This is a genomic window from Massilia sp. TS11, assembly GCF_022012445.1.
Classification (GTDB): Bacteria; Pseudomonadota; Gammaproteobacteria; order Burkholderiales; family Burkholderiaceae_D; genus Telluria.
The window spans coordinates 115344-226396 of sequence record NZ_JAKLTS010000006.1 but is presented as its reverse complement, the minus strand read 5'-3'; the positions used below and the strand labels follow the sequence as shown (position 1 = coordinate 226396).

Sequence of the window (111053 nt, the reverse complement as noted above, 5' to 3'; positions counted from 1 at the left end):
GGCTGGCCGCCTTGAGCAGGGTTTCGACATTGGCGCTGCGGCGCGCGGCATCGCTGTCGAGGCTGTTGTCGACAGCCACACGCCGTTTCTCCACCTCGGCCAGACGGTGATGCAGGGCGTCGATCAGGTTCTGGCGGCGGCGCGGATTGTCGAGCAGGTCGTCCTGCAGATAGGGATTGCGGCGCACCACCCAGATATCGCCGAGCACTTCGTACAGCATGCGCGCCGAGCGCCCGGTCTGGCGCGCCGAGCGCAACTCGTCCAGCAGCGACCAGCAGTGTTCGCCCAGCAGGCGGATCACGATTTCACGGTCCGAGAACGAGGTGTAGTTGTACGGAATTTCGCGCAGTCGCGTCGGGGCGTCGGGCGTGTCGGCCATCAGGGCCTGCAGGTGGGCGGGGGCGTTCATTCTGGGGTGGGTGGCAGCATTCCGGAGGGTCATTCTAGCCTATTGCGGCGCACCACGCCGGAGCAGCCTTAGAATCGGCAGGGGAACCCATTGCAAATAATATTTGCAATGTAGGCCACTTATGCAAATTAAATTTGCATAAGACCCCCATTGCGAAACAGGCATTCCAAGCCTTGCGCGCCGCGGCGCAGGATATTCGTCAACCGAGCCGGATCGCGAGCTCTTTCCAGAAGCCGTCCGGCACGTAGAGCAGCAGGGCCGTCATGCACACATAGCGCAGGAATTTGCCGATCGCCATGTAGGCGAGACAGGGCCAGAACGGCAGGCGCAGCCAGCCGCCCAGGGTGCACATCGGGTCGCCGATGCCGGGCAGCCAGGCCACCAGCATGGCGCGCGGGCCGAAGCGTTCGAGCCAGTGGAACCAGCGCGTCTGGCGTTCCTTGCCAAAGCCCTGCTTGGCCGCATAGCCCATCCAGTAATCGACCGCGCCGCCGAGCGTGTTGCCGAGCGTGGCCACGAGCACCACCGGCACCAGCATGGCCGGATTGGCCTTGGCCACGGCAAACACGGCCGGCTCCGAGCCCATCGGAATCAGGGTGGCCGACACAAAGCTGATGATAAACACCGCCGTCAGGCCCACGGAGGGGGCGGCGATCAGGGCCAGCAGCCAGGCGACAGCGGCTTCGGTCATGGGGCGGCAGCAGAGTTCTTGGGCCGTCCATTATAATGAGGAAAACCGAAACGCCGCCCTATCCGGCCGCGGCCGCTCTGCGAGTCCGTCTTACCCAGACCATCGCGTCCATTCTGCGCTCCGTGCCCGCCGCGCCCGAGCGCCCTCAACCACGCTGCGAATTATGACGACCGATTATCTGAAAAAAGTGCTGACCGCCCGGGTGTACGAGGTGGCCGTCGAAAGCCCGCTCGAACTCGCCCCTTCCCTGTCTCAACGCTTCGGCAACCGCATCTACTTCAAGCGCGAGGACGTGCAGTCCGTGTTCAGCTTCAAGCTGCGCGGCGCCTATAACAAGATGGCCTACCTGAGCGACGCCCAGCTCAAGCGCGGCGTGATCACGGCCTCGGCCGGCAACCACGCCCAGGGCGTGGCCCTGGCGGCCACGCGCCTGCACTGCCGCGCCGTGATCGTGATGCCGACCACCACGCCCCAGGTCAAGGTCGACGCGGTCAAGGCGCGCGGCGGCGCCGCCGTCGAGGTGGTGCTGCATGGCACCTCCTACACCGATGCCTACAACCACGCGCTGACGCTCGAAAAAGAACAGAAGCTGACCTTCGTCCACCCCTTCGATGATCCGGACGTGATCGCCGGCCAGGGCACGATTGGCATGGAAATCCTGCGCCAGCACTCGGGCCCGATCCACGCGATCTTTCTGCCGATCGGCGGCGGCGGCCTGATCGCGGGCGTGGCCGCCTACGTCAAGCAGATCCGGCCCGACATCCGCATCGTCGGCGTCCAGACCATCGACTCCGACGCCATGGCGCGCAGCCTGAAGGCGGGCGCGCGCGTGACCCTGTCCGATGTCGGCCTGTTCGCCGATGGCACGGCCGTGCGTCTGGTCGGCGAGGAAACCTTCCGCCTGTGCCAGCAGTTCGTCGACGAGGTGATCCTGGTCGACACCGATGCGATCGCGGCCGCCATCAAGGACGTGTTCCAGGACACGCGCTCGATTCTCGAACCTTCGGGCGCGCTGGCGATTGCCGGCGCCAAGGCCTATATCGAACGCGCCGCCCTGAGCAAGCAGCCGGTGCAGGATGAAACCCTGGTGGCCATCGCCTCGGGCGCCAACATGAATTTCGACCGCCTGCGCTTCGTCGCCGAACGCGCCGAACTGGGCGAATCGCGCGAGGCCCTGTTCGCCGTTACGATTCCCGAGCAGCGCGGCAGCTTCCGCCGCTTCTGCGAGCTGATCGGGCCGCGCGCCGTCACCGAATTCAATTACCGCGTCAGCGGCGAGGACGTGGCCCATGTGTTCGTCGGCATCCAGATCAGCAGCCGCGGCGAGTCGGCCACGCTGGCGCGCGCCTTCGAGGAGCAGGGCTTCACCACGCTCGACCTGACCCACGATGAACTGGCCAAGCTGCACATCCGCCACCTGGTCGGCGGCAAGAGCGCGCTGGCCCACGATGAACTGCTTTACCGTTTCGAATTCCCCGAACGCCCGGGCGCGCTCATGCGCTTCCTGTCGAGCATGGCGCCGAACTGGAATATTTCGCTCTTCCATTACCGCAATCAGGGCGGCGACGTCGGCCGCATCCTGATCGGCCTGCAGGTGCCGCCCGAGGAAATGGACGCCTTCCGCCAGTTCCTGGCCACGCTCGGCTACCGCTTCTGGGATGAGAGCCAGAACCCTGTGTACAAACTATTTCTATGAGCAATACCGCAGCCAATTCGCCCCTCGGCAAAACCTCGAGCTACGTCACGCAGTATGCGCCGGAGCAGCTGTTTCCCATTCCGCGCCAGGAAAAGCGCGACGAGCTCGGCATCACCGGCACCCTGCCCTTCTTCGGCGTGGATATCTGGAATGCCTACGAGCTGTCGTGGCTGAACCTGCGCGGCAAGCCGCAGGTGGCGATGGCCTGCTTCACGATTCCGGCCGACTCGCCGAATATCATCGAGTCGAAGTCCTTCAAGCTGTACCTGAACGCGTTTAACCAGACGCGTCTGGCCAACCACGAGGCCCTGCTGGCCCTGCTGCGCGAGGACCTGTCGGCCGCCGCCGGCGCGCCTGTGCACGTGAGCCTGATCGCGCCCGAGCAGTTCGGCCAGCAGCGCTTCGGCGAATTCGAGGGCGTGCTGCTGGACCGGCTCGACATCGAGGTCGACCACTACGCACCCCAGCCCGAGGTCCTGAAGAACACGCCCGAGGCCGACACGGTCGAGGAAACCCTGGTCTCGCACCTGCTCAAATCGAACTGCCTGGTCACCGGCCAGCCCGACTGGGCCAGCGTGCAGATCCGTTATGCCGGCCCGCAGATCGACCAGGAAAGCCTGCTGCGCTATCTGATCGGTTTTCGCGAGCACAACGAATTCCACGAGCAATGCGTCGAGCGCATCTTCGTCGACATCCTGCGCCACTGCCGTCCGCAGCAGCTGGCCGTGTACGCACGCTACACGCGCCGCGGCGGGCTCGACATCAATCCCTACCGCGCCAATTTCAGCGGTCCCTGGCCCGGCAATCTGCGTCACGCGCGCCAATAAACGTTGCCGTTTTGCAACGAAACATTTTGGTTTACGCCTAAAACATTTTGCGGCGTATAATCGCCGCACATTGTACATACCAGTACAAACTATCACTACAAAACAGGGCCTGCGCCACAAGCCCGAAGATGCAAGGGAAACCCGCCGGCGGAGATCGGCAAAGGGATAATTGTGCGCGACGGGAATGGACTGGGTTTGCGCAGGCGGCCGCTGCTGTTGGCCGACCTGAAACGCTGTACAGGCTTGCTGCCGGACTGGCTCCAACTGGGCCAGCCAGGACCACGCAGCCTGCCTCGCCTCTGGACCAGATTGCTGGGCCAGCCAGGCTTTCATGCCGAAGTGATCGAAGATGTGCGTGAGCCGGGCACGCCCCTGCTGGCCGGCCTGTGCGTGGCCGTGGTGCTCGACGCGCGCTGGGAGGCCCTGCTGGCCAAGGCGCCACCGGCCGAGGCCAGCGCCCTGCTCTACCAGGAACTGGCGAGCGGCGCCTTCACCCCGCCCGGTCCGCAGGAGATTGCCGAGCGCAATAGCCATGGCCGGATCAGCCTGTTCATCCTGCATAACCGCTGCGTGCTCGAGGAATACCAGGACGCCAGCCACGACCGCCTGCTGCGCGGCGCGACCCAGGGTTTCCACCTGCAGCGCCTATTCCAGGAAGGGCGCGGCGAAGACCTGCAGCTGCGCCGCCAGGGCTGGCAGCCGCAGCCGGCGCGCCAGGGCCTGCAGTTATTCAGCATGTCGCGCCTGCTGGCGGCCAGCCTGCCCGCCCACAGCGTGCTGGCCGAAGCCTTTCATTACGGCGCGCCGCGGCTGGGCATGGGCCCGGCCGAACAGCGCACCCTGCGCCTAGCCGTGGCCGGCATCGGCGACGTCCAGATTGCGGCCGAGCTGGGGGTGACCGAACGCAGCGTGCTGCGCGCTTGGCAGGCCGTCAGCCAGCGCATCTGCACGCGCCTGCCGCAGCTGTGCAACGGCCATCCGTGCGCCGGCGTGCCGGGCCAGCTGCATCCGGCCGCGCGCGCGGCCCTGATGAACTACCTGCTCGACCATCCGGAAGAGCTGCGTCCGTATCTGCACCAGGACGCGAGCACGGCCGGCTGCGAAGTGCTGCTGCAGTGGCCGCGCGCGCGCGTGATGGAACTGCCGCCGGCCCTGCGCCCGAAGCGCTGAGCGCGGCGGCCTGGCTCAGATCAGCCAGTTGCCGAGCACCTGCTGGCCGTTGCCCAGCAGGTGTTGCTGCTGCAGGGCGGCGATGCTCCAGTTGCTCAGCACCAGGGCGCCATCGCCGAGGCTGCTGCCAGTGATGATCACGGCGTCGACCGTGCCATTGCCGTCCAGATCTGCGTCAGCGAAGGCGAAGCTGTGGGCCGGCTGGCTGGCCGCCGCAAAGGCGCTCAGCGCGGCCGGGGCGTCGCTGCCCTGGTAGCCGGTGATGATGCTGTCCTCGCGGCTGAAGTCGCTGATGGTGTCGAAGGCGCCGACGCGGATCACGAAGCTGTCCGGGCCATTGCCGCCGCTGAGCAGATTGCGCCCGGCGCCGCCGGCCAGCAGATCGCTGCCATTGCCGCCATTGAGCGTGTCGCTGCCGCTGCCGCCCGACAGGATGTCATTGCCATTGCCGCCATTGAGGACGTCGGCGCCGTCGCCGCCGGCCAGCTGGTCCTCGCCATTGCCACCGTTGTAGGTGGTGTCGCGGCCATCGGCATCGGTCCAGACATTGGCCTTGTTGCTGCCATTAATGGTCTGGTTGTCGCCCGCTTCGCGCACCGTCAGCTTGACCGTGACCGGGGCCGACAGGCCGCCGTGGCCATCGCTGACCTGGTAGCTGAAACTGTCGGCCACGCTGGCGCCCGTGGCCAGCAGATCGAAGCTGTCGGCGTCGGCCGTGTAGCGCACCTGGCCATTGTCCAGGCTGATCGAGGCGCCGAGCGCCGACTTGGCGCCGGCCAGCACGATGCTGAGCGCATCGCCATCGGGGTCGCTGTCGTTGCCGAGCACGTCGATGCGCAGGCTGGCGTCTTCCAGCACGGTGGCGCTGTCGGCCACGGCCAGCGGGGCATCATTGCTGCCGCTGATGCTGAAGTGGACCGGCACGCTGGCGCTCAAGGCGCCGTCCGTGATGCTGATGCTGAAGTCCTCGCCCACGAGCACGCCAGCGGCCAGGCCGTTGGCGCGCACATTGTCGAGCGTGTAGCTGAGGCTGTCGTGAACGGTGTCGAGCACGGCCACGCCATACGCGCCGGCCTTGCTGAACAAGCCGTTGCCGAGTTCGGCCCAGCCGCTCGTCACATAGCTGGTGCTGCTGTCGATGTCGGCACGGGTGAGCTGCACGCTGGCCGTGTTCACACCAGCGCCAGCCAGGCCGGCTTCGACCAGGGCCGCGCTCGGGGCCGAGGCGGCCAGGGTCGGCGCGTCGTTGACGGCGGCCAGCTGCAGCTGCACATTGACCACGTCGGAGACGGCGCCGATGGCGTCGTGCACGCGGTAGCTGAAGCTGTCGGCGCCGTTGTAATCGGGCGCGCCCTGGTAGTCGAAGCTGCCGTCGGCGCGCAGCACCAGGCTGCCATGGGCCGGAGCGGCCACCAGTTCCACCGTCAGCGCATCGCCATTGCGGTCGCTGTCATTGGCCAGCAGGCCGTGGGCCGCATCGATCGTCAGGAGCAGGTCTTCGCTGCCGCTGTAGGCATCGGCGGCGGCCAGCGGCGCGCTGTTGATCAGCAGACGGGCCAGTACCGGATCGTGGTCGGTCGGGTTGCTGCCGGCCGGCTGGTTGGTGTTGCGGTGCACGTTGTCAAACTCGGCCGTCGCCGCCAGGCTGGCCGTCACCAGCAGGTGGTCGATCTGCTCGTTCTGGCCCTGGAAGGCGCTCGAATAGCGGTCCAGCGGATCGGCCTTCCAGACCAGGTTGGACAGGCCGCCATCGCCTTCGAGCTGGGTCAGCGACTTCTCGTACTGGTAGGCGTTGAAGTCGCCGCCGACGACGATATTGGCATGCGGATCGGCCGCCAGCAGCTTCTGCACATAGTCCTTGACGGCCAGGGTCTGGTCGACGCGGCGGTCGTCGCCCGAGTTCAGGGCCGGCTGGTTGACGCCGAACAGCGCGTCCGAACCGAGGCGCGAATAATTGTGGATGCCGATATAGGTGATCTTCTCACCGTGGAAAGTGAAGTCGGCCGTCAGCGGATGGCGGCTGTTCTTGAAGCTGTCGCCATTGGCCGGGGTCACATCGTCCAGATTCTTCAGGCTGCCGTCGACATAGCTGACGCGCGCCGGGTTGTACAGGATGGCATTGCGGATATTGCCGTTCGACTCGCCGCCATTGCTGTTCTCCGCGACCGGATCGATTTCGACCCAGGCGTAGCGCGGGCCGCCAGCGGCCACGATGGCGTCGACGATCTTCTGCAGCGTCACATCGGCGGCCAGCACGCCCTTGCCGGTGCCGTTGTTGTCCTGGATTTCTTCGAGGCCCAGGATGTCCGGGGCGTTCAGGGCCTGGGCGATGTCGACGCCGATTTTGTCGAACTTCCACTGCGGGTCATTGGGGTCGCAGTTCTCGACGTTGTAGGCGCCCACCAGCAGGTGGGCCGTGTCGCCCTGCAGGCTGCTGGTTTCCTGGCGAATCGTGGTGTGCACGCCGGCCGCCGGAGTCTGGGTCGGAATCAGTTCCCACACGCCGCCGTAGTAGGTGAAGATGCCGCTGACGTCGCCGATCTTGTCGCCCGTCGTGTACAGCGGCACATTGGCGTTGACGCCGCTGTCGGCATAGATTTCGAAGCGTTCCGGATTAACATCGGTGGCGCTGCGGGTGACGGCGCCGCGGTCGTTGAGGCCGCTGGCGGAAGCGCCATTGTCGAGCAGGGCCCAGGTGGCATTGCTTTCGGTATTGCTGACCGCGATGACATTCTTGGCCGTCACCAGCATGCCTTCGAGCGACTCGTAGAAGTCGATCGCATCGGTCTGCGGATTGAAGATGGCGAAGTTGTCGCTGTCCACCGTGCTGCTCGGCGGCACGCGGCCGCCCTCGCCCAGCACCACCGGCGCCACCGTGTTCCCGCTGCTGAGCACGGTCAGGCCGCTGACCGAGGTCAGTTCCGTGACCGGCAGATTATTCGTGTCATTGCCTTTGTACTCCTCGACCACGCCCTGCAGCGAGACCAGGTCGCCGACCTTCACCGTCGACAGCGCCGCCGTCGACAGCACGAAGATGGCATCCGAGGTGGCATCATTGCCGTCGCCGTCCGGGTCCTGAATCCAGAAACCCTTGGCGCCGCTGGTGTCGATCGCCGTGACCACGCCCTGGGTGTTGACCAGTTTGCCGACCAGCGGCGAGCTGTGGCCGGCGCCCTGGATCGCGAAGATGCGCGTCAGCGGGGCGATGGTCTCAAAGTCGATCGGATTGCTGCCCGTGCCCGCATAGGCATTGCCGGCCATGTCCTTGACGGCGCCCGCGTCCAGGCTCACATGGTAGGTCGTGCCGAGTTTCAGATCGGCGCTCGGATTGATGCTCAGGCTCTGGCCGCTGAGCGTGACCTGGCTGCTGTCGCTGACGCTGATCACGCGCGTGTCGCCATTGTCGTCGGTGATCGTCAGATTGCCGCTGCCGAGCTGGATCAGTTCATTGAAGTTCAGCACCAGATTGGCGCCCGGGGCGATGCCAATGGCGCCATCGGCCGGGCTGCTGGCCTGCAGCAGCGGCGGCGTGGTATCGGCCGCCATGGCCAGACTGCTGACGCGGATATTGTCGACCCCGATCCACTCGTCGGCGCCGGTGGCGTCCGTGGTCAGGATGCGGATTTCGACCTGCGACTGGTTGTTGACCGCGTCCGGCAGATCGAGTTCGAGATGGGTCACGGCGCTGGCCAGGCTGGGCCCGGTCGAGGCATCGCCGACATAGCCGCCCGTCAGATTGGTCCAGGCGCCGCTGTCGCCGACGCGGTACTGCACGGTCACCTGCTGGATCGAATTGTCGAGGCTGCCGTCGATATCGCGCAGGTCGACCGAGAAGTGCAGGTTCTGGCGGCCGCTGGCGTCCAGGTAGAGCACCAGATTCGGCGCCTGGGCCGTGCCCGAGCCCTGCAGGGCCACGACCGGGTCGGCCAGCTGGAACTCCGCCACGCCGCCGGTCGTCAGCGTATTCGGATTGCTCTGGTTGGCCAGCACATTGACGACGCTGGTGCCGTCGGTGGTGACCAGGCGCGGGTCCTTGCCGCTGCTGGCCAGGCCGTCGCCGCGGTAGCCGACGATGGCGTCCACCCCATCCCAGACATTATTCGTCGTGATCAGACCGGTATTCGACCAGTCCTGAAAAAAATCCCCATTCGCCAGCTTAAAGAACGTCTTCGCCATGGCCGTGTTTTCTCCCTTGGTGTCAAAATGTATTTACGTCAAGTTTTAAGTTTGTCTGCGCAAACTTTTGTCGAAACGTGGACGAAAAAGTATCCGAGCCTGACCGTGCCGCGTCAAACGCATTCGACCAAATGTTGTAAAAATGCGTAATCTTTACGACAGCACAGGCAGTACCGGATGTCGGGGCGCAATGGTACGCCCCGCCGCTGAGCGGCAGGTTACAATCGGATGACAGCGCAAGGACTCTTGCCTTACCTCAATACGCATTCCATACTGAAGGGGTAAAGATTTTCCGATGCGGGGCGCAGGAAACGGCCTATAATTCCGCGTCGCAAACGGCTGAAGCTGCCATGACCAATCTGAGTAAAATCCTGTCGCCCGAAAATGTGCTGCTCGACCTCGAAGTCTCGAGCAAGAAGCGGGCGTTCGAACAAGCCGGTCTGATCTTCGAAAACAACTGCGGGATTGCGCGTTCGACCGTGTCGGACAATCTGTTCGCGCGCGAACGCCTCGGTTCCACCGGCCTGGGCCACGGCGTGGCCGTGCCGCATGGCCGCATCAAGGGCAGCAAGACCCTGAAGAGTCCGCTGGCAGCCTTTGTCCGCCTGGTCGAGCCGATTCCGTTTGAATCGCCCGACGGCCAGCCGGTCAATCTGCTGTTCTTCCTGCTGATTCCCGACCACGTGACCCAGCAGCATCTGGAGATCCTGTCCGAGATCGCCGAAATGTTCTCGGACGAAGCCTTCCGCGCCGCCCTGCGCGCCGATCCGGATCCCAAGTCCGTGCACGCGCGCATCACCAACTGGCAGCCGAGCCTGCAAGCCCTGGGCTGATCCATGCACCAGACGCCGCTGACCATCCAGAGCCTGTACGACGACAACCGCGAAAGCCTGCAGCTCGGCTGGTTCGCCGGTTTTCCCGGCGGCGAGCGGGTGATCTCGGGCGACGTCGCCTCGGCCGCCGACCAGGTCGGCCACCTAAACCTGATCCACCCGGGCCGCATCCAGGTGTTCGGCCATCAGGAACTCAACTACTACCATCGCCTGAAGGCCAATTCGCGCTCGCACGTCATTGGCGAGCTGATCGGCGGCGCGCCGCCGGCCCTGATCATTGCCCAGGGCCTCGACACGCCGCCCGACATCCTGGCCATTTGCGACGAGCAGAACATCCCCCTGTTTTCGACGCCGCTGCCGGCGGCCCAGGTGATCGACTATCTGCGCGTGTACCTGTCGAAGAAGCTGGCGCAGCGCGTGATCATGCACGGCGTGTTCATGGACGTGCTGGGCGTGGGCGTGCTGATCACCGGCGACTCCGGCCTCGGCAAGAGCGAGCTCGGCCTCGAGCTGATCTCGCGCAACCACGGCCTGGTGGCTGACGACGCCGTGGAATTTGCGCGCATCGCGCCGAACATGATCGAAGGGCGCTGCCCGCCGCTGCTGCAGAATCTGCTGGAAGTGCGCGGCCTCGGCCTGCTCGACATCAAGGCGATTTTTGGCGAGACGGCGGTGCGCCGCAAGATGCGTCTGAAGCTGATTGTGCATCTGGTGCGCCGCGGCGCGCTCGAAGAAGAGACCGAGCGCCTGCCCTTCATGTTCCCGACTGAGGACGTGCTCGGCCTGCCGATCCGCAAGGTGGTGATTCCGGTGGCGGCCGGCCGCAACATCGCCGTGCTGCTCGAAGCGGCCGTGCGCAACACCATCCTCCAGCTGCGCGGCATCGACACGCTGCAGGAGTTCATGGAGCGCCAGCGCCAGGCGATGAGCAGCGACTAAAAAATGGGGTCAGACCCCATTTCTCCATCCAGCAACAAGCTCCCCCAAAAAATTTCCGCCCCAACAAATCGGGGTCAGACCCCATTTGTTTGCGCGGCAATGCCCGCGCGCGCAATTTGCTGCGCGGATAAATGGGGTCTGACCCCGATTTATCTTGGGGGTAAGCGGTGGGGGCTGAGGTCTGGGCGCGCTTCGGGTATCATCTGGCCATCATGCAAATCGTGCTTATCACCGGGATCTCGGGCTCGGGCAAATCGGTCGCGCTCAATGTGCTCGAGGACAGCGGCTTCTACTGCGTCGACAATCTGCCGCCAGCCTTGCTGCTGAAACTCGTCGATACGGTTTCGGCCGACGGCGCCTCGCGCCTGGCCGTCGCCGTCGACGCGCGCAGCGCCGCCTCGCTGGCCGATCTGCCGCATAACGTGGCCCTGCTGCGCCAGTACGGGCATCAGGTGAAGACGGTGTTTCTGACGGCGAATACGCATGCGCTGGTGGCGCGCTTCTCGGAAACGCGGCGCAGCCATCCGCTCTCGCATGAACTGCGCCCGGGCGAAAATCCGGCCTCGCGCCGCACTCTGATCGAATGCATTTCGGAAGAGCGCGAACGCCTCTCGGCCATCGAGAACCTCGGCCATGTGATCGACACCTCGGACCTGCGCGCGAATAAGCTGCGCGCCTGGATCCGCGAACTGGTGCTGCTCGAAGCGGCGCCGCTGACCCTGTTCTTCGAATCCTTCGCCTTCAAGCTCGGGGTCCCGCTCGACGCCGACTTCGTGTTCGATGTGCGCGCGATTCCAAATCCCTTTTATGACCTGAGCCTGCGCCCCCTGACCGGGCGCGACGAGCCGGTCATCGCCTTCCTCGACGCCCAGCCCCAGGCCGGCGAAATGCTGGCCGATATTCGCGCCTTCGTCGAAAAATGGCTGCCGAGCTTCAAGCACGACAACCGCGCCTACCTGACGGTGGCGATCGGCTGCACCGGCGGCCAGCACCGCAGCGTCTACATGGCCGAGCGCCTGGGCGCCTATTTCGCGGGGCGCGATGAACGCGTCATCGTGCGCCACCGCGAACAGCATTAAGCGCCGAGACTGCGCAGCGGGTGCGTCGCCGCCGGCCACGGCGGCTCGAAGAAGCGCGCCACCATCGCCTCCGTGACGGCCTCGAGCGTGGGCGGATTCCATTGCGGCCGGTTGTCCTTGTCGATCACCAGCGCGCGCACGCCTTCGAGCACTTCGCCATGCTCGAAAGTGCGGCGCACCAGATTGCGCTCGAGGCGCAGACAGTCGGCCACGTCAAGGCTGGCGCCGCGGCGCAGCAGTTCCTGGGTCACACACATCAGCAGCGGCGAACGGGTACGCATGGCGGCCAGGGCCTGCTGGGCGAAGGGGCTGGCGTCGGCCGCCAGCGCAGCCATCACGCCGGCCACGGTCGGCGCGCTGAAGTGCTGGTCGATGCGCGCACGCTCGGCCGCCAGCGGCGCCGGACCGGCATCGAAACCGGCGCAGAATGCGGCCAGCGCAGCGCCCAGCTCGGCACCGGGCGTGGCCGCGATCAGCGCATGCAGGGCCGGCAGCGCGTCGGTCGGCACATAGTGGTCGGCCAGGCCCAGGTAGAGGCAGTCAGCCGCGCCCACGGTCAGCCCGGTCAGGCCCAGATACATGCCGAGTTGGCCCGGCGCATGCGAGAGGAAGTGGCTGCCGCCGACATCGGGGAACAGGCCGATGTTCACCTCGGGCATGGCGATCTTGCTGTTATCGGTGACGATGCGGATGCCGCAGCCGGGCCCGCCCTGAGCGATGCCCATGCCGCCGCCCATGACCACGCCTTGCATGAGCGCGACATAGGGCTTGGGATAGAAATGGATCAGGTAGTTGAGCGCGTATTCCTCGGTGAAGAAGTCTTCCAGCAGGGCGCTGCCGCCCATCGGCGTGCGCGTGCCGACCTCGTAAAAGAAGCGGATGTCGCCGCCGGCGCACAGGGCCTTCTCGCTGCTGCTCTGCAGGACTACGGCCTGCACGGCGGCGTCGCTGCGCCAGGCCGTCAGGGTGGCAGTCAGCGCCCGCACCATGTCGAGCGAGAGCGAGTTCAGGGCCTTGGGACGGTCGAGCGTGATGAAGCCGATGCCATTGGCAACGCGGGTCTGGACGAATTCAGTCATGGCGGAAAACGCAAGTGATCAAAAGCGTGATTGTAGCGCCCGCAAAAACAAAAAAGGGCGCCGCAGCGCCCTTTGTGCTTGATCCAGCCAGCTCAGGCCGCGGCCTGCACCCCGTCATCGGGGAAATGCTTGGCGGCCAAGTGCTTGTGATCTTGCACTTTGTCCTTGTATTTCATGACCTGGCGATCGAGCTTGTCGATCAGGGTGTCGATGGCCGCATACAGATCTTGCGAGCAGCTTTCCACGAACACGGTCTTGCCAGACAGACGCAGGTTGATTTCGGCCTTTTGCCGTTTTTCTTTTTCAGTCAGATTGTCGACGGAGAGGATGACAGCGATATCGATGACTTGATCGAAGTGTCGTTTGATGCGCTCGAGTTTATTCTGGACGTAGTCTCGGATGGCGGGCGTAACTTCAAGATGATGACCACTGATGGTGAGGTTCATACACACTCCTAAGGTGGGTTACTACCTGGGTCACGCTATCCCTTGGCTTGGGATGGACAGCGGAGGACCCGCACACTACAAGGATTTGCGGAGGCTGACGGGTGGGATCTTGAGCGCTTCACGGTATTTGGCGACGGTACGCCGCGCAATGACCATGCCCTGTTCCCCCAGCATTTCCGCGATCTTACTGTCGGATAAAGGATTTTTAGGGTCTTCTGCTCCTGTCAATTGCTGTATCAGCGCACGAATTGCCGTTGACGACGCTTCGCCCCCCGCTTCCGTGGCAACATGGCTGCCGAAAAAGTACTTCAACTCAAACATGCCGTGCGGGGTAAGCATGTATTTTTGAGTCGTGACACGAGAAATCGTGCTCTCGTGTAGACCTAGTGTATCAGCTATTTCGCGCAACACAAGGGGGCGCATGGCAACAGCCCCATGCGAGAAAAAATTCTTCTGGCGCTCGACGATGGCTTGCGAAACACGCAAGATCGTGTCGAAGCGCTGGCGCATATTTTTGATCAGCCACTTGGCTTCCTGCAGCTGTCCGCTGAGGGCGCCGTCCGCTTTGCCGCCCTTCATCAGGCTGGCGTAGAGGGCGTTCACGCGCAGGCGCGGCATCACCTCCTGGTTCAGGCTGACGATCCAGCCGCCCTTCCCGCGCCGCACGATCACATCCGGCACCACATAGTCCGACGCGTCATTGGCAAAGGCCGCGCCCGGATGCGGATGGCACTGGCGGATCACGGCCTGGGCTTCGCGCAGGTCTTCGTCGTCGCAGTCGAGCGCCTTCTTCAGCTTGTTGAATTCGCGCTGGGCGAACCAGGGCAGATACTGCTCGACGATGGTCAAGGCCATGCGCCGCGTGACCAGGGGCACGTGCGGCAGGCGGCGGATCTGCAGGGCCAGGCATTCGGCCGCCGTGCGCGCGCCGACCCCGGCCGGGTCCAGGCTCTGCACGAGGCGCAGGGCCGTGCGCAGTTCATCGGGGTCGATCTCGAGTTCTTCAGGCAGGCGCGCATGGATCTCGTCCAGGCTCTCTTCCAGATAGCCGTTGTCGTCGATCGCGTCGATGATCAGGGCGGCCAGCGCACGGTCGCGTTCGGACAGCTGGGTCACGCGCACCTGCTCGTTCAGATGCTCGCGCAGGCTGCAGGCGCAGGCTTCGAGCTGGGGGCGGCCGTCATCGTCCTCGTCCTCGTCCTGGCCTTTGCCGCTGCCCACGCCACTCCAGTCGAGTTCACCTTCGGGCGCTGCCGGGCCGCCCTCGTCGGGCACCTCGGCGCTGGCGCCCGGCTCGCTGGCCGGGGCCGCGTCGGGCGCGCCTTCGGCCGCCGGCGCGCTCGGCTGGATCACCCCATCGGCCAGCACGCGCACCGAATGTTCGAGCGGATCGTCGAGCCGTTCCAGCAGCGGGTTCTCGGCCAGCGCCTGTTCGATTTCCTGGTGCAGTTCCAGCGTCGACAGCTGCAGCAAACGGATCGACTGCTGGAGCTGCGGTGTCAGCGCCAGGTGCTGCGAGGCCCGTAATTGCAGAGATTGCTTCATAGGGACTACATGCGGAAATGCTCGCCCAGATAGACGCGTCGCACGGATTCGTCGGCGATGATGTCGTCCGGCCGCCCGGAGGCCATCACCGCGCCCTGGTTGATGATGTAGGCGCGGTCGCAGATGCCGAGGGTCTCGCGCACATTGTGGTCGGTGATCAGCACGCCGATCCCGCGCTCCTTGAGGAAGCGCACGATGCGCTGGATCTCGATGACGGCGATCGGGTCGACACCGGCGAAGGGTTCGTCCAGCAGCACGAAGCGCGGATTGGTCGCCAGGGCGCGCGCGATCTCGACGCGGCGCCGCTCGCCGCCCGACAGCGAGAGCGCGGGGTTTTCACGCAGCTTTTCAATCTGCAGCTCGGCCAGCAGGGTGTCGAGGCGGCTCGTGATGGCTTCCTTGCTCAGGGGCTTGCCGTCCTGCTTCTGCAGTTCCAGCACGGCGCGGATGTTCTCCTCCACCGTCAGCTTGCGGAACACCGAGGCTTCCTGCGGCAGATAGGACAGGCCCATCACGGCGCGCCGGTGAATCGGCAGGCTGGTGATGTCCACGCCCGAGATGTTGATGGCCCCGGCGTCGGACGGCACCAGGCCGACGATCATGTAGAAGGACGTGGTCTTGCCGGCCCCGTTGGGACCGAGCAGGCCGACCACTTCGCCGCATTCGACATGCAGGGACACATCGCGCACGACCAGGCGCTTGCCATAGCTTTTTTGCAGGCCCTTGACGTCGAGTTTGCTGCCGCAGGTCTGTTCCGCCATTATTGTTTCCCTGCCGGTTTGATGACTTTCGGCTGGCTGACCGTGCGCACGCGCGGCTGGCCTTCGCGCGTGGTGCCGCTGGCGTCATTGATCATCGAGAAGGCTTCAGTGCGGTTGCTGTAGGTGAAGTGCTCGCCCGTCGATTCCTGGGTCACGCGCGTGCCTTCGAGCTGGCGCAGCTTCACGCGCGAGAAGAACTTCACGACCTCGCTCTTGTCGTCGTATTCGATGCGCTCGGCTTCGCCTTCCATCCACAGGTCGCCGCCGTCGCGCTTCTGGCGGAAGCTGACCAGCTTGCCGGGATCGGCGAACAGGGTGATGTAGGTGTAGCCCTGCTCGTCTTCCTTGACGACGGCGCGGCCGGCGCGCACTTTCAGGGTGCCGCGCGTGAGTTCGACATTGCCCGTGTATTCGACGCCCTGGGTCAGGGCGTTGCCCTTGTAGGCATTGGCGTCGATTTCGATCGGTTTATTGGCGTCGGCTTTTTCGGCCAGGGCCGGCAGGGCCAGGGCGGTCAGCAGGCAGGCGAGGATCGGGGTCTTCATGCGGGTCTCCATGCCATCAGCGGCCGTGCGGCGGGAAGCTGCTGCGCACCTGGCTCAAGATGGAAATTTCTTGCTTGGTATTGTCGATGAACAGGCCCGTGCCCGACAGCTGGGCGCGGCCCGACTGCATGGTCACCGGCAGATCGGTCTTGATGTGTTCGTCGTCGGGGAACAGGGTCACGGCCTCGGTGCGCACGTCGAGCCCGCGCGCGGCCGCGCTGGCCGGACGCACGATGCTGACGCCGCCCGTCAGGCGCACTTCGGAATTATTGTTGACCACGTGGGCCTGGGCCGCGTGGATCACCATCGGCGGCGCCTCGGCCGACAGGCTCTGCACGACCGGGGTCTCGATCAGCGAGGAATCGTCGAGCGGGCGGTGGGTCATGCGCGCGCCCGAGACGATATACGCCGGCTTGCCCTGGGGCGACATGCGCACGAAGCTGAACTTCTCGACGATGTAGTCGGGATCGTTCTTGGCCGCATCCGCCGCCAGATCGGCCTCGCTCTGGCGCATCAGCTGCAGCAGCCAGAAGCTGCCGAGCGCGAACAGGGCGCCGGCGATCAGCACGGCGCCGAGGCGCCAACGGTGGGCGGTACGCTTGTGCATCGTCAGTCGAAGTAGCCGGCCAGCACCTTGTCATAGGTGCCCTGGGCTTTCATGATCAGGTCGCAGACTTCGCGCACGGCGCCGCGCCCGCCGCCGGCGCGCGTGACGTAATGCACGCGGTGGCGCACTTCCGGGTGGCCGGTCGGCACGGTGACGGCGAAACCGACGCGCGCCAGCAGCGGCATGTCGATCACATCGTCGCCGATGTAGCCGCATTCCTCGGGCGCGATGCCGAGCTTCGCGGTCAGCTCCTGGAAGGCCACGCGCTTGTCGCGGTGGCCCTGGTAGACGTGGGTGATGCCGAGCACCTGGGCGCGCACATTGACGATCGGCGTGGTGCGCGCGCTGATGATGGCCGTCTGCACACCCGACTGGTTGAGCAGCTGGATGCCCAGGCCGTCGTTGACGAAGAAGGTCTTCATGCACTCGCCATTGGCGTCGTAGTGCATGCTGCCGTCGGTGAGCACGCCGTCGACGTCAAAAATCATCAGCTTGACGCGGGCGGCGCGTTGTTCGATATCGGTCAGCGGCAGCATCAGATCACCTTGGCGCGCGTGAGGTCATGGATATGCAGGGCGCCGACGAGCTTGCCTTCATCGTCGGTCACCAGCATCTGGTTGATGCGGAATTCCTCCATCACGGCCACGGCCTCGACGGCCAGGCGCTCGGGCCCGATCACGCGCGGGTTGGCATGCATGACCTCGCGGATGCGCAGCCGGGAGAAATCCTGCACGTGTTCGATCAGGCGGCGCAGGTCGCCATCGGTGAAGATGCCGATCGGCTTGCCGGCCGCATCGACGATGGCCGTCATGCCCATGCCCTTCTGGGTGATTTCGAGCAGGGCGGCCGACAGCAGGGCGTCGGCCGGCACGGCCGGCACGGCCGCGTCGCGCCGCATGACGTCGCGCACATGGGTCAGCAGCCGGCGCCCGAGCGCCCCGCCCGGATGCGAGCGCGCGAAGTCTTCCTCGCGAAAGCCGCGCGCGTCGAGCAGGGCCACGGCCAGGGCGTCGCCCATGGCCAGCGTAGCCGTGGTGGAGGCGGTCGGGGCCAGGTTCAGCGGGCAGGCTTCCTTGTCGACCGAGCAGTCGAGGTGGATGTCGGCCTGGCGCGCCAGGCTCGAGGCCGGATTGCCCGTCATCGCCACCAGGCCGGTGCCCATGCGCCGGATGATGGGGATGATCGAGACCAGCTCGGCCGTCTCGCCCGAATTCGAAATCGCCACGAACACGTCCTGGGCGGTGACCATGCCAAGGTCGCCATGGGCCGCCTCGGCCGGATGGACGAAGAAGGCCGGGGTGCCGGTCGAAGCCAGCGTGGCGGCGATCTTGCGGCCGATATGGCCCGACTTGCCGATGCCGGACACCACCACCCGCCCCTGGCATTGCAGCAGCAGGCCGACGGCGCGGCCGATGCTGTCATCGCTGGCCAGGCGCGCGTGCATTGCGCGGATCGCCTCGCCTTCGATGGCCAGCGTCTCGCGCGCCATCTGCAGGGCGCGCTCGGCGGCCTCGGGCTGTAAAGCTTTCTGCATTGTTTTTTGATGGGTTACACTCATGTCGGGAGTATAGCCGAATTAAGGAAAGCAAAAAGTTTGCCAGTAATTACAACACCCTCTGAAAGCCGCCTGTGACGCTGACCGGACTCGAACTGACCCTCTTGCTGCTGGGGAGCGCCGTCCTGGGCGTTGTAGCCTTCCGCACCCTGCATCTGCCGCCCATGCTCGGCTACCTGACCGTGGGCATCCTGATCGGTCCCCACGCGCTCGGTCTGGCGAGCCAGAATTCGACCACCGAGGCGCTGGCCGAGTTCGGCGTCGTCTTCCTGATGTTCTCGATCGGCCTGGAATTCTCCCTGTCCCAGCTGATGGCCATGCGCCGCTTCGTGTTCGGGCTCGGCCTGGCCCAGGTCAGCGTGACGATCGCCGCCACCATGCTGCTGGCCTGGGCGCTCGGACACCGCGCCGCGTTCGGCTTCAATGTCAGCTGGCAGGCCGCGTTCGCGCTCGGCGGCGCGCTCGCCATGTCGTCCACCGCCATCGTCGTCAAGATGCTGACCGAGCGGCTCGAGCTCGAGACCCCGCACGGACGCAAGATCATCGGCATCCTGCTGTTCCAGGATCTGGCCGTGGTGCCGCTGCTGATCGTCATCCCCTCGCTCGGCCAGAAGCCCGACGCACTGGTCGAGGCTCTGCTGTGGTCGGGCTTCAAGGCCGTGGTGGTGCTGGTGCTGCTGCTGGTGGTCGGGCAGCGCGTCATGCGGCCCTGGTTCACGGCCGTGGTCAAGCGCCGCTCGCAGGAATTGTTCATGCTGAACCTGCTGCTGGTAACGCTCGGGGCCGCCTGGATCACCGAGCATGCCGGCCTGTCGCTGGCCCTGGGCGCCTTCGTGGCCGGGATGCTGATTTCCGAAACCCAGTACAAGCACCAGGTGGAAGAGGACATCAAGCCGTTTCGCGATGTGCTGCTGGGGCTGTTCTTCATCTCGGTCGGGATGCTGCTCAACATCCCGCTGGTGATCGACAACTGGTGGATCGTGCTGGTGCTGGTGATCGGGCCCGTGCTGATGAAATTCGCCCTGATCGCCGCCCTGGCCAAGGCCTTCGGCGCCAGCGACGGCGTGGCCATGCGTACCGGCATCGCGCTGGCCCAGGCCGGCGAATTCGGCTTCGTGCTGCTGAATCTGGTGGCCAATGCCAAGCTGATCGACCCCTTCATCATCCAGCTGGTGCTGGCCTCGATGGTGCTGTCGATGCTGGTGGCGCCGCTGATCATCGCGCGCAGCGACCAGCTGGTGCTGAAATTCTCGTCGAACGAATGGATGATGCAGTCGCTGCAGCTGACCCAGATCGCCAGCCGCACGATGGCGACCCAGAAGCACGTGATCGTGGCCGGTTTCGGGCGCAGCGGCCAGCACCTGGCCACGCTGCTGAGCGAAGAAAAAGTGCCCTACCAGGCGCTCGACCTCGATCCCGAGCGCGTGCAGGAGGCCCAGGCGGCCGGGGCCAACGTTTCGTATGGCGACGCGGCGCGGCGCGAGAGCCTGGTGGCGGCCGGCATCTACCGCGCCAGCGCGCTGGTGATCACCTATGCCAGCACGCCCTCGGCGCTGAAGGTGCTGCGCCTCGTGCACGAGCTGGCGCCGACCCTGCCCGTGATCGTGCGCAGCCACGACGACAGCGACCTCGAAGTGCTGCGCCAGGCCGGCGCCAGCGAAGTGGTGCCGGAAGCGCTCGAAGGCAGTCTGATGCTCGCATCGCATGCGCTGGTGATGCTGGGCGTGCCGCTGCGGCGCGTGGTGCACCGCGTGCAAGCCGCGCGCGAAGAGCGCTACGGTGCCCTGCGCGGCTACTTCCACGGCGCCAGCGACGCCGCCGACGATGCCGAGCATCTGTACGTGCGTCTGCACAGCGTGACCCTGGCCGACGACGCGCGCGCGGTCGGCAAGGCGCTCGGTGCGCTGGCGCTGCACGAGGTGGGCGCCGACGTCACCCTGATCCGGCGCGGCAAGCAGCGCATGGAGCCGAGCGCCGACAGCGTGCTCGAAGCCGGCGACGTGGTCGTGCTGCGCGGGACCGCCGAAGCCGTCAGCCGCGCCGAAGCCCGCCTGCTGCGCCGCTAATCCCATCCGGGGTCAGGTCCGGCAATCGGACATGCGAGAACTTCTGCCCGCGCCCACGGTCGCAACGTAAAGGCGACCAGTCAGCGGCTGCAAAGTTCACCGATGTCCGATTGCCGGACCTGACACCGTTCAAAAACGGATTGCCGGACCAATTCCAACCGGGGTCAGGTCCGGCAATCGGACATGCGCGAACTTCTGCCCGCGCCCACGGTCGCAGCGAACAGGCGACCATCCTGCGGCCGCAAAGTTCGCCGATGTCCGATTGCCGGACCTGACACCGTTCAGTATTTTGTTCAGGAAAGGCCGGGGAAGGCTTCGGCCAGGGTCTGGACGGTGCCGCATTTTTCGGCGGAATAGCCGGGCAGCTCGTCCACGGCCTTGCGGAAGGAGTCGTCGTTCAGGACGTCGAGCACGGCCTGGATCTGCGGCGTGCGCAGGCGCTCTTTGTGGCATAGGAGGAAGTAGCGCTCGGTCGCCAAGGGCACGAAATCGAGCTTGAAACGGCGCGCCGGCGGCTCCACGCCCGGCCCGACATCGGCCATGCCGCTCGCCACGTACGCGGCCACCGCCGCATGGGTGAACTCGGACAGATTGAATCCGCTCACCTGGCGCGATTCGACCCGCGCCTTCTTCATCAGACACTCGATCAGGTAACGCGTGCCGGATCCGGGCTGGCGGTTCACAAAACGCAGGCCGGGCCGCGCAAGGTCGGCCACCGAATAAATCTTCAGCGGATTGCCGGGCGCGACCATCAGGCCCTGGCGCCGATTGGTCACATTGATCAGGCAGCTGGTGGCGGGATCGAGCCACTGGCGGTAGTGCTGAAACACCACGCGCTCGAACTCGCCCTGGGGAATGTGGAAGCCGGCCAGCTCGCAGGCGCCCGCGTAGTGCGACGCCACCGCCTCGACACTGCCGGTATAGCGCCGCTCGACCGGGGAACCGGCCTGGGTCAGGCTCTCGACCAGCTTTTCAACCGCGAAGCCGTGGCTGGCCTGGAATTTGAGCACGCGCTTCTCGGCCGCCAGCACCTTCTGCAGCTCGCCTTCGAGCTCGGCCGCCAGCGATTCGAGCGTCGGCCCCAGCCGCGCGGCGATGCGGTGCCCGGCCCAGGCCAGCTTCTCGCCCAGGGTGGTCAGGCGCGATCCCTTGCCGCGCTCCATGTCGAGCAGGGGCATGCCGAGCTGGCGCTCGCCTTCCTTGATCAGGTTCCAGGCATGCCGGTAGGAGGCCCCCGTCGCGCGGCAGGCGGCCGACAGGCTGCCCGCCACCTGCACGTCGGACAGCAGATTGAGCAGGCGCGGCGAGACCTGTCCGCCCTGGCGGTCGCTGATCGTCCACACCGTTTCGATTGAAATCTTGTGCATAGGCCCTGCCAGCATAGCTAATAGGTGGTCGACAGCATATGTGTCGTGCGCCAGCCCGCATATTGCGCGATTCGAAAAGCTGTTCCATGCTGTAGCTGTGCTGTAAAAGCATATGTGAATGCCCATCAAGAGGCAACCGAAAATCATAATCAAGGAGACGGTAATGACGGCGCAAGTGTTGGCTGAGCCTGGCATTGACCAGGTCGGGTTTCTATCGAAGGAAAGGACGATCGCCCAGCCGGGCTTCAACCGCTGGCTGGTGCCGCCGGCGGCGCTGGCGATCCACCTGTGTATCGGCATGGCCTACGGCTTTTCGGTGTTCTGGCTGCCGCTGTCCAAGGCCCTGGGCATCAAGGACCCGGTCAAATGCGGCCCCGAAGTGGGCTTCTTCCAGGAATTGTTCACGACCACCTGCGACTGGAAAATCTCCACGCTGGGCTGGATGTACACCCTGTTTTTCGTGCTGCTTGGTTCCTCGGCGGCCCTGTGGGGCGGCTGGCTCGAGCGCGCCGGTCCGCGCAAGGCGGGCGTGGTCTCGGCCCTGTGCTGGTGCGGCGGCATGCTGATCTCGGCCCTGGGCGTGCAGACCCACCAGTTCTGGATGATGCTGCTGGGCTCGGGCGTGATCGGCGGCATCGGCCTCGGTCTCGGCTATATCTCGCCGGTCTCGACCCTGATTAAATGGTTCCCCGACCGGCGCGGCATGGCCACCGGCATGGCCATCATGGGCTTCGGCGGCGGCGCCATGATCGGTTCGCCGCTGGCGGCCGAACTGATGAAGATCTTCGCCACCGACAGCAATGTCGGCGTGGCCCAGACTTTCATCGTGATGGCCGCCATCTACTTCGTCTTCATGATGGGCGGGGCGCTCGGCTACCGGGTGCCGCCGACCGGCTGGAAGCCGGAAGGCTGGACGCCGCCGCCGGCCCAGATCGGCAACGCCATGATCACCCAGCGCCACGTGCACGTGAAGCGGGTCTGGGGCATTCCCCAGTTCTGGCTGGTGTGGATGGTGCTGTGCATGAACGTCTCGGCCGGTATCGGCGTGATCGGCATGGCCAGCCCGATGCTGCAGGAAGTCTTTGGCGGCAGCCTGATCGGCGTGAGCAAGGGCTTCACCGAACTCGACAAGGCACAGCTGACCGCCATCGCCGGCGTCGCCGCGGGCTTTACGGCCCTGCTGTCGCTGTTTAACATCGCCGGGCGCTTCGTCTGGGCCAGCCTGTCGGACAAGCTGGGCCGCAAGACCACCTACTTTGTCTTCTTCGTGCTCGGCGCGGCCATGTATGCGAGTGTGCCGGCCAGCGCCGGCATGGGCAGCAAACTGCTGTTCGTCGCGGCGCTGTGCGTTATCCTGAGCATGTATGGCGGCGGTTTCGCCACGGTGCCGGCCTACCTGGCCGACCTGTTCGGCACCCAGATGGTGGGCGCCATCCACGGCCGCCTGCTGACGGCCTGGGCCACGGCGGGCATCGTCGGCCCGGTGGTGGTGAACTATATGCGCGACTATCAGCTCAGCCTTGGCCTGCCGCGCGATCAGGTGTACAACCAGACCATGTACATCCTGGTCGGCATGCTGATGATCGGCCTGATCTGCAATCTGCTGATCAAACCGCTCGATCCGAAGTACTTCATGAGCGACGCCGAGCTGGCCGAGGAAAAACGCCTGGCCCACGAACGCGCGAGCGCGGCCGAAGTCGGCGGCGGCAGCGGGGTGTTCGCCAAGACCTCGGACGCCACGGTGGCCCTGGCCTGGATCGCGGTCGGCATCCCCCTCGCCTGGGGCGTGTACCGCACGGTCTTGAGTGTGTCGAAATTCTTTAACTAAGGCGTAAGATGGAACGGTGGGACGTATGAACAACAATGTCAATGAGATTGTCGGGGCGCTGGTCGCGGACTTCGCGGCCATGCCCGGGGGCTTGCTGCCTTTGCTGCACGCGGTCCAGGACCGGCTTGGTTACATCCCACCGTCGAGCGTGCCCTTGATCGCGCGCGGCCTGAATCTGTCGCGCGCCGAAGTGCACGGCGTGATCACCTATTACCACCACTTCCGCCAGGCCCCGGCCGGCAAGCATGTGGTGCAAGTCTGCTGCGCCGAGTCCTGCCAGGCCTGCGGCAGCGAGGCCCTGCTGGCCGCGGCCAGCACGGCGCTCGGCTGCGCACCCGGGACGACCCGGGCCGATGGCGCGGTGACGCTGGAGCCGGTCTACTGCCTCGGCCTGTGCGCCGCCTCCCCGGCCGTGCAGATCGACGCTGCCCTGCATGCACGGGTGACGCCCGAGGCCCTGCACGGCCTGCTGGCCAAGCTGGAGGACGTCCAATGAGCACCACTGTGTTCGTCCCGCGCGACAGCGCCGCCCTGGCCCTGGGCGCGGAAGCAGTGGCCAGCGCCATCGCGGCCGAAGCCGCGCGCCGCGGGCTGGATGTGCAGATCGTGCGCAATGGCTCGCGCGGCATGTTCTGGCTCGAGCCGCTGGTCGAAGTGGCCACGCCGGCCGGCCGTGTCGCCTATGGCCCGGTGCAGGCCGACGCGGTGGCGGGCCTGTTCGATGCGGGCTTTCTGGAAGGCGGCGCGCATGCGCTGGCGCTTGGCCCGACCGAGGCGATTCCCTTCCTGGCGCGCCAGCAGCGCCTGACGTTTGCGCGCATGGGCGTGACCGATCCGCTCTCGCTGAGCGACTACGCGGCCCACGGCGGCTGGCTGGGCCTGCAGGCCGCGCTGGCCCTGGACGGCATGGGCATCGTCCAGCAGGTGCTCGATTCGGGCCTGCGCGGGCGCGGCGGCGCGGCCTTCCCGGCCGGGATCAAATGGCGCACGGTGGCGCAGACGGCGGGCGCGCAGAAGTACGTGGTCTGCAATGCCGACGAAGGCGACTCCGGCACCTTCTCCGACCGCATGACGATGGAGGGTGATCCCTTCATGCTGATCGAAGGGATGCTGATCGCCGGCCTGGCCGTGGGCGCCACGCGCGGCTACATCTACATCCGCTCGGAATACCCGCATGCGATCGCCAGCATGCAGCAGGCGATCGACCTCGCCAGCGCGGCCGGCTATCTGGGCGCCGACGTGTGCGGCAGCGGCAAGGCCTTCGCGCTCGAAGTGCGCAAGGCGGCCGGCTCGTATGTGTGCGGCGAAGAGACGGCCATGTTGGAGAGCATCGAGGGCAAGCGCGGCGTGGTGCGCGCCAAGCCGCCGCTGCCGGCCATCGCTGGCCTGTTCGGCTGCCCGACCGTCATCAACAATGTGATCACCCTTGCCTCGGTGCCGCTCATCCTGGCCAAGGGCGCGGCCTTCTACCGCGACTACGGCATGGGCCGTTCGACCGGCACCCTGCCCTTCCAGCTGGCCGGGAATATCCGCCACGGCGGCCTGGTCGAACGCGCATTTGGCCTGAGCCTGCGCGAGCTGGTGTTCGACTTCGGCGGCGGCACCCGCAGCGGCCGGCCGGTCAAGGCGATCCAGGTCGGCGGCCCGCTCGGCACCTATGTGCCGGAGGCGCACTGGGACCTGCCGCTCGACTACGAAGCCTATGCGGCGGTCGGCGCGGTGCTCGGCCACGGCGGCATCGTGGTCCACGACGACACGGCCGACATGGCCAAACTGGCGCGCTATGCGATGGAATTCTGCGCGCTCGAAAGCTGCGGCAAGTGCACGCCCTGCCGCATCGGCTCCACGCGCGGGGTCGAGGTGATCGACCGCATCCGCGCCAACGATCAGCGCCAGCAGCAGGTGATCCTGCTGCGCGACCTGTGCGACACGATGGTCCATGGCAGCCTGTGCGCGATGGGCGGCATGACGCCCTACCCGGTGCTGTCGGCCTTGAACTACTACCCTCAGGATTTTGGATTGGAGAGCAGCCATGTTGAGTAAGGACGATATCGACTATGGCACCCCGGCGCGCGAATCGGCGGAGCTGGTGGAACTGACGATCGACGGCTACACGGTCAGCGTCCCGAAAGGCACCTCGCTGATGCGCGCGGCCATGGACGCCGGCATCAAGGTGCCCAAACTGTGCGCGACCGACAGCCTCGAGCCCTTCGGCTCCTGCCGTCTGTGTCTGGTGGAGATCGAGGGCCGCAAGGGCTACCCGGCCTCCTGCACCACGCCGGCCGAGGCGGGCATGGTGGTGCACACCCAGACCGGCAAGCTGCAGGACATCCGGCGCGGCGTGATGGAGCTGTATATCAGCGACCACCCGCTCGACTGCCTGACCTGCTCGGCCAACGGCAACTGCGAGCTCCAGACCCAGGCCGGCGTAGTCGGCCTGCGCAATGTGCGCTACGCCGAGGGCGCCAACCACTGCGACAGCAAGAAGGACGAGTCGAATCCCTACTTCAGCTACGACCCGAGCAAGTGCATCGTCTGCAATCGCTGCGTGCGCGCCTGCGAGGAGACCCAGGGCACCTTTGCGCTGACCATCTCGGGGCGCGGTTTCGACAGCCGCGTCTCGCCCGGCCAGGACCAGGCCTTCATGGACAGCGAGTGCGTGTCCTGCGGCGCCTGCGTGCAGGCCTGCCCGACCGCCACCCTGCAGGAGAAGTCGATCATCCAGTGGGGCCAGCCGGAGCACAGCAAGATCACCACCTGCGCCTACTGCGGCGTGGGCTGCGGCTTCAAGGCCGAAATGAAGGGCAATACGGTGGTGCGCATGATCCCCTGGAAGGACGGCAAAGCCAACGAGGGCCATTCCTGCGTCAAGGGCCGTTTCGCCTTTGGCTACGCGACCCACAAGGACCGCATCAGCAAGCCGATGGTGCGCGAGAAGATCAGCGACCCGTGGCGCGAAGTGAGCTGGGACGAGGCGATCGGCTTTGCCGCGCGCCGCTTCCGCGAAATCCAGACCAAGTACGGCAAGGATGCGATCGGCGGCATCACCTCCTCGCGCTGTACCAACGAGGAAACCTACCTCGTGCAGAAGCTGGTGCGCGCCGCCTTCGGCACCAATAACGTCGACACCTGCGCGCGCGTGTGCCACTCGCCGACCGGGTATGGCCTCGGCCAGTCGCTCGGCACCTCGGCCGGCACCCAGACTTTCAAGTCGATCGAGCACGCCGATGTCATCATGGTCATCGGCGCCAACCCCAGCGACGCCCACCCGGTGTTCGCTTCGCGCATGAAGAAGCGCCTGCGCCAGGGCGCGCGCCTGATCGTGGTCGACCCGCGCAAGATCGAACTGGTCGACGCGCCCCACATCAAGGCCGACCACCACCTGGCCCTGAAGCCCGGCACCAATGTGGCCATCATCACGGCCCTGGCCCACGTGGTCGTCACCGAAGGCCTGCTGAACGCGGCCTATATCGCCGAACGCTGCGAGGACAAGAGCTTCCACGACTGGCGCGAATTCGTGGCCCGTCCCGAGAACTCGCCCGAGGCCTTCGAGGCCGAAACCGGGGTACCGGCAGCCGAAGTGCGCGCCGCCGCGCGCCTGTATGCGAGCGGCCCGAATTCGGCCATCTACTACGGCCTGGGCGTGACCGAACATGCACAGGGTTCGACCATGGTGCTCGGCATCGCCAACCTGGCCATGGCCTGCGGCATGGTCGGGCGCGAAGGCGTCGGCATCAATCCGCTGCGCGGCCAGAACAATGTGCAGGGCAGCTGCGACATGGGATCCTTCCCGCACGAGCTGCCCGGCTACCGGCATATCTCGGACACCACCGTGCGTTCCAGCTTCGAGGCCGAATGGGGCGTGACGCTCGACCCGGAACCGGGCCTGCGCATCCCGAATATGTTCGAGGCGGCGCTCGATGGCAGCTTCAAGGGCCTGTACTGCCAGGGCGAGGACATCGCCCAGTCCGACCCCAACACCCAGCACGTGACGGCCGCGCTGTCGGCGATGGAATGCATCGTGGTGCAGGACATCTTCCTCAACGAGACGGCCAAGTTCGCGCATGTGTTCCTGCCCGGTTCCTCCTTCCTCGAAAAGGACGGCACCTTCACCAATGCGGAGCGGCGCATCTCGCGCGTGCGCCAGGTGATGCCGCCACTGGGCGGCTATGCCGACTGGCAGGTCACGCAGCTGCTGTCGAACGCGCTCGGCTACCCGATGCACTACCAGCATCCGTCCGAGATCATGGACGAGATCGCGCGCCTGACCCCGACCTTCGCTGGCGTCAGCTTCGCCAAGATCGAGCGCATGGGCAGCGTCCAGTGGCCGTGCAACGAGACTACCGAGGAAGCCGGTACGCCCATCATGCACATCGATAAATTCGTGCGCGGGAAGGGCCGCTTCTTCATCACCAAGTACGTGCCGAGCGACGAGAAGGTGACGCGCAAATTCCCGCTGCTGCTGACCACGGGCCGGGTGCTGAGCCAGTACAACGTCGGGGCGCAGACGCGCCGCACGCCGAATAATCTGTGGCACAACGAGGACATCCTCGAGCTGCATGCCCACGACGCGCAGGAGCGCGGCATCCGCGACGGCGACTGGGTCGGCGTCGAGAGCCGCGCCGGGCGCACGGTGCTGCGCGCCCAGATCAGCGAGCGCATGCAGCCGGGCGTGGTGTACACCACCTTCCACTTCCCCGAGTCGGGCGCCAACGTGATCACCACCGACAGCTCGGACTGGGCCACCAACTGCCCCGAGTACAAGGTGACGGCGGTGCAGGTGGTGGCGGTCAGCCAGCCGTCCGAATGGCAGCAGCGCTATGCCGCCTTCAGCCGCGAACAGCTCGATCTGCTGGCGCGCCGCAAGGAGGCGCCGGAAGCGGCGCCGGCCAAGTGATGACCGAGGGCGTCGTACGGCGCACGGTGCCCCGCTGGCGCGGCCAGTGGGCGCCGGCCGCGCCCGACGACATCGCCGAGGAAGTGGCGGTGGCACTGACCTACAACGGCATCAGCCACGCGGTGATGATGGCCAGCCCGGGCGATCTGGACGACTTTGCGCTCGGCTTCAGCCTGACCGAGGGCCTGCTCGATTCGCCGGCCGAACTGTATGGCGTGGAGCAGAACCGCGGCCCGGAAGGCATCACGCTGGCGCTCGAAGTGGCCGCGGCCGCCGCCTTCCGCCTGAAGGAGCGGCGCCGCAATCTGGCCGGCCGCACCGGCTGCGGCCTGTGCGGCACCGACTCGCTGGCCATGGTGCGGCGCGTGCAGCAGCCGGTGCGCGCCGTGCAGGTGGCGGCGGCCGCCATCGCGCGTGCTGAGGAAGCGCTGCGCGGGGCCCAGCCGCTGCAGAACCTGACCGGCGCCACCCATGCCGCCGCCTGGGCCGATATGGACGGACGCATTCTGCTGCTGCGCGAAGACCTGGGCCGCCACAATGCGCTCGACAAGCTGATTGGCGCGCTGGTCCGCCAGCGCACCGACCCGGCCAGCGGCTTTCTGCTGGTGAGCAGCCGCGCCAGTTTCGAGATGGTGCAGAAGGCCGCAGCCTTCGGCGCCGGTGTGCTGGCCGCGGTGTCGGCCCCGACCTCGCTCGCCATCGAACTGGCCGAGCAGACCAATCTGGCCCTGGCCGGCTATGTGCGCGGCGGCGGCTGCGTGGCCTATACTTTTCCCGAGCGCCTTGGGGCGCGCTGAGATACGACTATGGATATCGAAAACCTCGTGGGCATGGCCAACCGGATTGGCGACTTCTTTGAGAGCATGCCCGATGCGGCCGAAGCGAAGGCCGGCATCGCCAACCACATCGCCAAATTCTGGGAGCCGCGCATGCGCGAAGCCCTGGTCGCCAGGCTCGCTGGCCCGGAGACGGCCACGCTGCACCCGATGGTGCGCGCCGCCGTGCTTGAGAATCTGCCGATGATGGCGCGCAAACGCGCCTGAGTCAGAGGAAGGACACGACCCGGTTGCGGCCCGACTGCTTGGCCTGATACAGGGCCGAATCGGCCTGGGCCAGCAGCTGGGTGGCCACCACCTCGGTGCTGTTGTCGCTGTCGAAGTCGTCCAGGGTGGCCACGCCGATCGACACCGTCACCGCAATCTGGCTGCCCGTGCTGATCTCGAAGGGCGTGCGCAGCATGCCGGCGCGAATACGTTCGGCCACGGTCACGGCGCTGTCCAGGTCCGCGTTAATCAGCAGGACCACAAACTCCTCGCCGCCGAAGCGCGCCAGGCAGTCGGACAGGCGCAGTTCATCCTTGATGCGGCCCGCCACTTCGCGCAGCACTTCATCGCCGGCCTGGTGGCCGACCGAGTCGTTGACCGACTTGAAGTGGTCGATATCGATATACATGCACGAGATGCAGTAGGCCTGACGGCGCGCGCGCTGGATCTCCTCCAGCAGGCGGCGGTCGATGTAGCGCCGGTTGTAGACGCCGGTCAGCGAATCGGTCAGGCCGATGTACTTCAGCATCTCGTTGGAGATCACGTTCTCCAGACAGATGGCGATGATCGAGCCCATGTGCTCGACGAAATCGGTGCCCAGCTGCGGGGTGAAGCGGGTCGGGTCGGTGCTGCCCAGATTCAGGCTGCCGATCAGGCGTTTGTTACGCAGCAGCGGCACCAGGGCCACGCTGCGGATGCCGGCCGGCCGCTGCGGCATCAGCGGCCCGTGCACGGCCTCGTCGAAGGGGCCGAGCCAGGGGCGCGGCGGGATCATCGCGGTGCCATGCGCGGCCACATGCGGCCCCAGTTCGCCGCGGCTTTCGACAAACATCAGGCTGGGGAAATCGTCGAAGTCGACGCCCAGCTTGTGCATCACCGTGTGGATGTCGGCGCCCTCGTCGATCAGCGCCAGCGCGACCACATCGAGTTCCGAAATCACCGGCAGCACGCGGAAGATGGTGCCCACCAGTTCGGGGAAAGTAGCCGCGCTGACGATTTCGAGATCGAAAGCCTGATGGCGGCACATGATGTCGTGATTGCGTTCAGCCTGTTCGATCAGATAGGCGAGACGCTCGCGCAAGATGTCATTTTCGGCACGCAGCTGCTGAAGCAGCTGATCAGGCTCGGCCGTGGAGCTCACCGTCATACGATCCCTACCCTGCGGTTTTATTGTGTGTGAGGGCTCCACATTACGCCAAGTTGTGCCGCTTGGGAATTAGCCTTTACAAATTAATCAAAGGCCAATTCAATTTCACAAGATTGCCCGATATGCAATTGCATGCCCTCGGGACCGCTGACGATGGCGTTCATGCCGAAGCACACGGCGTCATCCAGCTGGGCCTTGCGGCGGTAGCTTTGCAGGATGTCGAGCGGGTCCGGCCCCGGCACGCCGCTGGCCTGGTCGATCGACGGGATCGGGCAGCGCGGACAGGGCTTCACCGGACGCAGGGCGGTCTCGCCGAACTGGAAGGCGGCCACGTAGTCTTCCTCGTAGGGCGCCAGATCGGCCAGCACGATATTCGGACGGAAGCGGTTCATCGGCAGCGGCGCGCGCCCGGCCGCGCTCAGGCGCGTGTTCAGATCGGCCAGCGAGGCGGCGCCGATCACCAGCAGCGGGTAGCCGTCGGCGAACAGGGTGGGGGCGTCGGCCCCGCCGGTCCAGGTGGCGCTGGCCTGGCGCTCGGCGTCGGCATGAAAGCGCACCAGGCGGCAGTCGCGCCCGAGAAAGCGGCTGAACCAGGCGGCGGTCAGATCGTCGCAGTCGGTGGCCAGCACCTCGTCGTCCCAGACGCGCACGCGGCGCGTGGCCACGCTGCCCGGTTCCGGCATCCCGAGCGGGATCTCCAGGCGCAGCATGCCGGGCGCGCGCAGCTCCAGGGTCTCGGTCTTCAGGCGCGGCGTGATCAGGGCCATGCGCGGGCATTCGCGCTGGCTGAGGAACTGGCCGGCGGCGTCGACCAGCATCCATTCGCGGTCGTAGACGGCGTCCACGGCCAGGCCGGCGCGGGTGAGGGTGGCGGCGGGTACATCGATCCCGGCGCAGGATTTGATCGGGTAGATCGTCAGTTGGCTGATGGTCGGCATGGCCGCCATGATAGCGCTTGCGCCGCGCGGGCGCTTCCGTGTAAGCTATTAATTAGACTGTAGTCTATTTAATTTACCGGAGGCCGCTTGGATATCCAGCTCATCATTGCTTTTCTCGTCGTACAGACTTCGCTCAGCGTCATCCCTGGACCGGCCGTGCTGAAAGTGGTCGGCACCGCCATCTCCGGCAGCCGCGCCCAGGCCGGACTGGTGGCGCTCGGGGTCATCGCCGGCAACGGCGTCTACATCGCCCTGTCGATCGCCGGCCTGGGCGCGCTGCTGCGTTCGGTGCCGGAGAGCCTGAAAGTGATCAACGTGCTGGGCGCGGCCTATCTGTGCTGGGTGGCCATCGGCGCGCTGCGTGCCACGGCCGCCAGCTCGCGCCTGGGCGAGATTCCGCAGGTGCTGGCGCGCGGCGGCGCGTTCCGTCTTGGCCTGGTGTCGCAGCTGGCCAATCCGAAGTCGATCATCTTCTTCGGCGCCCTGCTGCCGCAGTTCGTCAGCCCGCATGGCTGGCCGGCCGGCCTGCAGATGGCCGTGCTGGGCCTGATCTCGGCCGTGCAGGAGCTGCCAGTGCTGCTGGCCTATGCCTGGCTGGCCGACCGCATCGCCCAGCGTTTCGACGATGGCCGCGCCGTGCTGTGGATGAAGCGCATCGGCGGCCTGCTGCTGCTGGCTGCGGCCGCCCTGGTGCTCAAGCGCTGAGGGGCCCGGCGCCGCCCAGCTTCTTGCGGAAGGCCTCGAGATAGGTGCGGCTGCACGGCACCCGCGCGCCCGAGGCCAGCTGGATCACGGCGTCGCCGAATTCATTCGCCTCGAGCGTCTTCACATGGGCCGGATTGACCAGCCAGCTGCGGTGCACGCGTTCGAACAAGTGGTGCGACTGGCCGAGAAAGGCGGACAGGCTGGAACGCAGCAGAATGTCATTCCCGGCCCAGTGCAGCTTGATGTAATTGCCCTCGGCCTGCACCCATTCGACCTCGGAAAACGACACCAGAAACTCGCGCCCGCGCTGCTTGACCAGCATTTTGTCGTGGCCGGATGCGGCCGGGGCCGGGGCGGCCGGCGCGGCCGCGTCGAGCAGCTTGCCCTCGCCGCGCCAGCGCCACAGGGCCAGCCGGTAGAACAGCACCAGGCCGGCCGTGAACGCATAGGTGCGCACATCCTTCATCACTTCATAGGGCAGTTCCAGCCGCAGATCGCCAAAGCTGTAGCGCTGCCCGGCCGCCAGATACACGAGCTTGCGCAAGCCGACCATGCCGGCCACGTGCAGCAGGCTCAGTCCCAGGGCCGCGCCCAGATGCAGGCCGGCCACGCGCAGCGGGCGCTCCCAGGCGGGCGGATAGCGCTCCACCATCCAGGCGATGCAGGGCACCGTCAGCAGCCAGACGGCATTGCTCGACACCTCCCAGGTCACCACCTCCCACAGTCCGAAAGCCAGGCCGCGGCGCGCGATGTCCCACCAGGCGGTGGCGATGTTGATGGCGGTGAGGACGGAGAACAGCAGCACCCAGCCGCTGGCTTCCCAGGCGGTTTTGTGGCGCAGATAGGTTTGCAGGCGGTCGTTCATAGGGGCCGGACGGTGAGCACTGGGCGCAAGCATAAAACAAATTGGTCCCAACGCGGCAGCGGCTCGCCCCAGCGGCCCGGCGGCTCGTCACAAAGCCTGCCGCGGCGGGCCGCGGCGCGCCAGACTGCGCCCACTTTCCCCACTTTGGACGGACACTCATGACCACGACGCCCCCGCGCCCCGCCGCGCGCCTGACCGAACTGGACTGGCTGCGCATCATCGCCTTCGGCCTGCTCATCCTCTACCACGTTGGCATGTACTACGTGACCTGGGGCTGGCATGTGAAGTCGCCGCAGCTGCTGCCCGAACTCGAAACCTGGATGCTCTGGCTGAACCCCTGGCGCCTGCCGCTGCTGTTTCTGATTTCCGGCGCCACCCTGGGCATCGTGCTGGAACGCGCCAAGCCCGGGCAGACCCTGCTGGAGCGCTCCAGCCGCCTGCTGCTGCCCCTGATCTTCGGCATGGCCGTGATCGTGCCGCCGCAGGCCTATTACCAGGCGATCGAAAAATATGCATACGCGGGCAGCTTCGCCGACTTCCTCGGCCTGTACTACCGCGGCTACAGCGGCTTCTGCCAGGACGGCAAGTGCATGGGCCTGCCGACCTGGAACCACCTGTGGTTCGTGCTCTACCTGTGGGCCTACTCGGCGCTGCTGATCATCCTCAGCCTGCTGCCGAAGTGGAATGCCCCGGCTGTATGGCGCCAGCTGGTGGGCGGCACGCGTCTGCTGTGGGTGCCCTGGCTGCTGCTGGCCATCTTCCGCCAGCACCTGTGGAAGGCCTATCCGAGCACCCATGACTTCTGGGGCGACTGGTACAACCACGCGCTGTACGGTTATATGTTCCTGATGGGCGCCGTGCTGTTCGGCAGCCGCACGGACCGTACCGGCGCCTGGGACGCGGCCGTGCGCCTGCGCTGGTGGGCGCTCGGCATCGCCGTCGTCGCCCAGCTGATCATGATCCTGATCGACTACACCCCGCCCGAGTGGGCGCTGATGATCGTGCGTCCGATCTCGGCCCTGCGCCAGTGGCTGCCGATCGTCGCCATTTTCGGCTTCGCCCGTCTGCATCTGGCCGGGGTCGACAACCGGCTGCGCGAGTTCCTTTCACGCGGGGTGTTTTGCTTCTACATCCTGCACCAGACCCTGATCGTGGTGCTGGCCGTGAACCTCTCGCGCCTGCACCTGCCGCAGCCGCTCGAAGGCGCGCTGCTGGTGCTGCTGACGGCCCTCGGCTGCCTGGGCGGCTATGCGCTGCTGCGCCATGTGCCCGGTCTGGCGTATGTGCTCGGTATTTTCCACGGCCCGGCCAAGCGGCGCGCGGCCACGACCTCCCCTACCTGAACTGAAAGGAGACCCCATGTCCACGTTCCGACTGCTGCCCGCGCTGGCCGCCCTGCTGCTGGCCAGCGGCTGCACCACCCTGCGCTACGACGACGCCCCCGACCCGACCACCAGCAGCGCACGTACGCTGGCCGCCGCCCCCGCCACCGTGTGCGCGGCCGTGCTGGCCACGGCCGACAGCATGCAGCTGCGCCTGGACGCCCAGACCCGCACCGAGCGCGGCTGCGTGCTCGATATCAGCCGCCGCCCGCCGTGGTGGCTGCCCGGCGACGACGGCGAGCGTCTGCGCGTGAGCGTGGCGCCGCAGGGCGAGGGCAGCGAACTGCTGGTCTTCGCGCGGCGGGTGGCGCCCGGCCAAGTGTGGCTGCACAGCGCGGCCGAGCAGCTGCTGCAGGCCAGCGCCGAACGCGCGCTTGCCAAGCGCCCGGGCATTTAATAGACTGTAGTCTTGTTTAATAAAAAGGAGTGTCCCGTGTCCACCCCCGCCCTGATGCAGGACGCGCCGCGCCGCCGTGCCGCCATGCTGCTGTTTCTGACGCTGGCCTTCAGCCTGCCCTGGCTCGCGTGGACGGTGCTGGGCCGCTTCGGCTGGGACCGGCCGTGGTCGATGCCGCTGTTCGTACTCGGTGGTGCCTTCTGCAGCATTGGCGGCATCGCCGCCACCTGCCTGCGCCACGGCACGCGCGAGGGTCTGCATCGGCTGGCGGCCATGCTGCGCCCGCGCCGCGCCCTGCTGCCCTGGCTGTGCGCGCTGCTGTGGGCGCCGCTGTGGGAACTGCTGGCCAGCCTGCTGTTCAGCCAGGCCACGGGCGCAGTCATCCGCTGGGAACCGGCCGGCCTGCTGCGCTTTGCCTCGGGCGGCATCCTGTTCCTGTGGCTGACCGGCCCCCTGGGCGAGGAGTTTGGCTGGCGCGGCTTTCTGTGGACCGAACTGCGCGCGCGCTGGCCGGCCTGGCGCGCCGTGCTGATCCTCGGTCCCGTGTGGGCCTTCTGGCATCTGCCCCTGATGCTCGGACGCTGGTCGCAGGACCCGCTGCATGCCCTGTTCTTCCTGGTGATGGTGAGCGGCTTCGCCCTGCTGATCGGGGCCGTGTTCGAAGCCGGCGGCCTGCTGCCGGCCATGCTGCTGCACTGGACGATCAATGCCTCGCAGGAGGTGATGCCGCATGTGGCCACCGGCCTGCCCGAGCGCGGCCACCTCTACCTGCTGTGCATGGGGGCAGCCATGCTGACCGTGAGCCTGCCCGGCCTGTACCTGCTGCGCCGCGCTTCCAGGGCGATGCCATGAAACGCCTCTTGATCTGCACCCTGCTGGCCGTCTGCGCCGCCTGCGGTGGCGGCGGCGCCAGCACCCCGGCCGCGAACGCGCCGGTGGCCGATCCCGCCGCCAGCTGGCAGGCGGCCAGCTTCGACGCGCTGTGGAAAAAGTTCGACGAGGAGTACACCTACTTCGACTACAAGCAGATCGACTGGAATGCGCTGCGCGCCAGCTACCGGCCGCAGGCCCTGGCAGCGGCCGACACGGCGGCCTGGCTGCAAACCGTCGGCGCCATGCTGGGCCAGCTGCACGACGCCCATGTGCGCCTGACGGGGCCGGACGGCAAATCGATCGCCACCTACGTCTCGCCACGCCAGCCCAACTGGCAAGCCGGCGTCCTGGCCGCCTATCTCGAGCGCTGGAACGTCCAGCGCGCCGGCACCAGCATCGCCTACGCGCGCTTGACCGGCGGCGCCTACCTCGCCGTCAGCAGCTGGAATGAGCAGAGCGTCAGCGTCGATCAGCTCGACAGCGCGCTCGATGCGGTGGCCGATGCGCCGACCCTGATCCTCGACCTGCGCATGAACCCGGGCGGGAACGACCAGCTGGCCTTTGCCCTGGGCGCGCGCTTCCTGACGCGCACCAGCGTGGCGCATATTGTGCGCACCAAGACCGGGCCGGCCCACAATGCCCTGTCGGCCATGACGCCGATTGAAGTGGCGCCGCGCCGCAACACGCCCTACACACGCCCGGTGCTGCTGCTGGTCGGCGCCCAGACCGCCAGCAGCAGCGAGAGCCTGGTCAGCCTGCTGCGCGGCCTGCCGAATGTGCTGGTGATAGGCGACACCACGGCCGGCGCCAGCGCGCGGCCGCAGCTCTACCAGGCTGGCAATGGCATCAGCTTCACCGTCTCCACCTGGCAGGACTACACGGCCGCCGGCGAACCGATTGAAGACGTGGGCATCGCTCCGGCCATCCGGGTCGATGCCACGGCGGCCGCGTTTGCCGCTGGCCGCGATCCGGTGCTCGACGCCGCACTCGCCCGCCTGGGCGTGGCCCGGCCATGACAGCCGAACCCGATTGCGACCTGGCGCTGGCGCAGCTGCTGACGCCCGCGGCCTTCGGCTGCCCGGACTTCCTGCGCCAGCACACCGAATTCGGCGGCCACCCGACCGCCCTCCTGCACGGTGGCGCCGGCCCGCGCCTGCTGCTCGTGCATGGCGGTGTGGCCAGCGGCGCGCTCAGTTTCTTCCCGGTGCTGCCCGCGCTGGCGCAGCGCTGGCATGTGCTAGCGCCCGATCTGCCCGGCTGCGGGCTGACGCCGCCGCTGGGCGCGCCGACGCTGGCGCGCCAGATCGCGTGGTTCGACGCGCTGCTGGCCGCGACCTCGCCCGATCTGGTGCTGGCTGCCTCGATCGGCGGCGCGCTGGCCCTGCACACCTGGGCCAGCGCCAGGCGCAGCCGCCCGCCGCTGATCGTCTGCGGCGCACCGGCGCTGCAGCCGTTTGCGCCGCCGCTGCGGGCGCGCCTGCCGATGCTGGCGTTTGCCCTGGCGCCCAGCCGCCTGACGCTGTGGGCGCTGGCGCGCGCCACCCACGCGCGCATCTGGGATAGCCCGGCGCTGCGCCAGTTTGTCGATGCCACGCTGTTTGCCATGCGCCGTCCGGACGGTCGCCAGTTTCTGCGCGATCTGCAGCCCTGCCTCGATCCGGTACCGGCCGCGCGCCTGCTGGCGGCCGGACCGGTGCGTGGCATCTGGGGTGCGCGCGATCCCTTTGTGCCGGTGAGTGGCCTGCCCGCCTGGCTGCCCTGCACCCGGATTGCGGCGGCCGGCCACTATCCGTTTTTCGACCAGCCGGCGGCCTTTCTTGCCGCGCTCGGGCAGGCGGCAGCGCCATGAGCGGCGGCGCGCCGCGCCTCGCGCTGGTCACGGGGGCCAGCCGCGGGATCGGGCTGGCCATCTGCCATGGACTGGCGGCCCAGGGCGTGCAGCTGCTGATGCTGGCGCGCGATCCGCGCCGTCTGCAGCAGGCCAGTGCGCAGATCGCCGAACGCTATCCGGGCGCCGTGTGCGCCACCTATGCGGCCGACCTGGCCGACAGCGCCGCCCTGCCCGGCCTGGGCCGCGCGATGGCGGCCAAGTGGCCACGCATCGATATCCTGATCCACAATGCCGGCATCATCGAGATGGCGCGGCGCGAGAACAGCGCCGGTCTGGAACTAACCTGGGCCACCAATGTGCTGGCCCCATTCCTGCTGACCCGCGCCCTGCTGCCGGCACTGCCCGCGCAGGCCAGTACGCGCGTGGTCTTCATGTCCTCGCTGGTGCGGCGCTGGGGCCAGTTACGGCGCAGCGACAACCAGTACGTGCACGGCTACACGGCCGATGCGGCCTACAACCAGTCGAAGCTGGCCCTGGTGCTGCTGGCCGCAGCCTGGGCGCGCCAGCAGCCAGGCTGGCTCAGTCTGAGCATGGAGCCGGGCATGACCGACACCGACTTCGGCAGCCAGTACCGCGGCCTGCGCGCATTGATCCGGCGCTGCTACCGGCCGTGGATGGCGACACCGGCGCAGGCCGCCGATACCGCCGTCTGGCTGGCCACGGCCGACGCCAGCGCGCTGGCCGGGGGCCAGCATTTCATCCGCCGCCAGCCCTGCCACCTGAGGCCCGAACCGGCGCTCGAAGACTGGCTGTGGTCCACGCTGTGCGCGCAGAGCACAGCCCTGCTCCCGCCTACTGCAGCAGGCGCGCCGTCGTTTCGCTGACGTCCTGCGCGGTGCGGCTGCCAACGCCGCTGACCAGCACCGCGGCGGCCACGTCGCGCGAACGGCTCACAGCCATCAGGCCAAAGTAGCTGACGTCGTCCGAGCCATCGTGCCAGTCGATCGGGCCGCCCGCCAGATCGGTGCCGGCCTGCCAGCCGAGGGCCATGCCGTCCTGGACGACTGTGTGCAGATAGGTGGCGGTGGCGGGCGACAGCAGCTCGCCGCTCTGGCCACGCAGCGCGCGCAGATGCATGCGCAGCCAGCGTGCCAGCGACTGGCCGTTCAGGCGCGCGCCGCCAGCAGGATTGGCCGCCGGCGGAAAATACGCGTCTGCGCTGGCCGGGTCGAGCGGCAGCCAACTGCCGCTGGCCGTCTGGCTGTGGCCCCAGGGATCGCGCGCGCCCGCCGCCCCGAACTGCACGCTGGCGCCGAGCGGCGTGAACACGCGGTTCTGCAGCATGGCCTCGTAGGCCTGGCCAGCGGCCCGCTCCAGCATCGCCGCCGCCAGCACATAACCGCCATTCGAATACTCGGTGCGCTGGCGCGGCGCGACGCTGGGCGCCTGGGCCAGGGCCCAGCGCGCCAGCTGCAGGCGCTGCTCGCTCGGCGTGCCGCTCACTTGCGGCAGACGCGCCACCTGCTGCGCCGTCACGGCGGGGAAGATGCCGCCACGGTGCGCCAGCAGATCGGTCAGGGTCACGGCGGCATACTCGGCGCGCGCGCCGGCGGCCAGTTCGGGCAATACGTCGAGTACACGGCTGTTCCAGCCGATCTTGCCCTCCTGGACCAGCACCCCGGCCAGCGTGGCCGTCATGGCCTTGGTCAGCGAACCGGCGGCGAAGCTGGCATCGCTGGCCAGCGCGACCCCGCCAACGCGCTGCACGCCCTGCACCTGGACCTCGATATTCGCGCTCGACACCTGGATCACCAGCGCGGCCGGATAGGACTTGGGCGCCGCCATCAGCTGCGCCACAGCGCTGCCGACCGCCGACAGCGGCGGCGGATTGACGATCGAGACGCTGACGCTGTTACCACCGCAGGCGCTCAGGCCAATGACAGCGGCGCAGGCGGCCAGCAGAAGACGGCGCCGCAGCGGGCGCCCGGACAGGGGGGCTGAATAGGTCATGGGTACTCCGGCATCCTCAGGGACAGTCAATAAACAGACTGCAGTCTACTAAACTAAGGATACTTCGGCAAGCCCGGCAGGAGCGGCAGCAGCACACGGCCATGCACAGCGCTGGCCAGCGCGCCGGCCAGGCCCAGTCCCGATGCGCCAGCGAGCCAGAGCAGCGGCCCCTGCGCCTGCGCAGCCGCATGGGCAAGCGCAAAGATGACGGGCATGGCCAGGGCCCAGCCAAGTGCATTTGCCGCCAACCAGCGCCAGCCCTGCGCGCCCGGCACCTGGCGCAGGCAGCGCCACTGGAAGGCGGCCAGCACCGGCCCGGTGAGCAGGCCCAGGCCCGCCGCCAGCAGCAGGCGCAGAGCCATGCCCGGCATCGGCCCGGCCGGCGCACTGGCACTGCCGTGCAGATGCATCAGCGTGCTGGGCAGCATGCCAAGCACCCAGGCGCACAGCGCGCCGGCGACCGTGGCCGCCACCCAGCCGTTTAGCCGCAGGCCGTGACGCTGCAGGACTGCGCGTTGTGCCAGCCCGACGATCAGGCCTTCTACGCCGCCGAGCGCGATCATCGCCCCTGCTCTGGCCAGCGGCGGCAGCGCCTCGCCAAATAGAGCCAAGGCGCCGCCGGCCACCAGACCGAGGCCGAGCGCCTCGGCAGCGGCGTTCGTGCCGATCCAGGTCCACCAGAAACGCTTTTCAAGCGTCATCCATGCCTCCTATTCGGTGCGCAGATGCAGGCAATGGCGAGCGATCCGCAGCGTGTAGCGCGCCAGGACATCCATCCCCAGCACCAGATCATCCATCGTACCCGCACGACGCTGCACATCGCGCAAAGTCAGGTCCTGGGTGCCGACCTGCAGCTGCACGGCTGGCACCAGGCCCACGCGCCCGACCTCGGCCCCGCCGGCGCCGCCGGTCAGCGCCAGTGTGCTGCCTTCCGCCTGCTGTTCGAGCGCCCGGCCACGCAGGAAGCTGACGCGCGCGCCGGTGTCGAGCAGCAGCGGCAAGGTCTGCCCATTGGCCTGCACGGGAAAGCGCGGCAGCTCGTCCGGCAGCGCCAGCGCCTGGCCCGCGCAATCCGGCTGCGGCGGGCGAAACACCAGCAGGCCCGCGCGCGGCTGGATCTCGGTGTCGAGCCGCTGCAGCGCGTTCCAGCCAAGCAGACCATCGTAGGCAAACACGGTGAAGCCGAGCAGCTTGGCCTGCAGACGCGCGTCCGGCACCACGATGACGGGCAGGTCGCGCAGGTGCAGCTCGCCGATATCGAGATCGATCAGCGCGGCGCTGCCGCCATCGACGGCACGGCCCTGATTGTCCTGCACGGCCGGGTGTACGCCGGCATACGGGCGCGCCTGCACCGCCTTGGCCAGCGAGGCCGTGATCACGCTCCAGCCGGCGCCGGTATCGAGCCCCAGCTGCACCGGCTGGCCATGGATGCGCGCCTCAAAGCGCGGCGTGCCGGAGGCGTTGGCACGATAGGGCAGGCTAACCGGGGCGGCGCCAAACTGCAGGCTGCCCGGCTGCCCTGGGGATGAGCGCTCTTGCGCAGCCACCCAGGGCGCAGCGAGGTAAAAGCTCAGGAAGAAAACCGCCAGCCGTGTGTGCATTGCCTGTCCTTTCATTGCGGGGCTTGCCAGCCGCGCTCAATTTAAATAGACTGTAGTCTACTAAATAAAACCCTGTTGCGAAAGGCTAGTCATGAACTCTGATGATCCCCTGCTTCCATCCGCCGCCATGCGCCGCCGCCTGCTTGGCCTGGGCCTGGCGGCGCCCCTGCTCGCCGTGGCCGACCAGGCCAGCGCCAGCGCGCCACAACGCCGCAGCGGCATGCTGCAGGGACCGCACGGGCGGATCCGCTACGAGATGCTGGGCGACGGCCCGCCGCTGCTACTGGTGGCGGGTGGCCCCGGCACCTCGCTGCGCAGTCTGGGTACTGTGTTCGATGCACTGGCCGACCGCCATACACTGGTCTACTTCGATAACATCGGGCGCGGCTACTCCGATCCCCTGCCCGCCCAGCTCCAGCATTCGCCCGAGCGCGACGCCGAAGATATCGAGACCGTGCGCGCGGGCCTCGGCTTCGAGCGGTTCGCCCTGCTCGGCCACTCCTACGGCGGCTATCCGGCCCTGGCCTACGCCGGCCGCTACGGCCAGCGCCTGAGCCACCTGGTGCTGTCCAGCAGTGGCTGCAGCTACCTGAGCTGGCAGGCGAATATCGACAGTGTCGCCTACTTCATCGCCAACCAGTATCCGGAAGTCTGGGCCAAATTGCAGGCCCTGCGCCGCGATGGCGTAAAATCCTCGGATTCCGCTTACCAGGCACTTCAGGGCGACGCCGAGGGCGACCTGTATTGGTACGATCTGCGCAATGCCGCGCGCCGTCCGCCGCCGGGCGACCCGCGCGAGCGCTTCCGCGCCGATGTGTATTTTGCGATGCTCGGCGACGATCCCGAGGTGCAGGTGGGCGGGGCGATGGCCCGCTTTGACGCGCGCCCGGTGCTGCAGCAGCTGCGCACGCCGCTGCTGGTGACCAGTGGCCGCTACGACCGCGTGGCCCTGCCGCGCTGCGCGCTCGAGATGGTGCAGCTGGCGCCGCCCGGGGTGGCCAGGCTGCAGATGTTCGAGCAAAGCGGTCACGCCCCCTGGATTGAAGAAGAAACCCTGTACTTAACAAGCCTGCGCAATTTCCTGCGCTGACAATCTGGAATCGCTATGGGCCGTCCACCTGGCAGAAGCACCGAAATCCGCGAACGCATCCTGGCTGCCGCCATCGACTGTTTTGGCAGCCTGGGTTTTGAGACCACCACCATGTCCGATGTGGTCGAACGTTCGGGCGTCGCGCGCGCGACCGTGTACGGCCACTTCCAGAGCAAGGACGCGCTGGCCACGGCGGCCGCGCGTGTGCAGCTGGGCGACCTGCTGGCCGCCGTGCCGCGCCTGAAGGCCGCCGGCGAGCTGCGCACGGCCCTGAACAAATTCAACCGCGAAAGCATCGCCTGGCTGAGCGCCAATCCCGACCTGGCGGGCACCCTGTTCCGCCACATTCAGGGTCAGGCCGACTACTCCGGCACGCCCGACCCGGACCAGCCCTCGATCCGGCGCTCGCTGCGCGAGCTGTTTGCCGCCGCCCAGACCCTGGGCGACGTCGACCGCCGCGCCGATGCCGACTTCCTGGCCGATGCCTTCGCCAATATCTGGTTCCTGGTCTGCATGCAGTGGGTCAGCAACCGCGATCGCGCACGCCTGCAGTCACGCCTGAAACAGGCCGTCGACCTGTTTGCCCGCCCGAGCGGCAGCGCCGATTAAATCGCCAGAGCGTCCAGCCGCTGCTGCAGGAAGGCGCGCGCAGCCGGATCGACGCACAAGGCAATCGCCCGCCGCCAGGCTTCGGCCGCCAGCGCCGCGTCGCCCAGTGCGGCGCGCAGTTCACCGGCCAGCGCCCAATACGGCTGATAGCTGCGCACCGACTCAGGCGCCAGCGCCGCCAGCAGCGCCAGCCCGGCCTGCGGCCCGCTGACCTGTGCCCAGGCGGCCGCGCGCGCCACCGCCACGCCGAGCGTCGGCGCCTGCTGAATCAGCCCGTCGTACAAGGCCGCGATGCTGACCCAGTCGGTACTGCCAGTGACGGCGCGGCGCGCATGCACCGACTGGATCGCCGCTTCCAGCTGAAAGCGGCCAAGGCGGCGCTGACCTGCCGCTGCAGCCAGCAGGTGGTCGGCCTGCGCCATCCGCTCCGCATTCCAATGCGCCGGGTCCTGCGCCGACAGCGGCACGTAGGCGCCCCCGGCATCGCGCCGCGCCGGGCGGCGCGCTTCACAGTGCAGCATCAGGGCCAGCAGGCCTTTTGCCTCGGGTTCCGCGGGCAGCCATTGTTCAAGCAACGCACCCAGCTCCAGCGCGGACTGCGCCAGACCGCGTACAAACGGATCGGCGCCGGGCAGCGCGTCCCAGCCCATGCCGTAGGCGCCGTAGACCGCCTGCAGCACCGCGTCCAGGCGCGACGGCAGCTCGCGCAGGTCCGGCAGCGCATACGGAATCGCGGCATCGCGGATCTTGGCCTTGGCGCGCGCCAGACGCTGGCCCATCGCGGCCGGCTTGAGCACGAAGGCCGAGGCGATGGCCGCCGCATCCACCCCGAGCACCACCTGCAGCATCAGCGGTGTGCGCGCGGCCGCATCGATGGCCGGATGGGCGCAAACGAACATCAGCTTCAGACGCTCGTCGGGAAAGGCCGTATCCTCCTGGCTAAGCGCCAGGGCCGCATCGGCAATCGCCAGCAGACCCGGAGCGGCGGCATCGCGCACGGCGTGGTGGCGCTGCGCATCGATCAGGCGCCGTCGCGCGGCCGTCAGCAGCCAGGCCTCGGGCACCTGCGGCACGCCGCTGCGCGGCCAGGCTTCGAGGGCGGCGCAGAAAGCATCGGCCAGCGCATCCTCGGCCGCCGCCACATGCCCGCTGCGCGCGGCCAGGTAGGCCACCAGCCGGCGGCAGGCGGTGCGCGCCGCCTGTTCCACCGCCAGCGCGACCGCGTCCGCCATCAGTCGTGCGCCAGGTTGGGCCGCACTTCCACCACCACGCCGGGGCGCTGCGGAAAGCGCGCCGCCCAGTCGAGCGCCTGATCGAGATCGGGCACGCTGATGATGAAGAAGCCGCCCAGCTGCTCCTTGGTGTCGGCGAACGGACCATCCTGCACCTGCGGGCGGCCGTCGCTGAAGCGGATGGTGGTGGCGCTGGCCGGCGGCTGCAGACCCGCGCCCGCGACGAAGATGCCGGCCTCCTTCAGCGCCTGCAGATAGGCCATGGTGCCGCTCCAGTAAGCGTCAGCCTGGGCCGGGTCGTGGCGGGCGGCGAAACCGGCTTCGGTTTCATGGATCATGATCGAGTAGTGCATCGCTTTCTCCTTGAGCTGGTGGGACGCGGCCATCCGCGCCTCACCTCGATGACGCGCCAGCCGGCCCGATTTCGACACGCCGCCACAAATAAAAAGCCCCGTGCGGGACGGGGCTTGGCGGGTCGCGGCGGTGACACCGTCAGACGTTGAACAGGAAGTTCAGCACGTCGCCATCCTTGACCACGTACTCCTTGCCTTCCGCGCGCATCTTGCCGGCTTCCTTGGCGCCGGTTTCGCCCTTGTAGGTGATGAAGTCGTCGAAGGCGATGGTCTGGGCGCGGATGAAGCCACGCTCAAAGTCGGTGTGGATCACGCCGGCCGCCTGCGGGGCGGTGTCGCCGATGTGGATGGTCCAGGCGCGCACTTCCTTCACGCCGGCGGTGAAGTAGGTCTGCAGGCCAAGCAGCTTGAAGGCCGCGCGGATCAGGCGGTCCAAGCCCGGCTCTTCCATGCCCAGGTCTTCCAGGAAGGCGGCCTTGTCTCCTTCGTCGAGATCGGCGATTTCGGCTTCGATGGCGGCGCAGATGGCCACGATCGGGGCGTTCTGCTCGGCCGCGTAGGCGCTCAGCTGGTCGAGCAGCGGGTTGTTGGTGAAGCCGCTTTCCGACACATTGGCCACATACATGGCCGGCTTGGCGGTGATCAGGCACAGCGGCTTGATCAGCACCATCTCTTCCGGCGTCAGGCCAAGTGCGCGCACCGGCTTGGCTTCGTTCAGCTGCGGCACCAGGCGTTCGAGCAGGGCGACCAGCTTGGCCGCTTCCTTGTCGCCCGAACGGGCCTTCTTGATCTCGCGCTGGATGGTCTTTTCGACCGTGCCCAGGTCGGCCAGACAGAGTTCGGTCTGGATCACGGCGATGTCGTCCAGCGGGCTGACCTTGCCAGCCACGTGGACCACATTGTCGTCCTCGAAGCAGCGCACCACGTTGACCACGGCGTCGGTTTCGCGGATGTGGGCGAGGAACTGGTTACCCAGGCCTTCGCCATTCGAGGCGCCCGCCACCAGGCCGGCGATGTCGACGAATTCCACGATGGCCGGGACGATGCGCTCCGGCTTGATGATGTCGGCCAGCTGCTTCAGGCGCGGGTCCGGCACTTCCACCACGCCGACGTTCGGCTCGATGGTGCAGAAGGGGTAGTTCTCGGCCGGGATGCCGGCCTTGGTCAGGGCGTTGAACAGGGTGGACTTGCCGACATTGGGCAGACCAACGATGCCGCATTTCAGGCTCATGGTGTGGCTTTCAGGGGGATGCGATAAACCGGGTATTGTACCGCAGCCGACCGCCGCAGCCGCGCTTTTGCCTCACAGCGGGCGCACGCGCGCCAGATCGGAGCGTTCGGCGAAGGCGGCAAAGTCGTCGCGCAGACGCTCCGCTTCGTCCATCGCCCGGTTCCAGGCGCGCATGCGGGCCGCGTGGTCGAGGCCATAGTGGGGAAAGTCGGCGCGGTCGGGCAGCTTGGCGCGCGGCAGGCTGCGGATGAAGTCCGTCGAGGGTGCCACCAGCAGCACGTTCGACAGCCAGTCCGGGTGGGCGCGCCGCCATGGCAGGGCTTTGTCCAGCCAGCCCGGCGTGACGCGCGCCATGAAGTGCGGGTAGAGCACCAGCTCGCCCGCGGGCAGGCGCTGGTAGGGATAGGCCAGGTGGTAGTCGATCATGCCGCCGTCCCAGTAGGTACCGGCCGGCGCGCCGGGCAGGTCGCGCACGGCCTGCATCACCGTCGGCAGCGTGCCCGACGCGAGCAGCGCGCGCATCACATTCTGCGGCGTCAGTGCCGCCACGTGCTGGGTGAAGGCGTCGAAGGGCTGATGCAGCCAGGCTGCCTGGTCGCGCGGGTCGGACAGGAACACGCGCTCCATCAGGCCCGCCAGGCGCGCCCGCCCGAGCAGATTGGCGCCTGCAGCGGCAGCAAAGGCGCGCAGCTCGGCGCCATCGCTAGTCGGATCGGCCAGCAGACCGCGCCCGCGCGCGGCCAGCACGTGCAGGCGGTTGAAGGGGTGGGCCAGCATCGCCTCGGCCTGGCCATCGACCAGTTCGGCCATGATCGGCGCCAGCACCCGGTCGATTTCGGCCTTGTCCGGCTTGGCCGTGTAGCGCTGGCCGACATACAGGCGGGCCAGGCGCGCAAAGGCCTCGTGCGGATCGCGCTGGCAGGCGGCGGCCATGCGCCAGGCGCCGATCGAGGCGCCGATCAGGGTGCGCACGCGCGGCGCGCCCGCCAGCCATTGGCCGAACAGGTATTGATCGAGCGCGCGGAAGATCAGGCCCTTGGGACCGCCGGCGGCGGCCGGAATCACCGCCACATCGGCGGCGCGCAGACCGTGTTCGCGCAGACGCGCCAGCGCGCGCGGGCCAGCGTAGAAATCGAGTGCATGCATGGGCGCGATTATGCCGCATTTGCGAACACGCAATGCGGCGCGCCCCGTCACGACTAGCATGGGCAGCCTGCTGTCTATCCCGGAGGAAACTATGCGCCACTGCCTGCTGCTGCTCGTGCTCGTCCTCGGTCTGGCCCGCGCCCAGGGTGAGCTCACTGCGCCCGACCGCTGCACCCAGCACTTCGTGGTCGATCCCGACGGCGCCTACAGCCTCAGTGTGGAACTGGCGGCGCAGGTGCCGGCCACCGGCGCGCTGAGCGACTACGGCCAGTACACGATCAGCTACAAGCACGGCCTCGAGCGCGTGAGCGCGCTGCAGGCCTGGACCCACAAGGCCGATGGACGCAGCCTGCCCGTGCTGCCCGAGGCGATCCACGAGCAGCCGGCGGCCAGCGAAGGGCCGCTGTTCCATGACATCCGCCAGATCACCGTGGTCTTTCCCGCGCTGGCGCCGGGCGACCGCATCGATGTGCGCTACACGATCCGGCGCCACACGCCGCTGTTCCCCGGCCACTTCGAGGACCTGACGGCCGGACCGGTGCAGGGCGCGGCCGTGCTGCGCCTGATCTACGACCTGCCGGCCAGCCTGCCGCTGCAGGCCGACGCCGTCGGCTTCGTGGCCGAAGCGATCGACAGCGCGCCGGGCCGGCTGCGCTACCAGTGGACCAACCTGCCCGGCGCCAGCGGGCGGCGCGAGGCCGACGCCGTCAGCCCCTATGACCAGGGCGCGCGCCTGGCCGTCTCCACCTTCCCCAGCTATGCCGCGTTCGCCCGCGCGTATGGCGCCCGGGCCGACGCGGCCGCGCAGCCCGACGACGCGATCCGCCAGCTGGCGCAGACACTCAGCGCCGACCTGCCGACGCCGCGCCAGCGCGTGCTCACCCTGTCCGACTGGGTGCGCACCCATATCCGCTACGTGGCCAGCCATGTCGGCACCGGCAGCGTGGTGCCGCACAGCGCCGCCAGCGTGCTGGCCCAGGGCTACGGCGACTGCAAAGACCACAGCGTGCTGCTGCAGGCCCTGTTGACGGCGATCGGCATCGACAGCAGCGCCGCCCTGGTCAACGCCGACAATGCCTACCGCCTGCCCGGCGTGCCCACGCTCGGCATCCTCAATCACGTGATCACCTATGTGCCGAGTCTCGACCTGTACCTCGACCCCACGGCCGCCAGCATCGCCGCCGGCTACCTGCCCGTGAATGTGCTCGACAAGCCGGTGCTGCTGGTGGCCAGCGGCCAGCAGGCGCGCACGCCCGCCACCCAGCGCGAGCGCAATCACAGCGCGCTGCGCTACACGCTGCGCGCCAACGGCGACGGCCAGTTCCAGCTCGAACGGCGCACCGAAGGCGCGGCGGCCGAAACCTTCGACCAGCTGCTGCGCGACGCCCGCGCCGACACCAGCCGCCCGCTGGTGCAGCGCTGGCTGCGCGGGATCGGCCAGCGCGGCCAGGGCCAGCTCGAGGAAGCGCGCCGCGCGCCCGACGGCCAGGCCTACACGCTGCGCATCGCCGGCCAGAGCGAAGGCCTGCTGCGCCGCCCCGGCCCCAGCATGCTGCCGACCACCTATCCGTTCTGGGGCGGGCTGGCCGACAGCATCGCCGGTATGGCGCGCGAGCCCGAGCGGCGCCAGGACTTCGTCTGCCCGCCGGTCGACGCCAGCGAGCGCATCGCCATCACCCTGCCACCGGGAGCGCGCGTGCTGGCGCTGCCGCCGCCGCTGCGCCTGTACGACAAAGAATGGGACTACCGCGCCACCTACCGCCAGCACGGGCGGACCGTGGAGATCGCGCGCAGCGCCCAATTCCGCCATAGCGGCCTGGTCTGCACCCCCGCCGACTACCGGCGCATGGGCGTCATCCTGGCCCAGATGCAGCGCGACCTGCGCAGCCCCATCCTCATCCGCTAATCCGGAACGGGGTCAGGTCCGGCAATCGGACATGCAGGAACTTCGACGCGCGCCCGCAGTCGCGTGTCGCCGTCGACCATGAAGTCTCTGAAAAGTTCGCAGATGTCCGATTGCCGGACCTGACCCCGGGATAAAAAATGCCGCCCAAACAAATGGGGTCTGACCCCGATTTGTTTGGGCGGCATTTTTTTCGTGGGGCTCAGGCGGTGTGCAGGTCCATCATCGCTTGCTCCATCTTGCCGTCGATGGCGGTGGGTAGCACGCGCAGGCTCTTCTCGATCGCTTGCTCGATCAGCGGCTGCTCTTCCTTGCGCGGCCGGTGCAGCACGAAGTCGGCCACCGGCTGGTTCAGATTCAGCGTGCGCGGATGGCCAATGCCGAGCCGCAGTCGCCAGTAATCCTGGGTGCCAAGCGCGGCCGTGATGTCCTTCAGGCCGTTGTGGCCGCCCGAGGAGCCGCCCTTCTTCAGCTTGGCCGCGCCGGGCGGCAAGTCGAGCTCGTCATGCACGACCAGCACCTCGTCTGGCGCGATCTTGAAAAATTTGCATAAACCGCCAACCGACTGGCCGGAACGGTTCATATAGGTCTGGGGTTCGCACAGCCACAGCTCGCGCCCGCTCCACTGGGTCTTGGCGACCAGGGCGTTGAAACGCGATTCACGCGCCAGGCGGCAGCCGGGCAGGCTGTTGGCGAAATTGTCGACCAGCCAGAAGCCGGCGTTGTGGCGCGTCAGTTCATACTCGGGCCCGGGATTGCCAAGGCCGACGATCAGGCGAATGGGCATGCTCTTCCTCGAATTGCAGGGACAAAAAAACCCGCAGGCGGACCGGCGGGTTTTTTCGCGTCAGCGACAGAAGAATTACTTCTTCTTGGCTTCTTCTTCGGCAGCTTCGGCAGCCACGGCACCAGCCGGCACCGAGGCGATGGCCAGGGTCAGGTTCTGACCGTGGGTCACGGCGGTCACGCCGGCCGGCAGGGCGATGTCGTTCACGTGGATCGACTGGCCAGCTTCCATCTTCGACAGGTCGACGGTGATGAACTCGGGCAGGTCGGCCGGCAGGCAGGACACGTCCAGTTCGTTCATCACGTGCGAGATGATGGCGCCGCCCAGCTTCACAGCCGGCGAGACTTCAGCGTTGACGAAGTGCAGGGCCACTTTCTTGTGCACTTTGTGGGTGGCGTCCACGCGCTGGAAGTCGACGTGCAGCACCAGCTGTTTGTATGCGTGCATCTGGAAGTCACGCAGCAGCACTTGCTGGGTCTTGCCGTCCAGTTCCAGGTCGAGGATCGACGAGTGGAAGGCTTCTTTTTTCAGGGCGTGGAACAGGGCGTTGTGATCCAGGGCGATGGTCACGGGGGCTTCGGTGCCACCGTAGATGATGCCCGGGGTTTGACCGCTGTTGCGCAGGCGGCGGCTCGCTCCGGACCCCTGCAGCGTACGCGGGAAGGCGATAACTTTCATTGTAAAGCTCCAAAAAATGCCATTGCTGGCGTTAATGGCCGGACTTCCCCGCGACCAGGGTCGCCCGACGCTAAAAAGCACACGGCGCCAAGCCGGCGCCGTGTGCGAAAACTGGGTCCGCCGCTTAGTCGACGAACAGCGAAATCACCGAGTCGCCCTTGGTGATGCGCTTGAAGGTTTCGGCCAGCAGCGGCGCGGCCGTCAGCTGGCGGATCTTGCTGCAGGCCTGGCCGGCGGGCGACAGCGGAATCGTGTCGGTCACCACGAGCTCGTCCAGCGGCGAACTGTTGATACGGTCGATGGCGGGGCCGGACAGCACCGGGTGGGTGCAGTAGGCCACGACCTTCTTGGCGCCGCGCTCTTTCAGCACTTCGGCGGCCTTGCACAGGGTGCCGGCGGTGTCGACCATGTCATCCATGATCACGCAGTTGCGGCCTTCGACCTCGCCGATGATGTTCATCACTTCCGACACATTCGCCTTCGGACGGCGCTTGTCGATGATGGCCAGATCGCAGTTCAGACGCTTGGCCAGGGCACGCGCACGCACCACGCCGCCGACGTCGGGCGAGACCACCAGCAGATCGTCGTAGTTACGCTTCTGCAGGTCGCCCAGCAGGATCGGCGAAGCGTAGATGTTGTCGACCGGGATATCGAAGAAGCCCTGGATCTGGTCGGCGTGCAGATCCATGATCAGCACGCGCTCGACGCCGGCTTCTTCCAGCATATTCGCCACCACCTTGGCCGAAATCGCCACCCGGGCCGAACGCGGACGACGGTCCTGGCGTGCATAGCCGAAGTAGGGAATGGCGGCGGTGATGCGGCCCGCCGAGGCGCGCTTGAGCGCATCGACCATCAGCATCAGTTCCATCAGGTTGTCATTGGTCGGTGCGCAGGTCGACTGCAGGACAAACACGTCCTTGCCGCGCACGTTTTCGTTGATTTCGACCATGACTTCGCCGTCCGAGAACTTGGAGACGACGGCTTTGCCGAGAGGCAGGCCCAGATTCTTGACGACTCCCTCCGCGAGGGCGGGGTTAGCGTTGCCGGTAAAAACCATCAGGTTTTCGAGCGCCATGGGAGTCCTGTTGAGCTAAGAGTAGAAACGCTGCAGGCCTTTGCTGGCCTGCCGGCCCGGACGCTTGAGCATCAACGGTGCCAGCCAAACGAATGGCAGGGGAACAAGGATTCGAACCTTGGTATGCCGGAATCAAAATCCGGTGCCTTAACCAGCTTGGCGATTCCCCTACGCAACTGACTGCTTGTCGTGCAAGACGAAGATTATACCATCATCTGTCACGCCAAACGAATTCTAAACTACACCTTCACCGCTCTGCAACCTTGTCCGCATCGGGTGCGTCGCCAGGGCCTGTGCCGACCAGGCGCGCCACGCGGGCGGAGCAGCCTGCACGATGGCGTCGGCTTGCGCCGCGTCCCGGGCAGCGAGAAACACGCAGGCGCCGGAACCGCTCATCCGTGCTTCGCCAAATTGGCCCAGCCAGTCCAGCGCCTGTTGCACAGGCGGGTACAAGCGGGTGGCGACGGCTTGCAGATCGTTTTTCCCGAACAGCTTGCGTTGAGCAAGGTGATCAAGAAAGTCCGCTATTGTGACGGGTTTTGTGTCCCTTGTCAAATGCTCGGACGAAAAAATTGGGCCGGTGGGCACGGCCACGCCCGGTTCCAGCACGACGTAGGGGCCGCCGGCCGCCGCCACCGGCTGCAGGGCCTCGCCCACGCCCTCGGCAAAAGCGGTCTCGCCGAATACGAAGAAAGGCACGTCGGCGCCCAGCGGCAGAGCCAGCGCGCACAGTTCGGCGCGCGTGAAGCCGCCCTGCCACAAGGCGTTCAGGGCCAGCAGCGTGGTGGCGGCATCGGACGAGCCGCCGCCGAGGCCCCCGCCCATCGGCAGGCGCTTGTCGATCGCGATGTCGACCCCGGGCGGCAGGCGCCCGTGGCGCGCCTGGTAGGCCGCCTGCAGCGCGCGCGCGGCGCGGATGATCAGGTCCTGCTCCTGCGGCACGCCGGGCACCTCGGTGCTGCGCACGATGGCGCTGTCGGCGCGCAGGCGGAAGTCGAGCCAGTCGCAGCGGTCGATCATCTGGAACACCGTCTGCAGCAGATGGTAGCCGTCGGGCCGCCGTCCGGTCACGTGCAGGAACAGATTGAGTTTGGCCGGGGCCGGGCAGTGCAGCAGTTCGCGCATCTCAGTCGCTCCCGTCGAGGACGATGCGCAGGGTGAGCTTTTCGGCTTCCACATTGGTCACGCGGCTGGCGTCGATGCGGCGCGGGCGCGCACTGGCGCCCTCCTGCCAGCTGACGTAGCGCAGCTCCCAGCCGTCGTCGGTCAGCACGCTGTCGTGCGCGGGCGAGGCGACAAAGGCGCTGCCGTCGCGCGCGCGCGCATGGCCCTGCACCCACAGCGGCAGGCCGGACACCGGCAGCGACCAGCCGAGCGCGCGCGCCGTCAGGCTGTCGACGTCGGGCGCCTCGAGCGGGGCGGCTTTGCCCTGCACCAGCACGGCGCGCTGCGGCGTCACGGTCAGCGTGGCGACGGTGTCGCCGAGCGGCGAGAACAGCGCGATCTCGGTCAGGCCGGGCTGCTGGCGCCATTCGAAGCGGGCGTTCTGCGAATCGGGTTGGCCGTCGCGGTTGATGAACTGGACGCCGATGCGGCCGGCGAACGCGATGCTGGCCGCGTACGGGGCCACCGGCGTGGCCGGGCGTGTGGCGGGCGCGCTGGCGCAACCGGCCAGCAGCAGACAAAGGAACAGGGTGCGGAACATGGTCGCCATTGTAATCGGCCTCAGTGGGCGTGCCGGTGGCCGCGGATGGCGGACAGGTACAGCAGCAGCGAGAAGCAGGCCGCCGCCAGCAGCACCAGCACGCCGTAAGTGCCGGCGCCGCTGGCCGGCAGCAGGGCCGCCAGCACCAGCGGTCCGGAGGCGCGCGCCACCAGGGCCGGGCCGGACATGGCGCCCGAAATGGCGCCGTAGTTGGCGCTGCCGAACAGCGCCAGCGGCACGGTGCCGCGCACGATCGTGATGATGCCGTTGCTGACGCCGTAGAACACGCAGAACAGCACCACGCCCCAGGCCTGTTCGCCGAACAGGGCCAGCGCCAGCAGGGCCACGGGCAGCACGGCAAAGGTGAAGATGCCGACCGTCTGCGGACGCGTGCGGTGGGCATTGGCCATCTCGGCGATCCGTCCGGCCACCTGCAGCGGGCCGATGATCGCGGCCAGCATCACGGCCGTGTCGAGCGGATGGCCCATGCGGTGCAGCAGCGGGATCAGGTGCACGGTCATGGCCGAGAAGATGAAGGAATTGCAGGCGAAGGAAAACGCCAGCTTCCAGAACGTCGGGTCGCGCAGGGCTTCATTCAGGGTGAAGTGGCGCGCGCCGCCGCGCGGCATGTCCTGCGGCGGCTTGGGCGGCAGCGCCAGGTGGGCCGGCAGGCAGACCAGCAGCTGGATGCCCGCGTACACGAGGAAGGTGTGGCGCCAGCCGAGGGCCGCGCCGATGTGCAGGGTGGCCGGCCAGGACACCGTGCTGGCCAGGCCGCCGAACAGGGTCAGGGTGGAGATCGCGCGGCGCGACTGCGCGCCGAACTGGTGGTTGATGGTGGCGAAGGCGGCGTCGTACAGGGTCAGCGACATGCTGATGCCGATGATGGTCCAGGCGCCGTAGTAGACCAGCGGCGTGTGCGCGTGGGCCAGCAGCGCCAGCCCGGCCGCGCCGACCGCGGAGCCGATCGTCATCACCCAGCGCCCGCCGTGGCGGTCGAGCAGGATGCCGACCGGGGTGGCGCCCAGGCCGGCGACCAGCAGGCACCAGGAGAAGGCGCCGTAGACCAGGTCCTGGCTCCAGCCCAGTTCATGCTGCATGTCCTTGGCCAGCACGCTGAAGGCGTAATACAGCGCGCCCCAGGACAGCACCTGGGTCAGGGCCAGAATGGCGACGGTACGGGTGCCGCGGCGCGCCATGCCAGCTTAGCGGGCCGCCGGCACGCCCAGACGTTCGAGCGTGCTGCGCAGGGCTTCGTTGGCGGGGTCGCGCGTGCGCGCTTCGGCCCAGAGTTTTTCGGCTTCGCCGCGGCGGCCCTGCTGCCACAGTACTTCGCCCAGATGCACGGCGATGTCGGGATCGCTGCGCAGCGCATACGCGCGGCGCAGCAGCTGCTCGGCCCCGGCCAGGTCGCCCTGGCGGTAGTTGACCCAGCCCAGACTGTCCATGATGAAGGGGTCGCTCGGGGCCAGGCTCATGGCCTTTTCGATCAGCTGGCGCGCCTCCGGCAGGCGGATGCCGCGTTCGGCCAGCGAGTAGCCAAGCGCGTTGTAGGCATGGTGGCTGTCGGGCGCCTGCTCGATCGCCACGCGCAGCGCGCGCTCCATCAGCTCGTAGCGCTTGGTGCGCTCGGCCAGCAGGGCGAAGTCGTACAGCAGGTCGGCATTGGTGGCAAAGCGCGCCACCGCGTCATCGAGCACCTTGAAGGCGGCTTCGACCTGGCCGGCCTCGCGCAGCAGCTGGGCGTCGGCCATGGCCACCTGGGCCTGGTCGGTGTCGGCTTCCGGATGCAGTTCGGCCAGCAGCGCGCGCCCGCCCGCCAGATCGCCGCGGCGCGCCTTGAGCTGGGCGCGTTTGAGCTGGGCGCTGAGCCAGGTGCGGGCGTCGCCGGTTTCCACCTGCTCCAGCCAGCGCTCGGCCTGGGCGCCGTCGCCGCGCTCCTCGGCCAGTTGGGCCAGCAGCAGCAGCACCTTGGACGGATCGCGTTCGTCGTCCGGCTTGGCCGCCAGGACCTCGACAAAGCGCTTGAAGTAGCCCTCGGCGGCGCCATTGTCGTTCAGCTGCATGGAGGTGACGCCGGCCGCATACAGGGTGCCCGGATGCTCGGGCTGGACCTCGAGCAGCTTGCGGAACTGGGCGCGCGCTTCCTCGTAGTGCTTGAGGTTGGAGAGCACGCGGCCATACGCGCTGCGCACTTCGCGCGCCTGCGGGTAGCGCACCAGGAAGCGCGCCAGCAGCTGTTCGGCCGCGCTGTCGTCGTTGAGCACCTGGGCCAGCATCAGCACGGCGATTTCGGAATCGGGCTGGATCGCCAGCGCCGCCTCGGCTTCGCGCTTGGCGGCCGCACCCTGCTTGGCGGCCAGGGCCAGCTGGGCGCGTACGATATGGGTTTCGGCCAGATCGCCATACGGGGCCAGCAGGCGTTCGAGCACGGCAAAGGCGGCCTCGCGGTCGCTGGCGCGCGCCAGATACTGGTGCAGCTGGAAGATGGCGGCGCCGCGCTCGGCCGCCGGCGTGGCGGCCAGGCGCGTGCGCAGCAGGCTTTCGACTTCGTCCAGGCGTCCGGCCAGGATGGCGAAGCCCAGATAGTACTGCAGCGCCTCCTCGGAGGCCGGATCGAGCTCGCGCCACAGGCGCACGGCGCTCAGGGCCTGCTCCGGCTGTTTGGCCTGCACCGCCAGTTCGGCCGCGCGCTTGGCCAGGCGCGCGTCGCGCGTTTCCTGGGCCAGCGCCAGCAGGCTGACGTAGGCGCCCTCCCAGTGCCCCTCCTTGGCTTCCATTTCGGCCTTCATGATCCGGTACATCAGATCACTCGAGAGGGCCTCGGCCGGGGCGGGCGCGGGCGCCGCCTGCGGCGCGGCCGGCGCGGCCTGCGGCGGGGCGGCCGTGGGCGCGAGCGCGCAGCCCGTCAACAGGCCCGAGAGGGTTACAATGGCGGCAGCTTTGTTCAAAGGACGATCCAGAGGCAAAGTAAGAACATCGATTCTACGCCCGCGCCGTCAGACGCGTCGGCGGGTACACAGGAATTTACACTTTTTTTCGAACCCAGGATGCCTGAACTGCCCGAAGTCGAAGTCACGCGCCTCGGCGTGGCCCCGCACCTCGAAGGCCGCACCGTGCTGGGCGTGCGCACGCGCCGCGCCGGCCTGCGCTGGCCCTTCCCGCCCGCCCTCGACAGCCTGCTGGCCGGACGCCGCGTGCTCGGCACCGGGCGGCGTGGCAAATACCTGCTGATCCACTTTGAGCACGGCAGCCTGATCGTCCATCTGGGCATGTCCGGCCATCTGCGCGTGCTGCCGGCCGCCACCCCGGCCGAGAAGCACGACCACTTCGACCTGCTGTTCGAAGACTGCGGCCAGCCGCACATCCTGCGCATGACCGATCCGCGCCGCTTCGGCGCCATCCTCTGGCACGGCGTCGACGACGGCGACCTGGCCCAGCATGTGCTGCTGCGCGAACTCGGGGTCGAGCCGCTCGAAGACGGCTTTTCCGGCGCCCTGCTGTACCGCGCCACGCGCAAGCGCAGCGCGCCGATCAAGCAGGTGCTGCTGGCCGGCGACATCGTGGTCGGCGTCGGCAATATCTACGCCTGCGAGAGCCTGTTCGCCGCCGCCATCCACCCGAAGACGGCGGCCAGCCGCATCGGGCGCGCGCGCTACGATCTGCTGGCCGCCGCCATCCGCCGCATTCTGGCCGAAGCCATCGTCCAGGGCGGCAGCACCCTGCGCGATTTTTTGGCGGTGAACGGCCAATCCGGCTACTTCCAGCAGACCTATTTCGTCTATGATCGAGCCGGAGCGCCCTGCAAGGTATGCGGCCAGACCATCCGTCAGATCCGCCAGGGGCAGCGGTCGACCTTCTATTGCGCCACCTGCCAACGCTAGCAGGGGCCCGGAGCGAGCATGATTCAGGATTTCGAGCGATACAGCGCCTGGCGGCGCGGCGTGGTGGAGGCGCTGGCGCGCTACCGCGATTTCGTCGCCGCCCACCAGCTGCTCGACGGCGCGCTCGAACAGCGCATCGCGCGCGCGCTGGCGCGCCTGGCCGACGACAAGCTGGCCGTGGCCTTCGTCGCCGAATTCTCGCGCGGGAAGTCGGAGCTGATCAACGCCATCTTCTTCGCCGAATACGGCCAGCGCATCCTGCCCTCCTCGGCCGGCCGCACCACCATGTGCCCGACCGAGCTGCTGTACGACCCGAACGAAGCGCCCAGCCTGCGCCTGCTGCCGATCGAAACCCGCGCCGCCGCCCTGTCCACCAGCGACTACCGCAGCCGGCCCGAGGCCTGGGTCAGTTTTCCGCTCTCGCTGAATGCGGCCGACGCCATGCAGCAGACCTTCCGCGAAGTCTCGCGCACGCGCCGCGTCAGCCAGGACGAAGCGGCCAGCTACGGCCTGTTCGACGCCGAGGATCCGGACCACCAGGCCGCCCTCGACAGCGCCGGCCAGGTCGAGATTTCGCAGTGGCGCCACGCGATCATCAACTTCCCGCACCCGCTTCTCAAACAAGGCCTGGTGATCATCGACACCCCGGGTCTGAACGCGATCGGCACCGAGCCCGAACTGACGCTGAACCTGATCCCGAATGCGCACGCGGTGCTATTCATCCTGGGCGCCGAAACCGGCGTGACCAAAAGCGATATCGAAGTCTGGCGCCAGCATATCGGCGGCGGCAAGGGCCGCATCGCCGTGCTTAACAAAATCGACACCATGTGGGACGAGCTGCGCAGCGCCGACGAGATCAACGCCGACATCGCGCGCCAGCAGGCCAGCGTGGCCCAGACGCTGGGCCTCGAGACGCGCCAGGTGTTCCCCGTCTCGGCCCAGAAGGCGCTGGTCGCGAAGATCAACCACGCCCCCGCCCTGCTGGCCAAGAGCCGCCTGCCGGCGCTGGAAGCGGCCCTGTTCGACGAGCTGATACCGGCCAAGCAGGACATCATCCGCAAGCAGCTGGCCGACGACATGGCGGCCCTGCTGGCCACCCAGCAGACCATGATTGGCGCGCGCGAGCGCGAGCTGGTCGAACAGCTGCAGGAGCTGACTGGCCTGCGCGGCAAAAACCAGGCCATGGTGGCCCACATGATGAAGCGCGTCGAAGCCGAGAAGAAGGAATTCGACGCCAGCCTGTTCAAGCTGCAGGGCACGCGCGCCGTGTTCACGCGCCTGTCGACCGAGCTGTATTCGACGCTCGGTCTCGATGGCCTGCAGGCGCGCGTGGACTCCGTGCGCGCCGCGATGGAGAAAAGCCGCTTCACCGGCGGCATGCGCGACGCCGTGCGCCAGTTCTTCAAGGAGATCAACATCCACCTCGAGGCCTCGAGCGCCAAGGTGCAGGAGATCCGCGGCATGATGGACAGCATGTACCGCAAGTTCGCGGCCGAACACGGGCTGTCGCTGCACACGCCGATGCCCTTCACGCTCGACGACTACCACGCCGAACTGGCCAGCATCGAAGCCATCTACCACAAGCAGTTCGGCACGGTGGCGATGGTGACCACCAGCCGCAGCGTGCTGATGGAGCGCTTCTTCGACAGCATCGCCTCGCGCGTGCGCCAGACCTTCGAAGCGGCCAACAGCGATGTCGAAGCCTGGCTGAAGGTGATCATGGCGCCGCTCGAAGGCCAGATCCGCCAGCACAAGGAGCAGCTCAAGCAGCGGCTCGCCTCGATCCAGCGCATCCACGACGCCACCGACAGCCTCGAACAGAAGATCGAGGCCTTCGGCGCCAGCCAGCGCGCGCTCGAACGCCTGCGCAGCGAGCTGGCGGCGGCGGCCGGCGCTGTCAGCATCGCCCTGCATACCCAGATCACCGCCTTGGAAGTCCCCGCTTGAAACGACTGAGCAGCCGCACGATCGACGCCGATCCCAGTTTTTCCGCCACCGTCATCGACTGGCAGCGCCAGCACGGGCGCCACGCCCTGCCCTGGCAGAACACGCGCGACGCCTACCGCATCTGGCTATCCGAGATCATGCTGCAGCAGACCCAGGTCAGCGCGGTGCTCGGCTACTACGCGCGATTTCTCGAACGCTTCCCCACCCTGCCCGATCTCGCGCGCGCCGACAGCGCCGAGGTGATGGCCCTGTGGAGTGGCCTCGGCTACTACACGCGGGCGCGCAATCTGCACAAATGCGCGCAGCAGGTGCTGGCCGACTACGGCGGCGCATTCCCCACCGATCCCGCCCTGCTGGCCGCGCTGCCCGGGATCGGCCGCTCCACCGCCGCCGCCATCGCCGCGTTTTCGAGCGGAGCGCGGGCCGCCATCCTGGACGGGAATGTGAAGCGCGTGTTCGCGCGCGTGTTCGGCGTGGAGGGTTATCCGGGCGAAAAGCGCGTCGAGGACGCCCTGTGGCAGCGCGCCGAGGCCCTGCTGCCGCAAGACGGCATCGAAAGCTACACCCAAGGCCTGATGGATCTCGGCGCGACGATCTGCACACGCAGCCGGCCCGCGTGCGAGCGCTGTCCGCTGCGCACACGCTGCGTGGCCCTGGCAAGCGAGCGCGTGGCCGAACTACCGCACAAAAAACCGCCGAAGACGACGCCCGAAAAGCGCGCCCAGCTGCTGCTACTGCGGCACGAAGACAGCGTGCTGCTGGCGCAGCGGCCCGACAGCGGCATCTGGGGCGGATTGCTGTCGCTGCCCGAAGTCGACGGCCACCAGAGCAAGACGCGAGCGCTCGACCCCACGGCCGCGCGCATGCTGGCGGCCCAATACGGCACGATCGCCGAGATCGCCGACCAGCCGCTGCTGCTGCACGTCTTCACCCACTACCGCCTGCACATCCTGCCGCTGCGGGTGCAGCTGGCCGAGCGCGCCCCCGTCCCGCCCGGCCACCACTGGCTGCCCCTCGAGGCGGCGCTACAAACCGGCCTGCCCGCCCCAATCCGCAAACTCCTCGAAACTGAACGGGAAACTGAACGGGGTCAGGTCCGGCAATCGGACATCTGAGAACTTTTCCGTGCGCAGAAGGTCGGCATCACAGCGCGACCACTTTGCACCGGCGAAGTTCGACAATGTCCGATTGCCGGACCTGACACCGTTCAGAATGTCAGATTTCGTCGAGCGAGTAGATGCGGCGGTGCTCGCGGATCGCGTAGCGGTCGGTCATGCCGGCGATGTAGTCGGCGATCTTGCGCGCCTGCGCACTGGGGTCGCCATCCTTGACCTGGTAGTCGGGCGGCAGCAGCTGGGCGTCGCCGGTGAACGCGGCATACAGGTCGCGGATGATGCGGCTGGCCTTGGCGCGCATGCGGCTGACCCGGTAATGGCGGTACAGATTGGCGTACAGGAAGCGCTTGAGCTCGGTCGCCTCGCGCCGGATGTCGGGCGAGAAGCGGATCAGCGGCGCGCTCTGGCGCACGGCGTCGATGTCGGCCGGCGCGGCCTCGCGCAACAGCGCGGCCGAGGTTGTGATCAGGTCGTCCGCCATCACGGTGATCAGGCGGCGCACGGTCTCGTAAATGGCGCGCCGCCCGCTCAGGCCGGGATACTTGGCCTGCACGTCCTGCCACTGGCGCGCGAACAGGGCCACCTCCTGTAACTGCTCGATCGTGATCAGGCCGGAACGCAGGCCGTCGTCGACATCGTGGCTGTTGTAGGCAATTTCATCGGCCAGATTGGTCAGCTGGGCTTCGAGCGAGGGCTGGGTCTTGTCGAGAAAACGCTGGCCGACGGCGCCCAGCTGGCGCGCATTCGTCACCGAACAATGCTTGAGGATGCCTTCGCGCGTTTCGAACATCAGGTTGAGGCCGTCGAACGCGCCGTACTGCTGCTCGAGCTCGTCCACCACGCGCAGGCTCTGCAAATTGTGCTCGAAGCCGCCATGCGCGGCCATGCACTCGTTGAGCACGTCCTGGCCGACGTGGCCGAAGGGCGTGTGGCCGAGGTCGTGCGCCAGCGCCAGCGCTTCGACCAGGTCTTCGTTCAGGCGCAGATTGCGCGCCAGCGAACGGCCGATCTGGGCCACTTCGAGGCTGTGCGTGAGGCGGGTGCGGAACATGTCGCCTTCGTGGTTGAGGAAGACCTGGGTCTTGTACTCGAGCCGGCGGAAGGCGGTGCTGTGGATGATGCGGTCGCGGTCGCGCTGGAATTCGCTGCGCGAGGCATGCGCCTGCTCCGGAAAGCGCCGGCCGCGGCCGGCATTGGAGTGGGCGGCGTAGGGGGCGAGGTGGCTTTCCGGTCCCATGGTCTAGCGCAGGCAGTGGTCGATGGTGGCCAGCAGGGTCTCGGTCGGCACGCTTTCGATGACGGCCGTGCCGAGCGGCTTGAGCAGGATGAACTTGATCGCCCCGCCCTCGTTCTTCTTGTCGACTTCCATCAGCTCGAGCCAGCGCCCGGCACCGAGATCGGGCGCGCGCGTCGGCAGTCCGGCGGCGTCGACCAGGCGGCGCATGCGCGCCACGGTCTCGGCCTCGATGTAGCCGAGCCGCTGCGACAGTTCGGCCGCCATCACCATGCCGCAGCCGACCGCTTCGCCGTGCAGCCAGGCGCCGTAGCCGAGGCCGGCCTCGATCGCGTGGCCGAAGGTGTGGCCGAAATTCAGAATCGCGCGCAGGCCGCCTTCGCGCTCGTCCTGGCGCACCACCTCGGCCTTGATCTCGCACGAGCGCCGGATCGCATGCGTCAGGGCCTGCGGCTCGCGCGCGCGCAGGGCGCTGATCTGGGCCTCGATCCAGTCGAAGAAGGCGGGGTCGATGATGGCGCCATGCTTGATCACTTCGGCCAGGCCGGCCGACAGCTCGCGCTCGGGCAGGGTCTGCAGGCTGGCGGTATCGGCCAGCACGGCGCGCGGCTGGTAGAAGGCGCCGATCATGTTCTTGCCGAGCGGGTGATTGATGCCGGTCTTGCCGCCGACCGAGGAATCGACCTGGGCCAGCAGCGTGGTCGGCACCTGCACGAAGGGCACGCCGCGCATATAGCCGGCGGCCGCATAGCCGGTGATGTCGCCGACCACGCCGCCGCCGAGGGCGATCAGGGTGGTCTTGCGGTCGCACTTGTTGCTCAGCAGGGCGTCGAAGATCTGCATCAGGCTGCCCCAATGCTTGTGCTCTTCGCCGTCGGGCAGCACCACTTCGACCACCTGCTTGCCGGCCGCGCGCAGCGGCGCCGCCAGCTTCTCAAGATACAGGGGGCCGACCGTGGTATTGGTCACAATGGCGGCCTGGCGGCCCTTGACCTGGGCCAGCAGCAGCGCGGCCTCGCCCATCACTTGGGGGCCGATGACGATCGGGTAGCTGCGTTCACCCAGGTCGACTTGCAGGGTTTGATTCGGGATGGCGGGCATGGCTTGCGGGGCGGGCGCTTGCAGTTCGCCCAGCCGGTTGAGAATGGTCTGAACCATCGATTGTACGTGAGGCCGGCCGGTGTCGACGGTCAGGTGGGCCACTTCCTGGTACAGGGGCTCGCGCTGGGCCAGCAATTCTTCGAGCTTTTTGCGCGGATCGGCCGTCTGCAGCAGCGGGCGGTTCTTGTCGTGGGCGGTGCGCGCCAGGATGGCCGGAATCGCCGCGCGCAGGTAGATCACGGTGCCGCGCTCGCGCAGATAGCGGCGGCTGTCAGCATTCAGGACGGCGCCGCCGCCCGTGGCCAGCACGATGCCGTCCTCGGCGCTCAGGTCGCGGATCACGTCCGCTTCGCGCTTGCGGAAGGCGGCTTCGCCTTCGATTTCAAAAATCCAGGAGATGGAGGCCCCGGTGCGGGCCTCGATTTCATGATCGGCGTCGATAAAGCGCAGGCCGAGGCGGCGCGCCAGTTGCCGGCCGATGGTGGTTTTTCCCGCCCCCATCAGGCCGACCAGAAACACATTGGGCATTACTTAGCATCCGTACAAAGCGAGGACGTGCCATAGGGGCTGATGACGCCCGGCGGGGTCAGGGTCGACGAGGTGTAGTCGGCCGCCAGCCCCGGCAGCACGATGCTGCCCAGATAGCGCGATTCCGTTCCGGCAACACTGCCGCGAATGGTGAATTCTACCTCGACCCACTTGGCCCGATCGCGCGGATAGATCATCGAGATCGTGGCCTGGCCGTTGGCGTCGGTCTTCGCGCTCGGGGTGATCGTCACCGGAATGCCCGGGTCGAGCACGCCATTGCCGTTGATGTCTTCGCCCGGGCCGAGCACGCCGTCGCGGTTGCTGTCCTCGTTGGCGCAGGCGGCGTTATAGGTCGGCACGTTCTTGCCGGTCACGGGGTCCATCACCAGGGTCGCGTAGTCCCAGAAGCCGCCGCCGCCGCTGGCCGCGTAGAAGGTCAGGCTGCCCTTGCGGTAGGCGCGCGGCCAGGCGGCCGCGGTCAGGGTCACGCCCGAGACCGGGTTGCCGGCGGCGTCGGTGACCAGCACCGCGTAGTCGAGCTGGTAGGTGGTGTTGGACGGGGTCTGCACGGCGGCGCCGGTACCGGCCGTGATGAACAGCGAACGCTTGCCCACGGTCAGGGTGGCGACCGAGGAGGCCGAGGTCAGCGGATCGAGGATCTGGGCCTGGATCTTCACGCCATCGCTGGCGGTGGCGGTGCCGCCGGCCACATAGCTGACCGTGGCCGAACCGTCGGCGCCGGTCAGGGTCGAAGACGGCTGCACGAGGTAGCCGCCGCTCGGGTCGGACAGCACGGTGAAGCTGACGCGCGCGCCCTTGACCACATTGCCCTGGTTCGGCTTGTCGAGCACGACGGCGCGCAGCTGGACCTGCTGGTCGGTGCGGCCCGGATCATTGGTGCCGATCACGGCCGGATCGGGCTGCACGCTGATCGAGGCCGAGGCCGTCAGCGGGGCGACGAATTCAAACTGGGTCTGGACCGTCGAGCCGGTGCTGCTGTCGATCGCCGAGACCGTGCTCACGCCCGGGCTGGTGGCCTTGACGTAGGCGAAGGCATTGCCGCCCGCCAGGGGCAGCGACACCGTCAGCGGGGTCGTACAGGTCAGGTCGGCATACACGGTGCCGCGCGAGCTGACCACGTTCACGCTGCCGGTCTGGGGCACGCCGCCGACATCGTTGTGGACGGCGATCGGGTAGCAGGTGCTGATATTGCCCGACTTGCTGCTGCCGACCTGGACCGTGAAGTTCGAGGCATTAATGCTCAGGCTGCTCGTATAGCTGGCGCCCAGGGCGGTGAACACGATGCTGTCCGAGGTGCCGCTATTGGCCTTGTACTGCAGGCTGACGACACCCTGGGCATTGGTGCTGGCGCTGCCGCTGGTGCCGCTGTTGAGCGGGTTGAGGACCGAACGCCAGCTGACGCTGCGGTTGGCCAGCGGCACATTGTTGGAATCGGTCAGGGTCACGGTGATGTCAGCGACATTGCCGACATTGACCGTGGTCGGGGCATTCACCGTCAGGCTGGTGCCGGTCACGGTGACCACGCCAGTCGCGGTCGGGGCGCCGTTCACGGCGGCCGTCACATTGATGCTGCGGTTGGTCGGATCGGAACCGGTGCCGAGGGTGACGGTGGCGATGCCCTTGGCGTCGGTGGTGGCCGTGGTGGCCGACAGCGCGCCCGAATCGGCCGTGAAGGTCACGGTGGCGCCCGGCACGACGGCGTTCGAGGCGTCTTTCACCAGGGCCTGCAGGATCACTTCGGTGCCGGCGGCGCCGGCCGATTTCAGGATATTGCTGCTCGAAGTCAGCAGGATGCTCGGGGCCACCTGGACCACGTTGACCACCCGCGTGACCACCGGCGACAAGCCGCTGCTGGCCGTCAGCGTGATCGCGCGCGGGCTCGGGTCCTGGGTGGTCAGGGTGGCCGTCACGGCGCCGCTGGCGTCGGTCGTACGGTTGGTGAACACCAGTTCGCCCGAGCTGGCGCTCAGGTTGACGTTGGCGCCCGGCACCACATTATTGGCGCTGTCCTTGACCAGCACGGTCACAGTCACGCTGCGCCCGCCGGCCTGCAGGCTGGGGCTGGAGGTGGCCAGCAGCACGGTCGGGGCCGACACGGTCGGCGAGATCACGTTCACATAGCGCGCCTGCGAGCTGACGCCGCCGGCGCTGGCGCTGATGCTGATCGTGCGCAGGCTGGTGTCGCCCTTGGTCGACAGCTTCTCGGTGACGATGCCGTTGGCGTCGGTCAGGCGGGTGCCGGCGCTCAGCGTGCCGGACGAGACCTTGAAGTCGACCGCCTGGTTGGCCAGCACATTATTGCTCGCATCCTTGACGATGGCCGTCACCGTCACTTCGGTGCCGGCGTCGCCGGTGTTCGGCATGGTGTCGCTCGAGGTCAGCAGCACCACGCTGGCCACCTTGCTCGGCAGCGCAGACACCACCTGGACCGGCACCGCAGCCGACTTCACATTGCCGACGCTGGCCGTCACATTAATCGTGCGCAGCGAAGCGTCGCCCTTGACCGACAGTTTCTCGGTCACGCTGCCGTCGACGCCGGACTTGCGGTTGGTATTGCTGATCGTGCCCGAGCTGGCCGCGAAATCCACGGTCTGGCCCGACAGCACATTGTTGTTCGCATCCTTGACGATGGCCGTCAGCGTCACTTCGGTGCCGTCGGCGCCGGTGTTCAGGATGTACGGGGCGCTCGCCACCAGGGTCACCGAGGCAACCGGATTGACCGGCGGCGGCGCGGCCACCACCTGCACCTTGACTGCCGGCGAGGTGATCGCGCCGACATTGGCGGTGATGGTGATCGTGCGCAGGCTGGGGTCGCCCTTGGTCGACAGTTTTTCCGTCACGCTGCCGTCGGTGCCGGTCTTGCGCGTCGTGTTCGAGATCGAGCCGGAGTCGGACTTGAAGTCGACCGTCTCGCCCGCGAGCACATTGTTATTGGCGTCCTTGACGATGGCCGTCAGCGTCACTTCGGTGCCGTCGGCCCCGCTGTTGACCATGCTGGCAGACGATGCGACCAGCACCACGCTGGCGACCTTGGAGCCATTGCTGATGCTGCCGCCGGTGGTGCCGGGCGAGCCGCCGCCGCCACCGCAAGCTGCCAGGCTGAGCATGAGCAGCCATGCCATCAGGGATCGGATCAGGTGTGTGGTGTTCATATCGTCTTACCTTTTGCTGTGATTCTTTTTTTAGTGCGCGGCCAGGCGGTCCTGGACGATCTTCGGCGTGATAAAGACCAAGAGCTCGCTCTTCGCGGTGGACTTGCCTTGCGACTTGAACAGATAGCCGAGCACCGGCAGGTCGCCCAGCAGCGGGACCTTGGTTTCGGTGTTCTGTTCGGACTGCTGATAGATACCGCCCATCACCACCGTGCCGCCGTTCTCGACCATCACGGTCGACTTCACGTGCTTGGTGTTGATGGCGAAATTGCCGTTGCCGGTGGCCTCGCCCTTGGCGTCGTTATTGACGTCGACTTCGAGCACGATATTGCCGTCCGGCGTGATCTGGGGCGTGACCTCGAGGCGCAGATTGGCCTTCTTGAACGTGACCGAGGTGGCGCCGCTGCTGGTGGCCTGCTGGTAGGGCAGTTCCACGCCCTGTTCGATGACGGCGGCCACCTTGTCGGCCACCACCACGCGCGGGCTGGAGATGATCTTGCCCTTGCCATCGGCCTCGAGGGCCGACAGCTCGAGATTGAGGAAGCGGTTGGCCGCGGCCGAGAACAGGCTGGTGGCCAGGGTGGCGGCGGCGCTGCCATTGATGCCGGCGGCCGGCAGATTGACGAACTGGGTATCGGCGAAATTGCCGATCGTGCCGCTGCTGCCGCTGCTGCCGCCACTGCTGCTGCCGCCCGAGCCGGAACTCGAAGCGGCCTGGCCGGTGATCGTGCCGACCCCGCTGATATTGCCGGCCACAGCCACGCGCGTATTGCCATTGACCTGGTAGCCGACGTCGCCGCCGCGCACGCCGCGCAGGTCGGCAAAGCCGAGCTTGGCGCCGAGATTGCGGTTGAAGCTGTCCTGGGCCTCGACGATGCGCGCCTCGATCAGCACCTGCTTGGTGGCGATGTCGGTTTTGAGGATCAGCTTGCGGATGTCCTCGATCTTGGACGCGATGTCGGTGACGAAAATCTGGTTGGTGCGCGGGTCGATGATGGCCGAGCCGCGCTTGGACAGCACGCGGTTCTTGTTGTCGCCGCCGCCACCGCCGCCGGCGTCGTTCAGGCCGAACACGCTCTTGAAGGCTTCGACTTTCTGGTAATTGAGCTGGAACACTTCCGAGCGCAGCGGTTCGAGGTCGGCGATCTGGGCGCGCTGTTCGAGCTCGAGCTTTTCCTTGGTCAGCAGTTCATCCTTGGGCGCGATCCACAGCACCGAGCCGTTCTTGCGCATATCGAGGCCCTTGGCCTGCAGCACCACGTCGAGCGCCTGGTCCCACGGCACTTCCTTCAGACGCAGGGTCAGATTGCCCGACACCGAATCGCTGGTGATGATGTTCAGACCCGAAATGTCGGCGATGGCCTGCAGGGCCGAGCGCACTTCGATGTTCTGGAAATTGAAGCTGATGCGCTCGCCGCGGTAGCCCTGGGTGCCCTGGGTCAGCTTGTTCGGGTCTTCCTTGATCGGCCGCACATCGACCACGAGCTGGGTATCGCTCTGGTAGACGCTCTGCTCCCACAGGCCGCGAGCCTCGATCGTCATGCGCGTGTTCTCGCCCTGGGGCACGGTGGTGATCATGGCCACCGGCGTGCCGAAGTCGGTCACGTCGAGGCGGCGGCGCAGGGTTTCGGGAATGCCGGTGCCGATGAAGTCGACGATCACATTCTGGCCGACCTGGCGCACATCGACGGCCACCTGGCTATTGGGCAGATCGACCACGACGCGGCCTTCGCCGTTCGGGCCTTTCTTGAAGTCCATGTCGCGCAGCTGCTGGCGCACGGGCGCCGGCGCGGCCTCTTTCGGCGCGGCCGGCAGGCCTTCGCCATTGACGGCCGTGGCCACGCCGCCGGAACCGTCGATGGTGACGATCACGGCCTTGCCGTCGATTACAGCGGCGTAATTGAGGGCGCGCTTCAGATTGAACACCAGGCGCGAGCGCTCACCGGCCTGCACCAGGTTCACCGAGCGCAGTTCGCCCAGGTTGAGGTCGAGCGTGTTCTTGCCGGTGGCATTGCTGGTGGCGGGAAAATCGAGGGCGATGCGGGCCGGGTTGGTGATGGTGAAGCCAAGCGGCAGTTTGGCCGGCGCCTCTTTCATCGCAATCTTCACGATCACATTCGCCCCTTGCTGGTTGGCGGTGATCGATTCGATGGCGTTCTCTTGGGCCGCGGCCTGGCCGGCCAGGCACAGCAGCGCCAGCGTCAGCAGGGCGCGCCAGACGGCGGGGAAGATTGCGCTCATTTCTTGGTCTCCTTGCTTTCTTGCAGCTCCAGCTTGGACTGGCGCTCCACCCATTCGCCGGCCGCATCCTGCACCACTTCGCGGATGGAGACGGCGGTCTCGCTCACCGCGGTGACGAGGCCGAAATTCTGGCCGATGTACTGGCCGGTCCTGACCTGGAAGATCGACTTGTCGATCTGCAGCAGGGCCGACATCTGGCCGCCCTTCTGGATCACGCCGACCATCTTGATCGTGTCGAGCGGGAAGCTCTCGAGCAATTCCTTCTTGCGCTCCATGTCCGGCTTGAACGGGTTCTTCGAGCTGGCCGCGGCGCGCGCCAGTTCCACCGTCAGCTTCTGCGGATTGAAGGGATCGATCGCCTCCTTGCCCGAGTAGCTGAAGGGCACAAAGGTCTTCGGCGGCGCGATCGGCGCGACCGAGGTCTTGGTGGTCTTGGCCGTTTCGTCCATCCACTGGCGCACTTCCTGCACGTCGCTATCGCTGCAGGCGGCCAGCAGGCTGCACAGGCTGAGGGCGAGGAGGCGCTTCATTTCTTGGCTCCGGCGGCGGGCGGGGCGCTGGCAGCGCCGGCCTTCTTGTTCTTCTCGGCGGCGGCCTTCTTGGCCGCGGCCACTTCCTCGGGATCGAGGTAGCGGAAGGTCTTGGCCACGGCTTCCAGGCTCAGGCTGCCGCTGGTGGTGGCGTTCACGTTCATGTTATTGAGCGTGACGATACGCGGCAGATTCGCCATGTCCGAGGCGAAGGCCGCGATGTCGTGGTAGCTGCCGCTGACCTTCAGATCGATCGGCAGTTCGGCATAGTAGTCCTTGACGACCACGCCGCCGGGCTTGAAGTATTCGAAGGACAGGCCGCGCCCGACCCCGGCCTGGTTGATGTCCGACAGCAGTGCCGCCATCTCGGCCTTGGACGGCAGCTGCTTCTCGAGCCGCTCGACGTACTGGTCGACCAGCAGCTTCTGCTTGCGCAGGGCGTCGAGGTTGATCGCCTGGGCCAGCTTGGTCTTGTATTCTTCCTTGAGCTTGAGCTCCACCTGGGCGCCCTGCTCCTGCTCTTCGAACTGGCCGCTCCAGTAGCCGAAATAGCCGAGCGCGACGACGCCGACCACGACCCCGAGCGCGCAGGCCAGGCGCGGCACCAGCGGCCACATGCCCGGATGGCGCCCGGCCAGGCCCTGGAACTGGGACTGGACCTGTTCGGCCAAAGCCTTGATGTCGATGTCCACCTTCTTCATGGGCTTGCCTTTGCCGGTGCGGCCGCGCCGGCCTTGGCCTTGGCGCTGGCACTGCTGTCTTTTTCACGCAGGCGCTTGATGGTCACGCGCAGCGTGAATTCCACGACTTTCTTGCTGTTCGGCTTGGCGCCGGGCAGATTCGCGGCCTTGACCTCGCCCAGCTCGGGGCGTTCGAGCCAGGGCGAATTGCCGGCCAGATTGCGCAGGAAGTCGGCCACCCGCTCCTGCGACTGCGCATAGCCATTGATGGTGACGGCCTGCTGCTCCTGCTTGAAGCCCTTCAGGTAGACGCCTTCCGGGGTCTGCTTGACCAGTTCGTCGAGCAGCAGCACCGGCTGGTTGCGGTCGCCCTGCAGGTCCTCGACGGCCTGCTGGCGCGCCTTGAGCGCCTCGATTTCCTCTTTCAGCTTGGCGATCTCGGCGATCTTCTTGTCGAGCAGGCCATTGGCTTTCTTGATGACCTCATTGCGCTGCTCCTGCACCGACAGGCGCGAGGCGTTGTAGCCGCCCACGGCCAGCACGATGCCGGCGCCGATCACGCCCGCCAGGGTCAGCAGGGCGAAGAAGGCGGTCTTCTTCTGTTTGCGCTTTTCTTCGCGGTGCGGCAGCAGATTAATGCGGATCATTCGTCGAACCTCCGCAGGGCCAGGCCGCAGGCCACCAGATAGCCGGGCGCCTCGCTGCGCAGGGCCGACTCGCGCATGCCGGGCGCCAGCTGCATGCCCTTGAACGGCGAAATCACGGCGCTGTTGATCTTGGTGCGGTCGGCCACGATGTCGAGCAGGCCCGGCATGGCCGCACAGCCGCCCGCCAGGAACAGCTGGTCGATGCGCGTGTAGGGCGTGGACGTGTAGAAGAACTGGATCGCGCGCGTGACTTCGAGGGCGGCGTTCTCGAGGAAGGGCTGGAGCAGCTCGGCCTGGTAGTTGTCGGGCAGGTCATTGCTGCGCTTGCGCGTTTCCGCTTCCTCGAAGCTGTAGCCATAGGCGCGCACGATGTCCTGGGTCAGCTGGTTGCCGCCGAAGGGCTGCTCGCGCTCGTAGACCGTCTCGCCATTGAGCATGCAGGCGATGTGGGTGACCTGGGCGCCGATCTGGAACAGGGCCACGATCTGCTCCTGGCCCGGTTCGGCCGGGCTCAGGTTGGTGACGCGGTCGAGCGCGGCGCGCGCCGCATACGATTCGATGTCCATCACCACCGCCTTCAGGCCGCAGGCCTCGGCGATGGCGACGCGGTCCTCGACCTTTTCCTTGCGGCTGGCGGCCAGCATGACTTCCATGTCGTCGGGCGAATTGGGCGCCATGCCGATCACGTCGAAGTCGAGGCTGACCTCGTCCAGGGCGAAGGGGATGTACTGGCTGGCTTCGGACTCGACCTGGACTTCGAGCTGGTCTTCCGACAGGCCGGCCGGCAGGATGATCTTCTTGGTGATGACCGAGGCGGGCGGCATGCCCAGGGCCACATGCTTGACCTTGGTGCCGCTCTTGCGCCAGACGCGCTTGACGGCTTCGATCACCATGTCCATCTGTTCGATGTTGCCGTCGACCACGGCGCCGCGCGGGATGGCTTCGCTGGCATAGCGCTCGAGACGGAGCTCGCCCTTGCCAGCCGGGGCCAGCTCGACGAGGCGAACACAGGACGTGCTGATATCCACCCCGACCAAGGGTGGACTCTTCTGTCCCAGCAGGCTGGCCAAATCGATCACACGAACCCCAATCTTAAGAATTTACTTTAAATCGTAGCAATAACAATCCGGCGGTGTAAAGGTATTTCTCGTATTCAAAATTTCTTAAGTGAGCATTATTGCCACACTTTTACGGTTTAATTAACGAGAAATGAAGGGCAGTTTGCGCACCCGCCGGGAGCGTACGGCGCGCCCGGTCCGGACGCACGCGCCCGCCGCCCTGCCCTCGCTTATAATCGCCGCCATGACGACCGACACGCCCACCCCCAGCCCCGCTCCCCAGCCCGCTCCCGCCGCCAGCGCCGCCCCGGCGCGGCGCAAACTGGCCCTGACCATCGCCGCCAGTCTCGGCGGCCTGCTGCTGGCCGCCGTGCTGACCGTGGTGTTCGCCCTGGCCCTGGCCTACCCGAATCTGCCGGCCCTGGACACCCTGACCGACTACCGCCCCAAGATGCCGCTGCGGGTGTTCACCGCTGACAACGTGCTGATCGGCGAGTTCGGCGAGGAGCGGCGCAATGTGGTGCGCTTCAAGGACATTCCGGACGTGATGAAGAAGGCCGTGCTGGCCATCGAGGACGACCGCTTCTACGAGCACGGCGGGGTCGACTACATGGGCATCCTGCGCGCGGCCGTGCACAATGCGGCCGGCGGCGCGCGCCAGGGCGCCTCCACCATCACCCAGCAGGTGGCGCGCAATTTCTTCCTGTCGTCCGAGCAGACCTTCAAGCGCAAGGCCTATGAAGTGCTGCTGGCCTGGAAGATCGAGCAGAACCTCAGCAAGGACCAGATCCTCGAGGTGTACATGAACCAGATCTATCTGGGCCAGCGCGCCTTCGGCTTCTCCTCGGCCGCCCAGATCTATTTCGGCAAGGACCTGAAGGACATCACGATCGCCGAGGCGGCCATGCTGGCCGGCCTGCCGAAGGCCCCGTCAGCCTACAACCCGGTGGTCAATCCGAAGCGCGCGCGCACGCGCCAGCAGTACATCCTGCAGCGTATGCATGACCTCGGCTACATCACGGACGCCCAGTTCGAGGCGGCCAAGAAGGAACAGCTGAAGATCAAGACCGACAGCAGCGAGTTCGGCGTGCATGCCGAATACGTGGCCGAAATGGCGCGCCAGCTCGTCTACGAACAGTTCAAGGACGACACCTACACGCGCGGCCTGAACGTGTTCACCACCATCACCAAGGCCGACCAGGACGCCGCCTACCTGGCCCTGCGGCGCGGCGTGATGGACTATGAAAAGCGCCACAGCTACCGCGGCCCGGAGAGCTTCATCGAGCTGCCCGAGAAGAAGGAAGAAGCCGAGGAAGCGATCGAAAGCGAGCTGGCCGAGCATCCGGACAGCGACGACATCGTGGCCGCCGTGGTGCTCTCGGCCACGCCCCAGAAGATCGTCGCCGTGCTGGCCTCGGGCGAGGAAATCACGATCAGCGGCGCCGGCCTGGAGTTCTGCCGCAGCGGCCTGTCCGAGAAGGCCGGCGAAAAACGCCGCATCCGGCGCGGCGCCGTGATCCGCGTGACCCAGGAAGGCAAGGACTGGCTGGTGACCCAGATGCCGGAGATCGAGTCGGCGTTCGTGGCCGCCAGCACCGAGGACGGGGCGATCAAGGCCCTGGTCGGCGGCTTCGACTTCAACCGCAACAAGTTCAACCACGTGACCCAGGCCTGGCGCCAGCCGGGCTCGTCCTTCAAGCCCTTCATCTACTCGGCCGCGCTCGAGCGTGGCCTGTCGCCGGCCACGGTCATCAATGACGCCCCGATCTCCTTCGACGCCGGCCAGACCGGCGGCCAGGCCTGGGAGCCGAAGAACTACGACGGCAAGTACGAAGGGCCGATGTCGATGCGCAAGGGCCTGACCAAGTCGAAGAACATGATCTCGATCCGCATCCTGCAGAAGATCGGCGCCAAGTACGGCCAGGAATACGCGACCCGCTTCGGCTTCGAGGCCGAGAAGAACCCGCCCTACCTGACCCTGGCCCTGGGCGCGGGCGGTACCACGCCGCTGCAGCTGGCCGGCGCCTATGCCGTGTTCGCCAACGGCGGCTACAAGATCAATCCCTACCTGATCAGCAAGGTGACCGATGCGAGCGGCAAGGTGCTGTCCCAGGCCAATCCGGACAAGGCCGGCGACGAGTCGCGCCGCGTGATCGACGAGCGCAATGCCTATCTGATGGATTCGATGATGAAGGACGTAGTGCGCTTCGGCACGGCCACCCGCGCGCTCAGCCTGAACCGCCCCGACATCGCCGGCAAGACCGGCACCACGAACGACTCGATGGACGCCTGGTTCGCCGGCTACCAGCCGAAGCTGGTCGGGGTGGCCTGGATCGGCTACGACCAGCCGCGCAATCTGGGCAACAAGGAAACCGGCGGCGGCCTCGCGCTGCCGATCTGGATCGGCTACATGCAGAAGGCCCTGAAGCAGCTGCCGATCGAAGAGCGCGCCCTGCCCGAAGGCCTGATCCTGGTCGGCGACGAGTACTACTATGCCGAGAACCCGCCGGGCACCGGCGTGACCCACCTCGACACCAGCAATGCCCAGCAGCCGGCGGCCGACCAGAAGGCCAAGGACGCCGTCAAGAACGAGTTGTTCTGAGGCTTACAGGCTGACCGGCTGGCCGGCCTGTTCGCCGACCAGGCGCGCCAGCACGGCGAACAGCTCGGAGCCGTCGCGCGTGTCGATCCAGGCCTCGCCCGCGCGCTGATAGTGGTAGCCGCCGGTCTTGGCGGCCAGCCACATCTGCTGGGTCGGGGCCTGGCTGTTGACCACCATTTTCAGGCCGCTGTCGAGAAATTCGATCTCGAGGACATTGCCGGAGCGCCTGCACTCGACATCGACGAGGTCCTCATCGTTCAGCCTGTCCATGGCCGCCTCGATCCGGTCGAGGGTGGCCTGGGCCAGGGTGAAAAATTCAGTTTCCGTCATCATGCTACACTCCTGAAGTTCGTTTTCCCCATGATTGTAAACGTGAAGTCCACCCTCCTCCGCAATACCGCCACCGTGGCCGTGGTCTTGGGCCTGCTGAGCGCATGCGGCCAGCCGGGCCCGCTGTACATGCCCAAGCCCCCGGCCAAGGCCAGCGCCAGCAGCAGCGCTTCCGTTCCCGAGACCAAATAAGCCCATGTCGCATTTCCACTACCAAGATGGCGTCCTGCACGTCGAAGCCCTGCCCCTGACCCAGCTGGCCGAACAGTTCGGCACGCCGCTGTATGTGTATTCGAAGGCCGCCCTGCTGGCCAATTTCGACGCCTATGCCCAGCCCTGCGCCGGGCGCGACGCCCTGGTCTGCTATGCGATGAAGGCCAATTCCAACCTGGCCATTCTCGACCTGCTGGCGCGCCGCGGCGCCGGTTTCGACATCGTCTCCGGCGGCGAGCTGCAGCGCGTGCTGGCGGCCGGCGGCGATCCGGGCAAGGTGATCTTCTCCGGCGTCGGCAAGACCGAGGCCGAGATGGAGCAGGCCCTGCTGGCCGGCATCCTGTGCTTCAACGTCGAATCGATTCCCGAGCTGCACCGCCTCAATGGCGTGGCCGCGCGCCTCGGCAAGCGCGCCCCGGTGTCGCTGCGCGTCAACCCGAACGTCGACGCCAAGACCCACCCGTATATCGCCACCGGCCTGAAGGCCAATAAATTCGGGGTCGCCTTTGACGATGCGCTGGCCACCTACCGCACGGCGGCGCGCCTGTCGCATCTGGACGTGGTCGGCATCGACTGCCACATCGGTTCCCAGCTGCTCGACGACGCGCCCCTGCTCGAGGCGCTCGACAAGCTGATCGAGCTGATCGACACGCTCGACGCCGAAGGCATCCACCTGCACCACCTGGACATCGGCGGCGGCATCGGCATCCAGTATGGCGAGGCGGGCGAAGCCGATCCGGTGCCCGTGGCCGACTATGTGCAGCGCCTGTACGCGCGCATCGACGCCTGGCGCGCCGCACGCCACCAGGGCAAGCCGATCAAGCTGATTTTCGAACCGGGCCGCTCAATCGTCGGCAATACCGGCGTGCTGCTGATGAAGGTGGAATTCCTCAAGCCGGGCAGCGAAAAGAACTTCTGCATCGTCGACGCCGCGATGAACGACATGAAGCGTCCGACCCTGTACCAGGCCTGGATGGAGATCAAGCCGGTGGTGCCGCGTGCCGGTGTGGCCACCGTCTACGACGTGGTCGGCCCCGTATGCGAATCGGGCGACTGGCTGGCGCGCGAGCGCGCGCTGGCGCTCGACCAGGGCGACCTGCTGGCGATGATGACGGCCGGCGCCTACGGCATGACCATGGCCAGCAACTACAACACGCGCACGCGCGCGGCCGAAGTGCTGGTCGACGGCGACCAGGCCCATCTGATCCGCCGGCGCGAAACCGTGGCCGAGCTGATCGCCCTCGAGTCCCGCCTGCCCTAAAGAAAAATCGGGGTCAGACCCCATTTATCCACCCAGAAAAAATGGGGTCAGACCCCATTTTTCTCTTCTGAAAAACCGGGCCGGCAAGCTTGCGCTGCAGATAAATGGGGTCTGACCCCGATTTATCTGCCGGGCAAGGGGCGGCGCAGCAGGCGCACGCCCAGCAACAGCACGGTGATGGCCAGGAACAGGGCCGGCTGCGACAGATTGTGCTTGGCTGCCTTCATCCACCAGTAATGCAGCACGCCCAGCGGCAGGATCAGGTAGACGGTCCGGTGCAGCCACTGCCAGCGCTTGCCGCCCAGTCGCCGCACCATGCCATTGGTGCTGGTCGCCGCCAGCGGCAGCAGCAGCACGAAGGCGGCAAAGCCAACCGTGATGAAGGGCCGCTTGAGCACGTCCTTGAACATCTCGGCCAGATCGAAACCGTGGTCGAACCAGAAGAAACACAGGAAGTGCAGGCTGGCGTAGAAGAAGGCGTACAGGCCGAGCATGCGACGCAGCTTGATCAGCCCGTTCCAGCCGCTCAGACGGCGCAGCGGCGTCACGCTCAGGGTCAGCACGAGGAAGTACAGCACCCAGTCGCCGGTGCCGCGCGTCAGATACTCGAGCGGCTCGACCACCTGCCCGCTGGCGATGCGCCACACGAACCAGACCAGCGGCAGCAGGCTGGCGACGAAGACGCCGATTTTCGCCAGCCGCATCAGTAGTACTTGCGCAGGTCCATCCCGCTGTACAGCGAGGCAACCTCGGCATAGCCATTGAACATCAGGGTCTTGCGCTTCTTGGCGAAGAAGCCGTCCTCGCCGACGCGGCGCTCGCTCGCCTGCGACCAGCGCGGGTGATCGACCTCGGGATTCACATTCGAGTAGAAGCCGTATTCGCGCGGATTGGCCAGCCACCACGAGGTGCGCGGCATGTCGCGCGTGAAGCGGATCTTGACGATCGACTTGGCCGACTTGAAGCCATACTTCCAGGGCACGGTCAGGCGCACAGGCGCGCCGTTCTGGTTGGGCAGCACCTGGCCGTACATGCCCAGGGTCAGCAGGGCGAGCGGGTGCATGGCCTCGTCCAGGCGCAGGCCTTCGACGTACGGCCAGTCGAGCACGGCGCTGCGCACGCCTGGCATCTGCTTGGGATCGGCCAGGCTGTGGAATTCCACAAACTTGGCATTGCCATTCGGCTCGACTTTCTTGATCAGCTCGGACAGCGAATAGCCGATCCAGGGAATCACCATCGACCAGCCTTCCACACAGCGCAGGCGGTAGACGCGCTCCTCGAGCGGCGCCAGCTTCAGCAGGGCGTCGAGGTCGAGCACCTGCGGCTTCTTGACCTCGCCTTCGATGGCGACCGTCCAGGGCCGCGTTTTGAGCGTGTGGGCATTCTCGGCCGGGTCGCTCTTGTCGGTGCCGAACTCGTAGAAGTTGTTGTACGAGGTCGCGTCCTTGAAGCTGGTCTGCTTGTCCAGCACGGCATAGCCGGGATTGAGCTTGGCCGCCAGCCGCGCGCCGCTCTGGGCATGGGCCGCGCGCTGGCTCATTTCCCACAGGCTGGTGCCGGCGATGGCGCCCAGGCCCAGGGTCTTGATGAAACGGCGGCGCTGCTCGAACACCGCCTGGGGCGTGATTTCGGAGGAAAACGGCAGGTCGATGCCGTTCGGACGTCGGTGGATACGCATGGTGTGGCTCCCGCTAATGCGACTTGGTCGTCACAATGAACGGGAACCTTACACCAATTTGTGCGCGCTTGCTGGCGGCTTAAAGTTTGCCGTAAGAATGCAGGCCGGACAGGAACATATTCACGCCGAGGAAGGCGAAGGTCGTCACCAGCAGGCCGACCAGGGCCCACCAGGCGGCCGCGCGCCCGCGCAGGCCGGACATCAGGCGCATGTGCAGCCAGGCCGCATAGTTGAGCCAGACGATCAGGGCCCAGGTTTCTTTCGGGTCCCACGACCAGTAGCCGCCCCAGGCCTCGGCCGCCCACAGGGCGCCGAGAATCGTGGCCACGGTGAAGAAGGCGAAACCGACCGAGATCGACTTGTACATCACGTCGTCGAGCACCTCGAGCGGGGGCAGGCGGTCGGCCAGGATGCCATGCGACTTGAGCAGGTAGGCGCCGGCCACACCGGCCGCCAGCGCGAAGGTGCCGTAGCCGATGAAGTTGGCCGGCACGTGGATTTTCATCCACCAGCTCTGCAGGGCGGGCACTAGCGGCTGGATGCCGGCGGCGTCGCGGCTGACCGTGTACCACAGCAGGAAGCCGACCGCGGCGGCGATCACCAGCAGCACGAAGGGGCCGAGCTGGCGCGTGCCGTAGCGCGCTTCGTAGTACAGGTAGAACATGGCCGTGATCAGCGAGAACAGGATGAAGACTTCATACAGGTTCGACACCGGAATGTGGCCGACATCGCTGCCCATCAGATAGGACTCGTACCAGCGCACCATCATGCCCGTCCAGCCGAGCACGACCGCGGCCCAGCACAGCTTGGAGCCGACCGCGCCGCCGAAGGGGCTGCGGGTGATGAAGCCGAGCCAGTAGAACACGGTCGAGAACGCGAACAGCGCGCTCATCCACAAGATGGCGGACTGGCTCGACAGCATGTACTTGAGGAAGAATTTGCTGTTGGCCGCGTCCAGGCCGGGCGCATACAGGCTGACCGCGCACAGGGCCAGCACGGCCACCAGCGGCATCAGCCAGCGCACCGGTTTCCAGTGCCAGCCGAGGGCGGCAAAGGTGGGCGCGGCGGCCAGCAGGATGGCCTGCTCGTACACGTCCATATAGCTGTGGAAGCGGCCGAGGGCGAACAGGGCCGCGGCCAGCAGGCCCAGGCCGAATGCCCAGTCGGCGGCGCCGAGGCGCTTGAAGTAGCCGGGCGCGGGGGTGTAGCTCGTATTCGACAATTCCATGGTCTTCCTCCGGATCGGGGCGTAGCTTACGCCTTTTGCGGCAACTTTGCCGCCCAATCCTTGAATTCGTTCTCAAAATCGAGGGTCTTGCGCTGGGTGCTCATGGCCATCAGGGCCTGGGCGCCGGCCTCGCCGTCCTTGATCCAGACCCAGATGCGGCGCTCGCGGATATAGAACATCGCGAACACGCCCAGGGTCAGCAGCAGACAGCCGAGGTAGACCACCTTCTTGCCCGGCGAGCGCGTGATCTGCAGCACCGAGGCCTTGACCTCCTCGAAGCTGTCCAGGCTCAGGTAGACCGGGGCGCCGTAGAAGAAGTTATCCGACAGCGCATTCGTGGCCAGCTGCAGGAAGCGGCCATGCTTCTCGTCCTGCGGCGCGGCGGCCAGGCCGGCCCGCTGGCGCGCCACCTGCCACAGCTCCCACATCGAGCCGTTCAGCAGCTTCATGAAGACGCCGGCGGCCTTTTCCTGCTCTTCCTTCGGCAATTGCTCGAGGAAGCGCGACACGCCCACATAGCCGCCCGCGGCGAACACGTTCAGGGCCTTCAGGCTCGACTGGGTGAGCTTGTCGACCAGGGCCGGCTTGTCCTTGGCATTGGCCATCGCCCCGCTGGCGTAGCGGGCGGCCGCCTGTTCGCGCAGGGCCGGATCGGCCAGGGCCACGCGCAGGGCCATCCATTCGTCGACGCTGTTCTTGTCGTCGGCCGGAATGCGCAGGTAGCTGAAGCTGTCGGCCGGCGAGGTGCGCATGCCGGCCAGGAAGACCGGATAGCCGTCCAGGGTCAGCGGCAGCATGTAGTTGTTGTACTCGCGCGCCTGGCCGGTCTTGTCGCGCAGCTTGTACTGGACGCTCGGGCCGACATTCTTCAGGTCCTTGTCGGCGGCGTTCTTCGCGGCCGAGCCGAGCTGCTTGTTCAGCTGCTCGCTCAGGCTCTCGCCCTTGGCCACCGAGCGCGCATCGTTATTGCCCATGCTCTCGACATTGATCGCGCGAAAGCCCGAGAACTCGATCGTGTAGTCCTCGGCGCCGCGCTTGAGCAGGCTGCTGTTGTGCACCTCGCCCTGGATCGGCAGGGTCGCGCCGAGCGGCCCCTGCATCGGGTAGCCGGTCAGCTTCAGGCGCGTGCCGCCGTCCTCGAAGCTCGACTGGTAGACGGCCAGGCCCTTGTAGATCAGGGGTTCATTGACCTTGATGGTGGCGGGGAAGGTGCGGCCGGTTTCCTTGTCCTTGACGATGACTTCGCTGGCGAACAGCTTGGGCATGCCGGTCGAATAGAAATCGACGACGAATTTCTTCAGCTGGATGGCGATCGGCAGCTCCTGGATCAGCACCCCATCGGCCTGCTGCAGAATCGCCACGTCCGAGGCCTGGCCTTCGGCGATCTGGGTATTGCCGCGGAAGGTGGGATTGCTGACGCTCAGGCGGTGCTGCTGCGGAATGGCCGAGATCAGGCCATCGCCCATGAAAGGCGTTTTGCCGAAGAACCATTGCTGGAAGCGGATCGGCAGGTCGGAGTCGAGCATGCCGCCGACGCAGATCACGACGATGGCCGTGTGCGCGAAGATATAGCCGAACTTGTTGCCGGCGCCGCGCTTGGCCGTGACCAGGGTGGCCGCGTCCTTCTCGACCAGCTTGACCTGGTAGCCGCCCTGCTCGAGCCGGCGCGCGCTCTGTACGGCCAGCTCTTGGCGCCCGGCGGCGCTCGTCCATTCGACCTTGTGGTGGAAATTGCGCAGGGCGTTCTCGCGCAGGTTCTCGCGCCACGAGCGCATGTCCTTGAGCATCTTCGGCGTATTGCGCACGATGCACAGGCTGGTCGAGACGACCAGGAAGGCCATGATCAGCAGGAACCACCAGGCCGAGTAGACCGTGTACAGGCTCAGTTTGTTGAACAGCTCGAACCAGAAGGGGCCGAACTGGTTCACATAATTGCCCATCGGCTCGCCCTGCTTCATCACCGTGCCGATGATGGAAGCGATGGCGATCATCACCAGCAGGGTGATGGCAAAGCGCATCGAGGACAGTAGCTCGACGGTGTCGGCCAGCGCGCGGCGGCGCGTGTTCAAGGTGATTCCGGAGGTTTCCATTCTCGATCCCAACAAAAAGGGCAGCCCGCTTGCGCTGCCGCCCTTTCTTTACAACCCATCACGCCCGGCGGGCGTGGCATGCATTACTTCAGACCGGCGATGTAGTCGGCGACGGCCTTCATTTCCTCGTCAGACATCTTCTTGGCGATGGTCTGCATCTGCGGATTCTTGCGGGCGCCAGACTTGAAGTTGGTCAGGGCAGCGACCGTGTAGTTCAGGTGCTGCGAGGCGATACGCGGGTATTGTACCGGGATGCCGGCGCCGGTGGGGCCATGGCAGCTGGCGCAGGCCGGCACGCCTTTTTCGAAGATGCCGCCGCGGTAGATTTTCTTGCCCAGGTCCAGGGTGTCCTTGTTCTTGGCCGTGCCTTGCTTCGGCGTCGTGCTGGCCAGGTAGGCGGCGATGTCTTTCTTCTCGTCGTCGGTCAGGGCCTTGGCGAACGGGGTCATCACCGGGTTGTTGCGGTCGGCCGTGGTGAAGCCCACGAGCTGCTTGTACAGGTAGGACGCATGCTGGCCGGCCAGGCGCGGATTGTCGACGATGGTCGAGTTGCCGGCGTCGCCGTGGCAGGACACGCAGGCCGGAATGTTGCGGGCGGCGTCGCCGTTGGCGTACAGGTTGCCACCTTTGGCCGGATCAGCTTTGGTGGGAGCGGCGGCGTGGTCGGCGGCGAAGGCTGCACCCGACACGGCGATGGCAGCCACGAGCATGGTTTTCACAAACGGGACAAGCGCACGATTCATTCAGACACCCTGAGAACAAGTCAAAAATGGATTTTATTAAATTTTCCCACGGGGGCGATCAGGCCGCGCGCACCGTAGCTTCTGCATTGCAACAATTCGTAACCCCTTATTGTACAATAGCTGGCCCGCGAATCACGCCCCTTTTTGCAATTTATGTCCAAACTCTGGCAAGCCCGGTTTTTCACCACGGTCAATCACCTGCGTGACTTACCGCAGACCCATGTGCCGGAGGTGGCCTTCGCCGGCCGCTCGAACGCCGGCAAATCGAGCTGCATCAACACCCTGTGCAATCAGAAGGGCCTGGCCTTCGCGTCCAAGACGCCGGGCCGCACTCAGCACATCAATTATTTCTCGCTCGGCGGGGCCCACGTGGCCATGCACCGCAAGGACCCGACCAAGGTCGAGGAGATCGAAGGTCTGCTGGTCGACCTGCCCGGCTATGGCTATGCCGAAGTCTCGGGCGGCGCCAAGCAGCACTGGCAGAAGCTGTTGGGCGACTACGTCCAGACGCGCGAGCAGTTGGCCGCCCTGGTGCTGATCATGGACGCGCGCCGTCCGTTCACCGAACTCGACATCCAGATGCTCGAATGGTTCGCCCCGACGGGCAAGCCGATCCACTGCATCCTGACCAAGGTCGACAAGCTCAACCGAAACGAGGCGAGCAATGCGCTGCGCCAGGCGCGCAGCGTGCTCGACTCCTACGTTTACGAAGACGGCGAGCCGCTGCCGTTCACCGTACAATTGTTTTCTTCGCTCAAGCGGGTCGGCATCGACGAAGCGACCGCCACGATTTTGCAACTGCTCGGCATCGACGACACGCCCGAGCCCACCGTCTAAGGATTGCCATGACCACCATCCTCAGCCCCTTCCCGGCCGGCCGCATGCGCCGCATGCGGCGCGACGCCTTCTCGCGCGCCCTGATGCGCGAGCACAGCGTCAGCGCGTCCGATCTGATCTACCCGGTCTTCATTCTCGAAGGCGAGAACCAGCGCCAGGCCGTCGGCTCGATGCCCGGCGTCGAGCGCGTCAGCGTCGATCTGCTGCTCGAGGTGGCGCGCGAATGCGTCGACCTCGGGATTCCGGCCCTGGCCCTGTTCCCCGTGATCGACGCCAGCCTGAAGACGGCCGACGGCGCCGAAGCGGCCAACCCGGCCGGCCTGGTGCCGCGTGCCGTGCGCGCGCTGAAGGCCGCCTGCCCCGAGCTCGGCATCATCACCGACGTCGCGCTCGACCCCTATACCTCGCACGGCCAGGATGGCCTGATCGACGCCAACGGCTATGTGCTGAATGACGAAACGACGGCCATGCTGATCCGCCAGGCCCTGTGCCATGCCGAGGCCGGCGCCGACGTGGTCGCCCCGTCCGACATGATGGACGGACGGATCGGCGCGATCCGCCAGGCGCTCGAAGCGGGCGGCCACATCCACACGCGCATCATGGCCTATTCGGCCAAGTACGCCTCGGCCTTCTACGGCCCCTTCCGCGACGCGGTCGGCTCGGCCGCCAATCTCGGCAAGAGCAACAAGGCCACCTACCAGATGGACCCGGCCAATGGCGACGAAGCGCTGCGCGAAGTGGCGCTCGACATCGCCGAGGGCGCCGACATGGTGATGGTCAAGCCCGGCATGCCCTATCTGGACGTGGTGCGCCGCGTGAAGGACGAGTTCAAGGTGCCGACCTTCGCCTACCAGGTCTCGGGCGAGTACGCGATGATCAAGGCGGCCGCCCAGAACGGCTGGCTCGACCACGACAAGGTGATGATGGAATCGATGCTGGCCTTCAAGCGCGCCGGCGCCGACGGCGTGCTGACCTACTTCGCCCGCGACATCGCCCGCCTGCTCAAATAAACGCGGGCGCCGCCCGCGCCTGCGCTTCAGCGGCGCGGCGGGCGGTACTCGGGGTACATTTCCTTCATCAGGAAGGCCATCAGCTGGGCCGTGTCCTCGGGCCGCGCCGACAATTGCACCTCGCGTCCGAGCCGGTGCGATTCCCAGATGAAGTCGCCCTTCTTCTCCTTGCGGATCAGCTCGATCATCTTCTTGATCACGGCCGTCTCGATGTCGGGCTCATTGCCCTGCTCGACCGTCAGCTGGGTCAGCCAGCGGCGCTTGAAGTTGCTGTTGAACCCGCGGAATTTCAGCTCGGCCGAGTGGTACTCGGTCTTCACCGAAAACACGCCGCCGGTATCGTTCGGATCCTGTCCGCTCTTGCCATTGAGCGCGGCGATATTCGCCAGCGCATTGCGCCGGCCGCGTTCGTCGTCGGTCTCGCCCGGCGCCGCCTGGGTCGCGCCGCGCGCCTTCTGGCGGCTGGCGATGTAGGCGGCCATGTCTTCTTCCACCGGTTTCGGGCTCGGCTCGGTCTTCTGCTTGACCTCCTGCACCGGCACCGGCTGCACCCGCACCTCGGTCGGCAGGGTGATCGTGTTTTTCAGGCGCTGCACGTCGGCCACTTCGAGCTTCTTCTGGCGCTGCTTGGGCTGGGGCTGCGGCTGGGACGGCTTGCCGGCCAGCGGGGCGATGTAGATCGCCTCCGACTTCTTGGCGCCCGACACCTGGTGGTACATCTTGTGCATCAGCGCGATGCTGAGCACCAGCACGTGGACGGCAATGGTGACGGCAATCGCCGTGCGGTTCGGACGGCGCTCGCCGAAACCGGGCGCGGCCTGGGGCAGCGGCTGGCCGCAGTGGGGGCATACGCCACTGTCCTGGTCCTCGGTATGGGAATGGTCGCGCAACAACAAGTCTCTCGGGGTACGGCTGGGGAATCCGGCAAGTGTGCCAGAGTCGGCCCGGTTTGGGAATTGCGCACGTACGTACGCCAGAACCCACAGACTAGCCGAAGTCGACCTTCACGGTTGTTACAGGTTGTTTCAACTGCCCTATAAAGTCTCGTCTGCCGCTACTGCGGCCGGTCCGCGGTGCGTCTGGCGCGCCTCGAGTTGGGAAAACAATTCGCGCACGGCGCGGTCGGCATCCTGAACGGCGCGCGAAGCCAGGCCGGGCCGCGGCAGCGCATGCGTGTAGTAGTGGGCGCCTTCGGTCAGGTAGCCGAGCGCCCACAGCGCGCTCTGGGCCTGGCCGTCGCGCCCGATCGGGTGGCCGGCACGGTCGATGTCGATCCCGCCCGGATGGAAGGGACCATTGCAGTAAGGGCGCACCAGGCCGCGCTGGAGCAGATTCTGCATCAGCGGCGCGCTGTCCTGCTCGGGCAGGCAGGGATCGAGGCGGGCCACGAGCAGCACGTCGACGCCCTCCTCCACCACGCGCCCGGGGAATTTGGAGCGCAGCAGGAACTGGGCGCGCTCGCTGTCCGTGTGCAGGCTGGGCTGGGGGCCGGCGGCGACGCGCACGACGCCGGCGTCGAGCAGGGCCAGCAGCTCGGCATTGCGCTGGCGCGGCGGCCCGAAGCTGATGCGGTTGATGATCGGGTTGTACAGCGACAGAAAGCGGCGGTGCGAGGCCGGCGTCAGGCCGCCGAACTCGACCGCCTCCTGCAGGCTGGCGCGCACATCGCGCAGCACGTCGGCGCAGGCCTTGAGCGGACTGGCGCAGTTGCCGCGCTTGGCCTCGCGCAGGTCGTCGCTGAGCAGCTGCTGGAAGAAGCTGGCAAACGCGGCCGGCTCGGCGAAGCTGCGTCCGGCCAGCGGAAACAGCAGGCCTTCGATCGCCTGGCGCTCTGCTGCGCCCAGCGTATAGCGGGCCGGGTCGGGCGCGCGGCCATCATGCGCGCAGCGCCAGGCATAGCCCATCTCCTTGAGCAGCAGCGGCAGCAGGGCGCGGTCGAAGTCGAGCTGGGGGCCGAAACGCTGGCGCAGGCCGGCAATGGCGGCGCGCGTGAACCAGTGCGGCTGGTAGCGCCCGCTCAGGCCCTTCTGGTTGATGCCGCGCGCGGCGGCCGGCAGGCAGTGGCGCGAGAACAGCAGGATCGCCGGTTCGAGCCCGCTGCGCGCGTAGCACAGGCGCTGGCCGACGCGCTGGAAGCGGCCGCCGCGTCCCACGCTCAGGCTGGCCAGCACATCCTGCGCCGTCAGGCCCAGGCCCTGCACGGCGACGCTGGCGTCGCTGGCGATGCGCTCGAGCGCGGCCATCGGATACGGCTGGCGCACATAGGCCAGCTTGTCGTTGTAGCGCACATGCTCGCGGGCGAAACGCGCGAGCACGTCCTCGTCTTCATTGAGCTGATTGCGGCAGTGGCCCGTGCACAGGAACAGGTAGTCGCTGGCGATGCAGTAGCCGCTGTCGAGTTCGACCTGGTAGCCGCCGCCCGGCAGCGCGCGCACATCGGCCGCCTGGTGGCGGTGGTGGCGCAGGCGGCAGGTCGGCGGCAGCACGCCGAGCAGGCTGCGGAAGGCCCAGTCCAGATACTCGCCGAGCAGGCAGCGCGGCAGGTAGTCGCCGTCCTCGATCGGCGCCCCATCGCTCGCGGCGGCGCGCACGAAGCGGCTGCCGATGCGGCGGTAGCCCTCGGCGCGCGCCCACTCGGTCAGCGAGGGCGTCGGCACCGGACACGGATGGGCCACCGCCTCGCGCCAGGGAAAAATCGTGACCTGGCTGGCGACGGTGTTGATCAGCAGGTAGTCGGCCTGCTGCGGCCAGTGCGCGCCGGGACCGCAGGCGCCCGGCTCGACCAGATGCAGCTCGAGCGCGGCGCCATTCACGCGCGCAAAGGCGAGCAGGCGTTCAAGGACGGACAGGCCGCGCGGGCCCATGCCGATCAGGGTGATGCGGGTGCGCTTCATCCGGGGCCGCCTTTACGAATGGAAACAGAGCTTCCATCCTAGGCAGGCCCCGCCGGCCCGCGTTGTCGGCAATCAAGCCTTGACCGGGCCTTCGAGCTCGTGCAATTGCTTGTCCGTCATCGGGCCCGAGCCGCTGTACTTGTCGAGCGCCAGGTAGATCACGGGCGTGATGTAGAGCGTGATCACCTGCGAGAACAGCAGACCGCCGACCACAGCCAGGCCGAGCGGCATGCGCAGCTCGGCGCCGGCGCCCAGGCCGAGGGCGATCGGCAGCGCGCCCATCAGGGCCGCCATGGTGGTCATCATGATCGGGCGGAAGCGCAGGATACAGGCCTGGCGGATCGCCTCGGCCGGGGCCATGCCCTCCTCGCGCTGGGCGTGCAGGGCAAAGTCGATCATCATGATCGCGTTCTTCTTCACGATACCGATCAGCATCAAGATGCCGATGATGGCGATCATCGTCAGATCCAGGCCGAACAGGCGCAGCGTGATCAGGGCGCCCACGGCGGCCGAGGGCAGACCGGCCAGAATCGTCAGCGGGTGGATGAAGCTCTCGTACAGCACCCCGAGCAGGATGTAGATCACGGCCAGCGCGGCCACGATCAGGATCACCTGGCTCGACTGCGAATCCTGGAACACGGCCGCGTCGCCGCCGTACTTGGTGATGATCGAGGGCGGCAGCTTCATGTCGCGCCCCATCTTCGTGATGTGTTCGGTCGCGACGCCGAGCGGCACGTCGGGCGCCAGGTTGAACGAGAGCGTGATCGCCTGCAGCTGGCCCTGGTGGTTGACGGCGGTCGGGCCGACCGTGCGCTGGACCGTCGCAAAGCTCGACAGCTGCACCAGCTGGCCGCTCTTGCTGCGCACGGCGATGCGCAGCAGCGCGTCTTCGAACTGGCGGTCGGCTTCGGCCGCCTCCATGATCACCGAATAGGTAGCAGCCGAGGAATAGATCGACGAGACCTGGCGCTCGCCGAAGGCCGAATACAGGGCGCTGCGCACGTCCTGCATCTGGACGCCGAGCACATTCGCCTTGTCGCGGTCGATCTTCAGGCTGGCCTGCAGGCCGCGCTGCTGCGAGTCGCTGGTGACGTCGCGGAAGATCGGGTCATTGCGCATCGCCTCCATGAACTTGGCGGCCCAGTCGTTCAGCGCGTCCGGGCTGACGCTTTGCAGCGTGTACTGGTAGCGGCTCTTGGACGGGCGTCCGCCCAGCTGCAGGTTCTGCGTCGGGCGCAGGTAGACTGCGATGCCGGGCACCGTGCGCGCCGCCTTGCGCAGGGAATCGAGCACCTCGGGCATCTTGGCGCGCTGGTTGCGCGGCTTGAGCACGATGAACATGCGGCCGGTATTGCCGCCGCCAGTGAACGAAGTCACGTCCTGCACGTTCGGGTCCTGCTTGATGGCGGCCGCGACGCGCGTCTGCAGGGCCAGCATGGCGTTCGAGGAGGTGTCCTCCGAGGCCTCGGTGCTGGCCTGGATCTGGCCGATGTCTTCTTCCGGGAAGAAGCCCTTGGGAATCGTCACATACAGCACCACCGTCAGCACGAAGGTGGCCAGGGCGATCAGCAGCACCACGTTCGGGTGGCGCAGGCCGATGTCGAGCGTGCGCGTGTAGGCGCGCGCCGTGGCGCCGAACAGGCGCTCGAAATGGCGTCCGATGAAGGTGTCGCTGCCCTCGGCGTCGTGGGCGTCGGCCGGCAGCAGGCGCGAGGCCAGCATCGGCACCAGGGTCAGCGAGACCACGGCCGACACCAGGATCGACAGCGAGACGACCACCGCGAATTCATGGAACAGCAGGCCGATCACGCCCGGCATGAAGAAGATCGGGATGAACACGGCCACCAGCGAAATCGAGATCGAGACGATGGTGAAGCCCATCTCGCGCGAGCCGCGCAGGGCGGCGCGGATCGGCTTCTCGCCCAGTTCGATGTGGCGCACGATATTTTCCAGCACCACGATGGCGTCGTCGACCACCAGGCCGACCGCCAGCGTGATGCCGAGCAGGGAGACGTTGTCGAGCGAGTAGCCGAGCCAGTACAGCAGGGCCAGCGCGCCGAGCAGCGAGATCGGCATCGTCACCGCCGGGATGAAGGTAGCGGCGGCGCGGCGCAGGAACAGGAAGATCACCAGCACCACCAGCACCACGGTCAGGGCCAGGGTGAAATTGACGTCGTGGATGGCTTCGCGGATCGAGACCGAGCGGTCGTTGATCAGATTGATCTGCACCGACTCCGGCATCTGGGCGCGGAACATCGGCATCAGCTTGCGCACGGCGTCGACCACCTGCACCGTGTTGGCATTCGGCTGGCGCTGCACCAGCAGCACGATCGAGCGCTCGTTGTTGTAGCTGCCGGCCGCCTTCACCGACTGGTAGCTGTCCTCGACCTCGGCCACGTCGGCCAGGCGCACCGGCACGCCATTGCGGCTGGCGACGATCAGCTCGCGGAACATGGCCGCGTTCATCAGCTGCGGATTGCCCTGGATGGTCAGGGTCTGGGCCGGGCCGTCGAGCTGGCCGAGCGGGGTATTCGCATTGGCCTGGCGGATCGCGGTTGACAGTTCGTCGAGCGAGATATTGCGCGCATTGAGCAGCTCGGGCTTGACGCGGATGCGCACGGCAAAGCGCTTCTGGCCATTGACCGTCACCTGGGCCACGCCGGGCAGGGTCGACAGGCTGGGCGCGATCAGGTTTTCGGCATAGTCGTTCAGGTCCGACAGGTTCAGCGAGGGCGAGGTCATCGCCATGAACAGCACCGGCTGGTCGGCCGGGTTGACCTTGCGGTAGGACGGCAGGTCGGTCATCTCCTGCGGCAGCTGACGCTGGGCGCGCAGCAGGGCCGCCTGGACGTCGACGGCGGCGGCATTGATGTCGACCGAGGCGTCGAATTCCAGCGTCAGTGAGGTCGAGCCCAGGGTGCTGGTCGAGGTGATCACGGACAGGCCGGCAATCGTCGAGAATTGCTTCTCGAGCGGCAGCGCGACCGAGGAGGCCATCGCCTCGGGCGAGGCACCCGGCAGGTCGGCCTGGACCGAAATGACGGGCGTGTTATAGCTCGGCAGGGCCGCCACCGGAATGTGCATGTAGGCCAGCACGCCGGCGAAGATCAGGGCCAGCGACAGCAGCACCACCATCACCGGGCGGCGGATACACAGCTCGGACAGATTCATCTCACTTGCCCTTTGCACTGGCGCTGGCGCTGCCGCTGGCGGCGGCGCTGGCCGGCTTGGCGGCCGGCGCGGGCTTGATCTTGCCGCCCGGGCGCAGGTTCTGTTTGCCTTCGGTGATGATCTGCTCGTCGCCATTGAGGCCGGCCACGGCGGCCTGGTCGCCAAACGCATGCAGGCGCTGGATCTTCACCTGCTTGGCGCTCTGGTCGGCATCGACCGCATACACGAAGGTGCCGCGCGTATTCGTGATGATCGCCGCCTGCGGCACCACGGTGGCGTCTTTGAGCACGCGGGTGGTCACGCGCGTCGTCACATACTGGCCCGGCCACAGGCCCTGGTCCGGATTGGCGAAGCGCGCCTTGACCTTGATCGTGCCGGAGGTGGCGTCGACGCTGTTGTCGACGAAGCTCAGCTCGCCGCGCACGGGCTTGCCGCCGGCGCCGACCACGGCGTCGACCGCCACCTTGCCGCTCTTCTGGGCGGCCAGCACGGCGCCCAGTTCGCCTTCGGGCAGGGTGAAGCTGACATCGATCGGGTCGAGCTGGGTGATGGTGGTCAGCGAGGTGGTGGCCTGGACCAGGCTGCCGGGGAAGACATTGATGCCGCCCACGCGCCCGGCCATCGGCGCCGTGATCACCGTGTAGCTGGCGGCCACGCGCGCCGCCTGGGCCGCGGCCTGGTCGGCCTGCAGCAGGGCGCGCGCCGCTTCCATGCCCGAGCGCAGGGTGTCGACCTGGGACGCGGCGATGAATTTCTGCGCCACCAGTTCCTGGGCGCGCTTGTACTGGCGCTCGGCGTCGGCCAGCTGGGCCTGGTCGCGCGCGACCTGGGCCAGGGCCTTCTCGAGATTGGCCTTTTCGTTGCGGTCGTCGAGCGAGAACAGCAGCTGGCCCTTGCGCACGAACTGGCCTTCCTGGATGTGCACGGTCTGGATCTTGGCCGCCGTCTGCGGACGCAGATCGACCACGGCCACCGGCGCCACCGTGCCCGTGGCCTGGACGATCACCGGCACATCCTGGCGCTGCGGCTTGACCAGATTGACCACGGTCGGCGCATTGCCGGGACCGTTCTTCGCCGCGGCGGCCGGGGCCGCGTTCTCATGACTTCCACCCTGCAGATACCAGGCGCCTGCACCCACAATGGCAGCCGCCCCCAGCCAACTGGCAATCGTCGTTTTCTTCATTCTCAGTCCAGATGTATTGTCCCCACGCGACAGCGCTCGGCATTGTCGCATAGAACTATTTCTATTGCTCTTGGCAAGAAGCTCAGCGGCCTCCGCGGTATTCAGGCAAGACCAGCTGCACCTCAAGCCCCCCGTCCGGGTGGTTGCCGATGGCGATGCTGCCGCCATGCTGCTCGGCGATGTTGCGGGCGATGGTCAGGCCCAGGCCGGTGCCGCCGGACTCGCGCGAACGCGAGCCCTCGACCCGGTAAAACGGTTCAAACACATGGGCCAGCTCGTCGGCGGCGATGCCGGGGCCGTGGTCGCGCACGCGGATGCGCGCGGCGCCCGGCAGGCGCTCGACCGTGACATCGGCCCGGCCGCCGTACTTGATGGCGTTGTCCAGAATATTGTTGAGGCAGCGGCGCAGGGCCATCGGCCGTCCCATCAGGGCCAGCTGCGACTGGCCCTGCAGCGTGATCTGCTGGCCGGCGTCGGCCGCATCCGTACACACGCTGTCGAGCAGCGAATCGAGGTCGAGCACCTGCATGCCTTCGCTGGTGTCCATCGAGCGCGCCAGGTCGAGGCCTTCGCGCACCATCGCCTGCATGGCCGACAGATCGTCGATCAGGCGCTCGCGCAGTTCGCGGTCGTCGACTTTTTCGAGGCGCAGGCGCATGCGCGTCAGCGGCGTCTGCAGATCGTGGGTGATGGCCGCCAGCATCTGGGTGCGCTGAAAAATATACTGGCGTATGCGCGCCTGCAAGGCATTGAAGGCGCCGGCCGCCTGGCGGATTTCGGTCACGCCCGTCAGGCGCAGCGGCGGCCGGTTGATGTCCTTGCCGAGGTCGGTCGCAGCCTGGGCCAGCTGTTTGAGCGAGCGGCTGGTCATGCGCGCCACCAGATAGGCCAGCAGGCCGATCGACAGCGCCAGGGTGATGATCACGGCCTGGCTGTCGGCCTTGCGGCGCAGCTGGTCGGGTACGGGGCGCGGCGGCAGCACTTTGAGCAGCACATCGTGGCCGTCGCGCAGGCGCACACGCAGCACTTCGCACACGCCGCGCCAGCGGGTCGGGCCGAGCAGCTCGGTGGCGCGGATCGGCGCATCGCATTCGGCCGGACGCTCACTGAGCGAGCGCACGTCGAACTCCTTGCCCAGGCGCTGGGACAGGCTGTCGCCGAACTCGGAGCGGGCCGGCGCCAGCGGCAGCGCGGTTTCATACGGCTCCAGCCGGATCGCCAGGGTATTGGCGACCGACAGGAACTCATCGCGCAGATCGAAGGGCACCACGTCGAGCGTGGTGACCAGGTGCTCGGAGCGCTCGAGCGCGTTGAGATCGCGTTCGATTTCGAGCGCACGCTGGCGCTCGCGCATATTGACCCACTGGGTCAGCGCGGCCGAGGCAATCCCGCCCAGAAGGATGGTCAGAAAGACCCGTCCCGTCATGGACAGGAAGAAAGCCCTCATGCAGCGGGCTCCACGCTCACCGACCCGGCCAGCACATAGCCGCCATTGCGCACGGTCTTGATGATCTGGGGCAGGCGCGCGTCCTCGCCGAGCTTCTGGCGCAGGCGGCTGATCTGGATGTCGATCGAGCGGTCGAAGGGATCGGCGTCGCGGCCCTGGGTCATGTTCAGCAGCTGATCACGGTTGAGCACGCGGTTCGGATGCTCGAGGAACACGCGCAGCAGGCGGAATTCGGCGCCCGAGAGCATGATCACGACCCCGTCCGGATTGATCAGGTGGCGCGCCTGCAGGTCGAGCGTCCAGTTCGAGAAGCGGATGTGCTGGATCTTGTCGGGCGCCAGGGCGGCCGGGGCGGCGGCGCTGCGGCGCAGCACGCTGCGGATGCGGGCCAGCAGTTCGCGCGGCTCGAAGGGTTTCGGCAGGTAGTCGTCGGCGCCCATTTCCAGGCCCAGGATACGGTCCAGCGGCTCGGCGCGGGCGGTCAGCATGATCACCGGCAGGCTCGAATTGGCGCGCAGCTTGCGGCACAGCGACAGGCCGTCTTCGCCGGGCAGGTTCAGGTCCAGCACCAGCAGATCGGGGCGCTGTTCGTCGAGCGCCTTCCACATGGCCGTGCCGTCGGGCACGCCGCGCGTGCGGTAGCCGTGGGTCTCCAGATAGTCCGCCAGCAGGGTGCGGATATCGCGGTCGTCGTCGACAATCAAAATGGTCGATACAGTGTCCATAGCCATCCATTATGGCGGCTTCGTGTAAAGCTGGATAGCACTCAATGTATCTCCGTGTATAAGCAGGCGCGGCTGAAACAGTTTGATACAAAACCGGTAAAAACCTTCACACAGGACTTACAGAACACGCGCATGATGGGCCACATCCCACCACGATTCGCGAGGAGTCACCGTATGAAAACCCGTACCGCCCTGCTGCTGGCTGCCAGCCTGTTCAGCGCCACCGCCCTGGCCCAGACCCAGCCCGCCCCGGGCCGCCACGGCGCCGCCGCGATGGCCGAGGCGATGAGCGCCGCGCGCGAGGCCCATCTGACCAAGCTGCACGACGATCTGAAGCTGACGGCCAATCAGGAAGCGGCCTGGACCGCTTTCAAGACGGCCATGACGCCGCCGCCGCGCACGGCCCAGACCCCGGTCGATCCGAGCACGCTGACTGCGCCGCAGCGCGCCGACCGCATGGTCGAGCGTGCCAAGACCATGCTGGCGCACGCCCAGGCGCACGCCGACGCGGTCAAGGCTTTCTATGCCGTGCTGACGGCCGAGCAGAAGAAGATTTTTGACACCGACACCCTGCATGCCGGCGGCCGTGGTCACGGCATGATGGGCCAGGGCCAGGGTCCGCTGCGCCAGATGCTGAAGAAAGGCTGAACGAACTCCAGACGGAGTACTTGGGTACGCGTTTGACCGGCGGCGCCACGCACATGGCCCGCCGGCTTTTTTTTGGCTCAGGAAAAAATGGGGTCAGACCCCATTTTTCCGCGCAGATAAATGGGGTCTGACCCCGATTTGTCGGTGAAGCAAGGGGCGGTGCTCAGGAACCGAGGGCCTGGAGCGAGCTGAGGAAGCGCTCCGGCGCCTGGTAGCCGACGATGCGGGCGCCGCCGATTTCCTTGCCTTGGCGGTCGAACAGGATGATGCCCGGCGGGCCGAACAGGCCGAAACGCTTGAGCAGGGCCTTGTCGTCGGCATTGTTGGCCGTGACGTCGACCTGCAGCAGCAGGGTCGCCGCCAGGCGCTGCTGGACGGCGCGGTCGGTGAAGGTCAGCTTTTCCATTTCCTTGCAGGACACGCACCAGTCGGCATAGAAGTCGAGCATGGCCGTGCGGCCCGGATTGGCGGCCAGGGCCGCCTCGAGCTCGGCCAGCGACTTCACGCGCGTGAATTGCAGCCGGGCCGGCGCCGCCGCGGCCCCGCCGCGGAAGTGGCCGAGCGGATCGAGCGCATCGCGTCCGCCCGAGACCAGGCCGACCAGCTGCACCGCGCCGAGAATACCGAACGCCGCCCCGATCGCCAGCGTGGCCCAGTGGCGGTTATGCAGCAGCAGATAGGCGCCATAGCCGAGGCCGAGCGCAGTCCAGCCCAGCATCTGCAGCACGGCCGGCAACACCGGCGAGACCAGCCACAGGGCCATGGCCAGCATCAGCACGCCAAAGCACTTTTTCACCGCATTCATCCAGGCGCCGGCCTTGGGCAGCAGCGAACCGGCCGAAATCCCGACCAGCAGCAGCGGCACACTCATGCCGACCGCCATCGAAAACAGGGCGGCGCCGCCGACCAGCACATCGCGCGTCTGGCTGATGTAGATGAGGGCGCCGGCCAGGGGCGCGGCCACACAGGGGCCGACGATCAAGGCCGAGATCGCGCCCATCAGGAACACCCCGGCCAGCTTGCCCGAGGACTGGCGGCCCGAGGCGTCGGCCAGTTTGCTCTGCAGGAAGCTCGGCACCTGCAGATCGTAGAAACCGAACATCGACAGCGACATGGCCACGATCAGCACACCGAAGGCGCCCAGCACCCAGGGGTTCTGCAGGGCCGCGGCCAGGCCTTCGCCGATCAGGCCGGCGGCGATGCCGAGCGCCGTGTAGACGATGGCCATGCCGAGCGCGTACGCGAGCGACAGCACCAGGCCGCGCAGGCGGCTGCTGGCGGCGCCCTCGCCCACGATGATCGAGGACAGGATCGGCACCATCGGCAGCACGCAGGGCGTGAAGGCCAGGCCCAGACCGATCAGGATGAAGGTGGGGATGATGACGAGCAGCTTGCCACCGCCGAGCACGCCGGCGATCTGGCTCAGCTCCGAGGCCGGTGCCGCGGCACTGGCCGCCGTCGCGGCAGCAGCGGGCGCGGGCGTGTCGCTGGCCGCGCTGGCGGGCGCGGGCGTTGCGGGCGCCGGCGCGACCGTGGGCGGCGCCGCCTCGGCCGTGGCCGCCGGGGCCGGCGCGCCGATCAGCTTGACCGGGGTCTCCATCGGCGCGTAGCACAGGCCGGCATCGGCGCAGCCCTGGCTGCTGACGCTCAGGGTGAACATGCCATTCGCCTCGACCGGCACGGTGATCGTCACGCTATTGCGGTAGGTTTCGACATTCTTGCCGAAGGTCTCATCGAACTTGACCTTGCCGGGCGGGAAAGACGGCTTGCCGAGCTTGGCGTCCTTGGCGGTAAAGGCAAAGCGCTCGCGGTACATGTAGTAGCCGTCGGCGATCTCGAAGCTGACCGCCACGGTATTCGGGTCGAGCATGCGGGCCGACATCTTGAAGGCGGCATCGGGCTCGAGATAATCATCGGCACGGGCCGGCTGCAGCAGGGCGCTGGCCAGGAACAGCAGCGCCGCCAGGGCGCGCAGGAAAGCGGAACGGATCATAGTGGCGTCATCCAGGAAACCAGGCGAGATAGTACACCGGTTCGGGCCGCAAGGCAGGGCGAGCCTGCGCCGCTGCAACCCCGGCCATTCTATGCCACACTGTTTCTTTCTTCACTTGGGAGATGCGATGAAATCTGCTGTGATCCTTGCCACCTTGCTGGCCGGCGCCCCGGCCCTGGCGGCCAGCCCCAAGCCGCTCAGCGAAGCGGCCCTGCTCGGCCATATCCAGGTGCTGGCCTCGGACGCCTTCGAAGGGCGCGCGCCCGGCTCGGCCGGCGAGAAGAAGACCCTGGCCTACCTCGAACGCCAGCTGCGCCAGGCCGGCCTGAAACCGGGCAATCCGGACGGGACCTATGTGCAGAAGGTGCCGATGCTGGGCGTCACCTCGCGCCCCAGCCTCAGCCTGAGCGTGGGCGGCAAGACCATCAGCCTGAATTCGCCCGATGATTTCGTCGCCTATTCGGTCCAGGCCAAACCCCTGGTCGAGGTCAAGGCCTCCGACCTGGTGTTCGTCGGCTATGGCGTGCAGGCGCCCGAGTACGGCTGGGACGACTACAAGGGCCTGGACGTCAAGGGCAAGACCCTGGTGATGCTGGTCAACGACCCGCAGGTGCCCGACAGCGCCAACCCGGCCCAGCTCGATCCGCGCCTGTTCAAGGGCAAGGCCATGACCTGGTACGGGCGCTGGGACTACAAGTACTACATCGCCGACAAGCTCGGCGCTGCGGCCGCAATCATCGTCCACGAAACCGGTCCGGCCGGCTATCCGTGGGACGTGGTGCGCAATAGCTGGACGCGCGAAAACTTCCACCTGAAGAGCGCCGACGGCATCGACCACGGCTTCCCGGCCGTCTCCTCGTGGATGCAGGAGGCGCGCGTGCGCGAACTGTTCACCGCCGTCGGCCAGGACTTCGACGCGCTCAAGCGCGCTGCCCTGTCGCGCGACTTCCGCCCGGTGGCGCTCGGCGCCCAGGCCAGCTTCAGTCTGAAGAACACCTGGCGCACGATCGACTCCTACAATGTGCTGGGCCGCATCGAAGGCAGCGATCCCACGCTCAAGCAGGACACCCTGATCTACAGCGCCCACTGGGACCACATTGGCATCAACGAAGCCCTGCCCGGCCCGCGCAGCCAGAAGATCTTCCACGGCGCGCTCGACAATGCCTCCGGCGTGGCCGGCGTGCTCGAACTGGCGCGCGCCTACCAGGGCCTGGCGCAAAAGCCCAAGCGTTCGGTGCTGTTCCTGCTGACCACGGGAGAGGAGCAGGGCCTGCTCGGCGCCCGCTACTACGCCGAGCATCCCCTGTATCCGCTCGAGCGCACGGTGGCCGACATCAACTTCGACGGCCTCAACGCCTGGGGCAAGACCAGCGATATCGAGAACGTCGCCATGGGCCACACCAGCATCGACGCCCTGGTCGAGGCCAAGGCCAAGGCCCAGGGCCGCACGGTGGCGCCGGATTCGCGCGCCGAAGTCGGCACCTTCTACCGCTCCGACCAGCTCGAGTTCGCCAAAGTCGGCGTGCCGCCCCTGTACATGAAGCGCGGCGCCCAGTTCATCGGCAAGCCGGCCGGTTTCGGCAAGGAGCAGATCGACGCCTACACCAAGCACGACTACCACCAGGTCAGCGACAATGTGCGCAAGGACTGGGACTTCAGTGGCGCCGTCCAGGACCTGCAGCTGATGCTCGACGTCGGCCTCGAGCTGGCCAACGGCGCCCCCCGCCCCGTCTGGCGCAGCGACTCCGAATTCGCCCGCAAATAGCCCACCAGAAAAAATGGGGTCAGACCCCATTTCTCCTGAAGGCAAGAAAACACCCGGCTGCGGCCGGGTTTTTTCCGCCCAGATAAATGGGGTCTGACCCCGATTTTGTTGGGGCGAAAAAAAACCCGGCGCTGGCCGGGTTTTTCTTGCTCTGACGCCGGATTACTCGGCGGTCGGGGCTTCGTCGGCAGCCGACACTTCCGGACGGTCCACCAGTTCCACGAAGGCCATCGGGGCGTTGTCGCCCACGCGGAAACCCATCTTCAGGATACGGATGTAGCCGCCCTGGCGCTCTTTGTAGCGCGGGCCGATTTCGGCGAACAGCTTGCCGACGATTTCGCGGTCACGCAGACGCGAGAACGCCAGACGCTTGTTGGCCAGGGTGTCGTTCTTGCCCAGGGTGATGATCGGCTCGACGACGCGGCGCAGTTCCTTGGCCTTCGGCAGCGTGGTCTTGATCGCTTCGTGCTTGAGCAGCGAGACGGTCATGTTGCGCAGCATGGCGAGGCGGTGCGAGGAGGTGCGGTTCAGCTTACGGAGACCGTGACGGTGACGCATGGTAGTTCCTTTCGGTTTTTGAGTTTAGGTCCAGCTCTTCGATCGCCCCCGGTGCTCTGGGGGCGCGGGCCGGTTCAACAGTAAATTATTTCTCGAGACCAGCCGGCGGCCAGTTTTCGAGCTTCATGCCCAAGGTCAGGCCGCGCGATGCCAGCACTTCCTTGATTTCGTTGAGCGACTTGCGGCCCAGGTTCGGGGTCTTCAGCAGCTCGTTTTCCGAACGCTGGATCAGGTCGCCGATGTAGTAGATGTTTTCGGCCTTCAGGCAGTTGGCCGAACGCACGGTCAGCTCGAGGTCGTCGACCGGACGCAGCAGGATCGGATCGACCAGCGGCGCGCGCGACGGGGCTTCGGCCGTGGTTTCCGTGCCTTCCAGGGCAGCGAACACATTGAGCTGATCGACCAGCACGCGGGCCGATTGACGGATCGCTTCTTCCGGCGTGATCACACCATTCGTTTCGATGTTGATGATCAGCTTGTCCAGGTCGGTACGCTGTTCGACACGGGCCGACTCGACCGAGTAGGACACGCGGCGCACCGGCGCAAACGAGGCGTCCAGAATGATGCGGCCGATCGTCTTGTTGGCGTCTTCCGACAGACGGCGCACATTGCCCGGCACATAGCCGCGGCCTTTTTCGACCTTGATCTGCATGTCGAGCTTGCCGCCACCGGTCAGGTGGGCGATCACGTGCTCGGGATTGATGATCTCCACGTCGTGCGGCAGATCGATGTCCGAAGCCAGCACGGCGCCTTCGCCTTCCTTCTTCAGGGTCAGGGTCACGGAGTCACGGTTGTGCACCTTGAACACCACGCCTTTGAGGTTCAGCAGCAGGTCGACCACGTCTTCCTGCACGCCATCCAGCGACGAGTACTCGTGCACGACGCCGGCGATCGTCACTTCGGTCGGCGCATAGCCGATCATCGACGACAGCAACACGCGGCGCAGGGCATTCCCCAGCGTGTGGCCGTAGCCACGCTCGAACGGCTCCATCACGACTTTGGCGTGACCAGGGCCCAGGGTTTCCACGTCGATAATGCGCGGTTTCAACAGACTGTTTTGCATGGATTGTCCTTTATCAATACCCTCGGCTCGTTACACCGATAAGGCTGACGGGTTCAATTGAAAACGCCCACGACGCGCGTGGGCGGGTGACACTCAGGGTCGCGTATTAACGCGAATACAGTTCGACGATCAGCGATTCGTTGACGTCGGCAGCGATGTCGCTGCGCTCCGGCACCGACTTGAAGGTGCCTTCCATCTTCTTGGCGTCGACCGACACCCAGCTCGGCATGCCGACCGATTCGGCCAGGGCCAGGGATTCGATGATACGGGCTTGTTTCTTCGACTTTTCGCGCACGGCGATCACGTCACCGGCTTTCACCAGGTAGGACGGGATGTTGACCACGTTGCCGTTGACGGTGAAGGCTTTGTGCGACACCAGCTGGCGGGCTTCCGCGCGGGTCGAACCGAAGCCCATGCGATAGGCGACGTTGTCCAGACGCGATTCCAGCAGACCCAGCAGGGTTTCACCGGTATTGCCCTTGCGGCGCTCGGCTTCGGCGAAGTAGCGGCGGAATTGGCGCTCCAGCAGACCATAGATACGCTTGACCTTCTGCTTCTCACGCAGCTGGTTGCCGTAGTCGGAGGTGCGGGCACCCGATTTCACGCCATGCTGGCCCGGTTTGGTTTCCAGCTTGCATTTCGAATCGAGCGAGCGGCGGGCGCTCTTCAGGAACAGATCAGTGCCTTCACGGCGCGACAGTTTTGCTTTGGGACCGATATAACGTGCCACGGTGCTTTCCTTTTTTAGTAAAAATAATAACGCCCCGATGCCGGCTGAACCGCTGCATCAGGCGCTAGTCCAACCCGATACACGAGTGGACAGTGGGCTTGTGGGCCTCTTGCGAGGCGACAACAGCCGGGCAGTATACCGCAATCGGTCCTGCGCCGGCAATTCCTTCTTCACGACCAGCAATTCTGGCCGTGGACAACATGGGTCAAGCTTAGATACGACGACGCTTCGGCGGACGGCAGCCGTTGTGCGGCACCGGGGTCACGTCCTGAATCTCGGTGATCTTGATGCCGAGGCTGTTCAGGGCGCGCACAGCCGATTCACGGCCCGGGCCCGGGCCCTTGATGCGCACTTCGAGGTTCTTCACACCGCACTCGATCGCCACTTTACCGGCGGCTTCGGCAGCCACCTGGGCCGCGAACGGGGTCGACTTACGCGAACCCTTGAAGCCAGCGCCACCCGAGGTCGCCCACGACAGCGCATTGCCCTGACGGTCGGTGATGGTGATGATGGTGTTGTTGAAGGAAGCGTGCACGTGGGCGATACCCTCGGCGACGTTCTTCTTGACTTTCTTACGCACACGCGCGGCGGCGGCGCTGCTTTGTTGCTTAGCCATTGTTATCGTTCCTCAGATTATTTCTTCAGCGCTTGAGCGGCCTTGCGCGGACCCTTGCGGGTACGGGCATTGGTACGGGTACGCTGGCCACGGACCGGCAGACCCTTACGGTGACGCAGACCGCGGTAGCAGCCCAGGTCCATCAGGCGCTTGATGTCCATCGACAGTTGACGGCGCAGATCGCCTTCAACGACGAACTTGGCCACTTCATCACGCAGCTTTTCCAGCTCGCTGTCGTCCAGATCCTTCACCTTTTTATTGGTGGGGATGCCGGTGGAAGCGCAGATCTGCTCCGAACGGGGACGGCCGATGCCATAAATGGCGGTCAGGCCAATGACCGTGTGTTGGTGGTTGGGGATATTGACCCCTGCAATACGTGCCATGCTTTATTCCTCGACCGTAATTAACCTTGACGCTGCTTGTGACGCGGCTCCACGCAAATCACGCGGACCACACCCTTGCGCTTGATGATCTTGCAGTTGCGGCAGATGCGCTTGACTGAAGCGTTAACTTTCATTTTGCACTCTCTCTTGGTTCGATTGTTCTACAACTTACTTGGTCCGGAACACAATCCGGGCGCGGCTCAGGTCATAGGGCGTGAGCTCCACGGTGACCTTGTCGCCAGGCAGGATGCGGATGTAATTCATGCGCATCTTGCCCGAAATGTGTCCGAGTACCACGTGTCCGTTTTCCAGTTTGACTCGGAAGGTTGCGTTGGGCAAGTTCTCGAGGATCTCGCCCTGCATTTGGATGACGTCGTCTTTTGCCATGCGTTTGTCCTGGTCCTTATCGGGTGGGCATCCCGCCCTTGAAGTTCGCCTTGCGCAGCAGCGATTCGTATTGCTGCGACATGACGTAGTTCTGGACCTGGGCCATGAAATCCATGGTCACCACCACGATAATCAGCAGGGAGGTGCCACCGAAATAGAAGGGCACTTTCCACTGCGCCTGCATGAATTCCGGCAGCAGGCAGACCAGGGTGATGTACACGGCGCCGGCCAGGGTCAGGCGCATCAGGATCTTGTCGATGTAGCGCGCGGTCTGTTCGCCCGGACGGATGCCCGGCACGAAGGCGCCGCTCTTCTTCAGATTATCGGCCGTCTCCTTCGAATTGAAGACGAGGGCCGTGTAGAAGAAGCAGAAGAACACGATGGCCAGCGCATACAGCAGCGCATGGATCGGCTCGCCCGGCGCCATGGAACCGGCCAGGTCACGCAGGAAACGGATCACCGCGCTCTCCTTGTCGCCACCCCGCGTGAACCAGTCCACGATCGTGGCCGGGAACAGGATGATCGAGGAGGCGAAGATCGGCGGGATCACGCCCGACATGTTCAGCTTCAGGGGCAGGTGGCTGGTTTGGCCGCCGTACACCTTGTTGCCGACTTGACGCTTGGCATAGTTGACCAGGATCTTGCGCTGACCACGCTCGACGAACACGACGGCGAAGGTCACCAGGGCCACCAGCAGCACGATCACGAGGGCCGAGAAGGAACCGATGGAACCATTCGAGACCAGCGAGAACAGACCGCCGAGCGCTGCCGGCAGACCGGCCGCGATACCCGCAAAGATGATGATCGAAATGCCGTTGCCGAGACCGCGTTCCGTGATCTGCTCGCCGAGCCACATCAGGAACATCGTGCCCGTGACCAGGGTCACGGCCGTCACCAGGCGGAAGCTCATGCCCGGATCGAGCACGAGGCCCGGCTGCGATTCGAGCGCGACGGCGATCGAGAAGGCCTGGAACAGGGCCAGCACCACCGTGAAATAGCGGGTGTACTGGGTGATCTTGCGACGCCCTGCTTCGCCTTCCTTCTTCAGCGCTTCCATCTGCGGCGAGACAATCGACAGCAACTGCATGATGATCGACGCCGAAATGTAGGGCATGATCCCCAGCGCAAACACCGTGAAACGCGAGAGCGCGCCACCCGAGAACATGTTGAACATGCCGAGGATGCCGTTCTCGTGTTCCTTGAACATCTGCGCCAGACGAGCCGGATCGATGCCCGGCACCGGCACGTGGGCGCCGATGCGGTACACGACGAGTGCGCCGAGCAAGAACCAGAGGCGGTTCCAGGGGAAACCTGCCGCTGCACTCTTCGCCAGTTGAGGATTTGCCGCCAACGTCAACTCCTAAGTCTTAGGCAACCGAACCACCGGCTGCTTCGATCGCAGCCTTGGCACCGGCGGTCACTTTCAGGCCCTTCAGATTGACGGCCTTGGTGATCTCACCGGACAGGATGACGCGCACGTCGCGAGCCAGCACCGGCAGCACGCCGGCCTGTTTCAGGACGATCAGGTCGATGTCGGTCACGGCGATGGCGTTGAGCTCAGACAGACGCACTTCAGCCTTGAAGGTGGCGTTCAGGGATTTGAAGCCACGCTTGGGCAGACGGCGCTGCAGCGGCATCTGACCGCCTTCGAAACCGACCTTGTGGAAGCCGCCCGAGCGCGATTTTTGACCCTTGTGACCACGGCCGGCGGTTTTACCCAGACCGGAACCGATGCCACGGCCAACGCGGCGCTTGGCGTGCTTGGCGCCGGCTGCGGGTTGAATGGTATTGAGTTCCATTGAAATTCTCCGAGGGCTTAGCCCACAACTTTGACCAGGTAGCGGACCTTGTTGATCATGCCGCGCACAGCGGGCGTGTCTTCAAGTTCGCGCACGGAATTGACACGACGCAGGCCCAGGCCGCGCACGGTGGCGCGGTGGTCTTCGCGGGTGCCGATCAGGCCTTTGACCAGTTGTACTTTCACAGTCTTCGACATGATTGCTCCTTAGCCCAGAATCTCTTCGACCGTCTTACCGCGCTTGGCGGCGATGTCGGCCGGGGTGCTCAGTTTGCTCAGGCCGTTCAGCGTGGCGCGCACCAGGTTGTAGGGATTGGACGAACCGGTCGACTTGGCGACCACGTCGGTCACGCCCATCACTTCGAAGATAGCGCGCATGGCGCCACCTGCGATCACACCGGTACCGGGCTTGGCCGGGCTCATCATGACGCGCGAGGCACCGTGACGGCCTTCCACCGAGTGCACCAGGGTACCGTTCTTGAGCGGCACCTTGATCAGGTTGCGGCGGGCTTCTTCCATTGCCTTCTGCACACCGACCGGCACTTCCTTCGACTTGCCTTTGCCCATGCCGATGCGGCCATCGCCGTCACCAACCACGGTCAGGGCGGCGAAACCCATGATCCGACCACCCTTGACCACTTTGGTCACGCGGTTGATCGAGATCATTTTTTCGCGCATGCCATCATCCGGCTTGTCGCCTTGCATTTTTGCTTGCATTTTTGCCATGACGAATATTCCTTAGAACTTCAGGCCGGCTTCACGCGCGGCATCTGCCAGCGCCTTGACGCGACCGTGGTAACGGAAGCCCGAGCGGTCGAAAGCCACTTCGGTGATCCCAGCTTTCAGTGCCTTCTCGGCCACACGCTTGCCGACCAGGGCAGCGGCGGCAACGTTGCCGCCCTTGCCCGACTGGCCAGCCAGCTCGGCGCGCACTTCGGCCTCGAGGGTCGAAGCCGACACCAGCACTTTGGCGTCCGGGCTGATCAGGTTGGCGTAAATGTGCAGGTTGGTGCGATGCACCGACAGGCGATTGACTTTCAGTTCTGCAATCTTGATGCGGGTTTGACGCCCACGACGCAGACGCGATGCTTTCTTGTCCATGGTCAGCCCCTATTATTTCTTCTTGGTTTCTTTGAGCTTCACCACTTCGTCCGCATAACGGACGCCCTTGCCCTTATACGGCTCAGGAGCGCGGTAAGCACGCACTTCGGCAGCGGTCTGACCGACCTTCTGCTTGTCGATACCCGAAATCACGATTTCGGTCGGGCTCGGGGTGGCGCACTTGACGCCTTCCGGCATCTGGTGCACGACCGGGTGCGAGAAACCGAGCGAGAGGTTCAGCTTGTCACCCTGGGCCTGGGCTTTGTAGCCCACGCCGACCAGCGACAGCTTCTTCTCGAAACCCTTGGTCACGCCGTTGACCATATTGGCCACCAGCGCGCGCACGGTGCCCGACATCGCGTTCGATTCACGCGAGTCGTCGACCACGTCGAAGCTCAGGGTGTTATTGGTATTGTCAATCTTGACCAGGCCGTTCAGCGGCAGGCTCAGCGAACCGAGCGGGCCCTTGACGGTGATCGAGCTGGCATTCAGCGCCACATCGGTGCCGGCAGGCACGGCGATCGGCATCTTAGCTACACGCGACATTGTTCTTTCTCCTTACGCCACGTAGCAAATCACTTCGCCACCGACGCCGGTAGCGCGTGCTTTGCGATCGGTCATCACGCCCTTCGGCGTCGACACGATGGCCACACCCAGGCCGTTCATCACGGTCGGGATCTCATCTTTGCCCTTGTAGATGCGCAGGCCCGGACGGGACACGCGCTCGAGGCGCTCGATCACGGGACGGCCCGTGTAGTACTTCAGGCCGATTTTGAGTTCGGCTTTGCCACCGGCTTCGGTGACGGCGTAATCTTCGATATAGCCTTCGTCTTTGAGCACGGCGGCGATGGCCACCTTGACTTTCGAGGACGGCATGGCGACCGACGTTTTCTGCACGCCCTGGGCGTTGCGGATACGGGTCAGCATATCGGCGATAGGATCGCTCATACTCATTGCTTGTTCTCCTATTACCAGCTGGCTTTGGTCAGACCCGGGATTTCGCCCTTCATGGCGAATTCACGGAGCTTGATACGACCCAGGCCGAATTTGCGGAAAGTGCCACGGGGGCGACCGGTCACCTGGCAGCGGTTGCGCTGGCGGGTCGGGGCCGAGTTACGCGGCAGGGCCTGCAGTTTCAGGCGGGCTTCGTAACGCTCTTCGTCCGACTTCGACTGGTCGTCGATGATGGCTTTCAGGGCGGCGCGCTTGGCGGCAAACTTGGCCACCAGGTCGGCACGCTTCTGTTCACGGTTAATCAGTGCGAGTTTTGCCATGATCTGCTTAGTTCCTGAACGGGAATTTGAAGGCGGCGAGCAGGGCTTTGGCCTCGTCGTCGGTCTTGGCGGTCGTGGTGATCGAGATGTTCATACCACGCAGGGCGTCGATCTTGTCGTACTCGATTTCCGGGAAGATGATCTGCTCTTTCACGCCGATGTTGTAGTTGCCGCGGCCATCGAAGGCACGGCCGTTCACACCGCGGAAGTCACGCACGCGCGGCAGGGCCACGGTGATCAGACGATCGAGGAATTCGTACATACGGGCGCCGCGCAGGGTCACCATGCAGCCGATCGGATAGCCTTCGCGGATCTTGAAACCGGCGATAGCTTTACGGGCCTTGGTCACCACCGGCTTCTGGCCGGCGATCTTGGTCAGATCGCCCACAGCGTGCTCGATGATTTTCTTGTCAGCCACGGCTTCCGACAGACCCATGTTCAGGGTGATCTTGGTCAGACGCGGCACTTCCATCACGGACTTGTAGCCGAATTTCTCGGTCAGGTCCTTGGCGATTTTTTCTTTGTACAGTTGTTGGAGACGGGCCATGATCTTACGCCTTCACGACTTCGCCGTTCGACTTGAACACGCGAACTTTCTTACCGTCCACGACCTTGAAGCCGACGCGGTCAGCTTTGCCGGTAGCGGCATTGAACAGAGCGACGTTGGACTGGTGGATCGGCATGGTCTTGTCGACGATACCGCCAGTGGCGCCGGTCATCGGGTTCGGCTTCTGGGCCTTCTTGGCCACATTCACACCTTCCACGAGGACATGGGTTTCATCGGCACGGGCCAGCACGGTACCGCGCTTGCCTTTGTCTTTGCCGGTCAGGACGATCACGTCGTCGCCTTTGCGAATCTTATCCATTGCGACTCCTTACAGGACTTCCGGAGCCAGGGACACGATCTTCATGAACTTTTCGCCGCGCAGTTCGCGCGTGACCGGTCCAAAGATACGGGTGCCGATCGGCTCCAGTTTATTATTCAGCAGCACGGCGGCATTGCCGTCGAACTTGACGAGCGAGCCATCCTGGCGGCGCACACCTTTGGCGGTACGAACCACCACGGCGTTGTAAATTTCACCTTTTTTGACGCGGCCACGGGGGGCAGCCACCTTCACGGTGACTTTGATCACGTCGCCAATGGCAGCGTAACGGCGCTTGGAGCCACCCAACACCTTGATGCACATGACTTCCTTGGCACCGGTGTTGTCGGCCACTTCGAGCCGGCTTTCAGTTTGAATCATAGTTTTCTCTTTCCCAACTTAAGCCGAAGAATCCACCACCGGGGTGGGCCTGCGGTCAGTCTTGGTCCCGCCGGCCCGCGCCTGCTGGAGCGAGCGATTGGGTGATGGACTTACCTAAAAATCTTGACGAGGCATCAATGTGACAACACTGATGCACGAAGCCCGCTAGTATTACACAACACCAGCGGGCTTGCAACAACTTTTTTGCTGCGGGCCCGAAAGCCCGCCTTCCTGCCTGTCCAGCTTAGATCGTCTGGGCGGTTTGCACCACTTTGGTGACGGTCCAGGCCTTGGTCTTCGAGATCGGACGGCCTTCCGTGATCTCGACGACATCACCTTCCTTGCACTGGTTGGCTTCGTCGTGCGCGTGGTACTTATTCGAGCGCACGATGATCTTGCCGTACAGGGGGTGCTTGACGTGACGCTCGATCAGAACGGTAACGGTCTTGTCCATTTTGTCGGACACCACCTTGCCGATCAGCGTACGCTTGAGCTTGGTCGTATCGTTCATTTGGCACCTTTCTCATTCATAACCGTTTTCACGCGTGCGATGTCGCGGCGCACCTTCTTCAGCTGGGCGGTGTTGCCCAGCTGCTGGGTCGCCACCTGCATGCGCAGACCGAACTGGGCTTTGAGCAGCTCGTTCAGTTCTTTCTGCAGGGCGTCCTGGTCCTTGCCGCGGAGTTCCGTTGCTTTCATTATTAACTCCTATCAAGCGCCCACTTGACGCACGACGAAGGTCGTGGCCAGGGGCAGTTTGGCGGCAGCCAGGCGGAAGGCTTCACGAGCCAGCTCTTCGGCCACACCGTCCATTTCATAGAGGACTTTACCGGGGCGGATTTCTGCCACGTAGTACTCGGGGTTACCTTTACCGTTACCCATACGGACTTCGGCCGGCTTGTTCGAGATCGGCTTGTCCGGGAACACACGGATCCAGATCCGGCCGCCACGTTTGATGTGACGGGTCATGGCACGACGCGCCGCTTCGATCTGGCGGGCCGTGATCCGGCCACGGGCCACGGCCTTCAGACCGAATTCGCCGAAGGACACGGCGGTGCCGGTCTCGTGCGAAATGCCGGTGTTGCGGCCTTTCTGCTCTTTACGATACTTCCTGCGTGCGGGTTGCAGCATGTTTATTCTCCTGCTTTCTCAGCGCCGGCCTTGGGAGCGCGCACGCGGGCGGCGCCAGGGGCACCGGCCGGCTTGGCGCTACGCGGGCGGGCACCCGGTTTGCCGTCGTCGCGACGCGGGCCGCGCGGTTTCTTCTCGTCAGCCGGGGTGTCGATCACCGGGGCTTCGCCGGTGGCCGAACGGTCACCCTTGTAGACCCAGACCTTCACACCGATGATGCCGTAGGTGGTCGAGGCTTCGCTGGTGCCGTAGTCGATATCGGCGCGCAGGGTGTGCAGGGGCACACGGCCTTCGCGATACCACTCGGTACGGGCGATCTCGATGCCGTTCAGACGACCCGACGACATGATCTTGATGCCGACCGCGCCCAGGCGCATGGCGTTCTGCATGGCGCGCTTCATGGCGCGGCGGAACATGATGCGCTTTTCGAGCTGCTGCGAGATCGAATCGGCGATCAGTTGGGCATCGATTTCCGGCTTGCGGATTTCTTCGATGTTCACGTGCACGGGCACGCCCATGATCTTGGTCAGGGCCGACTTCAGCACTTCGATGTCTTCGCCCTTCTTGCCGATCACGACGCCCGGACGGCTCGAGAAGATCGTGAAGCGCGCGTTCTTGGCCGGACGCTCGATGACGATGCGGCCGACGGAGGCGTTCTTCAGCTTCTTCTTCAGGAAAGCGCGGGCTTTCAGGTCTTCGTTGAGCATGTCGGCAAAGTTATTGCCTGCATACCAGCGCGAAGCCCAGTTACGGGTCACCGCAAGGCGGAAACCGGTCGGATGAATCTTCTGTCCCATCGTCGCTCCTTAGTTACCGACAGTCACGTAGATGTGACAGGATTGTTTCGAAATACGATCACCGCGGCCTTTGGCACGTGCCGTGAAGCGCTTCAGGATCGGGCCCTTTTCGACGTAGATCGAGGTCACTTTCAGCTCGTCGATGTCGGCGCCATCATTGTGCTCGGCGTTCGCAATGGCGGACTCCAGCACTTTCTTGATGATGCCGGCGCCTTTTTTCGGGCTGAACGTCAGGATGTTCAGCGCGGCGTCGACTTTCTTGCCACGGATCATGTCAGCAACCAGGCGGCCTTTTTGGTCCGACAGGCGGACACCTTTGAGGATAGCTTTGGTTTCCATTATTTCTTCGCCTTCTTGTCAGCTGCGTGGCCCTTGAAGGTACGGGTCAGCGCGAATTCGCCGAGCTTGTGACCGACCATGTTTTCCGACACGTAGACGGGCACGTGGGTCTTGCCATTGTGCACAGCGATGGTCAGGCCGATGAAGTCCGGCATGATCGTCGAGCGGCGCGACCAGGTCTTGATGGGCTTTTTGTCTTTCGACGCTTGCGCGGCTTCGACTTTCTTCACCAGGTGGGCGTCACAGAACGGCCCTTTTTTCAACGAACGAGTCATTCTCTACCCCTTATTTCTTACCACGGCGCGAGACGATCATCGAAGACGTGCGCTTGTTCGAACGCGTCTTCTTACCCTTCGTCTGCTGACCCCACGGCGACACCGGGTGACGACCCGCTGCCGTACGACCCTCACCACCACCGTGCGGGTGGTCGATCGGGTTCATGACCACACCACGCACGGTCGGACGCACGCCGCGCCAACGCATGGCACCGGCTTTACCGATCTTGCGCAGATTGTGCTCGCCGTTGCCGACTTCGCCGACGGTGGCGCGGCACTCGATGTGCACGCGGCGCACTTCGCCGGAACGCAGGCGGACCTGGGCGTAGGTGCCTTCACGGGCCATCAGCACGACGCCGGCGCCGGCGGTACGGGCCATCTGGGCGCCTTTACCCGGCAGCATTTCGACGCAGTGCATCGTGGTACCGACCGGAATATTGCGGATGGGCAGGCAGTTACCGGCCTTGATCGCGGCTTCCGCGCCGTTCATCAGCGTGTCACCGACTTGCACGCCTTTGGGGGCGATGATGTAGGTGCGCTCGCCGTCGGCGTAGCACAGCAGGGCGATGTGGGCCGTGCGGTTCGGGTCGTACTCGATGCGCTCGACCTTGGCCGGGATGCCGTCCTTGTTGCGCTTGAAGTCGACCACGCGGTAGTGGTGCTTGTGACCACCGCCGATGTGGCGGGTGGTGATGTGACCGTTGTTGTTACGGCCAGCAGTTTTCGATTTCTTTTCGACCAGAGCAGCCAGCGGACGGCCCTTGTACAGGTCCGGGTTGACCACTTTCACCACGCCACGACGGCCCGGCGAAGTCGGTTTCATCTTAACGAGTGCCATTATTTAGCCTCCTCGACAAAGTTGATCTCTTGGCCGGGTTTCAGGCACACGTAGGCACGCTTGGTGTGGTTGCGACGGCCGACGAAACGGCCCGAACGCTTGACTTTACCTTCGCGGTTGACGGTTTGCACCGATTCCACTTCGACCTTGAACAGCAGCTCGACGGCGGCCTTGATCTCGGGCTTGGTGGCGTCCGGCAGCACTTTGAACATGATCTGTTCGCGCTGTTCGGCGACCATGGTGGCCTTCTCGGAAATCACCGGGGCCAGCAGCACCTTCATCAGGCGCTCTTCGCTATGTTTGATCGCGCTCATGCGAACATCTCCTCAAGTTTGGCCAGGGCCGGCTTGGTCACGAGGATCTTCTTGTAGTAGACCAGGGACATCGGATCGGCGTGCTTGGGCTCGACGACCAGGACGTGCGGCAGATTGCGCGACGCCAGTTCCAGATTCTCGTTGACGTTGTCGGTGATCACCAGCACCGAATCCAGACCCATGTTCTGCAGCTTTTGCGACAGCAGCTTGGTCTTCGGGGCGTCGATCGACAGGTCTTCGATCACGCTCAGGCGGTCTTCGCGGACCAGCTGGGACAGGATCGAGCAGATACCTGCGCGATACATCTTCTTGTTGACCTTGTGGGTGAAGTTCTCATCCGGCGTATTCGGGAAAATACGGCCGCCCCCACGCCACAGCGGCGAGGACGACATACCGGCACGGGCACGACCGGTGCCCTTTTGACGCCACGGTTTCTTCGTGGTGTGCTTGACTTCTTCGCGGTCTTTCTGCTTGCGGTTACCCGAGCGGGCGTTGGCAGCGTAGGCGACCACGATCTGGTGAATCAGGGCTTCGTTGTAGTCACGGCCGAACACAGTGTCGGCAGCGGCCACGGCAGCGCCTGCCTGACCTTGTTCATTCAGAAGCTTCAGTTCCATCTATTAAGCCCCCTTCGCTTTGACTTTGACGGCCGGCGACACGATGACTTGACCGTTCTTGGCGCCGGGAACGGCACCCTTGACCAGCAGCAGCTGGCGATCAGCATCGATACGGGCGATTTCGAGGTTCTGCACGGTGACCTTGACGTCACCCATGTGACCGGTCATGCGCTTGCCCGGGAACACGCGGCCCGGATCCTGCGCCATACCGATGGAACCAGGAACATTGTGCGAACGGGAGTTACCGTGGGTGGCACGACCGGACGAGAAGTTGTAACGCTTGATGGTACCGGCGTAACCCTTACCGATCGACACGCCTTGCACGTCGACTTTTTGACCGACTTCGAACAGCGAGACAGCGATCTTGTCGCCGGCTTTCAGTTCAGCCGCTTTGGCGGCGTCGATCGTGAATTCCTTCAGAAAGGTACCGGCTTCGACGCCAGCTTTCGCGAAGTGACCAGCAGCAGCTTTGTTCACGCGGGTGGCGCGACGCTTGCCGAAGGCAACCTGAACAG

At 66.1% G+C, this 111053-nt stretch carries 111 protein-coding genes and 1 tRNA gene (2 of these 112 cut by a window edge); 33 read left to right on the top strand and 79 right to left on the bottom strand.

What is annotated here, in order from left to right; translation table 11 throughout:
• A protein-coding gene (locus LZ005_RS11540) for an FAD/FMN-binding oxidoreductase (protein ID WP_237808215.1) crosses the window boundary here: on the bottom strand, nt 1–409 show its 5' portion. The gene continues 3584 nt to the left of window position 1, outside the view; 409 of the gene's 3993 nt are visible here — the first part of the coding sequence; its start codon is at nt 407–409; the stop codon falls past the left edge of the window.
• A 199-nt stretch (nt 410–608) separates the two neighbouring features.
• Nucleotides 609–1100, bottom strand: a complete 492-nt coding sequence (locus LZ005_RS11535; protein ID WP_237808214.1) for a YqaA family protein — start codon at nt 1098–1100, stop codon at nt 609–611.
• Between the two features lie 163 nt (nt 1101–1263).
• On the opposite strand from LZ005_RS11535, the gene ilvA reads away from it, so the two are divergent.
• The 3 genes from ilvA (at nt 1264) to LZ005_RS11520 (ending at nt 4793) form a co-directional block, all read left to right on the top strand.
• On the top strand, nt 1264–2796 hold the full coding sequence (gene ilvA / locus LZ005_RS11530) for a threonine ammonia-lyase, biosynthetic (protein ID WP_237808213.1): 1533 nt from the start codon (nt 1264–1266) through the stop codon (nt 2794–2796).
• Nucleotides 2793–3623 carry an NADPH-dependent 7-cyano-7-deazaguanine reductase QueF gene (queF, locus tag LZ005_RS11525; RefSeq protein ID WP_237808212.1) on the top strand — a complete coding sequence of 277 codons (831 nt, stop codon included), beginning with the start codon at nt 2793–2795 and terminating at the stop codon, nt 3621–3623. Before ilvA ends, queF begins: the two co-directional genes overlap by 4 nt.
• A 309-nt stretch (nt 3624–3932) precedes the next feature.
• Nucleotides 3933–4793, top strand: coding sequence for a hypothetical protein (locus tag LZ005_RS11520; protein WP_237808211.1), 861 nt, complete (start codon nt 3933–3935; stop codon nt 4791–4793).
• Nucleotides 4794–4808: 15 nt separating this feature from the next.
• Here LZ005_RS11520 and LZ005_RS11515 read toward each other — a convergent pair whose 3' ends face one another.
• The gene (locus LZ005_RS11515) at nt 4809–8969 is read right to left on the bottom strand and encodes an Ig-like domain-containing protein (RefSeq protein WP_237808210.1); all 4161 of its coding nucleotides are present in this window, start codon (nt 8967–8969) and stop codon (nt 4809–4811) included.
• A gap of 350 nt (nt 8970–9319) precedes the next feature.
• Between LZ005_RS11515 and LZ005_RS11510 the strand changes: the two genes are divergently transcribed.
• The 3 genes from LZ005_RS11510 to rapZ all read left to right on the top strand — a co-directional run bounded on the left by LZ005_RS11510 (nt 9320) and on the right by rapZ (nt 11820).
• Nucleotides 9320–9802 (top strand): PTS sugar transporter subunit IIA, encoded by a 483-nt coding sequence (locus LZ005_RS11510; protein ID WP_237808209.1) that lies wholly within the window; start codon nt 9320–9322, stop codon nt 9800–9802.
• A 3-nt stretch (nt 9803–9805) separates the two neighbouring features.
• Complete coding sequence (gene hprK / locus LZ005_RS11505; protein ID WP_237808208.1) at nt 9806–10741, top strand: HPr(Ser) kinase/phosphatase; 936 nt, start codon at nt 9806–9808, stop codon at nt 10739–10741.
• Nucleotides 10742–10953: 212 nt separating this feature from the next.
• A complete protein-coding gene (gene rapZ, locus LZ005_RS11500; protein WP_237808207.1) occupies nt 10954–11820 on the top strand; it encodes an RNase adapter RapZ in 867 nt (288 codons plus the stop codon).
• Here the strand turns inward: rapZ and LZ005_RS11495 are convergent.
• The 8 genes from LZ005_RS11495 to LZ005_RS11460 all read right to left on the bottom strand — a co-directional run bounded on the left by LZ005_RS11495 (nt 11817) and on the right by LZ005_RS11460 (nt 18361).
• Nucleotides 11817–12899: an enoyl-CoA hydratase/isomerase family protein gene (locus LZ005_RS11495; RefSeq protein ID WP_237808206.1), complete on the bottom strand. Its 1083-nt coding sequence runs from the start codon at nt 12897–12899 to the stop codon at nt 11817–11819. The genes rapZ and LZ005_RS11495 overlap by 4 nt on opposite strands.
• A 92-nt stretch (nt 12900–12991) precedes the next feature.
• Nucleotides 12992–13345 carry a ribosome hibernation-promoting factor, HPF/YfiA family gene (hpf, locus tag LZ005_RS11490; protein WP_237808205.1) on the bottom strand — a complete coding sequence of 118 codons (354 nt, stop codon included), beginning with the start codon at nt 13343–13345 and terminating at the stop codon, nt 12992–12994.
• 75 nt (nt 13346–13420) lie between these two features.
• Nucleotides 13421–14890 carry an RNA polymerase factor sigma-54 gene (locus LZ005_RS11485; protein ID WP_237808204.1) on the bottom strand — a complete coding sequence of 490 codons (1470 nt, stop codon included), beginning with the start codon at nt 14888–14890 and terminating at the stop codon, nt 13421–13423.
• Nucleotides 14891–14895: 5 nt separating this feature from the next.
• Nucleotides 14896–15651, bottom strand: a complete 756-nt coding sequence (gene lptB, locus LZ005_RS11480) for an LPS export ABC transporter ATP-binding protein (RefSeq protein ID WP_237808203.1) — start codon at nt 15649–15651, stop codon at nt 14896–14898.
• Complete coding sequence (gene lptA, locus LZ005_RS11475; RefSeq protein ID WP_237808202.1) at nt 15651–16196, bottom strand: lipopolysaccharide transport periplasmic protein LptA; 546 nt, start codon at nt 16194–16196, stop codon at nt 15651–15653. Before lptA ends, lptB begins: the two co-directional genes overlap by 1 nt.
• A gap of 16 nt (nt 16197–16212) precedes the next feature.
• Nucleotides 16213–16803, bottom strand: coding sequence for an LPS export ABC transporter periplasmic protein LptC (lptC, locus tag LZ005_RS11470; RefSeq protein ID WP_237808201.1), 591 nt, complete (start codon nt 16801–16803; stop codon nt 16213–16215).
• A 2-nt stretch (nt 16804–16805) separates the two neighbouring features.
• Nucleotides 16806–17339, bottom strand: coding sequence for an HAD family hydrolase (locus LZ005_RS11465; protein WP_237808200.1), 534 nt, complete (start codon nt 17337–17339; stop codon nt 16806–16808).
• Nucleotides 17339–18361, bottom strand: coding sequence for a KpsF/GutQ family sugar-phosphate isomerase (locus tag LZ005_RS11460; RefSeq protein ID WP_307727797.1), 1023 nt, complete (start codon nt 18359–18361; stop codon nt 17339–17341). The genes LZ005_RS11465 and LZ005_RS11460 overlap by 1 nt, the downstream gene beginning before the upstream one ends.
• A 71-nt stretch (nt 18362–18432) precedes the next feature.
• On the opposite strand from LZ005_RS11460, the gene LZ005_RS11455 reads away from it, so the two are divergent.
• Nucleotides 18433–20424, top strand: coding sequence for a monovalent cation:proton antiporter family protein (locus LZ005_RS11455; protein ID WP_237808198.1), 1992 nt, complete (start codon nt 18433–18435; stop codon nt 20422–20424).
• A 293-nt stretch (nt 20425–20717) separates the two neighbouring features.
• On the opposite strand, the gene LZ005_RS11450 is transcribed toward LZ005_RS11455, so the two are convergent.
• Nucleotides 20718–21791: a substrate-binding domain-containing protein gene (locus LZ005_RS11450; RefSeq protein ID WP_237808197.1), complete on the bottom strand. Its 1074-nt coding sequence runs from the start codon at nt 21789–21791 to the stop codon at nt 20718–20720.
• A 163-nt stretch (nt 21792–21954) separates the two neighbouring features.
• On the opposite strand from LZ005_RS11450, the gene LZ005_RS11445 reads away from it, so the two are divergent.
• From LZ005_RS11445 to LZ005_RS11420, 6 genes are read left to right on the top strand one after another with little or no spacing between them, the layout of a single operon-like run.
• A complete protein-coding gene (locus tag LZ005_RS11445; RefSeq protein ID WP_237808196.1) occupies nt 21955–23619 on the top strand; it encodes an OFA family MFS transporter in 1665 nt (554 codons plus the stop codon).
• A 25-nt stretch (nt 23620–23644) separates the two neighbouring features.
• Nucleotides 23645–24115, top strand: coding sequence for a formate dehydrogenase subunit gamma (locus tag LZ005_RS11440; protein WP_237808195.1), 471 nt, complete (start codon nt 23645–23647; stop codon nt 24113–24115).
• Nucleotides 24112–25662, top strand: a complete 1551-nt coding sequence (locus LZ005_RS11435; RefSeq protein WP_237808194.1) for an NADH-quinone oxidoreductase subunit NuoF — start codon at nt 24112–24114, stop codon at nt 25660–25662. Before LZ005_RS11440 ends, LZ005_RS11435 begins: the two co-directional genes overlap by 4 nt.
• Entirely contained in the window at nt 25652–28516 is a 2865-nt protein-coding gene (gene fdhF, locus LZ005_RS11430; RefSeq protein WP_237808193.1) for a formate dehydrogenase subunit alpha, read from the top strand. Before LZ005_RS11435 ends, fdhF begins: the two co-directional genes overlap by 11 nt.
• On the top strand, nt 28516–29313 hold the full coding sequence (fdhD, locus tag LZ005_RS11425) for a formate dehydrogenase accessory sulfurtransferase FdhD (RefSeq protein ID WP_237808192.1): 798 nt from the start codon (nt 28516–28518) through the stop codon (nt 29311–29313). Before fdhF ends, fdhD begins: the two co-directional genes overlap by 1 nt.
• Nucleotides 29314–29322: 9 nt before the next feature.
• Complete coding sequence (locus tag LZ005_RS11420; protein ID WP_237808191.1) at nt 29323–29559, top strand: formate dehydrogenase subunit delta; 237 nt, start codon at nt 29323–29325, stop codon at nt 29557–29559.
• A 1-nt stretch (nt 29560) separates the two neighbouring features.
• Here LZ005_RS11420 and LZ005_RS11415 read toward each other — a convergent pair whose 3' ends face one another.
• Both LZ005_RS11415 and LZ005_RS11410 read right to left on the bottom strand, forming a co-directional pair.
• Nucleotides 29561–30706, bottom strand: coding sequence for a diguanylate cyclase (locus LZ005_RS11415; protein ID WP_237808190.1), 1146 nt, complete (start codon nt 30704–30706; stop codon nt 29561–29563).
• A gap of 83 nt (nt 30707–30789) precedes the next feature.
• A complete protein-coding gene (locus LZ005_RS11410) occupies nt 30790–31644 on the bottom strand; it encodes an MOSC domain-containing protein (RefSeq protein ID WP_237808189.1) in 855 nt (284 codons plus the stop codon).
• Nucleotides 31645–31731: 87 nt separating this feature from the next.
• On the opposite strand from LZ005_RS11410, the gene LZ005_RS11405 reads away from it, so the two are divergent.
• Nucleotides 31732–32349 carry a LysE family translocator gene (locus LZ005_RS11405; RefSeq protein ID WP_237808188.1) on the top strand — a complete coding sequence of 206 codons (618 nt, stop codon included), beginning with the start codon at nt 31732–31734 and terminating at the stop codon, nt 32347–32349.
• On the opposite strand, the gene LZ005_RS11400 is transcribed toward LZ005_RS11405, so the two are convergent.
• Nucleotides 32339–33214 carry a LytTR family DNA-binding domain-containing protein gene (locus LZ005_RS11400; protein ID WP_237808187.1) on the bottom strand — a complete coding sequence of 292 codons (876 nt, stop codon included), beginning with the start codon at nt 33212–33214 and terminating at the stop codon, nt 32339–32341. The genes LZ005_RS11405 and LZ005_RS11400 overlap by 11 nt on opposite strands.
• 158 nt (nt 33215–33372) lie before the next feature.
• Here LZ005_RS11400 and LZ005_RS11395 point away from each other — a divergent pair, with 158 nt between their 5' ends.
• From LZ005_RS11395 to LZ005_RS11370, 6 genes are read left to right on the top strand one after another with little or no spacing between them, the layout of a single operon-like run.
• On the top strand, nt 33373–34557 hold the full coding sequence (locus LZ005_RS11395; protein WP_237808186.1) for an acyltransferase family protein: 1185 nt from the start codon (nt 33373–33375) through the stop codon (nt 34555–34557).
• A gap of 16 nt (nt 34558–34573) precedes the next feature.
• Entirely contained in the window at nt 34574–34993 is a 420-nt protein-coding gene (locus LZ005_RS11390) for a hypothetical protein (protein ID WP_237808185.1), read from the top strand.
• Between the two features lie 36 nt (nt 34994–35029).
• The gene (locus tag LZ005_RS11385; protein WP_237808184.1) at nt 35030–35845 is read left to right on the top strand and encodes a type II CAAX endopeptidase family protein; all 816 of its coding nucleotides are present in this window, start codon (nt 35030–35032) and stop codon (nt 35843–35845) included.
• The gene (locus tag LZ005_RS11380; protein ID WP_237808183.1) at nt 35842–36882 is read left to right on the top strand and encodes a S41 family peptidase; all 1041 of its coding nucleotides are present in this window, start codon (nt 35842–35844) and stop codon (nt 36880–36882) included. Before LZ005_RS11385 ends, LZ005_RS11380 begins: the two co-directional genes overlap by 4 nt.
• Nucleotides 36879–37715: an alpha/beta fold hydrolase gene (locus LZ005_RS11375; RefSeq protein ID WP_237808182.1), complete on the top strand. Its 837-nt coding sequence runs from the start codon at nt 36879–36881 to the stop codon at nt 37713–37715. Before LZ005_RS11380 ends, LZ005_RS11375 begins: the two co-directional genes overlap by 4 nt.
• Nucleotides 37712–38581 carry an SDR family NAD(P)-dependent oxidoreductase gene (locus tag LZ005_RS11370; protein ID WP_237808181.1) on the top strand — a complete coding sequence of 290 codons (870 nt, stop codon included), beginning with the start codon at nt 37712–37714 and terminating at the stop codon, nt 38579–38581. Before LZ005_RS11375 ends, LZ005_RS11370 begins: the two co-directional genes overlap by 4 nt.
• Here LZ005_RS11370 and LZ005_RS11365 read toward each other — a convergent pair.
• Genes LZ005_RS11365 through LZ005_RS11355 form a run of 3 tightly spaced genes read right to left on the bottom strand, consistent with a single transcriptional unit; the run spans nt 38550 to nt 41308 of the window.
• A complete protein-coding gene (locus LZ005_RS11365) occupies nt 38550–39707 on the bottom strand; it encodes a serine hydrolase (protein WP_237808180.1) in 1158 nt (385 codons plus the stop codon). The genes LZ005_RS11370 and LZ005_RS11365 overlap by 32 nt on opposite strands.
• 53 nt (nt 39708–39760) lie before the next feature.
• Nucleotides 39761–40408 (bottom strand): hypothetical protein, encoded by a 648-nt coding sequence (locus LZ005_RS11360; RefSeq protein WP_237808179.1) that lies wholly within the window; start codon nt 40406–40408, stop codon nt 39761–39763.
• A gap of 9 nt (nt 40409–40417) precedes the next feature.
• On the bottom strand, nt 40418–41308 hold the full coding sequence (locus tag LZ005_RS11355; protein ID WP_237808178.1) for a retroviral-like aspartic protease family protein: 891 nt from the start codon (nt 41306–41308) through the stop codon (nt 40418–40420).
• A 91-nt stretch (nt 41309–41399) separates the two neighbouring features.
• Between LZ005_RS11355 and LZ005_RS11350 the strand changes: the two genes are divergently transcribed.
• Together LZ005_RS11350 and LZ005_RS11345 are read left to right on the top strand one after the other, a co-directional pair.
• Complete coding sequence (locus LZ005_RS11350) at nt 41400–42398, top strand: alpha/beta fold hydrolase (RefSeq protein WP_237808177.1); 999 nt, start codon at nt 41400–41402, stop codon at nt 42396–42398.
• Nucleotides 42399–42413: 15 nt separating this feature from the next.
• The gene (locus LZ005_RS11345; RefSeq protein ID WP_237808176.1) at nt 42414–43007 is read left to right on the top strand and encodes a TetR/AcrR family transcriptional regulator; all 594 of its coding nucleotides are present in this window, start codon (nt 42414–42416) and stop codon (nt 43005–43007) included.
• Here LZ005_RS11345 and LZ005_RS11340 read toward each other — a convergent pair.
• The 4 genes from LZ005_RS11340 to LZ005_RS11325 form a co-directional block, all read right to left on the bottom strand.
• Nucleotides 43004–44239, bottom strand: a complete 1236-nt coding sequence (locus LZ005_RS11340; RefSeq protein WP_237808175.1) for an RNA polymerase sigma factor — start codon at nt 44237–44239, stop codon at nt 43004–43006. The genes LZ005_RS11345 and LZ005_RS11340 overlap by 4 nt on opposite strands.
• The gene (locus tag LZ005_RS11335; RefSeq protein WP_237808174.1) at nt 44239–44625 is read right to left on the bottom strand and encodes a YciI family protein; all 387 of its coding nucleotides are present in this window, start codon (nt 44623–44625) and stop codon (nt 44239–44241) included. The genes LZ005_RS11340 and LZ005_RS11335 overlap by 1 nt, the downstream gene beginning before the upstream one ends.
• Nucleotides 44626–44731: 106 nt before the next feature.
• On the bottom strand, nt 44732–45823 hold the full coding sequence (ychF, locus tag LZ005_RS11330; protein ID WP_237808173.1) for a redox-regulated ATPase YchF: 1092 nt from the start codon (nt 45821–45823) through the stop codon (nt 44732–44734).
• Between the two features lie 72 nt (nt 45824–45895).
• On the bottom strand, nt 45896–46969 hold the full coding sequence (locus LZ005_RS11325) for a patatin-like phospholipase family protein (protein ID WP_237808172.1): 1074 nt from the start codon (nt 46967–46969) through the stop codon (nt 45896–45898).
• A 91-nt stretch (nt 46970–47060) separates the two neighbouring features.
• Here LZ005_RS11325 and LZ005_RS11320 point away from each other — a divergent pair, with 91 nt between their 5' ends.
• Nucleotides 47061–48875 (top strand): DUF3857 domain-containing protein, encoded by a 1815-nt coding sequence (locus tag LZ005_RS11320; RefSeq protein WP_237808171.1) that lies wholly within the window; start codon nt 47061–47063, stop codon nt 48873–48875.
• A 199-nt stretch (nt 48876–49074) separates the two neighbouring features.
• Here LZ005_RS11320 and pth read toward each other — a convergent pair whose 3' ends face one another.
• The 8 genes from pth to LZ005_RS11280 all read right to left on the bottom strand — a co-directional run bounded on the left by pth (nt 49075) and on the right by LZ005_RS11280 (nt 56068).
• Nucleotides 49075–49659, bottom strand: coding sequence for an aminoacyl-tRNA hydrolase (gene pth, locus LZ005_RS11315; RefSeq protein ID WP_237808170.1), 585 nt, complete (start codon nt 49657–49659; stop codon nt 49075–49077).
• 75 nt (nt 49660–49734) lie between these two features.
• Nucleotides 49735–50337 carry a 50S ribosomal protein L25/general stress protein Ctc gene (locus LZ005_RS11310; protein ID WP_237808169.1) on the bottom strand — a complete coding sequence of 201 codons (603 nt, stop codon included), beginning with the start codon at nt 50335–50337 and terminating at the stop codon, nt 49735–49737.
• Between the two features lie 124 nt (nt 50338–50461).
• Nucleotides 50462–51412, bottom strand: a complete 951-nt coding sequence (locus LZ005_RS11305; protein ID WP_237808168.1) for a ribose-phosphate pyrophosphokinase — start codon at nt 51410–51412, stop codon at nt 50462–50464.
• A gap of 93 nt (nt 51413–51505) precedes the next feature.
• Nucleotides 51506–51582, bottom strand: a tRNA-Gln gene (locus LZ005_RS11300).
• 64 nt (nt 51583–51646) lie between these two features.
• Nucleotides 51647–52537, bottom strand: coding sequence for a 4-(cytidine 5'-diphospho)-2-C-methyl-D-erythritol kinase (ispE, locus tag LZ005_RS11295; protein ID WP_237808167.1), 891 nt, complete (start codon nt 52535–52537; stop codon nt 51647–51649).
• Between the two features lies 1 nt (nt 52538).
• On the bottom strand, nt 52539–53126 hold the full coding sequence (locus LZ005_RS11290; RefSeq protein WP_237808166.1) for an outer membrane lipoprotein LolB: 588 nt from the start codon (nt 53124–53126) through the stop codon (nt 52539–52541).
• 11 nt (nt 53127–53137) lie between these two features.
• Nucleotides 53138–54316: an MFS transporter gene (locus LZ005_RS11285; protein WP_237808165.1), complete on the bottom strand. Its 1179-nt coding sequence runs from the start codon at nt 54314–54316 to the stop codon at nt 53138–53140.
• Between the two features lie 6 nt (nt 54317–54322).
• Complete coding sequence (locus tag LZ005_RS11280) at nt 54323–56068, bottom strand: tetratricopeptide repeat protein (RefSeq protein ID WP_237808164.1); 1746 nt, start codon at nt 56066–56068, stop codon at nt 54323–54325.
• Between the two features lie 99 nt (nt 56069–56167).
• Here LZ005_RS11280 and mutM point away from each other — a divergent pair, with 99 nt between their 5' ends.
• From mutM to mutY, 3 genes are read left to right on the top strand one after another with little or no spacing between them, the layout of a single operon-like run.
• Entirely contained in the window at nt 56168–57001 is an 834-nt protein-coding gene (gene mutM / locus LZ005_RS11275; protein WP_237808163.1) for a bifunctional DNA-formamidopyrimidine glycosylase/DNA-(apurinic or apyrimidinic site) lyase, read from the top strand.
• 18 nt (nt 57002–57019) lie between these two features.
• Entirely contained in the window at nt 57020–58948 is a 1929-nt protein-coding gene (locus LZ005_RS11270; protein ID WP_237808162.1) for a dynamin family protein, read from the top strand.
• On the top strand, nt 58945–60063 hold the full coding sequence (gene mutY / locus LZ005_RS11265; protein ID WP_237808161.1) for an A/G-specific adenine glycosylase: 1119 nt from the start codon (nt 58945–58947) through the stop codon (nt 60061–60063). The genes LZ005_RS11270 and mutY overlap by 4 nt, the downstream gene beginning before the upstream one ends.
• A gap of 100 nt (nt 60064–60163) precedes the next feature.
• On the opposite strand, the gene LZ005_RS11260 is transcribed toward mutY, so the two are convergent.
• The 8 genes from LZ005_RS11260 to LZ005_RS11225 are packed head-to-tail and all read right to left on the bottom strand — an operon-like array spanning nt 60164 to nt 71276.
• Nucleotides 60164–61300 carry a deoxyguanosinetriphosphate triphosphohydrolase gene (locus tag LZ005_RS11260; protein ID WP_237808160.1) on the bottom strand — a complete coding sequence of 379 codons (1137 nt, stop codon included), beginning with the start codon at nt 61298–61300 and terminating at the stop codon, nt 60164–60166.
• A gap of 3 nt (nt 61301–61303) precedes the next feature.
• A complete protein-coding gene (gene aroKB / locus LZ005_RS11255) occupies nt 61304–62899 on the bottom strand; it encodes a bifunctional shikimate kinase/3-dehydroquinate synthase AroKB (RefSeq protein ID WP_373889326.1) in 1596 nt (531 codons plus the stop codon).
• Nucleotides 62900–62925: 26 nt separating this feature from the next.
• A complete protein-coding gene (locus LZ005_RS11250) occupies nt 62926–66069 on the bottom strand; it encodes an Ig-like domain-containing protein (protein ID WP_237808158.1) in 3144 nt (1047 codons plus the stop codon).
• Between the two features lie 60 nt (nt 66070–66129).
• Entirely contained in the window at nt 66130–68340 is a 2211-nt protein-coding gene (gene pilQ, locus LZ005_RS11245; RefSeq protein WP_237808157.1) for a type IV pilus secretin PilQ, read from the bottom strand.
• Nucleotides 68337–68870, bottom strand: a complete 534-nt coding sequence (locus LZ005_RS11240) for a pilus assembly protein PilP (RefSeq protein ID WP_237808156.1) — start codon at nt 68868–68870, stop codon at nt 68337–68339. The genes pilQ and LZ005_RS11240 overlap by 4 nt, the downstream gene beginning before the upstream one ends.
• The gene (locus LZ005_RS11235; protein ID WP_237808154.1) at nt 68867–69571 is read right to left on the bottom strand and encodes a type 4a pilus biogenesis protein PilO; all 705 of its coding nucleotides are present in this window, start codon (nt 69569–69571) and stop codon (nt 68867–68869) included. The genes LZ005_RS11240 and LZ005_RS11235 overlap by 4 nt, the downstream gene beginning before the upstream one ends.
• The gene (locus tag LZ005_RS11230) at nt 69568–70197 is read right to left on the bottom strand and encodes a PilN domain-containing protein (RefSeq protein WP_237808153.1); all 630 of its coding nucleotides are present in this window, start codon (nt 70195–70197) and stop codon (nt 69568–69570) included. The genes LZ005_RS11235 and LZ005_RS11230 overlap by 4 nt, the downstream gene beginning before the upstream one ends.
• Complete coding sequence (locus LZ005_RS11225) at nt 70194–71276, bottom strand: pilus assembly protein PilM (protein WP_237808151.1); 1083 nt, start codon at nt 71274–71276, stop codon at nt 70194–70196. The genes LZ005_RS11230 and LZ005_RS11225 overlap by 4 nt, the downstream gene beginning before the upstream one ends.
• Before the next feature lie 223 nt (nt 71277–71499).
• Between LZ005_RS11225 and LZ005_RS11220 the strand changes: the two genes are divergently transcribed.
• The gene (locus LZ005_RS11220; protein ID WP_237808315.1) at nt 71500–73857 is read left to right on the top strand and encodes a penicillin-binding protein 1A; all 2358 of its coding nucleotides are present in this window, start codon (nt 71500–71502) and stop codon (nt 73855–73857) included.
• 3 nt (nt 73858–73860) lie between these two features.
• Here LZ005_RS11220 and cyaY read toward each other — a convergent pair whose 3' ends face one another.
• On the bottom strand, nt 73861–74187 hold the full coding sequence (cyaY, locus tag LZ005_RS11215) for an iron donor protein CyaY (protein WP_237808314.1): 327 nt from the start codon (nt 74185–74187) through the stop codon (nt 73861–73863).
• A 42-nt stretch (nt 74188–74229) separates the two neighbouring features.
• Between cyaY and LZ005_RS11210 the strand changes: the two genes are divergently transcribed.
• The gene (locus LZ005_RS11210) at nt 74230–74379 is read left to right on the top strand and encodes a lipoprotein (RefSeq protein ID WP_237808148.1); all 150 of its coding nucleotides are present in this window, start codon (nt 74230–74232) and stop codon (nt 74377–74379) included.
• Between the two features lie 4 nt (nt 74380–74383).
• Nucleotides 74384–75661 carry a diaminopimelate decarboxylase gene (gene lysA / locus LZ005_RS11205; protein WP_237808146.1) on the top strand — a complete coding sequence of 426 codons (1278 nt, stop codon included), beginning with the start codon at nt 74384–74386 and terminating at the stop codon, nt 75659–75661.
• A gap of 122 nt (nt 75662–75783) precedes the next feature.
• On the opposite strand, the gene LZ005_RS11200 is transcribed toward lysA, so the two are convergent.
• From LZ005_RS11200 to LZ005_RS11180, 5 genes are all read right to left on the bottom strand, one after another.
• The gene (locus LZ005_RS11200) at nt 75784–76365 is read right to left on the bottom strand and encodes a sulfite oxidase heme-binding subunit YedZ (RefSeq protein WP_237808143.1); all 582 of its coding nucleotides are present in this window, start codon (nt 76363–76365) and stop codon (nt 75784–75786) included.
• Nucleotides 76365–77339 carry a protein-methionine-sulfoxide reductase catalytic subunit MsrP gene (msrP, locus tag LZ005_RS11195; protein WP_237808140.1) on the bottom strand — a complete coding sequence of 325 codons (975 nt, stop codon included), beginning with the start codon at nt 77337–77339 and terminating at the stop codon, nt 76365–76367. Before msrP ends, LZ005_RS11200 begins: the two co-directional genes overlap by 1 nt.
• Before the next feature lie 79 nt (nt 77340–77418).
• Nucleotides 77419–78567, bottom strand: coding sequence for a c-type cytochrome biogenesis protein CcsB (ccsB, locus tag LZ005_RS11190; protein ID WP_237808137.1), 1149 nt, complete (start codon nt 78565–78567; stop codon nt 77419–77421).
• A gap of 26 nt (nt 78568–78593) precedes the next feature.
• Nucleotides 78594–80657: a cytochrome c biogenesis protein ResB gene (locus tag LZ005_RS11185; RefSeq protein WP_237808135.1), complete on the bottom strand. Its 2064-nt coding sequence runs from the start codon at nt 80655–80657 to the stop codon at nt 78594–78596.
• 83 nt (nt 80658–80740) lie between these two features.
• Entirely contained in the window at nt 80741–81400 is a 660-nt protein-coding gene (locus LZ005_RS11180; RefSeq protein WP_237808134.1) for a cytochrome c, read from the bottom strand.
• A gap of 153 nt (nt 81401–81553) precedes the next feature.
• On the opposite strand from LZ005_RS11180, the gene yihA reads away from it, so the two are divergent.
• A complete protein-coding gene (gene yihA / locus LZ005_RS11175) occupies nt 81554–82237 on the top strand; it encodes a ribosome biogenesis GTP-binding protein YihA/YsxC (RefSeq protein ID WP_237808133.1) in 684 nt (227 codons plus the stop codon).
• A gap of 8 nt (nt 82238–82245) precedes the next feature.
• Nucleotides 82246–83247, top strand: a complete 1002-nt coding sequence (gene hemB, locus LZ005_RS11170) for a porphobilinogen synthase (protein ID WP_237808129.1) — start codon at nt 82246–82248, stop codon at nt 83245–83247.
• Nucleotides 83248–83273: 26 nt separating this feature from the next.
• Here the strand turns inward: hemB and LZ005_RS11165 are convergent, their stop codons facing one another.
• The 6 genes from LZ005_RS11165 to LZ005_RS11140 all read right to left on the bottom strand — a co-directional run bounded on the left by LZ005_RS11165 (nt 83274) and on the right by LZ005_RS11140 (nt 92667).
• A complete protein-coding gene (locus tag LZ005_RS11165) occupies nt 83274–84137 on the bottom strand; it encodes a hypothetical protein (RefSeq protein ID WP_237808127.1) in 864 nt (287 codons plus the stop codon).
• A gap of 144 nt (nt 84138–84281) precedes the next feature.
• The gene (locus LZ005_RS11160) at nt 84282–86141 is read right to left on the bottom strand and encodes an FAD/NAD(P)-binding protein (RefSeq protein ID WP_237808125.1); all 1860 of its coding nucleotides are present in this window, start codon (nt 86139–86141) and stop codon (nt 84282–84284) included.
• A gap of 72 nt (nt 86142–86213) precedes the next feature.
• Nucleotides 86214–89312: an efflux RND transporter permease subunit gene (locus LZ005_RS11155; protein ID WP_237808123.1), complete on the bottom strand. Its 3099-nt coding sequence runs from the start codon at nt 89310–89312 to the stop codon at nt 86214–86216.
• A gap of 1 nt (nt 89313) precedes the next feature.
• On the bottom strand, nt 89314–90495 hold the full coding sequence (locus LZ005_RS11150) for an efflux RND transporter periplasmic adaptor subunit (protein WP_237808122.1): 1182 nt from the start codon (nt 90493–90495) through the stop codon (nt 89314–89316).
• An 82-nt stretch (nt 90496–90577) separates the two neighbouring features.
• Nucleotides 90578–91942: an ATP-binding protein gene (locus LZ005_RS11145; protein ID WP_237808121.1), complete on the bottom strand. Its 1365-nt coding sequence runs from the start codon at nt 91940–91942 to the stop codon at nt 90578–90580.
• Nucleotides 91939–92667, bottom strand: coding sequence for a response regulator (locus tag LZ005_RS11140; protein ID WP_237808120.1), 729 nt, complete (start codon nt 92665–92667; stop codon nt 91939–91941). Before LZ005_RS11140 ends, LZ005_RS11145 begins: the two co-directional genes overlap by 4 nt.
• Nucleotides 92668–92841: 174 nt before the next feature.
• Between LZ005_RS11140 and LZ005_RS11135 the strand changes: the two genes are divergently transcribed.
• Nucleotides 92842–93315 (top strand): Spy/CpxP family protein refolding chaperone, encoded by a 474-nt coding sequence (locus tag LZ005_RS11135; RefSeq protein ID WP_237808119.1) that lies wholly within the window; start codon nt 92842–92844, stop codon nt 93313–93315.
• A 163-nt stretch (nt 93316–93478) separates the two neighbouring features.
• Here LZ005_RS11135 and dsbD read toward each other — a convergent pair whose 3' ends face one another.
• Complete coding sequence (dsbD, locus tag LZ005_RS11130; RefSeq protein ID WP_237808118.1) at nt 93479–95308, bottom strand: protein-disulfide reductase DsbD; 1830 nt, start codon at nt 95306–95308, stop codon at nt 93479–93481.
• Between the two features lie 127 nt (nt 95309–95435).
• Between dsbD and LZ005_RS11125 the strand changes: the two genes are divergently transcribed.
• Nucleotides 95436–97073 (top strand): M20/M25/M40 family metallo-hydrolase, encoded by a 1638-nt coding sequence (locus tag LZ005_RS11125; RefSeq protein WP_237808117.1) that lies wholly within the window; start codon nt 95436–95438, stop codon nt 97071–97073.
• A 162-nt stretch (nt 97074–97235) separates the two neighbouring features.
• Here the strand turns inward: LZ005_RS11125 and rplQ are convergent, their stop codons facing one another.
• The 28 genes from rplQ to rplC form a co-directional block, all read right to left on the bottom strand.
• Nucleotides 97236–97631 (bottom strand): 50S ribosomal protein L17, encoded by a 396-nt coding sequence (gene rplQ, locus LZ005_RS11120; protein ID WP_237808116.1) that lies wholly within the window; start codon nt 97629–97631, stop codon nt 97236–97238.
• Nucleotides 97632–97716: 85 nt separating this feature from the next.
• Entirely contained in the window at nt 97717–98694 is a 978-nt protein-coding gene (locus LZ005_RS11115; protein WP_237808115.1) for a DNA-directed RNA polymerase subunit alpha, read from the bottom strand.
• Nucleotides 98695–98800: 106 nt separating this feature from the next.
• Nucleotides 98801–99424, bottom strand: a complete 624-nt coding sequence (gene rpsD, locus LZ005_RS11110) for a 30S ribosomal protein S4 (protein ID WP_237808114.1) — start codon at nt 99422–99424, stop codon at nt 98801–98803.
• A gap of 211 nt (nt 99425–99635) precedes the next feature.
• Nucleotides 99636–100040: a 30S ribosomal protein S11 gene (gene rpsK / locus LZ005_RS11105; RefSeq protein WP_237808113.1), complete on the bottom strand. Its 405-nt coding sequence runs from the start codon at nt 100038–100040 to the stop codon at nt 99636–99638.
• Between the two features lie 17 nt (nt 100041–100057).
• Nucleotides 100058–100423 (bottom strand): 30S ribosomal protein S13, encoded by a 366-nt coding sequence (gene rpsM / locus LZ005_RS11100; RefSeq protein ID WP_237808112.1) that lies wholly within the window; start codon nt 100421–100423, stop codon nt 100058–100060.
• A gap of 20 nt (nt 100424–100443) precedes the next feature.
• A complete protein-coding gene (rpmJ, locus tag LZ005_RS11095) occupies nt 100444–100557 on the bottom strand; it encodes a 50S ribosomal protein L36 (protein WP_005663407.1) in 114 nt (37 codons plus the stop codon).
• A 34-nt stretch (nt 100558–100591) separates the two neighbouring features.
• Nucleotides 100592–100810 carry a translation initiation factor IF-1 gene (gene infA / locus LZ005_RS11090; RefSeq protein WP_005663428.1) on the bottom strand — a complete coding sequence of 73 codons (219 nt, stop codon included), beginning with the start codon at nt 100808–100810 and terminating at the stop codon, nt 100592–100594.
• Between the two features lie 16 nt (nt 100811–100826).
• Entirely contained in the window at nt 100827–102161 is a 1335-nt protein-coding gene (gene secY / locus LZ005_RS11085; protein ID WP_237808111.1) for a preprotein translocase subunit SecY, read from the bottom strand.
• A 16-nt stretch (nt 102162–102177) separates the two neighbouring features.
• Nucleotides 102178–102609 carry a 50S ribosomal protein L15 gene (gene rplO, locus LZ005_RS11080; protein ID WP_237808110.1) on the bottom strand — a complete coding sequence of 144 codons (432 nt, stop codon included), beginning with the start codon at nt 102607–102609 and terminating at the stop codon, nt 102178–102180.
• Nucleotides 102610–102626: 17 nt separating this feature from the next.
• Nucleotides 102627–102806, bottom strand: a complete 180-nt coding sequence (gene rpmD / locus LZ005_RS11075) for a 50S ribosomal protein L30 (protein WP_237808109.1) — start codon at nt 102804–102806, stop codon at nt 102627–102629.
• Nucleotides 102807–102815: 9 nt separating this feature from the next.
• Nucleotides 102816–103334, bottom strand: coding sequence for a 30S ribosomal protein S5 (gene rpsE, locus LZ005_RS11070; protein WP_237808108.1), 519 nt, complete (start codon nt 103332–103334; stop codon nt 102816–102818).
• Nucleotides 103335–103346: 12 nt separating this feature from the next.
• On the bottom strand, nt 103347–103709 hold the full coding sequence (gene rplR, locus LZ005_RS11065) for a 50S ribosomal protein L18 (protein ID WP_237808107.1): 363 nt from the start codon (nt 103707–103709) through the stop codon (nt 103347–103349).
• 12 nt (nt 103710–103721) lie between these two features.
• Nucleotides 103722–104255 (bottom strand): 50S ribosomal protein L6, encoded by a 534-nt coding sequence (gene rplF / locus LZ005_RS11060; protein WP_237808106.1) that lies wholly within the window; start codon nt 104253–104255, stop codon nt 103722–103724.
• A 12-nt stretch (nt 104256–104267) separates the two neighbouring features.
• A complete protein-coding gene (gene rpsH, locus LZ005_RS11055; RefSeq protein WP_237808105.1) occupies nt 104268–104663 on the bottom strand; it encodes a 30S ribosomal protein S8 in 396 nt (131 codons plus the stop codon).
• Between the two features lie 14 nt (nt 104664–104677).
• Nucleotides 104678–104983 (bottom strand): 30S ribosomal protein S14, encoded by a 306-nt coding sequence (gene rpsN, locus LZ005_RS11050; RefSeq protein ID WP_237808104.1) that lies wholly within the window; start codon nt 104981–104983, stop codon nt 104678–104680.
• A 7-nt stretch (nt 104984–104990) separates the two neighbouring features.
• A complete protein-coding gene (gene rplE, locus LZ005_RS11045; protein ID WP_237808103.1) occupies nt 104991–105530 on the bottom strand; it encodes a 50S ribosomal protein L5 in 540 nt (179 codons plus the stop codon).
• 4 nt (nt 105531–105534) lie between these two features.
• Nucleotides 105535–105849, bottom strand: coding sequence for a 50S ribosomal protein L24 (gene rplX, locus LZ005_RS11040; RefSeq protein ID WP_237808102.1), 315 nt, complete (start codon nt 105847–105849; stop codon nt 105535–105537).
• 9 nt (nt 105850–105858) lie between these two features.
• Nucleotides 105859–106227, bottom strand: coding sequence for a 50S ribosomal protein L14 (gene rplN, locus LZ005_RS11035; protein ID WP_237808101.1), 369 nt, complete (start codon nt 106225–106227; stop codon nt 105859–105861).
• A gap of 244 nt (nt 106228–106471) precedes the next feature.
• The gene (rpsQ, locus tag LZ005_RS11030; protein ID WP_237808100.1) at nt 106472–106738 is read right to left on the bottom strand and encodes a 30S ribosomal protein S17; all 267 of its coding nucleotides are present in this window, start codon (nt 106736–106738) and stop codon (nt 106472–106474) included.
• Nucleotides 106735–106926, bottom strand: a complete 192-nt coding sequence (gene rpmC / locus LZ005_RS11025; protein ID WP_237808099.1) for a 50S ribosomal protein L29 — start codon at nt 106924–106926, stop codon at nt 106735–106737. The genes rpsQ and rpmC overlap by 4 nt, the downstream gene beginning before the upstream one ends.
• A 12-nt stretch (nt 106927–106938) precedes the next feature.
• On the bottom strand, nt 106939–107358 hold the full coding sequence (gene rplP, locus LZ005_RS11020; protein ID WP_237808098.1) for a 50S ribosomal protein L16: 420 nt from the start codon (nt 107356–107358) through the stop codon (nt 106939–106941).
• A 2-nt stretch (nt 107359–107360) separates the two neighbouring features.
• Nucleotides 107361–108155 carry a 30S ribosomal protein S3 gene (gene rpsC, locus LZ005_RS11015; protein ID WP_237808097.1) on the bottom strand — a complete coding sequence of 265 codons (795 nt, stop codon included), beginning with the start codon at nt 108153–108155 and terminating at the stop codon, nt 107361–107363.
• A 9-nt stretch (nt 108156–108164) separates the two neighbouring features.
• Entirely contained in the window at nt 108165–108497 is a 333-nt protein-coding gene (gene rplV / locus LZ005_RS11010) for a 50S ribosomal protein L22 (RefSeq protein WP_237808313.1), read from the bottom strand.
• Entirely contained in the window at nt 108494–108769 is a 276-nt protein-coding gene (gene rpsS, locus LZ005_RS11005) for a 30S ribosomal protein S19 (RefSeq protein ID WP_237808096.1), read from the bottom strand. The genes rplV and rpsS overlap by 4 nt, the downstream gene beginning before the upstream one ends.
• A 10-nt stretch (nt 108770–108779) precedes the next feature.
• A complete protein-coding gene (rplB, locus tag LZ005_RS11000; RefSeq protein ID WP_237808095.1) occupies nt 108780–109607 on the bottom strand; it encodes a 50S ribosomal protein L2 in 828 nt (275 codons plus the stop codon).
• Complete coding sequence (gene rplW, locus LZ005_RS10995) at nt 109607–109921, bottom strand: 50S ribosomal protein L23 (RefSeq protein ID WP_237808094.1); 315 nt, start codon at nt 109919–109921, stop codon at nt 109607–109609. The genes rplB and rplW overlap by 1 nt, the downstream gene beginning before the upstream one ends.
• Nucleotides 109918–110538 (bottom strand): 50S ribosomal protein L4, encoded by a 621-nt coding sequence (gene rplD, locus LZ005_RS10990; protein WP_237808093.1) that lies wholly within the window; start codon nt 110536–110538, stop codon nt 109918–109920. Before rplD ends, rplW begins: the two co-directional genes overlap by 4 nt.
• Nucleotides 110539–110541: 3 nt before the next feature.
• Nucleotides 110542–111053, bottom strand: the 3' portion of a protein-coding gene (rplC, locus tag LZ005_RS10985; protein ID WP_237808092.1) for a 50S ribosomal protein L3. The gene runs 142 nt beyond the window's last position; only the last 512 of its 654 coding nucleotides appear in the window; the start codon falls outside the window, past its right edge — the gene reads right to left on this strand; its stop codon occupies nt 110542–110544.

What these genes read in the sequence shown, in the direction of transcription:
- ispE (WP_237808167.1), bottom strand. Translation starts at nt 52,537, where the DNA reads ATGCGCGAACTGCTGCACTGCCCGGCCCCGGCCAAACTCAATCTGTTC.
- ccsB (WP_237808137.1), bottom strand. Translation starts at nt 78,567, where the DNA reads ATGGAATTGTCGAATACGAGCTACACCCCCGCGCCCGGCTACTTCAAG.
- hemB (WP_237808129.1), top strand. Translation starts at nt 82,246, where the DNA reads ATGACCACCATCCTCAGCCCCTTCCCGGCCGGCCGCATGCGCCGCATG.
- LZ005_RS11460 (WP_307727797.1), bottom strand. Translation starts at nt 18,361, where the DNA reads ATGAGTGTAACCCATCAAAAAACAATGCAGAAAGCTTTACAGCCCGAG.
- LZ005_RS11350 (WP_237808177.1), top strand. Translation starts at nt 41,400, where the DNA reads ATGAACTCTGATGATCCCCTGCTTCCATCCGCCGCCATGCGCCGCCGC.
- rpsS (WP_237808096.1), bottom strand. Translation starts at nt 108,769, where the DNA reads ATGACTCGTTCGTTGAAAAAAGGGCCGTTCTGTGACGCCCACCTGGTG.
- rplN (WP_237808101.1), bottom strand. Translation starts at nt 106,227, where the DNA reads ATGATTCAAACTGAAAGCCGGCTCGAAGTGGCCGACAACACCGGTGCC.
- LZ005_RS11395 (WP_237808186.1), top strand. Translation starts at nt 33,373, where the DNA reads ATGACCACGACGCCCCCGCGCCCCGCCGCGCGCCTGACCGAACTGGAC.
- LZ005_RS11250 (WP_237808158.1), bottom strand. Translation starts at nt 66,069, where the DNA reads ATGGCATGGCTGCTCATGCTCAGCCTGGCAGCTTGCGGTGGCGGCGGC.
- LZ005_RS11260 (WP_237808160.1), bottom strand. Translation starts at nt 61,300, where the DNA reads ATGGGACCGGAAAGCCACCTCGCCCCCTACGCCGCCCACTCCAATGCC.
- LZ005_RS11180 (WP_237808134.1), bottom strand. Translation starts at nt 81,400, where the DNA reads ATGAATCGTGCGCTTGTCCCGTTTGTGAAAACCATGCTCGTGGCTGCC.
- rpsM (WP_237808112.1), bottom strand. Translation starts at nt 100,423, where the DNA reads ATGGCACGTATTGCAGGGGTCAATATCCCCAACCACCAACACACGGTC.
- rplP (WP_237808098.1), bottom strand. Translation starts at nt 107,358, where the DNA reads ATGCTGCAACCCGCACGCAGGAAGTATCGTAAAGAGCAGAAAGGCCGC.
- LZ005_RS11360 (WP_237808179.1), bottom strand. Translation starts at nt 40,408, where the DNA reads ATGACGCTTGAAAAGCGTTTCTGGTGGACCTGGATCGGCACGAACGCC.
- yihA (WP_237808133.1), top strand. Translation starts at nt 81,554, where the DNA reads ATGTCCAAACTCTGGCAAGCCCGGTTTTTCACCACGGTCAATCACCTG.
- rpmC (WP_237808099.1), bottom strand. Translation starts at nt 106,926, where the DNA reads ATGAAAGCAACGGAACTCCGCGGCAAGGACCAGGACGCCCTGCAGAAA.
- LZ005_RS11355 (WP_237808178.1), bottom strand. Translation starts at nt 41,308, where the DNA reads ATGCACACACGGCTGGCGGTTTTCTTCCTGAGCTTTTACCTCGCTGCG.
- lptA (WP_237808202.1), bottom strand. Translation starts at nt 16,196, where the DNA reads ATGAAGACCCCGATCCTCGCCTGCCTGCTGACCGCCCTGGCCCTGCCG.
- ychF (WP_237808173.1), bottom strand. Translation starts at nt 45,823, where the DNA reads ATGAGCCTGAAATGCGGCATCGTTGGTCTGCCCAATGTCGGCAAGTCC.
- infA (WP_005663428.1), bottom strand. Translation starts at nt 100,810, where the DNA reads ATGGCAAAAGACGACGTCATCCAAATGCAGGGCGAGATCCTCGAGAAC.
- rpmD (WP_237808109.1), bottom strand. Translation starts at nt 102,806, where the DNA reads ATGTCGAAGACTGTGAAAGTACAACTGGTCAAAGGCCTGATCGGCACC.
- rpsC (WP_237808097.1), bottom strand. Translation starts at nt 108,155, where the DNA reads ATGGGACAGAAGATTCATCCGACCGGTTTCCGCCTTGCGGTGACCCGT.
- pth (WP_237808170.1), bottom strand. Translation starts at nt 49,659, where the DNA reads ATGCCCATTCGCCTGATCGTCGGCCTTGGCAATCCCGGGCCCGAGTAT.
- LZ005_RS11380 (WP_237808183.1), top strand. Translation starts at nt 35,842, where the DNA reads ATGAAACGCCTCTTGATCTGCACCCTGCTGGCCGTCTGCGCCGCCTGC.
- rplX (WP_237808102.1), bottom strand. Translation starts at nt 105,849, where the DNA reads ATGGATAAGATTCGCAAAGGCGACGACGTGATCGTCCTGACCGGCAAA.
- LZ005_RS11155 (WP_237808123.1), bottom strand. Translation starts at nt 89,312, where the DNA reads ATGAATCTGTCCGAGCTGTGTATCCGCCGCCCGGTGATGGTGGTGCTG.
- LZ005_RS11125 (WP_237808117.1), top strand. Translation starts at nt 95,436, where the DNA reads ATGAAATCTGCTGTGATCCTTGCCACCTTGCTGGCCGGCGCCCCGGCC.
- queF (WP_237808212.1), top strand. Translation starts at nt 2,793, where the DNA reads ATGAGCAATACCGCAGCCAATTCGCCCCTCGGCAAAACCTCGAGCTAC.
- LZ005_RS11270 (WP_237808162.1), top strand. Translation starts at nt 57,020, where the DNA reads ATGATTCAGGATTTCGAGCGATACAGCGCCTGGCGGCGCGGCGTGGTG.
- LZ005_RS11465 (WP_237808200.1), bottom strand. Translation starts at nt 17,339, where the DNA reads ATGCTGCCGCTGACCGATATCGAACAACGCGCCGCCCGCGTCAAGCTG.
- rplO (WP_237808110.1), bottom strand. Translation starts at nt 102,609, where the DNA reads ATGGAACTCAATACCATTCAACCCGCAGCCGGCGCCAAGCACGCCAAG.
- LZ005_RS11320 (WP_237808171.1), top strand. Translation starts at nt 47,061, where the DNA reads ATGCGCCACTGCCTGCTGCTGCTCGTGCTCGTCCTCGGTCTGGCCCGC.
- rplF (WP_237808106.1), bottom strand. Translation starts at nt 104,255, where the DNA reads ATGTCGCGTGTAGCTAAGATGCCGATCGCCGTGCCTGCCGGCACCGAT.
- LZ005_RS11420 (WP_237808191.1), top strand. Translation starts at nt 29,323, where the DNA reads ATGGATATCGAAAACCTCGTGGGCATGGCCAACCGGATTGGCGACTTC.
- LZ005_RS11240 (WP_237808156.1), bottom strand. Translation starts at nt 68,870, where the DNA reads ATGAAGCGCCTCCTCGCCCTCAGCCTGTGCAGCCTGCTGGCCGCCTGC.
- LZ005_RS11365 (WP_237808180.1), bottom strand. Translation starts at nt 39,707, where the DNA reads ATGACCTATTCAGCCCCCCTGTCCGGGCGCCCGCTGCGGCGCCGTCTT.
- rplB (WP_237808095.1), bottom strand. Translation starts at nt 109,607, where the DNA reads ATGGCACTCGTTAAGATGAAACCGACTTCGCCGGGCCGTCGTGGCGTG.
- rplW (WP_237808094.1), bottom strand. Translation starts at nt 109,921, where the DNA reads ATGAGCGCGATCAAACATAGCGAAGAGCGCCTGATGAAGGTGCTGCTG.
- LZ005_RS11305 (WP_237808168.1), bottom strand. Translation starts at nt 51,412, where the DNA reads ATGGCGCTCGAAAACCTGATGGTTTTTACCGGCAACGCTAACCCCGCC.
- LZ005_RS11220 (WP_237808315.1), top strand. Translation starts at nt 71,500, where the DNA reads ATGACGACCGACACGCCCACCCCCAGCCCCGCTCCCCAGCCCGCTCCC.
- LZ005_RS11200 (WP_237808143.1), bottom strand. Translation starts at nt 76,365, where the DNA reads ATGCGGCTGGCGAAAATCGGCGTCTTCGTCGCCAGCCTGCTGCCGCTG.
- LZ005_RS11335 (WP_237808174.1), bottom strand. Translation starts at nt 44,625, where the DNA reads ATGGCCGCGTCCCACCAGCTCAAGGAGAAAGCGATGCACTACTCGATC.
- LZ005_RS11485 (WP_237808204.1), bottom strand. Translation starts at nt 14,890, where the DNA reads ATGAAGCAATCTCTGCAATTACGGGCCTCGCAGCACCTGGCGCTGACA.
- LZ005_RS11370 (WP_237808181.1), top strand. Translation starts at nt 37,712, where the DNA reads ATGAGCGGCGGCGCGCCGCGCCTCGCGCTGGTCACGGGGGCCAGCCGC.
- LZ005_RS11115 (WP_237808115.1), bottom strand. Translation starts at nt 98,694, where the DNA reads ATGCAAAACAGTCTGTTGAAACCGCGCATTATCGACGTGGAAACCCTG.
- hpf (WP_237808205.1), bottom strand. Translation starts at nt 13,345, where the DNA reads ATGAACCTCACCATCAGTGGTCATCATCTTGAAGTTACGCCCGCCATC.
- cyaY (WP_237808314.1), bottom strand. Translation starts at nt 74,187, where the DNA reads ATGACGGAAACTGAATTTTTCACCCTGGCCCAGGCCACCCTCGACCGG.
- LZ005_RS11325 (WP_237808172.1), bottom strand. Translation starts at nt 46,969, where the DNA reads ATGCATGCACTCGATTTCTACGCTGGCCCGCGCGCGCTGGCGCGTCTG.
- LZ005_RS11400 (WP_237808187.1), bottom strand. Translation starts at nt 33,214, where the DNA reads ATGAACGACCGCCTGCAAACCTATCTGCGCCACAAAACCGCCTGGGAA.
- lptB (WP_237808203.1), bottom strand. Translation starts at nt 15,651, where the DNA reads ATGGCGGAACAGACCTGCGGCAGCAAACTCGACGTCAAGGGCCTGCAA.
- LZ005_RS11135 (WP_237808119.1), top strand. Translation starts at nt 92,842, where the DNA reads ATGAAAACCCGTACCGCCCTGCTGCTGGCTGCCAGCCTGTTCAGCGCC.
- LZ005_RS11345 (WP_237808176.1), top strand. Translation starts at nt 42,414, where the DNA reads ATGGGCCGTCCACCTGGCAGAAGCACCGAAATCCGCGAACGCATCCTG.
- rpsQ (WP_237808100.1), bottom strand. Translation starts at nt 106,738, where the DNA reads ATGAACGATACGACCAAGCTCAAGCGTACGCTGATCGGCAAGGTGGTG.
- LZ005_RS11310 (WP_237808169.1), bottom strand. Translation starts at nt 50,337, where the DNA reads ATGAAAGTTATCGCCTTCCCGCGTACGCTGCAGGGGTCCGGAGCGAGC.
- LZ005_RS11235 (WP_237808154.1), bottom strand. Translation starts at nt 69,571, where the DNA reads ATGAAGAAGGTGGACATCGACATCAAGGCTTTGGCCGAACAGGTCCAG.
- LZ005_RS11230 (WP_237808153.1), bottom strand. Translation starts at nt 70,197, where the DNA reads ATGATCCGCATTAATCTGCTGCCGCACCGCGAAGAAAAGCGCAAACAG.
- LZ005_RS11285 (WP_237808165.1), bottom strand. Translation starts at nt 54,316, where the DNA reads ATGGCGCGCCGCGGCACCCGTACCGTCGCCATTCTGGCCCTGACCCAG.
- rplE (WP_237808103.1), bottom strand. Translation starts at nt 105,530, where the DNA reads ATGGCCCGTCTCCAACAACTGTACAAAGAAAAAATCGCCAAGGACCTG.
- rplR (WP_237808107.1), bottom strand. Translation starts at nt 103,709, where the DNA reads ATGGACAAGAAAGCATCGCGTCTGCGTCGTGGGCGTCAAACCCGCATC.
- LZ005_RS11535 (WP_237808214.1), bottom strand. Translation starts at nt 1,100, where the DNA reads ATGACCGAAGCCGCTGTCGCCTGGCTGCTGGCCCTGATCGCCGCCCCC.
- rpsK (WP_237808113.1), bottom strand. Translation starts at nt 100,040, where the DNA reads ATGGCTAAGCAACAAAGCAGCGCCGCCGCCGCGCGTGTGCGTAAGAAA.
- LZ005_RS11445 (WP_237808196.1), top strand. Translation starts at nt 21,955, where the DNA reads ATGACGGCGCAAGTGTTGGCTGAGCCTGGCATTGACCAGGTCGGGTTT.
- fdhF (WP_237808193.1), top strand. Translation starts at nt 25,652, where the DNA reads ATGTTGAGTAAGGACGATATCGACTATGGCACCCCGGCGCGCGAATCG.
- LZ005_RS11185 (WP_237808135.1), bottom strand. Translation starts at nt 80,657, where the DNA reads ATGGAAACCTCCGGAATCACCTTGAACACGCGCCGCCGCGCGCTGGCC.
- rpsH (WP_237808105.1), bottom strand. Translation starts at nt 104,663, where the DNA reads ATGAGTATGAGCGATCCTATCGCCGATATGCTGACCCGTATCCGCAAC.
- LZ005_RS11415 (WP_237808190.1), bottom strand. Translation starts at nt 30,706, where the DNA reads ATGACGGTGAGCTCCACGGCCGAGCCTGATCAGCTGCTTCAGCAGCTG.
- rpmJ (WP_005663407.1), bottom strand. Translation starts at nt 100,557, where the DNA reads ATGAAAGTTAACGCTTCAGTCAAGCGCATCTGCCGCAACTGCAAGATC.
- LZ005_RS11450 (WP_237808197.1), bottom strand. Translation starts at nt 21,791, where the DNA reads ATGCACAAGATTTCAATCGAAACGGTGTGGACGATCAGCGACCGCCAG.
- rpsN (WP_237808104.1), bottom strand. Translation starts at nt 104,983, where the DNA reads ATGGCAAAACTCGCACTGATTAACCGTGAACAGAAGCGTGCCGACCTG.
- rplQ (WP_237808116.1), bottom strand. Translation starts at nt 97,631, where the DNA reads ATGCGTCACCGTCACGGTCTCCGTAAGCTGAACCGCACCTCCTCGCAC.
- LZ005_RS11390 (WP_237808185.1), top strand. Translation starts at nt 34,574, where the DNA reads ATGTCCACGTTCCGACTGCTGCCCGCGCTGGCCGCCCTGCTGCTGGCC.
- lysA (WP_237808146.1), top strand. Translation starts at nt 74,384, where the DNA reads ATGTCGCATTTCCACTACCAAGATGGCGTCCTGCACGTCGAAGCCCTG.
- dsbD (WP_237808118.1), bottom strand. Translation starts at nt 95,308, where the DNA reads ATGATCCGTTCCGCTTTCCTGCGCGCCCTGGCGGCGCTGCTGTTCCTG.
- LZ005_RS11145 (WP_237808121.1), bottom strand. Translation starts at nt 91,942, where the DNA reads ATGAGGGCTTTCTTCCTGTCCATGACGGGACGGGTCTTTCTGACCATC.
- LZ005_RS11515 (WP_237808210.1), bottom strand. Translation starts at nt 8,969, where the DNA reads ATGGCGAAGACGTTCTTTAAGCTGGCGAATGGGGATTTTTTTCAGGAC.
- LZ005_RS11510 (WP_237808209.1), top strand. Translation starts at nt 9,320, where the DNA reads ATGACCAATCTGAGTAAAATCCTGTCGCCCGAAAATGTGCTGCTCGAC.
- LZ005_RS11440 (WP_237808195.1), top strand. Translation starts at nt 23,645, where the DNA reads ATGAACAACAATGTCAATGAGATTGTCGGGGCGCTGGTCGCGGACTTC.
- rplD (WP_237808093.1), bottom strand. Translation starts at nt 110,538, where the DNA reads ATGGAACTGAAGCTTCTGAATGAACAAGGTCAGGCAGGCGCTGCCGTG.
- LZ005_RS11495 (WP_237808206.1), bottom strand. Translation starts at nt 12,899, where the DNA reads ATGACTGAATTCGTCCAGACCCGCGTTGCCAATGGCATCGGCTTCATC.
- lptC (WP_237808201.1), bottom strand. Translation starts at nt 16,803, where the DNA reads ATGCACAAGCGTACCGCCCACCGTTGGCGCCTCGGCGCCGTGCTGATC.
- rapZ (WP_237808207.1), top strand. Translation starts at nt 10,954, where the DNA reads ATGCAAATCGTGCTTATCACCGGGATCTCGGGCTCGGGCAAATCGGTC.
- LZ005_RS11375 (WP_237808182.1), top strand. Translation starts at nt 36,879, where the DNA reads ATGACAGCCGAACCCGATTGCGACCTGGCGCTGGCGCAGCTGCTGACG.
- LZ005_RS11340 (WP_237808175.1), bottom strand. Translation starts at nt 44,239, where the DNA reads ATGGCGGACGCGGTCGCGCTGGCGGTGGAACAGGCGGCGCGCACCGCC.
- LZ005_RS11435 (WP_237808194.1), top strand. Translation starts at nt 24,112, where the DNA reads ATGAGCACCACTGTGTTCGTCCCGCGCGACAGCGCCGCCCTGGCCCTG.
- LZ005_RS11150 (WP_237808122.1), bottom strand. Translation starts at nt 90,495, where the DNA reads ATGAAGAAAACGACGATTGCCAGTTGGCTGGGGGCGGCTGCCATTGTG.
- ilvA (WP_237808213.1), top strand. Translation starts at nt 1,264, where the DNA reads ATGACGACCGATTATCTGAAAAAAGTGCTGACCGCCCGGGTGTACGAG.
- hprK (WP_237808208.1), top strand. Translation starts at nt 9,806, where the DNA reads ATGCACCAGACGCCGCTGACCATCCAGAGCCTGTACGACGACAACCGC.
- fdhD (WP_237808192.1), top strand. Translation starts at nt 28,516, where the DNA reads ATGACCGAGGGCGTCGTACGGCGCACGGTGCCCCGCTGGCGCGGCCAG.
- msrP (WP_237808140.1), bottom strand. Translation starts at nt 77,339, where the DNA reads ATGCGTATCCACCGACGTCCGAACGGCATCGACCTGCCGTTTTCCTCC.
- LZ005_RS11140 (WP_237808120.1), bottom strand. Translation starts at nt 92,667, where the DNA reads ATGGACACTGTATCGACCATTTTGATTGTCGACGACGACCGCGATATC.
- LZ005_RS11410 (WP_237808189.1), bottom strand. Translation starts at nt 31,644, where the DNA reads ATGCCGACCATCAGCCAACTGACGATCTACCCGATCAAATCCTGCGCC.
- aroKB (WP_373889326.1), bottom strand. Translation starts at nt 62,899, where the DNA reads ATGGGGGCGGGAAAAACCACCATCGGCCGGCAACTGGCGCGCCGCCTC.
- rpsE (WP_237808108.1), bottom strand. Translation starts at nt 103,334, where the DNA reads ATGGCAAAAATGCAAGCAAAAATGCAAGGCGACAAGCCGGATGATGGC.
- mutM (WP_237808163.1), top strand. Translation starts at nt 56,168, where the DNA reads ATGCCTGAACTGCCCGAAGTCGAAGTCACGCGCCTCGGCGTGGCCCCG.
- LZ005_RS11160 (WP_237808125.1), bottom strand. Translation starts at nt 86,141, where the DNA reads ATGAAGCGCACCCGCATCACCCTGATCGGCATGGGCCCGCGCGGCCTG.
- pilQ (WP_237808157.1), bottom strand. Translation starts at nt 68,340, where the DNA reads ATGAGCGCAATCTTCCCCGCCGTCTGGCGCGCCCTGCTGACGCTGGCG.
- LZ005_RS11290 (WP_237808166.1), bottom strand. Translation starts at nt 53,126, where the DNA reads ATGGCGACCATGTTCCGCACCCTGTTCCTTTGTCTGCTGCTGGCCGGT.